Genomic DNA, 114,852 nt, shown 5'->3' with positions numbered 1-114,852 from the left:
TCGAGGCCCTGCGCGCGGGGCCCTACCACCCCTGGGAGCTGATTCCGAGCATCCCGGAACTGCCGGAGGTTCTGCACCTGGTGGAGCAGGGTCACTTCAGCAATGGCGACACGGAGCTGTTCAAGCCCCTGCTCCAGAACCTCACCGGCCGGGATCCCTACTTCGTGATGGCGGACTTCAGCGACTACATGCGCGCCCAGGACGCGGTCAGTCAGGCCTGGGGTGATCGCACCACCTGGAACCGGATGTCACTGCTGAACACGGCACGCACCGGCTTCTTCAGCAGCGACCGCTCCATCCGTGAATACGCCGAGAGGATCTGGCGGGCGGAGCCGTTCCCGGTGACGATCAGCTGCGTGATCGACTGAGGGGCCTCAGGGCCGGTGGTCCGGAAGGTCGGGGGTCTGGTGGAGCAGGCGGTTCAGCCGCAGACGGTCGGCATTGAGGGGGTCGGGGGCCAGCTCTCCGGCCACCTCCCGGAATTTCTGCTCCACATCCTCAGGCACACGCACATCGAAGATGCGCTCCATCAACGCTTCGATCGAGAACAGGTGGGCGTTGATGTTCTCGAGATCGGCGATCGCCTGCTGCAGGCCCTCCTCCTCGGGAGCGCCAGCGGCCCCTGACGCAGCTGCGGAGGCGGGCTGAGGGGCCGGCACCTCGGCTTCGCCGTCACCCTGGCTCTTCTGCAGCTCTTCGAGCACCCGGCCGGCCAGGGTGCGGAAGGACTGCAGGGCCGCCCAGTTCAGTTCCTGCTGCTGCCGCAGGGTGGGGTTCTCCCGGATCAATCGGTCATGTTCCCGATAGAACCGTTGGCAGTCAGGGCATTGGCAGGGCTCTTCGGGCACCGCGCTCCCTTGGTTCCTTAACGTCCATCATGGCATTGGATGCTCAGGGGCGCCGCCGAGAACTCCTGATGGCTCAGACCAGACGATCGAAGGGGCCGAGCAGGTCCAGCTGGTCGTCGTCATCGTCGCTGTCGTCGCCGTCCTCCTGGATGCTGGGCAGCGGGATTTCGATCGAGCTCACCAGCTGGATCACATCGCGCAGGCGCATCGAGTCGGCGAACCAGCCCATCGCCTGCTCCATGTCGCCCCGTTGCTCCGCCTCGACCGACTGCTCCTGATGCACTTCGGCCAGGAGGGCCAGCCAGCAGAGGCAGCGGGCCTGGACGACAGAGAGATCCAGCTCGTCGGGCTGACTGCGGGCGATCCGTTCACCCTCCTGCTGAACCAGCAAGCGCAGACGGAGATCGTGAAGCTCGTTCATTCAGGATTCACGGCCGCGCCCACGCTAGCCAGGGAGCACTGTTTGGGAAGGCCACCACCGGTAGCGTTCCCTACCACGTGGGCAGACGGGGCTGGCGGGACTCGAACCCACGACCTACGGTTTAGGAAACCGTCGCTCTATCCGGCTGAGCTACAGCCCCAACGTCACCATTATCCGACCCGATCCCCACGCAACCTAAACTCGGCTTCGAAAGCAGGCGAGGTGGTCGCGATCGAAGGGTGACGCCGGCTTCGGCTGGTGGCTCCGGCTTCGGTTGAGGAAAGTCCGGGCTCCCCAATGGCCAGGCTTGCTGGGTAACGCCCAGTGCGGGTGACCGTGAGGATAGTGCCACAGAAACACACCGCCGATGGCCGGGGCCTGGCCCCGAGCACAGGCAAGGGTGCAAGGGTGCGGTAAGAGCGCACCAGCAGCATCGAGAGGTGCTGGCTCGGTAAACCCCGGCTGGGAGCAAGGCCCAGGGACAACGGTTGGCCATGACACCCGTCCCGACACAAGTGCGCCGCTCGAGGCCGTCGGTAACGGCGGTCCCAGACAGATGCCCACCCCGGTCCGCCCCGGCGGACCGGAACAGAACCCGGCTTATGTCCTGCTTTCACCCTTTCCGGCCTCTGCAGGGAGGCCAACGGCCCTCCGCGAAGCTCCCGTGCCCCTGAGTGACGAGCGCTGCCGCAGCCTGGTGCAGTTCCTCGCGGACCTCGGACTGAGGGGCCCCGGGCTGACTGATCCCCTCAACCCCGACTTCGATCTCGCCCCGGTCGAGGAGGCCCTCACCCACAGCTCCGCCGGCCTGCCGATCAACCACGAGCGGTTGGAGTTTCTCGGAGATGCCGTCCTGCGCCTGGCAGCGGCGGAGTTTCTCGAGCGCCATCACAAGACCATGGACGTCGGCCAGCGCTCGGCCCTGCGGGCCCAGCTGGTGAGCGACCGCTGGCTGGCGGAGCTGGGACAGTGCTGCGGCATCGAGGCGATGGTTCACCTCGGCCCGGTGGCGGCGGGGGACAGCGCGGCGCGGCAGACGATCCGCGCCGAGATCTGCGAGGCCCTGATCGGCGGGCTCTATGAGGCCACTGGCAGTCTGGAGCCGGTGCACACCTGGCTCACCCCCCACTGGCAGCGGAGCACCAGCGAGCTGCTGGCCGATCCCTACCGCCACAACTGGAAAACGGGTCTGCAGGAGTGGAGCCAGGCCCGGGGGCTCGGCCTGCCCCACTACCGCTGTGAAGAACACAGCCGCCGCCATGGCGACCCCCGGCGCTTCCACTGTTGGGTGGATCTGCAAGGGCAGCCGGTGGCGGAAGGCTGGGGAGGGTCCCGCCGAGGCGCCGAGCAGCAGGCGGCCCGCTCGGCTCTCGAGCAGCGGCAGGCGATCAGCTCGCTTCCAGGGTCTTCAACGGCATCGTGACCAGCTTGTCCCAGTTGCCCCCTTCGAACAGCACAGCTGCCTGGCTGCCGCTGATGCGTTGCACAAAACCCCTGTAGCCGTTGTAGATCGAGCGTCCATCGCGGACCACCACGGTGGTGCCTGGAAGCACCGGCGCCACCTCAGGCGACGCATCTGCTGAAGAGGACTCAGCCGCAGCCATGGAGTGAGTGCAGAAGTTGGTTCCATTATCAAGCCGATCGGCAGGATGGGCGCAGATGCCCGGCGGGTCAGTCGATGGTGGTGAAGCGATGGTGAGCGAAACGGACGCGCCGGAGGCGTGGCTGGTGGTGGGGAAGGTGGTGGCGGCCCAGGGGCTGCAGGGAGAGCTGAGGGTGCTGCCCCGCACCGACTTCCCTGAACGTTTCACCCGGCCTGGTCAGCGCTGGCTGCGCCGGGCCCAGGAGCCCGCCCGGGCCGTGCGACTGCTCTCCGGCCGTCAACTGCCCGGCCGGGAACTGTTCGTGGTGCGGCTGGAGGGGGTCGGCACGCGGGAGGAGGCCGAGGCCCTGGTGCATCAGGATCTCCTGGTGGAAGCGGGCGATCGGCCCCGGCTGCAGGAGGGGGAGTTCCACCTGCTCGACCTGCAGGGACTGCAGGTTCGACTGGCGCCCCATGGCGAGGTGATCGGCACCGTGGTGGATCTGATCCATGCCGGCAACGACCTGCTGGAGGTCGAGCTCAGCGGTGACCAGCCCCGGCGGGCGCTGATCCCCTTCGTGGAGGCGATCGTGCCACGGGTGGACATCGCCGGCGGCTGGCTCGAGATCACGCCGCCGCCGGGGCTGCTCGACACCTGAGGCTGGGACTGACCGCTGGCGCTCCGGGGTGTTCCCCATAAGATTCGAGCCAGCATTGACCCATCAAGGGAAGATCAGACGATGAGCCCAGCGGTCGCCCTCGTGCCAGTGATCCTCTGCGGCGGCACCGGCACCCGCCTCTGGCCGCTGTCGCGCGCCAGTTATCCCAAGCAGTACTGGCCCCTGTCCGGCAGCGGCGAGGAGACCCTGCTGCAGCAGACCCAGTTGCGGCTCAAGGGATTGAACCAGCTGGCCCCTCCGCTGCTGATCTGCAACGAGGACCACCGGTTCATCGTGGCCGAGCAGATGCGCCAGATCGGGGTGGAGCCCGGCGCCATCCTGCTGGAACCTCTCGGCCGCAACACAGCCCCGGCGATCGCCGTGGCGGCCCTGCACGCCACCAGCCGGGGGGAGGATCCCCTGCTGCTGGTGCTCGCCGCCGATCACGTCATCCAGGACGGAGCACGCTTCCGCGCCACAGTCGAGGCTGGCCGCGCCGCGGCCGAGGGAGGCCTGCTGGTGACCTTCGGCATCGTGCCCACGGCCCCGGAAACCGGCTACGGCTACATCGAGGCGGTGGAGCCCCTGACCAGGGCCAGCACAGGCCCTGGCGAAGCGTCGATTCCGGCCCCCACTCCGATCGCCCGATTCGTGGAGAAGCCCGATGCGGACACGGCGGAGAGTTTCCTGGCCAGCGGCCGCTTCACCTGGAACAGCGGGATGTTCCTGTTCCGTGCCAGCGCCATCCTCGCCGAACTGGAGCGGTTGGCCCCGGAGGTGGTGAGCTGCTGCCGCGCCGCCATCGACCACGACAGCGCCGATCTCGATTTCCTGCGCCTGGAGCGGGAGTCGTTCGCCAGCTGCCCCAATGTCGCCATCGACGTGGCGGTGATGGAGCGCACGGGCCTGGGCGCGGTACTGCCCCTGAAGGCGGGCTGGAGCGATGTGGGCAGCTGGAGCGCCCTGTGGGACACCGGAACGCGCGATGACGACGGCAATGTGCTGCGGGGCCGGGTGATCAGTGAAGGGTCACGCAACTGCTACCTGCGCAGCGAACACCGGCTGGTGGTGGGCCTGGGGGTGGAGGACCTGGTGGTGGTCGAAACCGATGACGCCGTGCTGGTGGCCCACCGCGACCGCGCCCAGGAGGTCAAGACCATCGTGAACCGCCTCGCCGTCAGCGGCAGCCCCGAAGGGAAGGCCCACCGCCGCATCTACCGTCCCTGGGGCTCCTACGACGGCATCGTCGAGGGCAGCCGCTGGCAGGTCAAGAAGATCATGGTCAACCCCGGAGCCAGCCTCTCGCTGCAGATGCACCACCACCGCGCCGAGCACTGGGTGGTGGTGCAGGGCACCGCCGTGGTGGAAAAAGACGGCATCCAGGAGCTCCTGGGCGAAAACCAGAGCACCTACATCCCGCTTGGCTCCAAACATCGTCTCAGCAATCCCGGCAAGATCCCCGTGGAGATGATCGAGGTGCAGAGCGGCCCCTACCTCGGCGAAGACGACATCGTCCGCTTCGATGACCGCTACGGCCGCTCGGACATGAGCCTTCCGGTGCGCTGAGGTCCGGGACCGCTGAGGTCCAAGGCCTTCTCAGGCCGGGGCCGCCAGCACCGTCCCGATCAGCTCGGCCCGGGGAAATCCTCCGGCACGCACGGCAGCCAGTGCCGCCTCGGCCGCCGCTGCCGGCAGTGACGCCAGCAACGGACCGCAGGTCTGGGGGTCGATCAGCAGCTCCCGCAAGCAGGGCTTGAGCGCCCCGGCCTGAACCCTGCCACTCTCCAGCTCCACCCAGGCGCTGCGGTTGGCGGGGGCCAGGCTGCTGGCGAAGCCCCGCTCCAGCAGCTCCAGCGCCCCGGAGAAGGCGGGCAGGGCCTGGGGCTCCAGCACCACCCGCAGGGGTTCCGCCGCGGCCTGCAACATCTCGCCGAGGTGCCCCAGCAGGCCGAACCCCGTCACATCGGTGCAGGCGCGGCAGCCATGGGCGGCCAGCAGGTCCACCAGCGGCTGCTGGCTTTGAGCCATCTCCTCCAGGACCCCGTCGAGCCACTCCGGCTCCGCCGCACCGGCCATCGCTGCCGCGAAGAGCACACCGCTGCCGATCGGGCGGCTGAGCAGCAACCGATCACCGGCGGCCAGATCGCCCTTGGCCCAGAAACGGCCCGGCTCAGAACGGCCGGTCACGCTCAGAGCGAGGCTGAGTCCCTCGGCTGTGGTGCGCTGCTCCAGCGTGTGCCCCCCCACCAGCCGGGCAGCGAGGGGATCGAGCACAGAGCGCACCCCGGCCAGGGTCTGGAGCAACCACTCCTCCTGCAGCGCCGCCGCTCCCCGGGGCAGGGTCACCAGGGCCTGGGCGCTCTCCACCCGGGCGCCGCAGGCCCAGAGGTCGGAGCAGGCATGCAGGGTGGTGAGCCGGCCGTTCAGCCAGTCATCGCCCACCAGGGCGGGGAAGCCATCGAGGCTCTGCAGCACCAGTCCTTCATCCAGCGAACCGGCGATCACCGCGGCATCGTCCCCCCCGGGTGATCCCAGCCGCTCCAGGGCCCCGCGCAGGGGAGCGGCACCCAGCTTGGCAGCGCAGCCCCGGCAGGGGCTCTCCTCGGCCATAGGCGCCAGGGCCTGGAAGCGGCTGATGAAGCGGCGGTCGATCCAGGCCTTGCACCACCACAGCCAGCGGGAGGGCCCCAGGCACAGGGGTCCCCACTGAGCCAGGGCACGGGGCTGGCCATCGACGGCACCGCCGTCCCCCAGCAGCTGCAGGGCACAGCGGGGGGGATGCCAGGGGCGCAGGGGTTCCCCGCGCAGGGAGCGGCGCAGATTGGCCGCCAGCACCGGAGCCACACGCACCGCCCAGACCCCGCTGGGAGAGCGTGGCGCCGCGCGCACCAGGCCGCAGTCGCCGCAGGCGAACACACCGGGATGGCCTTCCACCTCAAGGCTGGCCTCCGTGAAGACGCGACCCGTGGACGGATCACAGGGCAGACCGCCGGCCGCCAGCCAGTGCGGAGCCCGGCTGCCCGTGCAGCGCACAAGGGGGGCCGGGCCATCGGCCGGCACGCCGGGGTCGGCTTCGGGATCGGCGGTCCTCAGGGCCACGCCCGCCGCCGCCAGCATCCGCTCGCCGGCCCGGTTGGCCCCTGGCGAGCCCAGGGCAAGGCTGTCCCCGCGTCGCACCAGCTCCACCCTCAGGCCCCGGGCCTTCAGCGCCAGGGCCACCTCCACCCCGGCAGCCCCGCCACCCAGCACCCGGCTGGGGGCCTCGCCGGGCGTCAGGGCCCCGCACCAGGCCAGAAACGGCTCCAGCGGCTTGATCGCCATGCCGCCGGAACCCGGCGTGACAGCCCCCACATCCAGGCTGAGCCTGTCCCAGTGCAGGGAAGGACGGCCAGCCAGCCGCAGCTCACGCTCGGCCGGATTCAGACCGGTGATCTCGGCCCGCACGAAGCGCACCCCAGCACGGTCGCAGAGGCGACGAAGATCGATGCCGGTCTCGCGGCGGCTGTAGAGCCCGGCGATCAGGCCCGGCACCATCCCGCTGTAGAGCGCGGTGCTGGTGCGGCTCACCAGGGTGATCAGCACCCCCCGGGGAAGACCCTCCATCGCCCAGCGGCGCAGCAGCAGGGCATGGCTGTGGCCGCCCCCGGCCAGGATCAGGTGCTGCTGGAGTGGGTCGTCAGTCCCCACGAGGCCCATAGCCCTGGGGATTGGCACGCTGCCAGGCCCAGCCATCGCGACAGATGGCGTCGAGGTCGCGCTGGGTACGCCAGGACAGGCGCCGTTCCGCCAGCGACGGATCCGCCACGGTCGCCGCCACATCTCCTGACCGCCTGGGCACCAGGTCATAGGGAACGGGGGTGCCGCAGGCCCGCTCGAAGGCCGCCACCACCTCCAGCACCGAATGGCCCCGGCCGCTGCCCAGGTTGAGGGTGAGCAGCTGGGGGGGCTCGGCCATCAACACCTCAAGGGCCGCCCTGTGGCCCTCCGCCAGATCCATCACGTGGATGTAATCGCGGACGCCGGTGCCGTCGGGGGTGGGCCAGTCGGAGCCGAACACCTGCAGCCGTGGGCGGCGGCCCACCGCCACCTGGCTGAGGAAGGGGAACAGATTGTTGGGGATGCCCCCTGGATCCTCGCCGATGCGTCCGCTGGGGTGGGCCCCGACCGGGTTGAAGTAGCGCAGCCGCGCCACCCGCCAGCCCGGCTCGCTGGCATGCACATCAGCCAGCATCCGCTCCACCGCCGCCTTGGTGTAGCCGTAGGGGTTCACCGGTTCGACCCGGGCGGATTCGGCGATCGGCACCGACTCCGGGGAGCCGTAGAGGGTGGCACTGCTGCTGAAGACAATCGTGCGGCAACCGGCCTGAACCATGGCCGCCAGCAGGGCGCGACTGCCCGACAGATTCACGTCCCAGTAGCGCAGGGGATCGGCCACGGATTCAGCCACCGCCTTGAGACCGGCGAAGTGGACCACGGCCTCGATGGGCGCCGCGGCAAAGGCCCGCGCCAGATCCCCTGAACGGCGCAGGTCACCTTCGATCACCTGCAGCCGTGGGGCCGCGACCGGGCCAGCCAGCTCCTGGACACGCCTCAGGGCTTCGGGGGAGCTGTTGGAGAAATCGTCGAGCACCACCAGGCTGTGGCCCGCTTCCAGCAGAACCAGGCAGGTGTGGCTTCCGATGAAGCCGGCACCGCCGGTGATCAGCAGCTGACTCATCCCAGCCTCAGATCAAGGGTGCGTAGACCTGGAGACGGTGCGGGCCAGGGAGGGGCCTGGGGCCTGCCGTCATCCTCGGGAACGGGGACGGGTTCGAAGCTGATCCGGTCTGAGCCCTCGGCCCCGAGCTCATAGCCGGCCATGGCCAGGCCACTGATCTCCAGCCGCAATGGCAGATGGGGATCGATGCAGGGGTGGAGGGAGGGGTAGAGGCGGCTGTGCCGGTAGCGCACGCCGAGCCAGCCGTCGCCCAGGGGCAGCTCCCGGCCGTTCAACCGCAGCGAACAGGACTGCAGAAACGCTGTATTGGCCTTCAGCTCGAGCCGCTGCAGAGAACTGTCGACGAAGCGGCTGGTGTTTCCTCCCTGCACCGGGGTGTCGCAGAGCAGGGGCCAGGGTTCTAGAGCCCGTCGGATCTCCAGCCGGGCTCCCTCCTGCTCCCAGCTCAGCAGCAGGGGGAAACGCCACTCCCAGATCCCACGGAAGGGCTCAGGCTCCAGCACCAGACCATCTCGGGCCAGCAGATCCAGCACCGCCTGAAGGTCGGTCCAGATGGCCTGCGGCAGCTGCATCGCATCGTGAAGACGCTCGCCGAAGGGCTCGAGCCGGCTGGGGCGGTGGGCCGGATCGAGCAGGTGGGCGGCCAGGGCGCTCCACAGCAGGGCGATGGCACCGGTCCAGGCGGGATCGGGCAGGGTTTCGATGGCCCGGAACTCGATCAGGCCCTGACATCCGGCCGCCCAGGCGGGATTCCAGAACTTGTCGAAGCTGATCTCGCTGCGGTGGGTGTTCCCGCTGCGGTCGGCATGGAGGTGGCGCAGGGTCTCACTGATCAGGATGCGCTGATCACCCTCAGGAAGCGATTCGATTGCCCGGTGGGCCAGCTGCAGATCCAGGGAACTGGCACTGCCTTCATCGAGACGGGGGGCCTGGGACGCCGGGCCGACGGAGCTGTTTCCGAACAGATAGGAGAGGCTGGGATGCCGCTGCCAGAAGCGCAGGATCGCCACCAGCCAGGCCGGCCTCGAGAAGAAGGGATTGGTCTCGAGGCTTGGGCCTCCCCAGAGCAGGTGGTTGCCACCGCCGGTGCCTTCCTGGCGCTCCCCCACCTGCTTCCAGCTGCGCAGCCCCACCGCCTCGGAGGCCTCGGTCAGGGTGTGGATCCAGAAGTTGTAGTCGGCCCAGCCGTGGCAGACGGGCAGGTTCACCTCCAGAACGCCGGGATCGGCCGTCAGCCCCAGCACATTCCAGCGGCCATCGAGATCAGCGGGGAGCACGCCGCTGAGTTCAGGCTGACTCCAGCCGGTACTGGCCTCGGCGATCAGATGCAGCAGCTGCTCGAGGGGCTGGCGGGGCAGGGGCGGCAGGAAGAGGTTCCAGCCGCGGGGGCTGACCTCCAGGGTGAGCACCTGACGCAGCACACCTTCCGGGAAGTGCTGAAGCGGCAGGCGCAGCCCCGCCGGTCCACTGGCGGGGAGCAGCTCGCGCAGGGGTTTGGCCAGCGGCCAGCGGGCGGCCTGCCAGCCTTCGGGGAGGTCAGGCTCCTCCTCGGTCGGAGTGCTGTGGGACAGGGGGACGGCCCAGATCCTGGAGCTGGGATCCAGGGGATCCTTCAGCCGCAGGGGGTGCACCTCATGGCCGAGGGACTTGCCGATCCCATGCAGGAAATCCTCGGCCCGCTTGGCCGGCAGGTGGGGCAGAGAGGCCTGATCGGCCGGGGATGTGGTCGGCGCCTGCTGAGGCCATGCCACCAGGGGACCGCCATCGAGGCCCGTGATCAGTCGCAGGGCCCAGCGAGGATTCACCTCGCCGTCGTAGCGCTTGCCCGGGCAGTACATCAGGGTGCTGCCGGGCCAGACCCGCCGCTGCAGTTCAGCGGCCAGCCGACGGGCATAGCTGAGCTTGGTGGGGCCATCGGCCGCCACCGACCACTCGGCCCCCTCGGGTTCGAACGGCACCACCGTGGGCTCACCGCCGAGGGTGAGCTGGATGCCCCTGGCGCTCAGGCGCTTCTCCGCCTCCGCGGCGGTGACGGGCATCCAGCCAGGTTCCGCGGAGGCCGGCCGGATCGACTCAGTGACCACCATCGGCTCAGCGGGAACCCGGCTGGGCCGAGGGAAGCACCGTGCAGGCATTGATGGGCATCGACTCCACGTTCCAGATCCGTTCTGCATAGTCGCGGATCGAGCGGTCGCTGCTGAAGAAACCGCAACGGGCTGAATTGAGCAGCGACATGCGGCTCCAGCCCACGGAATCCACCCAGGCGGCATCCACGGCGTTGTGGGCCCTGCGGTAGTCGCCGATGTCGGCCATGACTCGGAAGGGATCGCTGCCGCAGAGGTTGGCCAGCAGGGGGTGGAACAGATCGCGATCGCCCTCGCTGAAATGGCCGGAGCCGATCAGGTCGATGGCCTCCCGCGCGATCGGGTCGCTCTCCAGCCAGGGCATCGGATGGTACCCGCCCCGGTTGATCACCTCCAGCTGCTCGGCGGTATGGCCGAACAGGAAGAAGTTGTCGTGGCCCACGAGATCTCTGATCTCGATGTTGGCGCCATCGAGGGTACCGATCGTGACAGCCCCGTTCAGGGCCATCTTCATGTTGCCGGTGCCGGAGGCCTCCAGGCCGGCGGTGGAGATCTGCTCGGAGAGATCCACCGCCGGGTAGACCTTCTGCCCCAGGCTGACGCTGAAGTTGGGCAGGAACACCACCCGCAGGCGCCCATCCATGGCCGGATCCATGTTCACGATCTCGGCGATGCCGCCGATCAGGCGGATGATCAGCTTGGCCATGGCGTAGCCCGGGGCTGCCTTACCTCCAAAGATGAAGGTGCGCGGCGGCAGGTCCTCGCCGTTGCGGATGCGCAGGTAACGCTCAACGATCTGCAATGCCGCCAGGTGCTGGCGCTTGTATTCGTGGATCCGCTTCACCTGCACATCGAACAGGGAGGCGGGATCCACCAGTACGCCCAGTTGCTGGTGGATCAGGTTGGAGAGTCGTTGCTTGTTGTGATCCCGCACACCGCGCCAGCGGTCCAGGAAGTTTCCATCGTCGGCATACGATTCGAGGCGGGAGAGCTCGCCGAGATCGCGGCGCCAGGTGCTGCCGATCGTGTCATCGAGCAGGGCTGAGAGTGACGGATTCGCCACGGCAATCCAGCGCCTGGGAGTGACACCATTGGTGACATTGGTGAACTTCTCCGGCCACAGCTCCACGAAGTGTGAGAAGAGATCCTTGCGCACCAGCTTGCTGTGCAGTTCTGCCACACCGTTGACCCGATGGCTGCCCACCACGGCAAGGTTGGCCATGCGCACCTTGCGGTAGGGACCCTCCTGAATCAGGGACATCTTCTCCAGAAGGGCCGGCTGGCCTGGATTCCGGATGCGCACCATGCGCAGGAAGCGGGTGTTGATCTCGTAGATGATCTCCAGCTGGCGCGGCAGCAGCTGCTCGAACAGGTCGACACCCCAGGTCTCGAGGGCCTCCGGCAGCAGGGTGTGGTTGGTGTAGCTGATGCAGGCCGTGGTGATCGACCAGGCGGTGTCCCAGTCGACACCGTGCTCATCGATCAGCAGCCGCATCAGCTCGGCCACGGCGATGGCCGGATGGGTGTCGTTGAGCTGAACGGCGAATTTGGTGTGGAACTCCGTGACCGGCAACCCCTGCCCCTTGAGGATGCGGAACATGTCCTGCAGGGAGCAGCTCACAAAGAAGATCTGCTGACTCAGGCGAAGCTGCTTGCCCTGGTCGGTCTCATCGTTCGGATAGAGCACCTTCGACAGGGTCTCCGAATTGATCTTCTGCAGCACTGCACGGGTGTAATCACCGGCATTGAAGGAGGCGAAATCAAAGGATTCCGGCGCCTGGGCCGACCACAGCCGCAGGGTATTGGCGGTGTGCACGCCATAGCCCAGGATCGGGGTGTCGTAGGCCACGCCCATCACCGTATGACCCCCGATCGTGACCGGGTAGGTCCATTCGGCACGGATCACTTCCCAGGGGTTGCCCTGAGCCAGCCAGGGATCAGTGCTCTCCACCTGGCTGCCGCGCAGGATCTGCTGGCGGAAAATACCGAATTCGTAGCGGATGCCATAGCCGATCGCCGGCAGCTCGAGGCTGGCCATCGATTCCTGGAAACAGGCCGCCAGGCGTCCGAGACCGCCATTCCCCAGCCCCGGTTCCGGCTCCTGGGCGATCAGGTGCATCAGATCGAGGCCCAGCTCGTCGCAGGCCTCCTGGGCCGCCTCGCGCAGCCCCAGATTGACGAGGTTGTTCTCCAGGTGAGGACCCAGCAGATACTCGGCCGAGAGGTAGGACACCGTGCGCACCCCCTTCTGGGTGTAGGCCTCGGCCGTGTCCACCCAGCTCTGCAGCAGCTGATCGCGCACGGCCATCGCCAGGGCCCGGTAGTAGTCGTGGCTGGTGGCCAGCGACGGTGACTTGGCCTGCGTGAAGAACAGATGCCGGCGCATCGCCTCGGCCAGGGCGTGGCCATCCAGGGATGGCGACGCGCCGAGGTCGGTGGGGGGGACGGTGCTGGCTGCCATGGAGGCGGATCGTGTCGACTCGTCCCTTCATGCTGCGGGACCCACCCCCATCGCTGCTGGAACGGTTACCGATTCAGGTTCATTCCAGGTTCCCTGAAGGTTCGCCTCAGAAGTGCAGGAGGTTGGGCACGGTGTGGTCCTCGCTGAGCACTTCGGCCGCGATCGACCATTGCATCTCGCTGGTGACCCCGGCTGGTCCGCTGAAGCTGCCCATCACGGCCGCAGCCAGGTTGGGCTTGGAGGAGGTGGCCAGGGGGATGTAGCGATCGTCGATCGCCCCCATCCCACTGGGATCAAACCCACGCCAGCCGGCCCCCGGCAGGTACACCTCGGCCCAGGCGTGCAGGTCGTAGCGGTCGGGCCTGGGCTCCACCAGGTGGTATCCGCTCACGAAGCGGGCCGGCAGCCCCACGCAGCGGCAGGCCTCGATCATCAGCACGGCCAGGTCTCGGCAGGACCCCACACGCTCCTTGAGGGTGCGTCCGGCAGGCCAGGCCGGCCCGACGTGCCGCTGGGTGTACTTGACCCGGTCCTGGATCATCTCCACCAGCTGGTCGAGGAACATCAGCGCCCGCTGGTCGCTGCCCATCAGGGCCTCCTGGGCCAGTTCCACGGCAGCGGGATCGTGCTGGCCGTTCGGCAGCCAGCCTTCGAGACTGCCCAGCAGGTCGCCGTTGAGCTGGCCCACGGGATAAGGCAGGAACGGCTCGTTCTCCTCGAGGCAGATCTGCAGGAGCGGCGGCACCTGAGTCTCCACCTCGCACTGGGAGCGGATGTCGAAGGCATCGGTGGCCCCGCTGAAGCGTGCCCGCAGGATGTCGTCGCCACTGGCGGCCACCAGCGCGTGGAGGCGGTGGGGATCCGGGGAGATGTAGAGATCGAAGCTGAGCAGTCGCTGGAAGCCGTTCGCCCTCGGCTTCAGGCAGATGCGGTGCGGACCAAGCTGAACAGGGGCTGTATAGCGGTAACTGAGGGTGTGAGTTACGCGGGCGCGCATGCCGAGGATGCAGAAACGACGGTGCTGGTGTCGGCGGCCGTGGCGCTGTCGTCCGGCTCGGCCTGGGGCGAAGCCACGACGAAGTAGTTCGCGTCGATCAGGGCATGCAGGCGGTTGAGATCGCCCTGAAAGCGGTCGATGGCCTCATGCAGTCCCTGGGAGATCAGCTCATCGATGCGCACATAGCTCCAGGTGGCCAGCATGCGTCCCGTGAGGCATTCGAGGTCGTCGGGCGGGCCGGGCACCGGATTGCCGCGGATCACGCGCATCGACTTGCTCAGCCCCTCGAGGCAGTAGCGCACCGAGCGGGGAAAGATGGGATCGAGCAGCAGGAACTCGGCCACGGCCCTTGGCGTGATGCCCTGCTGCTGCGACTGGCGGAACATCTGGTACGCCCCGGCGGAGCGCAGCAGCGAAATCCACTGTAACTCATCGAGCACACCTCCCACCTCCTCGGGGCTGGGCAACAGCAGGTAGTACTTGACGTCGAGGATGCGGCTGGTTTTGTCGGCCCGCTCGACCAACCGCCCCAGTTTGCTGAACTGCCAGGAGAGGTCGCGGCTCAGGGTGGCGTCGGTGATGCCATAGAAGAGCTGACAGGCCTTGCGCACCTCGTGGAGCTGCTCCTGGCCAGGGAGACGCCAGAACTGATCACTCTCGAGCAGAGTGAGATAGAGATCGTTGAGCTGCTCCCACATCTCCGTGGTGATCACCTCGCGGATCTGGCGGGCGTTCTCGCGGGCCGCGGCGATGCAGTTGACGATGCTGCTGGGATTCTCCGGCTCCTGGACCAGGAAGCGCACCACTTCTTCGGGGCCCCCGCCGGGAAAGATCCGATCGAAGAGTTCACGGTCGCCGCTGGCGTCGATCAGCGGCAGCCAGGGCTCGGCACTGCCGGGGGGGCAGTCGAGGGCCATGGCCTCGCTCACCTCGAGAAAGCGGGAAATGTTCTCCGCCCGCTCCACGTAGCGGTTGATCCAGTACAGGGATTCGGCGACCCGACTCAGCATGAGGTCTCATCCACGATCCAGGTGTCCTTGCAGCCCCCTCCCTGAGAGGAATTCACCACCAGGGAGCCCCGACGCAGGGCCACGCGGGTGAGTCCCCCTGGGCTCACCCAGGCTCCCTTGCCACGCAGCACGTAGGGACGCAGATCGACGTGGCAGGGGTAGAGCTCGCCCTCGCTGAGGGAGGGAACGGTGGAGAGCTCCAGGGTGGGCTGGGCGATGAAATTGCGGGGATCGGCCTTGATCTTCCCGGAGAAGGACAGGATCTCGGCCTGATCGGCATGGGGGCCGATCAGCATCCCGTAGCCACCGGCCTCGGCCACCGACTTGACCACCAGTTCGCTGAGATGGGCGAGCACATAGGCCTGGTCTTCGGGCCTGGAGCAGATGTAGGTGGGCACGTTCTCGATGATCGGCTCCTCCCCCAGGTAGTAGCGGATCATCTCCGGCACGTAGGCGTAAATCAGCTTGTCGTCGGCCACACCGGTGCCGGGGGCGTTGGCGATCGCCACGCGCCCGGCCCGGTAGGCCTCCATCAGCCCGCGCACCCCCAGCATCGAGTCTGGGCGGAACACGGCCGGATCGAGGAAGTCGTCGTCGATCCGGCGGTAGATCACATCCACCGGCTCGAGCCCGGAGGTGCTGCGCATCCAGACCCGGTTCCCCTCGCAGACCAGATCGCGACCCTCCACCAGCTGGATGCCCATCTGCTGGGCCAGGTAGCTGTGCTCGAAGTAGGCGCTGTTGAAGACCCCGGGGGTGAGCAGCACCACCTTGGGGGTGTCGGTCCAGGGGGCCAGGTCGCGCAGGGTCTGCAGCAGGTGCGACGGATAGTCGTCGATGGGCTGCACCGTGCGGCCGGCGAAGAGGCTGGGGAACATCCGCTTCATCACGCGGCGGTTCTCGAGGAAGTAGGCCACCCCCGAGGGGCAGCGCAGGTTGTCCTCCAGCACCCGCCAGGTGCCCTGGCCGTCGCGGATCAGATCAAGCCCGGAAATGTGGCACCAGCGGCCCAGGGGCGGCTTGAACCCCTGCATCTGGGGCCGCCAGCCCTGGGAGCTCTCCACATCCGCCCGGGGCACGACCCCGTCGCTGAGGATTTTCTGATCGCCGTAGACATCGCCCAGGAAGCTGTCGATCGCTTCCAGCCGCTGAATCAGGCCGAGTTCCAGCCGCTGCCATTCGCCCGAGCGGATCAGACGCGGCAGGGGATCGAAGGGAAGGATCCGCTCACCGCCCCGCTCACCGGAGCCGTTGAGGCGGAAGGTGGCGCCGAGGCGCTTGAGCAACATGCCGGCGGCGGCATGGTTGCGGTTGATCTCCTCGATCCCCAGCTGACCGAGGGACGAGAGCAGGGGACTCAGGGCCGAGCGCGGCTCGGAGGCGGCGCTGAAATACTCGTCGTAACCCTTGCTGGGCTTGTAGTCGGTGAACATCGACGCTGGCGTGGCCATGGCTTGATCATGGACAGCGGCATTGACAACTCTGGTGGTTATCGCTACCGATTGCCGGTGGGTTGAGCTGGATCGATCCAGATCCACACCCGGCCAGGGCCCGTTGTTGGCGCGGGCCCTCAGAGCAGGAAGTAGCGCTGCGCCATCGGCAGCTCGTCGGCGGGCTCGCAGGTGAGCAGTTCACCGTCGGCGAAAACCTCATAGGTCTGGGGGTCCACCTCCACCTTGGGCAGGGCGCTGTTGTTGCGCATCTGGGCCTTGCCGATGCCACGGGTGTGAACCACCGGCACGCAGGGCCGCTTCAGGCCCAGCTTGCGGGGCAGGTCATCGTCGAGGGCCGCCTGGCTCAGGAAGGTGAGGCAGCTGGGGGCGAGGGCACCGCCGTAGGCCGCGAACATCGGCCGTCCGTGCACCGGACCGGGGGTGGGGATCGAGGCGTTGGCATCACCCATCTGGGCCCAGACGATCGAGCCCCCCTTGACCACCAGCTCCGGCTTGACCCCGAAGAAGCCGGGCTTCCAGAGCACCAGATCAGCCAGTTTGCCCACTTCCACCGAGCCGATCTGGCTGTCGAGGCCGTGGGCGATCGCCGGGTTGATCGTGTATTTGGCCACATAGCGCTTGAGGCGCACGTTGTCGTTGCGGCCGCGGCCCGCACCGGCGCTGTCCTCCGGCAGGGTGCCGCGCTGCACCTTCATCTTGTGGGCGGTCTGGAAGGTGCGGGTGATCACCTCACCCACCCGGCCCATGGCCTGGGAGTCGCTGGCGATGATGCTGAAGGCCCCCAGGTCGTGGAGGATGTCCTCGGCGGCAATGGTTTCGCGGCGGATGCGCGATTCGGCGAAGGCCACGTCTTCGGGGATGGCCGCGTCGAGGTGGTGGCACACCATCAGCATGTCGAGGTGTTCCTCGAGCGTGTTGCGGGTGTAGGGGCGGGTGGGGTTGGTGGAGCTGGGCAGCACGTTGGCCTCGCCGCAGATCCGGATGATGTCCGGGGCATGGCCGCCGCCGGCCCCCTCGGTGTGGAAGGTGTGGATGGTGCGGCCGCCGATCGCCCGGATCGTGTCCTCCACAAAACCCGCCTCATTGAGGGTGTCGGAGTGGATGCAGACCTGCACGTCGAGCTGGTCGGCCACGGTGAGACAGCAATCGATCGCCGCCGGGGTGGTGCCCCAGTCTTCGTGGAGCTTGAGACCGCAGGCTCCGGCCCGCACCTGCTCCTCGAGCGCCTCGGGCGTGCTGGCGTTGCCCTTGCCATAGAAGCCCAGGTTCACGGGCAGGCCTTCGGCAGCCTGGAACATCCGGGCCAGATGGAAGGCCCCGGGGGTGCAGGTGGTGGCATTGGTGCCGGTGGCCGGGCCGGTGCCGCCGCCCAGCAGAGTGGTGACGCCCGAAGCCAGGGCCGTCTCGATCTGCTGCGGACAGATGAAATGGATGTGGGTGTCGATGCCGCCGGCGGTGAGGATGTGGCCCTCCCCGGCGATCGCCTCGGTGCCGGGCCCCACCACGATCGTCACGCCGTCGGTGATGTCGGGGTTGCCGGCCTTGCCGATGGCGCAGATGCGTCCGTCGCGGAGGCCCACATCGGCCTTGACGATCCCCCACCAGTCCAGGATCAGGGCGTTGGTGATCACCGTGTCCACAGCCCCGTCGGCGCGGGAGGTCTGGGCCTGGCCCATGCCGTCGCGGATCACCTTGCCGCCGCCGAATTTCACCTCCTCGCCATAGGTGGTGAAGTCGTCCTCCACCTCCAGGATCAGCTCGGTGTCGGCCAGCCGCAGCCGGTCGCCGGTGGTGGGGCCGTAGGTCTCGGCGTAGGCCCGGCGATCCATCCGGTAGGGCATGGCTGGTGCGGGTGACGAAGGAACGGGGGATGGGCGGGGCCGCCCTGGGCGGATCAGTCGAGGGGGCCGTTGATCAGACCGTTGAAGCCGAACACACAGCGGGCTCCGGCCAGAGGCACCAGCTGAACGGGGCGCTGATCCCCTGGCTCGAAGCGGATCGCGGTGCCGGCCGGAATGTCGAGGCGCTGGCCCCTCGCCGCCTCCCGGTCGAAGACCAGGGCATGGTTGGCCTCGTGGAAGTGGAAGTGGGATCCCACCTGCACAGGACGATCACCCCGGTTGGCCACCTCGATCGTGGTGACCGGCCGGCCGGCGTTGAGCTCGAGGCTGCCGGGTTCAGGAAAGAGTTCTCCGGGAATCATCGGATCGGTTCATGCAGAGTGACGAGCTTGGTGCCATCGGGGAATGTGGCCTCCATCTGCACCTCGGGGATCAGCTCCGGCACCCCCTCCATCACCTGCTCGCGGCTGAGCCAGGTGGTGCCCTCGGCCATCAGTTCAGCCACGCTGCGACCGTCGCGGGCCCCCTCCAGCACGAGAAAGCTGAGCCAGGCCACGGCCTCGGGATGGTTGAGGCGCAGACCCCGCTGCAGCCGACGCTCCGCCAGAAGCGCTGCGGTGACGATCAGCAGCTTGTCCTTCTCCTGGGGAGTGAGATACATGGGCGGGGGCGTTCCGCCATCACTCTGGCAGTGGTCCGGCAGGCCGCCAGGTTCAGCAGGAACTTTCACCGCCGGCTCAGGGCCTGGAGAGCAGCATGCCCGGAGTGTCCGCAGCCCCACCGCCATGGCCGAGCCGATCGATCTGATGGAGCTGCCGGTGACCCTGCGTCGCCGGACGGTGCTCGCCTACGGCCTCGGTGACGCCGGCACCGGGCTGGCGGCGGCCCTGATCGGCTTCTATCTGTTCGTCTTCTACACCCAGATCGCCGGGCTGCCCCCCTGGCTGGCGGGCCTGGTGCTGATGGTGGGGCGGCTCTGGGACGCCATCAACGATCAGCTGCTGGGCTGGCTCAGCGACCGCACCCGCAGCCGCTTCGGCCCCCGCCTCCCCTGGATGGTCTGGAGTGCGGTGCCCCTCGGGCTGAGCATGGCGCTGATGTGGTGGTTCCCCCCTGGCGGTGAACTGCTGCGCTTCGGCTGGTTCGTGCTGATCTCCGTGGTGTTCATGGCTGCCTACACGGGCGTGAACCTGCCCTTCTGCGCCCTGGCCACCGAGCTCAGCGAGGACACCCGGCTGCGCACCCGCCTCAACGCGGCCCGCTTCACCGGCTCGATTCTCAGCAGCCTGCTGGGCTTGATGCTCGGGGCCCTGCTGGTGGGCTATGGCGCCCCGGGCTACCTGGCGATGGGAGTGGCCGCCGGAGCGGTGGTGGTCGTCGGCACCCTGCTGTCCGCCTGGGGGTTGGCGCCGGCCGCACGGGTGTGCCGCCGGCCCTCGGGGTCGCCCGAGCCCATCACCGCCCAGCTGGGGCGGATCCGGCGCAATGGCCGCTTCCTGCGGGTGGTGGGGTTGTACCTCCTGCTCTGGGGAGCGCTGCAACTGATGCAGCCCGTGTCGTTGCTCTATCTCACCGAGGTGATGCATCTGCCCCAGGCCTGGAGCACCTGGATGCTGATCCCCTTCCAGCTCAGCGCCATGGCCGGCCTGGAGCTGTGGAGCCGGCTGGCGGCCCGGCAGGGACGGCTGGTCGCCCTGCGCTGGGGCTGTGGCCTCTGGATCGCGATGGGCGGCCTGGCCATGGTGCTGGTGCCGCTGGATGCCGCCGCGGCCCCGCTGGCCCCCGGGGGCAACGGCCTCAAGTTCTCACTGCTGGTGGGGGTGGTGATTCTGCTGGGCCTGGGGGCCGCCACCGCCTACCTGCTGCCCTGGTCGTTGCTGCCCGACGCGATCGACGCCGATCCGGAGCGGCCGGCCGGACTGTTCACCGCCTGGATGGTGATGACCCAGAAGCTGGGCAGCGCCGTGTCGGTCTTCCTGCTGGGAAACCTGCTCAGCTGGAGCGGCTACGTGGCTGGGCTGGTCGGTGGCCAGCCCCGTCCGGCCCTGGTGATGATCCGCCTCTGCATCGGCCTGATCCCGGCTGTCCTCGTGGTGCTGGGACTTGTGGTGATGCGGCGCTGGCCCCAGCCGTCCTGCCGGCCCCGATGAGCCCTGAGATCAGCTGGAGTCCGCCGTGTGGGCCTCGCGAAGACTGGGGATCCTGTCCGAGGGTTCCAGCCAGGGATCCTCCTGGAACGGCCACACCCTCGGGAGAACCGGCGGCGCCAGGCCACGCTCGGCGCGGATCCGGGCCCAGATGCGGGTGAACCACCAGCGGGCCGCCTGGGTGGAGCCGCCCCGGTAACGAGCCACCAGCCCCTGATCGAGCCGGCCGCAGGCCATCTCCCCCTCCAGCCCGGTCCGATCGGCTCGGCAGAGGTCCAGCAGCGCGTCCGGCACCGGCGCCGGCGCCGCCCACACCAGGCTGCCGAACACGGGCATCCCCCCCAGCCCGTGGGGGGAGCGCAAGGTCTCTCCCGTGAGCTCCAGTTGATCGACAACACTCCAGCGCCCCTGTCGGCGAATCTCGAGGCGGGAGCGCCAGCAGCCGTCCCCCAGGGTTTCGGAGTCGGCGCTGCGTCCCAGGCGCACCACGTCGGCCCCGAGCCAGCTGGCTCCCTCGGCCAGCTCCACCCGGCAGCTCTGCTCGATCAAGCCTCCTGCGAACACCACCACCTCCTGGGGCAGCCATTCCAGGTCGGCCCCCTCCGTCAGCTCGACGCTCAGCCGCTGGCGGCTCCAGCTGCCGCGGGGGGCCAGGCGGGAGCGGCCCACCGATCCGTACACCTTCTGGGCGGCGACGCTGGTGAGCAGGGCACGGCTGAAGGGCCCGAGCCCGACCTCGATGCTCAGCTCATCCCCTCCCACGAGACCACCGCCGGTGTGGAGCAGCGGCAGTTCACAGCGGCCATCGGCGCGGGCGAAGGCCCTCTGGATCTTGAGGGGGGCCGTGGCGCCGCCCTGGTACTGGGTGCCACGCTCTGCCGTTCGATGGAAGTGAAGGCGGGCCTCCGCACACCAGGGCTTCGGGGGGGCGCTCAGCATGGACAGTTGCGCTCCAGGACAGTCGGCACCATCCGGAGAATCCTGACCCAGGCCGCAAGGGCGGTTTTGGTAGCCATCGCCACAGGGGCTGCTCCACGGTCTGAGGAGGCTGGCGCCTTGTTGTGAGGGTGATGGCCCTGTGTCCACGCCCCCGAGCTCGAGCTCACCACCCGTCTCACCACCGCTGCAGCTGGAGTTGCGCTATCAGCCCTCCGGCCAGGAGCAGGAGCCGGACGGGGATGTGCCCGTGCTGCATCTGCCCATGAGCGCCCAGGAGCGCACCAGCCTGCGCGGGCGGAGACGCACCTCCTGCGGCCGTGAACTGCTGCTGCATCTCCCGCGGGGACCGGCCCTGGAGCCGGGCGAGCGGCTGATGCCGGCCGATCGCAGCCTGGTGGTGGTGGTGGTGCCGGCGCCTGAGCCTGTGCTGGTGGTGCGCAGCCCGGATCCCCTGACGTTGCTGCAGGCCGCCTACCACCTGGGCAACCGCCATGTGTCGCTGGAAGTGCGCTCAGGGGAACTGAGACTGCTGGAGGACGGGGTACTGGAGGAGCTGATGCGGCAACGGGGCCTGTTGATCGAGCACCGACTGGCGCCATTTCTGCCGGAACCTGGTGCCTATGCCACAGCCAGTGAATCCCACAACCACTCCCACGCCCACAGTGGCGACCACAACCACGACAGCGACCAGCCGCGATGAGTGTCGCCGGGCTGCATCTGCTGCAACTGGTGAGCCCCGCCCTGCCTGTGGGGGCGTTCAGCTACTCGGAGGGGCTGGAGGTGTTGGTGCAGAGGGGAACCATCACCACGGCGAGGGCTCTGCAGGACTGGCTCGAAGCCGAGCTCCGGCGCGGCAGCATCGGCATCGAGGCGGCGGCCCTGGGCCCTCTGCAGGAGGCCCTGCGCCAGCACCAGCTCATGGCTGCAGCGGGAGCCGAGAGCGAGGGGGCTCAGCGTGCCCGGGCAACGTTGATGGATCTCGACAGCTGGCTGCTGGTCCAGCGCGAAGCGCCTGAACTGCGGTCCCAGCAACGTCAGATGGGACGCTCCTTGCTGCAGCTGCTGGCGCAGCTGGGCTGGCCGCTGCAGCCTGCCGTCGAGCTGGCCTGGCCGGCGGCCTGGGCCTGGGCGGGGCTTTGCCTGGAGCTCCCACTGCCTGATCTGGTGGAGGCCTACCTCTATGGCTGGTGCGCCAACCAGATCAGTGCCGCCGTGCGCCTGGTGCCCCTTGGGCCCACCCAGGGACAACGGCTGCAGCTGGCCCTGGCACCGTTACTGGTGGAGCGGGGCCGCGAGCTGGCGCTCGCCGATCCCCGCGAGCAATGGACCGGCGGCATCGGCTCTGGCCTCTGCCAGCTCCACCACGCCGAGCTTTACTCCAGGCTGTTTCGCAGTTGACCCTCAAGGCGGCCCACCAGCATGAGCAAACTGCGCGTTGGAGTGGCGGGACCCGTGGGCTCCGGCAAAACGGCCCTCGTTGAAGCCCTCTGCCGGCGGCTGCGCCAGGAGCTGGAGCTGGCGGTAGTGACCAATGACATCTACACCCAGGAAGACGCCCAGTTCCTGACCCGCGCCGGCGCTCTGGAGCCCGAGCGCATCCGCGGGGTGGAAACGGGAGGTTGCCCCCACACCGCCATCCGGGAAGACTGCTCGATCAACCGCGCCGCGGTGGAGGAACTGGAGAACCAGTTCCCTGATCTCGATCTGGTGCTGGTGGAGAGCGGCGGTGACAATCTCGCGGCCAGCTTCAGTCCGGAGCTGGTGGATCTGTGCATCTATGTGATCGACGTGGCCGCCGGGGACAAGATCCCCAGGAAGGGGGGGCCGGGCATCACCCGCTCCGACCTGCTGGTGATCAACAAGATCGATCTGGCAGCGATGGTGGGCGCCGATCTGAGCGTGATGCAACGAGACACTGAACTGATGCGACCGGGCCGCCCCTGGTGCTTCACCAACCTTCGCAGCGGAGAAGGCCTGGAGCGTGTCGAATCCTTTCTGCGTGAACAGTTACCCAGCCCAAGGGCCTGAGTCAGGGACCTGGCTTCACCAGCAAATCCACACACCCTGAGCCAGCACAGAGGTTTCGTGCGATCGGATACATAGCGCCCTGGGCGATCTCCGTAAGTTCCGAGCTGCCGTCAGCATCGCGGCATACCCTCACCTTGACAAAGCACCAATGGTTCAGAATCTCTCTCGGCGGCTGTTTGCTGGACTTGCTGCTTCCGCCGTCAGCATCACTCTGGTGTCCTGCGGTGGCGGTGGCGGTGGAGACTCCGCTGGCAACTTCGACGGCGAGGTCAAAGTTGGCATCCTCCACTCCCTGAGTGGCACCATGGCCATCTCGGAAACGACCCTGAAAGAGGTCGAAGAGATGGCGATCAAGGAGATCAACGACGCCGGCGGCGTCAAGGTTGACGGCAAATCGTACAAAATCGTCGCTGTTGCCGAAGATGGTGCCTCCGATTGGCCCACCTTCGCCGAGAAATCGCAGAAGCTGATCGACTCCGACAAGGTGGCCGTAGTGTTCGGAGGCTGGACCTCCGCCAGCCGCAAAGCCATGCTGCCGGTGTATGAGGCCAAGAACCATATGCTCTTCTACCCGATTCAATATGAAGGGCAGGAGTGCTCCAGGAACATCTTCTACACGGGCGCCGTTCCCAACCAGCAGGCTGAACCAGCCGTTGACTGGCTGATGAAGACCTACGGCGATAAGCTGGGCAAAAAGGTCTACCTGGTTGGCTCAGACTACGTCTATCCTCGGACCGCCAACACCATCATCAAGGAGCAGATGAAGGCTCTTGGCGGTGAAACCGTTGGCGAAGACTACATCCCTCTCGGCAACACCGAGGTAGCCCCGATCATCGCCAAGATCAAGAAGGCGTTCCCGGATGGCGGCATCATCATCAACACCTTGAACGGCGACTCCAACGTTGCCCTCTTCAAGCAATTCAAGGCCGCCGGCATTGACCCGGCAAAATACCCGATCATGTCCTTCTCGATTGCTGAGGAGGAGATCCGTCAGATCGGCCCTGAGTACACCACTGGCACCTATGCCACCTGGAACTTCTTCATGAGCCTGGACACCCCGGCCTCGAAGAAGTTCACCTCCGACTTCCAGGCGATGTATGGCGCCGATCGGGTCACCGGTGACCCAGCTGAATCGGCCTACAACATGGTGTACCTCTGGAAGAACGCTGTTGAGAAGGCCGGTACCTTCGAAGATCTCGACAAGGTCCGCAAGACCATGATCGGCATCAAATTCGATGCGCCCCAGGGCGAGATCGAAATGTTCCCCAATCACCACACCTCCGAGCGGGTGCTGATCGGTGAAGCCGAAGCCAACGGTCAGTTCAAGATCCTCGAGGACAGCAAGACGGCCATTCCGCCCATCCCCTGGAACCAGTTCGTGCCCGAAACCAAGGGTTTCACCTGCGACTGGACTCAGGATCGTCCTGATGCAGGCAAGTTCAAGATGTGATCAGGGCCATCCCCGGGAGGCGATGAAGAATCGGTGGTTCCTCCAGGAACCACCGCCCGCCATCCAGATCGATACACCACCACCCCGTTCGACCTGGTCCAGCATCGCTGACGCGATGCTGGACCTAACTTTCAACATTCATTCCGTTGGAACTTTTCTTTTCTCAGATCCTCGATGGCCTCAGCATCGGATCGGTTCTGCTGCTTGCAGCTACCGGTCTGGCCATCGTTTTTGGCTTGATGGGGGTCATCAACCTCGCCCATGGTGAGCTCATGATGCTGGGCGCCTATGTCACCTACGTGGTGCAGTCGGCGTTCAAACCCATGGGTGGTGTGATCTTCGAGCTGTATTTCCCGGTCTCTCTGGTGCTTGCCTTCATCGTCACGGGATTGATTGGAGTGCTGCTGGAGAGAACGCTGATCCGACAGCTTTACGGCAGACCCCTGGAAACACTGCTCGCCACTTGGGGAGTCAGCCTGATTCTCATCCAGCTGATTCGAAGTGTCTCAACGGCCATGATGCTTGGCATCATTGTGGGTGTAGCTTCCGGGGTCTTACTTTCTAAGTTACTGCGCGCGAAGTTCTCACAGAAGCCTTTCTTCACCTATCTCAATGGACTGGGCTGGGCTCTCTCCATCCTCATCGGTCTGATTGCCGTGAATCTCTTCGATCAGTTCCGGCCACTCTCCAAGCCTTGGTTCGGTCCCCGCAACATCGATGTGACGGCACCGAAATGGCTGCAGGGTAGCTGGGGGATGATCGGCACCATCGAACTGCCCGGTCTGAGGATCTTCATCATCCTGCTGTCGGCCCTTTTGCTTCTGGCCACCTACTGGTTCCTGAATAAAAGCGTCTGGGGTCTGCGGATCCGCGCAGTCACCCAGAACCGTCAGATGAGCAACTGTCTCGGTATTCCAACCGATCGCGTGGACAGCATCACCTTCGGTATCGGATCCGGACTGGCCGGTGTGGCTGGGTGCGCCATCACTCTGCTGGGATCGGTGGGCCCCAACCTTGGAGCCGCGTATATCGTGTCCTGCTTCATGGTGATCGTGCTGGGCGGGGTGGGCAACCTGCTCGGCACCGTGATCGCGGCGATTCTGCTCGGGATCATTCAATCGGTGATCGGCTCCGGCACCTTGCTCACCATCTTCCCGGATATGCCGGCGGCCGCCCGAGGGGTCACTGAATTCTTCGCGACCACGAGCATGTCGCTGGTCCTCGTCTTCATCTTCATCATCGTCTTCCTCCAGTTCCGTCCCAACGGCATGTTCCCTCAGAAGGGTCGCTCGGTCGATGCCTGACCCGATCATCCCCACCCGCTGCAGATTCCCGTTCCATCTCCCCACGAGGAGGCCTCTACCTTGAAACTCTTCCAAAGACTTGTCCCCTGGATTCTGCTGGCGGTTGCCCTGTTCATCCTGCCGGCGGCGCTCGACGATTTTCGGCTCAACCTCTTCGGTCGCTATTTCGCGCTCGCCATTACCGCTCTGGCGATCGATCTGATCTGGGGATACACCGGTCTGCTGAGCCTGGGTCAGGGGATCTTCTTCTCGTTGGGTGGCTACGCGGTGGCCATGTACCTGATGCTCAAAACCAAGAGCCTGGCTGGCGGTAATGGCATCCCCAAATTTTTCGAGAACTACGGCGTCGCTGAGCTGCCCTTTTTCTGGAAGCCCTTCTGGTCACCTGTATTCACGCTGATCGCCATCTGGGTGATCCCAGCCGTGGTGGCTGGTGTGGTGGGTTGGTTGATCTTTAGAAACCGGATCAAAGGAGTGTATTTCTCCATCATCACCCAAGCCGCGTTGATGGTGTTCTTCCACTTCTTCAACGGCCAGCAGAAGCTTTTCGACGGCACCAACGGCCTCAAAACCAGCACCTCGCAGCTGTTCGGCCAACTGGTGGGTTCCCCTGACATGCAGGTGTGGTTCTACCGCCTCACGGTGATCCTGCTCCCCCTGGCTTTTCTGATCTGCCGGTACTTCACCAGCGGGCGCTTCGGTGATGCCCTGATCGCCATCCGTGATGATGAGACAAGATTTCGTTTTGCCGGTTTCAATCCGGTCCCGTTCAAGACCATCGTCTTCCTGGTGGCGGGAGCCCTGTGCGGAATCTCCGGCGCGCTCTACACCGTGCAGTCCGGCATCGTTTCGCCCCAGTACATGTCGATCTCCTTCTCGATCGAGATGGTGATCTGGGTGGCCGTGGGCGGCCGGGGGACTCTGGTGGGTCCCATCATCGGCGCCACGGTGGTCAACTACCTGCGCAGCCTGGTAAGCGAGGCCCTGCCAGAGGCCTGGCTCTTCGTCCAGGGTGCCCTGTTCATCTTCGTGGTTGTGCTCATGCCCGATGGCATTTATGGCTGGGTTGTCAACGGCGGATTCAGGAGTCTGCTGGCCGCCTTCGGCATCGCCAAGAAGGCAAAAACCTATCCCCGGATCGATGCGGAGGCTCTCCCCGTGGACTAGTCAGTCCGACAATACTGCCAGGTTTTTCTTCGTGACTGCTTTCTCGAATACGCTCCTTTCCGATGTCCATGTCAGAACCTCTACTTGAGCTCAATGACGTCAGCGTGAGTTTCGATGGCTTCTATGCCCTCACCGATCTCAGCCTGAAGTTATATAAGGGTGAGTTGAAGTCGATCATCGGGCCCAACGGTGCCGGCAAGACAACATTTCTGGATGTGATCACCGGCAAGGTTCGACCCACCAAGGGCTCGGTGACCTTCAAGGGACAATCGCTTCTCGGTGTTTCGGAGCAGAAGATCTCTCGTCAGGGGATCGGCCGCAAGTTCCAGACCCCGAGGGTCTTCGAGAACCTCAGCGTGCTTCGCAATCTCGAGCTGGCCGCCTCCCCGTTGAAAAACGCCTTCAGCCTGCTGGGGTCGGGCCTTCCCCAGGCGGCCAAGGACGAGGTTCATCGCATCATGAACTATGTGGGCCTGGCACCCTTCGCCACCGTGAAGGCTGGCTCCCTCTCCCATGGCCAGAAGCAGTGGCTGGCCATCGCTTGCCTGGTGGCCCAGGCCCCGGAAGTGCTGCTCCTGGATGAACCGGTTGCCGGTCTGACCGATGAGGAAACCCTGCGAACGGCCGAACTGATCAAGTCCCTGGCCGGCGACCACACCGTGGTGGTGATCGAGCACGACATGGAATTCATCCGGGATCTCGATTTCGACGTCACCGTTCTGCACCAGGGGCAGGTGCTCACTGAGGGTCCGCTGGACCAGGTCAAAGCCGATCCAAGGGTTATCGAGGTCTACCTGGGGCCGCCCGAACAGTAACCGTTTTCCGACCTTCAACCACCGCCCCCATGTCTACCACCAGCGAAAAACCCCTGCTCCAGGTCAACGGTCTGAATGTGTATTACGGAGAAAGCCATATTCTCCGCAACGTGGACCTGAGCATCCATGAAGGGAAAATGGTCTGCCTGATCGGTCGCAACGGCGTCGGCAAAACCACGTTTCTCAAGACCATCATCGGACTGCTGCAGCAGCGTTCGGGCACCATCGAATACGGCAGCGGTCAACTGTCCAGCCAGCCTCCCTACCGGAGAGCTCGTGCAGGCATCGGCTATGTCTCCCAGGGCCGGGACATCATTCCCCAGGTTTCGGTCAAGGAGAATCTCCTGCTGGGCATGGAGGCCCTTCCCGGAGGGCTCGAGAAGAACCGCCACATCGATCCTCTGATCTTCGATCTGTTTCCGATTCTCGAGAAGTTCCTCAAGCGCAAGGGTGGCGACCTCAGTGGCGGTCAGCAGCAGCAGCTGGCCATCGCCCGAGCTCTGCTGGGCAAGCCGAAACTGCTGCTGCTGGATGAACCGACCGAAGGGATTCAGCCTTCGATCATCCTCGACATCGAGCACGCCGTTCAGCGAATCATGAAGGAGACCGGCATCAGCGTGCTGCTGGTGGAGCAGCATCTTCACTTCGTGCGCCAGTCCGATTTCTATTACGCCATGCAGCGTGGAGGCATTGTGGCCAGTGGCAAGACGGATCAGCTCTCCGACGAGGTGATCAAGGAGTTCCTGACGGTCTGATCGAACGCGCCTGGGCGTTGGCTCCCAGCAGGAGTCAACGCCCAGGTCGGAGCACTCACTGTCGTGAGTGTCAGCAGCCTCGATTCAGCATCCAGGGGCGGGTGCTGCTCTGCTTCAGCCGGGGCTTTCCTGCCGGGGGAGTGGCCTGCTTGCGCACCAGTCGCGGTTCCGACTGCTCCTGTTTCAGCCGCAGGGGCCCGGTGAGGGACATCACCGGTGTGAACACGCGCTTGCCCTCTGCCTCACAGGCGGGACAGTTGGTGTTGCTCTGGCGCTCATCGATGCTGCGCCAGACTTCAAAGTTTTCACAACCGTTGGTGCAGCTGAATTCGTAGACAGGCATGGCGGGCGGAAGATGAGATCGTTCAAAAAATGATCAGCACAACAGAAAGGGGGCCTGATGCTCAGGCCCCCCGTTCCACAGTTACTGATCAGCAGGGCAGGATATCCTGGTCAAAGATCGAAGTTGGTATGGCCAGGGTGCAACAGGCATTGGGGATATCGACAATGCCGCTGATTCGCCCCTCGACCGGTGCACAGCTCAGCAGCAGATAGGCCTGCTCGCCCGTGTAGCCGAACTTCTTGAGATATTCGATCGCATTGAGGCAGGCACGACGATAGGCGATATGTACATCCATGTAGTACTGCTTGCCTTCGAACTCATCAACCGAGATCCCCTCAAACACGAGGTAATCAGTGAAATGAGGTTCGACGGGGCTGGTCTTGAACATGGGATTGACCATCCCATACTTCTCCATGCCACCCTTGATGATCTCCACGTGCAGATCGAGGTAGCCAGACATCTCGATGGCGCCGCAGAAGGAGATTTCACCATCCCCCTGGGAGAAGTGGATGTCTCCCATCGAGAGCTTGGCTCCTTCCACGTAGACGGGGAAGTAGATCTTGGTTCCTTTGGTGAGATTCTTGATGTCGCAGTTGCCGCCATGCTCCCGGGGAGGCACCGTGCGGGCCGCCTCATTGGCCACCCGCTCGAACTCCGAGCTGGGCAGGGTTCCGAGGATGGCGCTGTTGGGATTGGGAAGAGCCGCCAGCACCGGCTCACTGCCCGAGAGACCGGCGCCATAGGTGCGGCGGTCGGGGGCGGTGTTCACCAGCTCGGTTTCACGCCGGTTCCACTCCCTCAGCAGCTCATGGGAGGGGGCGCAGCCGATCAGGCCGGGGTGGGTGATGCCAGCGAAACGCACGCCGGGGATGTGCCTGGAGCTGGTGTAGATCCCTTCGAAATCCCAGATGGCCTTGGCCGCCTTGGGGTAGTGATCGGTGAGGAAGCCGCCTCCGTTTTCCTTGGCGAAAATGCCCGTGAAGCCCCATTCATCTCCCTGCAGGGCACCGACATCGAGAATATCGACCACCAGGATGTCGCCGGGCTGGGCACCATTCACCCAGATCGGCCCACTCAGGACATGGACAACCTCGAGATTGACATCGGCGATGTCCTGCGGATCATCGTTGTCCTTGATCTGGCCATCGGTCCAGTCCTTGCATTCGATCCTGAACACATCACCCGGATTGACTGAAACCACTGCCGGGATGTCGGGATGCCAGCGGTTGTGGCCCGGCATCTCCTGCTGGTCCATCGTCTTGGTGAGATCAACCTTGAACAGTGTTTTCGGCATCGAAAGGAGGGGTTCGTTGCGGTTTTCGCCCACATCCAACGCGAGCCCTCCAGGAGGAACAGTGTCATCGGCTACTGGACCCCGCGCTCAGCGGCCCTGTCACTGGCGTGCCGTGCTGTCATCGAAATCACCGCGGCGGCAGAGGTTGTCCCTGAGGCGCGCCGTCCAGGCCTGAGGCTTTAGGCCGCCACTGGCCTCGATCCGCCCATCAAAGTGATACAGAATCTGCCAGCGACTCTTGCCGCTCAGCTGAGCGGCCTCGGCAACGTCCGAGATGGGGTAGCCATAGACGTTGTCGTAGGCGGGCCAGCCGGGTGTGTCCTTGATGCTGCAGACGGCATTGAGCGCATGCAGGCGTCCGTCCGCCGGCTGGCCAGGCCCATGCAGGCGCACGGCTCCCTTGTAGAGGCCGTTGGACACCCCCGGCTTGAAGGTCTGGGCCAGCTCGACCCGGGTCCCCTCGACCTCCACCAGCGCATCGCCAAGCCGGGCGTTCTGAACGGCCACCTCCTTCGGCCCGCCGCAGGCCGAAAGCCCCGCCAGCAGGAACGCCAACCCCGGGATCACCGCTGCAGCCCCGACCCTCACGCTGTTCATCCGCTGATGACCCGACGCTATGACAGGTGCCTTCGGTGACGGACCCTGGACCAGTCGATCAGTCGTCCGCAAGCAAGCGACGCCAGAAGTGCTCCGGCTCGGGCCAGGTGGAGACCACCTCCCCCTCCAGGGACCGGATCGGCCGGCAACCGAGGCTGTTGATGAGCAGAGCACCGTGCCGCAGCTGGGAGGCCTCGATCGGCGCCGGAGCCTCCTGGGCCAGCCCCAGGGCCAAAGCTCTGGCCCGCATCACGCCGGGAAGGCAGCCGCTGGCCTGCGGCGGTGTCCACCACCCCCCGGAGTGACGCACCAGCAGGTTGGCGCAGGTGCCGCAGCAGAGCCCCCCGGCCGTGCTCAGCAGCAGCGCCTCCTGCTGACCCGCCCGTCGGGCCTCCAGTCTGGCCAGCACCGAAGCGCCATAGGCGAAGGTCTTGCAGGAACTCAGGCGGCTGGCGGCATTGCGCCGCTCGAGCCGGCTCACCATCACGGACACCGAGCTGAAATCAGGCCAGGCGGGGCTGAGCTGCAACCAGAAGCGTGCAGGTCCCGCGGAGGGTTCGAGGCCCCGGGCACCATCGCCCCGGCTCCAGTTGAGGCGCAGGGCCCCGCAGGCGATGCCGCTGCGATCGATCGCCTCGCGGGCCAGCAGCGCCACCCGCTCCAGCGGCGGTGGGGGCTCAAGACCCAGCACCTCCGCCCCGCAGCGCCAGCGCTGATGGTGCTGGGCCAGCAACCGGGGGCGCCCCCCCTCCACCAGCACGGTTTCGAACAGCCCATCGGCCAGACTCAGGCCCCGATCCGAGAGCGGCACCGCCAGGCTGCCCGGTTTACCCCAGCGGCCTCCGTCCGGTCCATCGATCCAGGCGATCGCGTTCAGGCCAGGGCCTCCAGCAGGGGATCCAGTTTCCAGGCCAGTTCCTCAGCCTCGGCGGCGGGGCTGGAATCGGCCACGATGCCGCAGCCGGCATGGGCGCGCAGGCGCCGGCCCCTGAGCATCAGGCTGCGGATGAGGATGTTGCTGTCGAAGCGGCCGTCGGCCTCGAGCAGGAACAGGGATCCGCAGTAGGGCCCCCGGGGCACGGGCTCCAGGGCACCCAGGCGCTGGCAGGCGCGCACCTTCGGGGCCCCGGTGATCGACCCGCCCGGCCAGCAGGCCCGCAGCAGGTCCACCAGATCGGCCTCGGGGCGCAGGGATCCCTCCACCACGGAGGTGAGGTGGTGCACCTGGCGGTAACTCTCCAGCCCCAGCAGCTGAGGCACCCCGATCGAGCCGCTGCGGCAGACCCGGCCGAGATCATTGCGCAGCAGATCGACGATCATCACGTTCTCGGCCCGGTCCTTGGCGCTGGTGATCAGGTCGGCAGCGGCGGCGGCATCGGCGGCGGCGGCGGTGTGACGGGGCCGGGTGCCCTTGATCGGACGGGTCTCCACCTGGCCATCCTCCTCCAGACGCAGAAAGCGTTCCGGCGACGCGGAGAGCACGGCCTCACCGTCCTCGCCGAGCGAGGCGATCGCCACTCCACCGAAGGGCGCCGGGCAGTGGCGCCTGAGCCGGCCGTAGAGCTCCAGGGGTGAGACCGGCTGTGGCAGCAGCAGTTCGCGGCAGGCGGTGAGATTGGCCTGGAACAGATCCCCCGCGGCGATCCACTCCCGCAGGGCCGTCACCTGGTGGGCGAAGGCCTCCGGGGTGGTGTGCCAGTGCCAGTGGCCGGGCGGCAGACCCGGGGCCGGCGGCGCTGCGGCCTCCGCCGTTCCTGGGTCTTCAGGGCCTGATCCGATCAAGGCCGCCAGGTCCCGCAGCCGCCCCGGGTCGTCCCCCTCCAGCCAGAGACGCCGTTCCTGCAGATCGAAGCGGAGCAGGGGGTCGTAGCGAGCGGCCCAGAGGGTGGCTGTGTCCGGCGAGCGCCAGTGGGATCCCGGCTCCACCCAGGCTCCCGCCTCATAGCCCAGCCAGCCCAGCCAGGCCCCACCCGTCCCCAGGACACGCCGCAGGGCCGCGAAGGGATCGCCGGCTCCGGACTCAGCCGGCAGGCCCCGGCACTCCACCTGCTCCAGGGGGGCCAGGGCCAGGGTCGAGGTGCGTCCCAGGGCCGTTCCATCCCCATCCAGCCAGACCAGCCCCTCCAGCCCGTAGTGCTGCGCCAGCCGGTTCACCAGGGGCCAGGGTTCCCGCCACGGCAGGGGGCGGATCAAAGGCTCCCGGCTCATCCAGGTCCGTGGCTGGCCAGCTCGGGATGCCCCGCGTCCCGCAGAGCGGCATCGCGGATGCGACAGCTGTCGCAGCGGCCGCAGGGGACAGTCCCGCCGGCATAACAGCTCCACGTGCTCTCGATCGGCAACCGCAGACGCAGGGCCTCCTCAACGATCCGTGTCTTGCTCCAGCTCAGCAGCGGTGCCCAGAGCCGGGCCCCGTGTCCTTCCCGGCCGGCCTTGCTGGCCAGATCCGCCAGGCTCTGAAACGCGGCGAGGTAGTCGGGACGGCAATCGGGATAACCCGAATAATCCACCGCATTCACCCCCAGCACGAGGCGGGAGGCCCCCCGGGCCTCGGCCAGGCTGAGCCCGAGAGCGATGAACACCGTGTTCCTGCCCGGCACATAGGTGGGAGGGATCACCCCCTCCACCGCCCCTGCGCCGGGCAGGGCGATGCCAGGGTCGGTGAGGGCCGAGCCACCCCAGGCAGCCAGGTTGACGGCGATGGTGTGGTGCTCGATCAGGCCGAGTGCAGACGCCAGCTGGGCGGCAGCCTCCAGCTCCCTGCGGTGACGCTGACCGTAATCGAACGACAGACCGATCAGCCGGTAGCCCGCCTCGATCGCCAGGGCCGCGGCCGTGGCCGAATCAAGCCCGCCGGAGATCAGTGCCACGGCCAGCGGTGCCGGGGACGCTGGATCCGGAGCCGCCGGAACGGATGGCTGGGGAATGGCGCCGATCAACGCTGAGCAGGGGCTTGGGAATCCATTGTGAAGCTCTGATCAGCGGGTCTGGGGCGAGTCGCTCTCCGGGGGGGGAGGTGTCAGCGGCTGGGACGGGCGGCGCTGGTCGGGCTCAGGGGTGGCGGGAGCGGAAGGCTGCTGGCGCGAGGGTGACTCCTCGGGTGGGCTCTCCGGCTGGGGGCGCTCAGCGGGCTCAGGCGGGCTCGGCACAGGCGGGGGAGGGTCGGCCCGCAGCGACAGGGTGATGAAGGCCGGGGCCACGCCTTCATTGCTGATCAGCAGCTGGGCCTGATTCCCGGGCACAACCCCCAGACTCACCACCCGCAGGGGACCCTTGGGCTCGAGCAGATTCCCCTGGGCGTCGAAGACGCTCATCTGCATCAGCGGTGAGCCATTCACCCCCAGCACTAGCTGGTGGCCCCTGGGGATGCGGATCGGGAAGACCCGGGCGCCGTTGGCCTCCAGTTCCGCCGACTGCACCCGGGCCTGACCGGGAGTGGCCAGGATCGGTTCGACCCGGAGGCTTTCCAGGGTCTGCTGGGCGGCGGCATACCAGAGCTGGCGGAAGGGCTCGGGTGGGATGTCCATGCTCGATCGGCCGGGCAGAAGGGCCTGGGCGTTGCCGGAAACCAGCTGGCGGAGCACCGGGGCGCTCAGCCCCTGGGCGGCAAGACGCCGCTGCTGGCCCTCCCAGTCGGAGGCGCTGAAACTGCCGAGCTTGCGGCGCACGGCGATCGGCAGCTGCTCCACCCGGGCCAGCCACTCCTCCGCCAGCTCATTCCAGACCTTGCGCAGGGGGGCATCCTCCAGCGCATCACTGGGCAGTCGCCCTCCCCGCTCCGGAAACTGGGCCATCAGGTTGGCGTCCACCAGGTTGAGGAACCAGCCACGGTCGACCTGCAGGGCCCTCAGCCGGTTGAGCAACTCCTGGCGCTGGTCCACCTCACCGGGCGGCAGGCTGGCGGTGAGGGGGCGCTGGGGGGCTTCCCTGACCTCCTCGCTGGGGGCCTTGCCGCGGCCGAGCAGCCACCAGCCGAGGCTGATGCCGACCACGGCCGAGAACACCAGCGCCATCACCACCGGCCAGAGACGGCCTTCCACGGCCTCGTCCTTGACCTGCTGGCGGCTGCGCAGAACAGCGACAGGCGGCGTGGGAGCCGGAGCGCGGGGAGGCTCAACTGGCGGCGGCACAGACGGTGGCACCAGGGCAACGGTGCGGTCGGCCCGGGCCACGGGGCCGAGGCTCTCGGGCATCGGCAGCTGCTGGAAGGCCTCCAGTGCCTGGGACGCCGTGGCGAAGCGCTGATCGGGATCGGAGCTCAGCAAACGCTCCAGCTGGTCCCGCAGGGCCGGATCAAGCTGGTCGGCGGACGGCCAGCTCCAGGCGAGGGTGCTGGGATCGAGCAGGGCCGCCGGCTCATCCCCGCTGAGCAGCACCAGCGCCACGACCCCCAGGGAATGCAGATCCATCCAGGGCTGCACGGGTTCGCCGCGGCCCAGCTCCGCCGGCGCATAGCCGGGCGTGGCCCCGCCGGCGGGAGCCTCGATCGAACCGTCGCGCACCAGGCCGAAATCGAGCAGCACCGGCAGGCCGTCGCGGTCACGGCGCAGCAGATTGGCCGGACAGAGATCGCCATGGACCAGGTCCTGGCCATGCAGGGCCGCCAGCACCGGCAGCAGCTGCCGCACCAGCAGCAGCACCTCCCCCGCCCCGAAGACCAGCTGACGCTCGCGCCGCGCCTCCAGCAGCTCCCTGTAGGTGGGTCCCCCCTGCCACTCGCGCACCAACCAGAGCTCATCCCCCCGAGGAATGGCTTCACCGATGCGGGGGATCTGGGGATGGAGCACCCCCTGCAGGCGGCTCCAGAGCTGCCGCCAGTGCTCCTGGTCCTGCTCGGGGCCCAGCTGGCGCAGGGCCATCAGCGCCCCGCCCGCCAGCTGATCGCTGGCGCGCCAGAGCACCCCCTGGGGGCTGCGGCTGAGCTCCGCCTCCAGGCGGTAGCGATCCGCGATCAGCAGACCTGGCTCGGCGGTTTGAGCGGGATCCATCAGGCCGGAACCCGCTCTCGGCGGGGCTGGCTCAGTCCGCGGGAGGCCAGCCAGTCGGCATCGTAGAGGCGGGAGCGGTAGCGATCACCGCTGTCGCAGAGCACGGTGACGATCGTGTGGCCGGGCCCGAGCCGGCGGGCCGTTTCCACCGCCGCCGCCACGTTGATGCCCACCGAGCCGCCCATGAACAGCCCTTCCCGCCAGAGCAACTGGTAGATGGTCTCGAGGGCGCTCTGGTCGTCGATGCGCACCGCATCGTCGATCGGTGCCCCCTCGAGGTTGGCGGTGACGCGGCTGTTGCCGATGCCCTCGGTGATCGAGCTGCCCTCGGCCTTCAGCCCAGCGCCGGTGGCCCAGGCATGGAGGGCGCTGCCGTGGGGATCGGCCAGCACGCAGCGCACCCGCTCGGAGCGCTCCTTCAGGAACAGGGCCACGCCGGCATAGGTGCCGCCGGTGCCGGTGGCCGACACCCAGGCGTCGATGCGGCCGCCGGTCTGCTCCCAGATCTCAGGGCCGGTGCTGGCGTAGTGGGCGCGGCGGTTGGCCAGGTTGTCGAACTGATTGGCCCAGATGGCACCCGGGATTTCGGCGGCGATGCGGCCCGAGAGCTTCACGTAGTTGTTGGGGTCGCGGTAGGGCACCGCCGGGACGGTGCGCACCTCCGCGCCAAGGCTGCGCAGCAGCCCGATCTTCTCAGCCGACTGGGTGTCGGGGATGACGATCAAGCTGCGGTAGCCGCGGGCATTGCAGAGGTGGGTGAGGCCGATGCCGGTGTTGCCGGCCGTGCCTTCGACCACGGTGCCGCCCGGTTGCAGAGCTCCCGACTCCTCCGCTTCCAGCAGGATGCCGAGGGCAGCGCGGTCTTTGACGGAGCCCCCGGGGTTCATGAACTCCGCCTTGCCGAGGATCTCGCAGCCGGTCAGATCGCTGAGCAGGCGCAGACGAATCAGGGGGGTGTTGCCGACGGCTTCGACAAAACCCTGGCTGATGCCTGCCTGGGTGCAGGATCCCTGGCGGATGCCCATGGCGGCGGCTTTGTCGCAACGGTGGTCTGTGGCCGATCGTAAGGGGGTCAGCCGCGACCGCCGATCCCCACTAGGCTCCACCCCAGCTCGCTTCCCATGCCATGGCTTCCGCGGCTCCAAGCGCGGCCCTGCTGGAGCGGCTGGGGACGATCCGCCGCCGCAGCGAAGAGCTGGTGGCCGATCTGGAGCCTGAAGACCTCTGCCTGCAGGGCATGGCCGACGCCAGCCCGCCCAAGTGGCATCTCGGCCACACCACCTGGTTCTTCGAGACCTTCCTGCTCCAACCCCACTTGCCCGGCTATGAGCCCGCCGACAGCCGCTGGGGCTTTCTGTTCAATTCCTATTACGACGCGATCGGCGAGCGCCACCCCCGCCCCCAGCGGGGCCTGCTCTCCCGTCCACCGATGCGTGAGGTGATGGCCTGGCGGCGGCGGGTGGATGCCGGACTGAAGGATCTGCTGGAGCGGCTGGTCCGGCAACCCCAGGCCACGGCGGAGCCTGTGCTGGAGCTGCTGGAGCTGGGGCTGCAGCACGAACAGCAGCACCAGGAGCTGCTGCTGATGGATCTGCTCGACGGCTTCAGCCGTAACCCCCTGGAGCCCGCCTACCGCCAACCCGGCGGGCTCCAGGTCGAGGCGGCGGAGCCGCTGGAGTGGATCGAGCACCCGGGCGGCCTGGTGGAGATCGGCGCGGGCCCCGAGGACGGCTTCCACTTCGACAACGAGGCGCCACGGCACCGGCACTGGCTGGAGCCCCATGCGATCGCCAGCCGGCTCGTGCGCAACGGCGAATTCGCGGCCTTCATCGCCGCGGGGGGCTACCGCCGGCCCGAGCTCTGGATGAGCGAAGGCTGGGCCCTGGTGCAGGAGCGCGGCTGGCGGGCGCCTCGCTACTGGCGCGGCTCGGAACGCGACGGCTGGAGCTGGGAATTCAGCCTGGAAGGGAGGCGTCCCCTGCGTCCGGAAGGGCCGGTGCGGCATGTGAGCTGGTTCGAGGCCGAGGCCTACGCCCGCTGGGCTGGTGCCCGCCTGCCCACGGAAGCCGAGTGGGAATCCGCCTCCCGGGGCGGCCACCCCGCCCTGCGGGAGCTGGAGGGTCAGGTCTGGCAGTGGACGGCCAGCGCCTACCGTCCCTATCCGGGCTTCACGCCAGCCGCCGGCGCGGTGGGTGAATACAACGGCAAATTCATGAGTTCCCAGATGGTGCTGCGCGGCGGCAGCGACTTCACCCCTCCCGGTCACGGCCGCCACTCCTACCGCAACTTCTTCCCGCCCGCCAGCCGCTGGGTGGCCAGTGGTCTCCGCCTGGCCCAGGAGCGGCGATGAGCAGTCAGCCAGGCCTCAGGCCCAGGCTGGTGACACAGGTCGCCCAGCCGCCGCCGGAGCCTGCCATCACCATGCTCGATCTGCATCCGGCCCCGGCCGACATGGCCCGGCTGGTGATCGAGGGGCTGAGCCGCACACCCAAGCAACTGCCTGCCTGGTTCCTGTACGACAACGAGGGCTCACGCCTCTTCGACGCCATCTGCGAACAGCCGGAATACGGTCTCACCCGCACCGAAACCACCCTGCTCAACCGCCACGCCCCCTCGATGGCCGCGGCCATGGGGGAGGGTGTGCTGGTCGAGTTCGGCGCCGGCAGCGCCCGCAAGGTGTCGCCGCTGCTGGAAGCCCTGGCCCCGCCAGCCTATGTGGCCCTCGACATCAGCGCCGAGCATCTGCAGCAGGCCTGCCGCAACCTGCAGCAACGCCACCCCACGATCCCGGTGCTGGGCATCTGCTGCGACTACAGCCAGCTCAGGGAGCTGCCGGAGCACACCCTGCTGGAAGGGCGGCGGCGGCTCGGCTTCTACCCCGGCAGTTCCCTGGGCAACTTCGATCCCGGCGAAGCCGTGACCCTGCTGGGCCAGTTCGCCCGCCTGCTGGGAGGCGATGGGCGACTGCTGATCGGAATCGACCAGCCACGCTCGCCGGCGGTGCTGGAAGCGGCCTACAACGACCGGGCCGGCCACTCCGCCGCCTTCGCCCGCAACCTGCTGGTGCGGCTCAACAGGGAGCTCGCGGGCAGCTTCGATCCCGGCAGCTTCCGCTATGAGGCCCACTGGGAGAACGAGGAGTCCCGCATCGCCATGGCCCTCGTGAGCGAACGGGACCAGCAGGTGAGCCTCCATGGACGCCGCTGGTGGTTCGCCGCCGGCGAGGCCCTGATCACCGAGTACAGCCACAAGTACAGCCCGGAGGCGTTCACGGCCCTGGCGGCGGCGGCGGGCTGGCAGGCGCTGGAGCGCTGGAGCGCCGACGATGGCAGCTTCAGCCTGCACCTGCTGCAACCGGCTTCAGCGGGAAGCGCACCAGGCAGACTCAGCATCTGATCAGCAGGGAGAGGACCGACGATGAGCAGGGACGACCAGCGTCGGGCCATGCGCGAGACCCGAGAAGGACTGATCGAGCAACTGGAGCAGCTCTACCGCGAGGCTTTCGATCGCATCGGTGAGCAGGATCTCGGCGAGGGGGCCATCGCCCGCCTCACCCAGCTGCTGCTGCGCTCCCGCGAAGCGGCGATCAGCCCCCTGGAGGAAGAGATCGAGGCGCCCCTGATCACCCGCGCCCCGGAGTGAATCCTCCCCTGACCGAGACACGCCCATGAGCAGCAGCTGGTTCGAGAAACTGGAGTCGCAGCTGGAGCAGCAGCTGGAGGCGTTCCTCGGCAGCCATCCGGGCCAACAGGAGCTGCTGGAGCTGGAGGAGCTGCTGGAGCGCCAGCGGCGCCTGCGCCGGCGGCGCCTGCAGATCCAGGCCCAGGCGGAGCAGCTGCGTCAGGCCCTGCTGCAGATAGCCGGCGAGATCACCCAGTGGCAGGAGCGGGTGCGGCGGGCACGGGCCGCCGGTGCCCAGGAGCTGGCGGCCCGCGCCGAAGCCCATCAGGGTCAGCTGATGGGGCAGGGGCGCGACCGCTGGCAGCAGCTGGGAGAGCTCGGCAAGGAGTTCGCCCGGGTGGAGCAGGAGTTGCAGGAGCTGGAGCAGCGCCAACAGGCCCGGCCCAGGCCCTCCGGCCAGCCCGCCACAGAACCGGTGGCCGGACCGGCCACCACCGGTCCCGACCTGGAACGCGCCTGGGCCGATTTCGAGTCACGCCAGGAGCTGGAGGACCTGCGCCGCCGCACCAGACCCTCCGGCCCCTGAGCGGGGATCCGTCACGTGGGTTTTCTGTTCTCGAAACTGCTGCCGCAACTGCTCTATCCCCTGAGCCTGGGCCTGCTGCTGGCTCTGACCGGCCAGCTGATGCGGCCGCGACGGCGCTGGAGCGGTTCCCTTGGGGGGCTGGGCCTGGCTCTGCTCTGGATCAGCGCCATGCCCCTCACGGCCAGGGAGCTGGTCTGGGGGCTGGAGGACCGCAGCGCGGCCCTGACACCCGCCCCAGTCCCCGTGGGCGACGCCATTGTGGTGCTGGGCGGGGGCCTGCGGGCGGCGTTGCCCCCCAGGACCGGAGTGGAGGTGAACGAGGCCGGCGACCGGCTGCTGAGCGGGATCCGGCTGCTGCGGGAGCAGCGGGCGCCCCTGCTGCTGCTGAGCGGAGGCCGGGTGAGCTTCAGCAGTGGAGACCCGGCGCCGGCCGAAGCCTTGAGCGCCCGCAGCCTGGCGCTGGAGCTCGGGGTGCCCGCGGATCGGCTTCTGCTCAGTGATCAGGCCAGGACCACCGCCGAGGAAGCGAAGGATCTGCGGCGGATCGGCCTGTCCCGCGGCTGGAGGACGGTGCTGCTGGTGACCAGCGCCCTGCACATGCCCAGGGCCCTGGCCAGTTTCCGCCGCCAGAGCGGGTTCGAGGTCGTGCCGGTGGCCTGCGACTACCTGCTGCCGGCCCGTGATCAGCTCGGGACGCCCACCGTCGGATCGGTGATGCTGTCGCTCTGGCCAGACGCCGGTTCCCTGTTGCTGAGCAGCCTGGCGATCAAGGAGCACCTCGGCCTGCTGGTGTACCAGCTCCGGGGCTGGAGCTGAGTTGAACCGAAGGAGCGGCCGAGGGGTGGAACGTGGCTACTTCTTGGGAGCCGGGGGCACAAGGCTCACCCCCTCGGGGGGAGGCGTGGGATCGGGATCGGCGATCAGCATGTGCTGGAGGACGATCTCGGGCCGCTCGCTATCGCGCCAGCGGATCCGATACGCCGGCATCTTGGTGCCACGGCTGGTGGTCTGCTCAACTGGCTCCATCACCCAGCCCCTGCGGGAGCGGCCCTGGGGATTGCGCTTGACCACCGCATCCGCGTGTTTGAAGCGGAAACCGACGCGCTCACCGCTCATGGGCTGGGGGATAGTCCGAGTAGCGTCAATTATCTCATTGCGCCGGTTCAGCCCACCGGCGGCGGCGCTTCCGGCCGCAACAGGGGGAAAGCGATCACGTCCCGGATGCTCGGGCTGTCGGTGAGCAGCATCGCCAGCCGATCGATGCCGATGCCCAGTCCACCGGTGGGGGGCATGCCCACTTCGAGGGCATGAAGGAAGTCTTCGTCGACCCCGTGGGCCTCCAGATCACCCGCCGCGCGGCGCTCCTGCTGGGCTTCCAGCCGCCGGCGCTGGTCGATCGGATCAATCAGCTCACTGAAGGCGTTGGCGGTTTCACGGCCCACGATGAACAGCTCGAAACGCTCCACCAGACCGGGCTTGCTGCGGTGAGCACGGGCGAGGGGGGAGTTCTCCACCGGGTAGTCGGTCACGAAGGTGGGCTGAATCAGCGAGTCCTCCACCCGTTGCTCGAAGGCTTCGATGAGCAGCCGGCCCACGCTGTCGGCCGCCTCCGGCACCTCCAGGCCCACGGCGGCCATGGCGGCGGCGGCCTGCTCGCGACTGCTGAAGCCGTTGAAATCCAGGCCCGTGGCCTGCTCCACCAGCTCATGCATGGTGGCCCGGCGCCAGGGAGGGGTCAGATCGATGGCGGCGCCCTGGTACTCGATGGCCGTGGTGCCGCACACCTGCTGGCAGACCGAGGCGATCAGCTCCTCGGTGAGCGCCATCATGTCGATGTAATCGGCGTAGGCCTGATAGATCTCGACCGTTGTGAACTCAGGGTTGTGGCGGGTGCTCACCCCTTCATTGCGGAAGATGCGGCCCAGTTCATAGACCCGCTCGAAACCACCCACCACCAGGCGCTTGAGGTGCAATTCGGTGGCGATCCGCAGCACCAGGGGCAGATCGAGGGTGTTGTGGTGGGTGGTGAAGGGCCGGGCATCGGCGCCACCGGCCTCGGCGTTGAGGACCGGCGTTTCGATCTCCAGAAACTGGCGCTCATCCAGCCAGCGGCGGATGCCGCTCACCAGCAGGGCCCGGCGCCGGAAGGTCTCACGGGTCTGGGGAGAGACCACCAGATCGAGGTAGCGCTGGCGGTAGCGCTTCTCCACGTCCGCCAGGCCATGCCACTTGTCGGGGAGGGGCTGCAGGGCCTTGGTGAGCATCTGCCAGCCGGTCACCTTCACCGAGAGCTCGCCCCGATCAGTGCGGCGCAGGCTTCCGCTCACGCCGATCCAGTCGCCGGCGTCCACCAGGGTGGTCAGCTGGGTGAAGGCCTCGGGCTCATCCGGGAGGGCGGCCGCCAGGGTGGCCTTCTCGATGAAGAGCTGGATCGGGCCGGTCTCATCGAGCAGAGTGAAGAAGGCCAGCTTGCCCATCACCCGGCGGGTCATCACCCGACCGGCCACCGACACCCGCTCGTCCCGTTCCTGACCGTTGGCCAGATCGGCATGCAGACGCTGCAGCTCGGCGTGACGGTGACTGGGATCGAAGCGCAGGCCATAGGGTCCCTGACCCAGGCCCCTGAGGACCTCGGCCTTCTCCAGTCGGGCCTGCTCCAGGCGGTTGAAGCGCGTCTCCGGCAAGGGGGCGGATCTCAGACGGGAGCCCCATCCTGAAGGACCGAGGGTCTCAGGCCGTGGCCGCAACGGCCGCCTCGGCCATCCGCTGGGAGGCATAACCGGTGCCTCGCACCGTGAGGATCAGCTCGGGGTTGCGTGGATCGGGCTCGAGCTTGCCGCGCAGGCGGGCCACGTAGACATCGACCACGCGCAGGTCGGCGGCACGGCGGGGGGGATACCCCCAGAGCTGCTCGAGGATCTCGGCTCGCGGCACCACCCGGCCGGGATCACGGAAGAGCAGCTCCAGGAGGCTGAATTCGGTGTAGGTGAGGCCGATGCGCTCACCCTCGCGGGTGACCTGGCGGCGATTGGTGTCGACCACCAGATCGCCCACCCGCATCACCCCCTGCCCGGCAGGCACGTTGCGGGGTTCGGCGGCGGCGGAGCCTCTGCCCACCCGCCGCAGGATGGTGGCGATCCGGGCCTCGAGCTCCTTGGGGCTGAACGGTTTGGGCAGATAGTCGTCGGCGCCGAGATCCAGGCCGGCCACCCGTTCAGCGATGGCATCAAGCGCCGAGAGAAAGATGATCGGCACACAGGACTCGGCCCGCAGCCTGCGGCAGACCGCGAAGCCATCCAGCTTGGGCAGCATCACGTCGAGCACCACCAGGTCGGGCTGCTCGTCGTGGAACAGGGCAAGGGCCTGCTCACCATCCTCGGCGCAGACCACCCGGTAACCGGCCAGTTGCAGGCGCATCACCAGAACACGGCGCACCGTGGCCTCGTCGTCGACCACCAGCACGGTGCCACGGGGTTCTGTCGAGGACTCCGGGGAAGACTCACCCTGCCGCTGCTGGGGATCCGCTTCCAGGGGCATCGGAGTCCAGTCATGAAGAAAAGCAACCTTACCTTGTGAGGCAGTTACAGAGCGGCGATCGCCAGGCCTCTCCGCGGGGACTCAGTCAAGACTTAATGATTTATTCACGAAGCCCGGTGGGCAGCCCCCGCTCAGGGCCAGCGGGCTTCGGCATACGCGTTCCAGTCGCGCTCCGCTTCCGCCAGGGCCTGATCGCTCTCGATCTGGCCAAGCATCGCCCGCTGCAGCTGGCGGTAAAGGATCGCCTGCAACCGCTTCACCCCCGGAGTGGCTGGCACCAGCACCCGCGCCCGGCCGAGGGTCTCCGCCGACTGCAACCGCGCCTGCCGCACCAGCCGCTCCTGGGCATCCGCGGGGGTCTGCCGGCGCAATCCCTGCTCGATGCGCTCCAGGGCCTGCCTCGCCGAAGGGAGCACCCGGGCTTCCTCGGCAAAGCGGGCCTGGTTGGCGGCATTGGTGAGGTAGAGGGCAAAGCTGAGCGCCTGCTTCGCCTTCGTGCTCTGGCGTGAGACGGCCAGGTTCATCACCGCCACGTTCGCCAGGCCGTCGGGGCCCGTCAGGGGCGGCCCCGGCCGGGTGACGGCGGCAATGCCGGGGGCATTGGTCTGAATGCTGCGCAGGAACTCGGCGCCGCTGGAGAGCAGGGCCAGTTCACCACTCTGGTAGAGCTCCACGGCCCGGCGGTAGCCCTGGCTCACCACCTCCCGAGGCAGAAGTCCCCGTCTGTAGAGGTCGCTCCAGAACGCAAACGCCCGGCGGCCAGCCGGAGTGTTGAAGGCAGCCCGCTGGCGCCGATCCTGCAGGGTCACCCCCATCTGCACCATCGACTCCAGCAGCTCGGCCGAGTCATCGGGCACCACCGTGACGAACAGGGCGTACTTGCCGGTGCGGCGCCTGACGGCCTCGGCAAAGGCCGGCACCTCCTCCCAGCGGCCGGGGGGCTGGCTATACCCCGCCTGGGTGAGCAGGTCGCTGTTGCTGAGGGAAATCCTCGCCGTGAGGTACCAGGGAATGGCGAACTGCCTGCCGCCCTGGCGGCTGGCCTGCCAGATCAGGGGCAGGTAGGTGGCGGAGGCCCCCGGAGGCAGGAGCGGATCCAGATCCATCAGACCGCCCTTGCTGGCGAGGTTGGCCGCGAACAGCGGATTCAGGTTCACCACATCCGGTGCCGTGCGGGCGAACACCGCCGCCAGCAGCTTGCGCTCCACCGACCCCCAGGGCACATCCGTCCAGCGCACCTTGAGGCCCGGATTCTCCTGTTCCCAGGCGGAGATGACCCCACGCAGGTAGTCGTTGAACTTCGGTGCCAGATCAAGGGTCCAGAACTGCAGTTCCGGTCCGCTGGAGCGACGGACCCCACAGCCGGCCAGCAGGGCGAGCAGGGCGCCGCCCATCAACTCACGCCGGCTCCAGCGTCGTCCGGGATGGAAGGGCCGATTCAGCAAAGGTTTCGTCATCCCATCACCCCCGTGCGACGGCACTGTGCCGTCGCCAGAGCAACAGCAGCAACGAACAGATCATGGGTGCCAGCAGGGCCGTCACCAGCACCTGGGCCAGCAGGGTGTGCAGGTTCGCCGCGCTGAGCAGCGACGCCCAGCCGCTGGCCGCCTGCCGCTGCAGCAGCACACTCAGCCCCAGGAGAGCCGTGCCGAGCATGGCCAGCAGGCCAAGACTGAAGCTGCGCTCGATCGGCGGGCCCCGCCGCGACAACCGCCCCCACCACCAGCCCAGCAGGGCCAGGGCAGGCATCTGGGTGGCACCGCCGAGGTGGAGGGTGTCGAGCAGGAGGCCCAGGGCCAGCCCCGCCAGGGCACCGGAGAGGGGCCCATCCGCGAGCGACCAGGGCAGCAGCCAGAGCACCGCCCAGCTGGGGGGAACCCCGCCGATCCGCAGCACGCCTGGCGCCGCCAGGGTGAGCAGAGGCACCACCAGGGCGCTGACCACGAAGAGGGGGCGGCGGTGCAGGCTGGCCATGGTTCAGGTTCCCGCCGGAGCGGGTCCCCGGCGGGTGAGCACCTGCACCCAGTCGACCGAAGCCACCGGCGCGCTCAGCTGCACCACCGCCAGTGTGGCCGGCACCGCCTTCTCATCCACCGACTGGATCACCCCCACGCTCAGGCCCGGCGGCACCAGGGTGCTGGCGGGGGAGGTGACCACCACATCGCCCGGGCGCACCTGGGGATCCTTCTCAAGGAAACGGAGAACCGGCCTGCTGCTGCCGACCCCGGTGAGCAGCCCATGACGCTGGGTCCTCGCCACCCAGACACCCACCTTGCTGGCGCTGTCGGTGAGCAGAACCACCCGGGCGGTGGTGGGGGTGACGCTGTCCACCCGCCCGATCAGGCCGCCGGGAGCGATCACCGAATCCCCCGGGCGGATCCCCTGAAGCCCTCCGGCCCCCAGGACCAATTGATGCCACCAGTCGCCCGGCTCACGGGAAATCACCGGCGCGGTGACCTTGCCGGGATCGGCCCGCTGCAGATCGAGCAGGTGGCGCAGGCGGCGGTTGTCGAGCTCCAGCTGGCTGAGCCTGGTCTGCTGATCCAGCTGCTGCGCCGCCTGCAGCCACTCCTTCTGGGCGCTGCCGGGCCAGAAGGGGCGGCTGATCACGGCATAGGCATCACTGAGCAGGGCGCCCTTGCTGAGGCGCACGGCCACCAGGGCAACGGCCACCAGGGCCCAGGGCCAGGCTCCGACCACCGGCCTCAGCCAGGGGACGCGGAAGAGGCGTCCGAACGGCACCGGACTCAGGTGGAGAGACGAGAGAAGTCAGGAGTGTCGAGGACCCGCTCCAGACGTTTGTAGTCCTCCAGCACCTGGCCACAGCCGTTGACCACGCAGAGCAGTGGGTCCTGGGCCACGTGAGTGAGGATGCCGGTCTCGTGGCTGATCAGCTCGCTGATGCCGCGCACCAGGGCACCGCCGCCGGCGAGCATGATGCCGCGATCGACGATGTCGGCGGCAAGCTCGGGCGGAGTTCGCTCCAGGGTGCGTTTGACGGCTTCGACGATCACGTTGAGCGGCTCGGCCATCGCCTCGCGGATGTCTCCGGCGCGGATGTTGATCGTGCGGGGCAGACCGGAGAGCAGGTGCAGGCCGCGCACATCCATCGAGAACTCATCGTGGTCGTCGTCGGGGAAGGCGGAGCCGATCCGGATCTTGATCTCCTCGGCGGTGCGCTCACCCACCACCAGGTTGTGGACCTTCTTGAGATACACCGTGACGGCATCACTGATCTCATCACCCGCCACCCGCACCGACTCACTGAGCACGGTGCCGCCAAGGCTGAGCACAGCCACTTCAGTGGTGCCGCCACCGATGTCGACGATCATGGTGCCGACGGGTTCGGTGACCGGCAGACCGGCCCCGATCGCGGCCGCCACCGGCTCATCGATCAGATGCACCTCGCGGGCACCGGCCAGACCGGCCTCCCGCACCGCCCGGCGCTCCACGCCGGTGACACCGCTGGGGATGCCGATCACCAGCCGTGGAGCCACGATGCCGCGTCCTTCGTTGCCCTTCTGGATGAACGACTTGATCATCATCTCGGCGGCGTCGAAGTCGGCGATCACCCCATCGCGCAGGGGACGCACGGCGCGGATATTGCCTGGAGTGCGGCCCAGCATCAATTTGGCCTCGTCGCCCACCGCCAGGGGGACCCCCTTCTCCAGATCGAGCGCCACCACCGACGGTTCCTGAAGAACGATCCCCTTGCCTGAGACATACATCAGGGTGTTGGCCGTTCCCAGATCGATGCCGATGTCACGGGAGAGCTGGAAACGACGAAAGAACACTGGTGAGCAGCCAAGCGGCGCGAATCATAGGTGGACCCCCTGAAGAGGCCCTCGGCCGGAGCCGGGGTGGGACACCCAGGCCAAAGGGTGGAACCAGCAGAGAGAAGCGCTGCAGGACGTGGCGCATCATGGGTCCAAGAGACCCCATCCCCCCCTTTTTCTGGAGACCCCATGGGTGTGAATTCCGTGACCCTCGTCGGCCGTGCCGGCCGCGACCCCGAAGTGCGCTACTTCGAATCCGGCACCGTTGTGGCCAATCTCACGCTGGCCGTGAACCGCCGCAGCCGCGACGACGAACCCGACTGGTTCAACCTCGAGATCTGGGGTAAGCAGGCCCAGGTGGCCGCCGATTACGTCCGCAAGGGCTCCCTGCTGGGCATCATCGGATCCTTCAAACTCGACCGCTGGACAGACCGTGCCACCGGTGAGGAGCGCAGCAAGCCGGTGGTCCGGGTCGACCGGCTGGAACTGCTGGGTTCCAAGCGGGACGCCGAGCAGGGGGCCTACGGCGATGGCGGCAGTGCCTACGGCGGTGGCGAACCCAGCAGTGAGGAAGTGCCGTTCTGACGCTGATCCCGAAGGCCTGCTTCAGCGGCTGGTCTGGCGCTTCTTCCAGGTCCGCAGCCCCAGCCAGACCGCGAAGGCCAGCACCGCCAGCACCAGCCCCACCTTGATCACCTGAGTCACGGGCTGCAGCCAGACCTCCACGTTGGCGTAGCCCTGCCCGAGGGCCATGCCGGCCACCGTCAGCAGCAAGGTCCAGATCAGGCTGCCGGCCGTGGTCCAGATCAGGAAGGGCACCAGCGGCATCATCTCGATGCCGGCGGGAACGGAGATCAGCGTGCGGATGCCAGGTACCAGCCGGCCCCAGAACACCAGAGCCGTGCCGTGGCGGCCGAACCAGGTGCGGCTGCGGTGCAGTTCCTGGGGACTGATGCCGATCCAGCGGCCATGGCGCTCGAGCCAGTGCTCGATCCGCTCCTCATTGACCAGACGGCCGACGCCGTACCAGGGCAGTGCCCCCAGCACGGTGCCCGCCAGGCCGGCCAGCACCACGGGCACGAGGGCCAGCTGCCCCTGCTGCACGTAAAAGCCCCCCAGAGGCATGATGAGCTCTGAGGGGATGGGCGGGAAGAGGTTCTCCAGGAACATGGCTCCGAAGATGGCCCCATAACCGGCGATCGGATTGGCAGCCACGGCCGCACCGATCAGATCGGGCAGCTTCTGGATCAGTTCAATCGCCATCGGGCGTCATCCGCGGTGCCCGCAAGTCTTCCATGGGAGACAGCCGGTTCCGTGGACGACCTCAGTAGCGGTAGTGGTCCGACTTGAAGGGACCCTCAACCGGCACATTGATGTAGTCGGCCTGCTCGGAGGTGAGCTCGGTGAGGCGGGCACCGATCTTGTCGAGGTGGAGGCGGGCGACCATCTCATCGAGGTGCTTGGGCAGCACATAGACCTCCTTGCCGTACTGGTCGCCCTTGCAGAACAGCTCGATCTGGGCCAGCACCTGGTTGGTGAAAGAGTTGCTCATCACGAAGCTGGGGTGTCCGGTGGCGCAGCCCAGGTTCACCAGGCGGCCTTCGGCCAGCAGGATGATCTTGTTGCCGCTGGGCAGCAGCACGTGGTCCACCTGGGGCTTGATGTTGTCCCAGGGATATTGCTTGAGAGCCACCACATCGATCTCGTTGTCGAAGTGGCCGATGTTGCAGACGATCGCCTGATCGCGCATCCGGACCAGGTGATCGTGGGTGATCACGCGGAAGTTGCCGGTGGCGGTCACGAAGATGTCCACGTCAGCCACCACATCATCGAGGCGGACGACGCGGTAGCCCTCCATGGCCGCCTGCAGCGCGCAGATCGGATCCACTTCAGCGATCATCACGCTGGCCCCCAGGCCCCGCAGCGACTGGGCCGAACCCTTGCCCACATCGCCGTAGCCCATCACCAGGGCCACCTTGCCGGCCACCATCACATCAGTGGCGCGCTTGATCGAATCCACCAGCGATTCACGGCAGCCGTAGAGGTTGTCGAACTTGCTCTTGGTGACCGAATCGTTGACGTTGATGGCCGGGAAGGGCAGCTCGCCGCTCTTCTGCATCTGGTACAGACGGGCCACACCGGTGGTGGTTTCCTCAGTGACGCCCTGGATCTGGGCGTGGATGCGCGAGTAGAAGCCGGGCTGGGCGGCCAGACGCTGACGGATGGAGTGGAAGAGGGCGGTCTCCTCTTCACTGCCTGGGTTGTCGAGCACCGAGGGGTCCTGCTCGGCCTTGGTGCCCAGCACCACCAAACCGGTGGCATCGCCGCCGTCGTCGAGGATCATGTTGGGGGTGCCGCCGTCGGCCCACTCCATGATCCGGTGGGTGAACGCCCAGTATTCATCAAGGTTTTCGCCCTTGTAGGCGAACACAGGGATGCCAGCGGCGGCGATGGCGGCGGCAGCGTGATCCTGGGTGGAGAAGATGTTGCAGGAGGCCCAGCGCACCTCAGCGCCGAGGGCCACCAGGGTTTCGATCAGCACAGCCGTCTGGATCGTCATGTGCAGGCTGCCGGCGATGCGGGCGCCCTTGAGGGGCTGCTCGCTGCCGTACTTCTGCCGCAGGGCCATCAGGCCGGGCATCTCGGTTTCGGCGATGGCCATCTCCTTGCGGCCGAAGTCCGCCAGGCCCAGATCAGCGATCACATACGACGACGTCACCTGCAGGCCCGACAGGGCACCGCTGAGCGTGGAGTCGGCCACGGCCGCGGGGGGGGAAACCACCATGGGTTGAAGACGCTCCCTCAAGGGAGGACGATGGGTTGAAATATCTGCAGAGACGCCGAGGCTTCGGGCTCGCTGCAATCGAATCTACAGGCGCTGCCAGGGCAGGGGCGAGGGCATGGGTGAGCAGCTGACACTGGCCGATGCCGCGGCCACCCGCCGGCTGGGGGCTGACCTGGCCACGCTGCTGCTGGGCGAGGGGCCGCGGCTGCTGCTGCTGCGGGGTGATCTCGGCGCCGGCAAGACCTGCCTGGTGCAGGGTCTGGCCCAGGAGCTGGGCATCGCCGAGCCGATCACCAGCCCCACCTTCGCCCTCGCCCAGCACTACAGAGGCCAGCTGGCCGGCCGCAGCACCCACCTGGTGCACCTCGACCTCTACCGGCTGGAGCAGCCCGAAGCCGCCGACGAGCTGTTCGCCCAGGAGGAGGAGGAGGCCCTGGCCCAGGAGGCGGTGCTGGCGGTGGAATGGCCCGAGCGGCTGAGTGTCACGCCAGCCCCGGCCTGGCAGGTGCACCTGCTGATCGATGCTGACGGTCGCCTGGCCCGGGTTCAGGCTCCCGGGGAGCCCGAGGCCATCGCGTCCAGAAACGCCAGCACCTGAGCCTGAGTGGGCTGGGGCTCGATCGCCCCGGCGCCCTGGCAGACCAGGGCCCCGCAGGCACTGGCAAAGCGCATGGCGTCCATCACCCGCTCCCCGCTGCCGGAGCCCAGCAGCTCTGGCTCCTGACAGAGACGGTGCAGCAGAGCTGCCAGGAAGGCATCACCGGCGCCGGTGGTGTCCACCACAGGCACCCTGTAGGCCTCGAGGCGACCGGCCTGGCCGCCCAGCCACCAGCTCAGGGTGCCGGGACCATCAGTGATCAGCACGGCCGGACCGTGGGGCAGGGAGGCGCTGATCCGCCGGGGGTCACGGCTGCCGGCAATCCAGTCGGCCTCCTCGGCAGACACCTTGATCAAGGCTGCAGCGGCCAGCAGGGGCCGGATGGCGTCCAGGGCCTGGTCAGGGGGGCAGGACCAGAAGGTTGGGCGCCAGTTGACATCCAGGGCCAGCGGGATCCCGGCCGCCTCGGCGCGAGCCTGGGCCAGGTGCAGGGCAGCGGCAGAGGCGTCGGAGGCGAGCGGAATGGTGCCCACCAGCAACCAGCGGGCAGTCGCGAGCAGCTCCTCCAGCGGGCCCGCCAGGGCGGAGGCCTCCAGGGCCTGATCCGCGAACCCATCCCCCTGCTCACCGGCGAAGCCACCGAAGCTGCGATCCCCCGCGCTGTCACGACGCACCAGCACGGTGCGACTGGGCCGCACTGGATCCCACTGCACGGCACGGATGTCCACGCCCCGGGAGGTGAAGAGCTCCCGGAAAGCAGCGCCGATCGCATCCTCGCCGAGGCGCCCCAGCAGGGCCGAGCCCGTGCCCAGCCTGGCCAGAGCGCAGGCCACATTGGCGGGTGCCCCACCGAGGCAGTCCTCGACCGGCAGATCGGTGGCAGGGTCACCTCCCGGAGGGCCGAGGCGATCGACCAGCGCCTCTCCGAAACACAACACCTCGGGCGGGGGGGGCATCAGACCGATGGCAGCTTCCGACCAGCATGACGGGGGGTGCCCTGACGGCCGACCCAGGCATGCAGGGCGGCAATGATCCGGGCGTTGGCGGCCGGAAAGGGAAACTCCTCCAGCCGCTGCGGCTCAACCCATCGCACCTGCTGGCTGGCCAGAGGCTGGGGCTCGCCGCTGCTCCAGCGACAGAGGTGGACGATGAAGCGCAGCCGCTTGTGGCTGTAGGCGTGGTCGAGGCGGATCAGCTCCTCACCCACCTCCACCTCGATCGCCAGCTCCTCACGCAGTTCCCGACGAATGGTGTCGACGATCGGCTCATCGGGCTCCTGCTTGCCGCCCGGGAACTCCCACAGGCCGCCCAGCAGACCCTCCTCCAGGCGCTGATCGATCAGCACCCGGTCGGCGCCATCGAGAACTACCCCCACACCGATCACCTGGAACGGCGCTGGCGAGCTGGAGTCCTTCACGGGGTAGCGGGTGGGGTCCCCGGCAGCGTACGCAGCACAGTGGGACCGCCAGGGGCACTCACCACAGCGGGGCCGGCGGGGAGTGCAGACGGTGGCGCCCAGATCCATCAGGGCCTGGTTGAAGGCCCGCGGCCGCTGCGAATCGAGCAGCTCCTCGCTCCAGGCCCAGAACCGGGCGAGTGAACGCTGGGGCGGCTGCGGCCAGGCCAGGAGGCGCGCCAGCACCCGTCGCACGTTGCCATCGAGGATCGGATAGGGGCGATCGAAGGCGGCACTGAGGATGCTCCCAGCCGTGCTGCGGCCGATCCCCGGCAGAGCCTGCCAGCCCTCCAGATCCCCGGGCCAGCCATGGGCGGCCAGCCATCCGGCGGCCTGGTGCATCCGGCGGGCTCGGGAGTAGTAGCCAAGCCCCTGCCAAAGCAGCAGCACCTGCTGTTGACTCGCCTCCGCCAGGGAGTCGATGTCTGGAAACGTCAGCATCCAGCGCTCCCAGTACGGGCGCACCACCGCCAGCTGAGTCTGCTGAAGCATCACTTCGGCAGTCCAGATGCGAAAGGGGCAGAGGGGTTCACCGTCCTCGGGCTCACTGCCATCCGGCCTGAGTTTCCAGGGAATCCCCTGGCGGCCATGCAATCCCCACCAGACGAGCAGATCCCGGCGCAGGGCCGACAGATGAAGGATCACATCCACCAGGGCTTCAGAGCATGCGCACCAGGAGGGTCTCACCCTGCACCTGCAGGCTGTATTCGGCCGAGCAGGCGCTGGTGTCCGAGGGAACGCAGGGCTCATCACGGAATGCCCCTGGCTCCAGCTGGCTGTGCTCGAGCGCCAGACCATGGAACTGGAGCTGATTGCGGCCCCAGCTCCAGTCGTCGTTGATCAGCCTGGGCACCAGTCGGTCCAGCAGGGGAAACTTCTTCGGACTGTTGCGCAGCACCGGGGATTGAGGCATTCCGCCGTCGAAGCGGATCGCCGTGATCGTGGTCTCCGGCAGCCGCATCTGCAGCCGGGTGATCCCCCTCCTGCGGGACCGGGTCGTCCCCGCCACGATCTGAAGAGCGAGCGCCGAAAGCAACGGGCCGAGAAACAGCAACAGTCGCGGCACCCTGGCCAGGGGATCCGCCAGACCCAGGAGGGCACCGGGGGACACCAGGGCAATCAGCGCCACGGAGCCCTGCACCAGAGCCGTGTCGGCCAGCCTCGACAGGCGGCCATGGCGTGCCTTCGGCCACCGCCCGGCCGCGATCCAGACCACGACGGCATAGGCCAGAACCAGCATCAGCCAGGGGACACTGATGGGCCAGCGACTCCTGTCGTCGAAGTGAATCCGCCAGAACTCCAGGGCATGGCGCAGGAGCTGGGCGGGCAAGGAGGGGTCGATGACGAGCGCCTGGCCCTGTTCGGCGGCGTAGGACGTGCGCTCCTTCAGCACCGGTCGCATCAACAGCAGGTAACTGGCCAGGGCCAGGTCATAGGTGACGATCACCCATGCCAGCCGGTGCAGAAGGGAGGGCCGTTCGGGCACCGGCGCCGCCAGACCGAAGGTTTCCCCCAGCGCCAACATCAGCGCGAAGGGCAGAAACCCGCTGGTGGCTGGCTGGTACAGGCAGAGGGAGGCCAGAAGCAGCGCCTGCCGCGTCACGACCCGGTGGAGCACCACCGCAGCCACAACCGCAAGCCCCAGGGCCAGGGCCATCGCCAGACAATCGAATCCGCAGGACAGGTTCTCCAGGGCATAGGGCTGCCCCAGCAGTGGAAGCGTGGCCAGGGCACTCCAGAGGGGTGAGTGCAGGCCATAGGCACGGGCTGCGATGACGAAGGTCAGCGCCAGCACGACAACGGCCAGCAACTGGTGCAGCGGTGCCACGGCCACAGCCGGTGCTCCCAGATTCACCAGGGCGAAGAGACCATCGGCCAGGTGACGCCCCACTGCGGTCCAGCGGAGCTCTCCGTCCATCGAGCGGCCGTAGTCGTCGATGTAGCGATGAACGAAGAGCAGAATCGGCAGCACCAGCAGCAATCCCGGCTGCCAGACAAACCTTGAACTGACGAACAGACTCTCCCCGGAGTCCCGTACCAACCAGCCGCAGGATCAGCACCAATCCGATCTGCACCGCGGGTGTGCTGCATCCACGACCCTGCGGTGACCCCGAGCGTACCAACCATATCTGAACATGGTCGAGCCAATCATTCCTGAGCGCTACAAGACAAAAGCATCTGGCCATGGATGACAAGGCCACGACCAGATGACTGTCAACCTGTGACTCAGGATTGCAGTGGAACGTGGGCAGCTGGAAACAACGTCCACGTCACATCTTGTCAGACCTGAATCATGGCCGCATCGCTGTACTCCTTCACCTGATCACTGAGGCGGCGGAGGGCGGCGAGGCCATCGCGCTCCAGGTTGCGGATGCGATCGCGGCTCATGCCCAGGATGCGACCGATGCCCGTGAGGCTCATGGGCTCTTCGACGTCGATGCCGTAGCGCATCGTCAGCACGCTCCGCTGCAGCTCCGGCAGCTGCTCCAGCAGTGCACGCATGTCTCCACGCAGGCACTCCCCGTCCACGCTCTCCGCCGGCAGCGTCCCATCCGCCTGCAGCAGGTCCAGCAGTTCCGTGTCCTCTCCGTCCCCCACCTTCGTCTCCAGGCTCACCGGTTGACGCGCACGGCAGAGCAGATCCTTCACCTCCTCCTCAGGCAGCTCCACCGACTCCGCCAGTTCGCTCAGCGTCGGGGTCCTCCCCAGCTCCTGGCTCAGCTCCCGCTGGCCTTTCTTCAGCTTGTTCAGCGTTTCGGTGATGTGGATCGGCAGACGGATCGTCCGGCTCTTCTCCGCGATCGCCCGCGTGATCCCCTGACGGATCCACCAGTACGCATACGTGCTGAATTTGTAGCCCCGCGTCGGGTCGAACTTCTCCACGCCACGCACCAGACCGATCGTTCCCTCCTGGATCAGGTCCAGCAGTTCCATGTTCCGCTTGGTGTACTTCTTCGCCACGCTCACCACCAGCCGCAGGTTCGCCGCCACCATCCGCTCCTTCGCACGCCGACCGCTCGCCAGCTTCCGCTTCAGCAGCGCCGGGCTCAGACCCGCCGCGCTCGCCCATTCCGCCGCACTCGGCTTCTGGCCTCCGGCGCGCATCTCCAGTTCCTGCTCCGTTTCCTCCAGGCGCATCAGCTCCTGCACCTGACGGCCCAGCGTGATCTCCTGCTCATGGGTCAGCAAAGGCACGCGGCCGATGTCGCGCAGGTACGAGCGCACAAGGTCGCCATCCACCGGCGGCAGCGTGCGAACGGCGATGGGGGACTGGCGGGCGTCCACCGCAGGGGCGGACTGGAGGGCGGTTGGACGGGTGGAAAGGGCGGCGACCACGACGACGGAACTTCTGACAGTGTGTAAAGCCTAACCTGAAGAAGTGTGAAGGTCTTCTCAGGATTGGCACGAGTTCCCCGAATCCAGCCCGCTCAGGCCGGCATGCCCACGTGGTTCAGCAGCCAGGACGCCGTTTTGAGGTAGATCAGAACCCCGGCCACGTCGGTGGCCGTGGTGATGAACGGCGCCGACATGAGGGCCGGATCCAGGCCCAGCCGGTCGAACAGCAGCGGCAGCGAGGCGCCTGCCGTGGCAGCCAGGGTCGTGATGCAGACCAGGCTGATGCCGGCGGCGGTGGCCACCAGCATCCCGCCCCCCACCTGCCAGGCCCAGGGCACCACCACGATCACCAGCAGCAGGCCCAGCAGCAATCCTGAGAGCGCTTCACGCCCCACCGTGCGCCACAGCCCGAGCGCCTGAATGCGCTGGGTGCTCAGGCCCCGGATCACCACCGTTGAGCTCTGGGCACCCACGTTGCCGCCGGTGCCGATCAGCAGCGGGATGAAGGCCGCCAGCCGCACCACCTCCTTGAGCACCCCTTCCTCGGAGGCGATCACCGCCGAGGTGCCGGTGTTGGCCACCAGCAGCACCAGCAGCCAGACCACCCGGCGGCGGGCCACGGTGAACAGATTGCTCTGGAAGTAGTCGTCCTCATCTCCGGCCTGCACGGCGCCGGCGGCGTAGAGGTCGCGGGTGGCCTCCTGCTGGATCACGTCGATCACGTCATCGACGGTGACGATCCCCACCAACCGCTGCTCCAGATCCACCACCGGCACAGCTAGAAAGTCGTAGCGCTGGATGATGCGGGCCACTTCCTCCTGATCGGCGGTGGTGGTCACGTTCACCACCTCCCGGGTCATCACATCCCCGATGCGGTCCTCCGGATCGGCCGTGACCAGATCGCGCAGCGAGAGGATTCCGGTGAGGTGGCGGGAGGCGTCGGTGACGTAGAGGCTGTAGATGGTTTCGGTGTCGCGGGCCCGGCGGCGCACGATGTCGAGGGCCTGGGCGGCGCTGTGGAATTCCTTGAGATCGATGAATTCGGTCGTCATCAGACGACCGGCGGTTTCGGGCTCATAACCCAGCAGCTGGGCCGTGACGCGCCGCTCCGCCGGGCTCAGCTCCACCAGCAGCCGGCGCACCACCTTGGCTGGCAATTCATCGAACAGGCGCACCCGATCGTCGGGCGACATCTCCTCCACCAGCTCCAGCACCTCGCCGGAGCGCAGCCTCTCCAGCAGGGATTGCTGTACCGGCGGATCGAGATACTCATAGACCTCGATCGCCTCATCCTTGGCCAGCAGGCGAAAGGCCAGGGCCTGCAGCGTGCGCGGCAAGGCGCCGATCGCCTCGGCGCAGTCGACGGGCTGAACCGGCTCCAGCAGCAGCTTGACGCCGGCGTAATTCCCTGCGGTGAGCAGCGCCTGCAACTGCCGCGCCACCACATCCGCCACGGGCACCCGGCCGTTGCTGGCCACCCCTGCGGCAGAGACGCCACTGCCGCTGGTTCCCTCGCTCATCGGCCTGAAGGATCGCGGCTCATCGAGTGTATGGGCGAAGGCCCGTCACAGCGACGCCGCCCGCCTAGGGTCCGGCCGATTGAGGATTTCCCATGGCTGTGAATGTGTCGGATGTGGTGGTGCGTGACGCCACGGGCAAGGAGCAACGCCTGGGCGACTTCGCAGGCCAGGTGCTCTTGATCGTGAATGTGGCCAGCCGTTGCGGCTTCACCCGCCAGTACGCCGGGCTGCAGAAGCTTCAGGACAGCTACGGTCCTCGCGGCCTGCAGGTGCTTGGCTTCCCCTGCAACGATTTCGGCGCTCAGGAACCGGGCACGCTGCCCGAGATCCAGCAGTTCTGCGCCACCACCTACGGCGCCTCCTTCACCCTCTTCGAGAAGGTGCACGCCAAGGGCGTCAAGACCCCTCCCTACGACCTCCTCACCACGGTGGAGCCGGCCGGGGATGTGGAGTGGAACTTCGAGAAGTTCCTGGTGGGCAGGGACGGCACTGTGCTGGCCCGCTTCAAGAGCGGCGTGGAACCCGATGGTGCCGAACTGACCGCCGCGATCGAAGCGGCCCTGGCCGCCTGAGGCCATGCCACCGCTCGGCCTGGCCGAACTGGTCATCGCCGGATTGCTGGCCGATGGCCTCTTCCGGCGTCTGGGATTCCCCGGGCTGGTGGGCATGTTGCTGGTGGGGGTGGCCCTGGGCACCTCGGGCCTGGGGCTGATCGACTCCCGCCTGCTGGCTCTCAGCGGCGATCTGCGCCAGATGGCGCTGATCGTGATCCTGCTGAGGGTTGGCTTCGGGCTCGACCTGGCCACCCTGCGGCGAGTGGGGCCGCGGGTCCTGCTGCTGGCCTGGATTCCCGCCAGCTGCGAGGGCCTGATGATCACCGCCGTCGCCCAGCCCCTGCTGCAGCTCAGCTGGCTGGAGGCGGCCCTGCTGGGCTCGGTGCTGGCGGCGGTGTCACCGGCGGTGGTGGTGCCGCTGATGCTGCGGCTGATCGAGGAGAACCGCGGCACCGCCAAGGCCATTCCCTCGATGGTGATGGCCGCCGCCTCCCTCGATGACATCGCCGTGATCGTGGTGAACGGGGTGCTGCTGGGCCTGCTGGTGAACGACCGGGGGGCGCTCAGCGGCCGGCTGCTGGGGCTGCCTCTCGGACTCACCCTCGGGGCCCTGGCCGGAGGCCTGCTGGGCTGGGGGCTGATCCGCTGGTTCGAGCGCTTCCGGCCCAACGCCAACCGCCAGACCCTGCTGGTGCTCGCCCTGGCCCTGCTGCTGCTGCGCCTGCAGGACGCCATCAACCAGCTGGTGCCCTTCACCGGTCTGGTGGCGGCCATCGCCCTCGGGGTGGTGATCCTGGAGCTGCGTGAAGACCTGGCCCACCCGATCTCCGCCAAGCTCAGCTCGATCTGGGTGTTCGCCGAGCTGGTGCTGTTCGTCCTGGTGGGGGCCCAGCTCAATGTGGGAGTGGCCTGGAGCCATGGACTGGCGGGACTGGCCGTCCTGGCTCTGGGTCTGCTGGCACGCTCGCTGGGGAGCCTGGCCTGCCTGGCCAGAAGCCCGCTCACGGCGGGTGAGCGCCTGTTCGTGGTGGTGGCCTACACCCCCAAGGCCACGGTGCAGGCCGCCATCGGCGCTGTGCCCCTGCTGACGATGCAGGCCGCTGGGCAGCCCAGCGGCCCCGGTGAGGTGATCCTGGCCGTGGCAGTTCTGAGCATCGTGGTCACAGCGCCGGCCGGAGCCTGGCTGAGCGCACGCCTGGCCGACCGGGTGCTTCACCCCGCTGCGGCATGAGTGGGCGGGGCAAGCGAACCGGAGCCGAGATGGCGCCGGTCAGCCCGCCAGCCAACCGCGCCTGGGTGTTCGACAGGACCCGGCGATCTCCACATGGAACCAACGTCCCCCACCTGGCTCCTTCCAGACCCGCAGCAGCCTCAGGGGTTCACCGGCAGGCAAGGCCACCAGGCTCGGGGCGCGGTGATGGGGGGATGCGCGCAGGGCATCCCCGGTTTCAGGGGTGAGGCCGGACAGCAGGGGGTCGCCGGCCTGGCGGCGACGCAGCGGCGGCGAACGGTGCTCACCGCCGCCGGCAGGCAGAGCCGCCGGAGCAATCAGGGCGAAGCCGAGGATCCAGGCCCAGCGCCAGGCCATCAGATGTCGAGCTGAGCGAAATCCAGTTCGGCGCTGTGGGTTTCGATGAATTCACGGCGAGGAGCCACCTTGTCGCCCATCAGGATCGTGAAGATGCGATCAGCCTCGGCGGCGTCCTCGATCTCTACCCGTTTCATCGTGCGGGTGGTGGGATCCATGGTAGTTTCCCAAAGCTGCTTGGGCATCATCTCACCGAGGCCCTTGAAGCGCTGAATCGTGTAGTTGGCCTTCTCACCAAAGCCATCAAGCGTTTTCTTGAGATCCTGCTCGTTGTAGCAATAGGTATGGTTCTTGCCGCGCTCCACTTTGTAGAGCGGCGGGCAGGCGATGTAGATATAGCCGCCTTCCAGCAATGATTTCTGGTACCGGTAAAAGAAGGTGAGCAAGAGGGTGCGAATGTGCGCACCATCCACATCGGCATCAGTCATGATGACGATGCGATGATAGCGCAAGGCCGATAGGTTGAACTCCTCGCCCTTAATACCCAGGCCCAGGCCTGTAATCAAAGCCTGAATTTCCGTGTTTTTGTAGATTTTGGCATCGTCGGTTTTCTCGATGTTGAGGATCTTGCCGCGCAGGGGCAGGATCGCCTGGAAGCGTCGGTCACGTCCCTGCTTGGCTGAGCCGCCGGCCGAATCACCCTCCACGATGTAGATCTCCGATTCAGAAGGATCGCGGGAGCTGCAGTCGGCCAGCTTGCCCGGAAGGGTGGAGCTCTCCAGCACCGACTTGCGCCGCACCAGCTCACGAGCCCGACGGGCCGCCTCAGCCGCATTGAAGGCCTGGATCGCCTTCTCGAGAATCAGGTCGATCACCTGGGGATGGAATTCCAGGAACTCACCGAGGGCCTCGCCCACCACAGAATCGACGATGCCGCGCACCTCGGTGTTGCCGAGTTTGGTCTTGGTCTGACCTTCGAATTCAGGATCCGGCACCTTCACCGAGAGGACGGCCGTAAGACCTTCTCGGATGTTCTCGCCGGCAAGATTGGAATCGGTGTCCTTGCGCTTGCCGCGCTTCTTGGCGAAGGTGTTGAGGGTGCGGGTGAGGACCGTTTTCAGTCCTTCGATGTGGGTACCTCCGTCGACGGTGCGGATGTTGTTGGCGAAGCCGAGAATGCTGTCGGAGTAGGCGTCGACGCACCACTGCAGCGCCGCTTCCACCTGAACTCCATCCTTGGACGCATTGACGTAGATGATGTCGGGATGGAGAGGATCCTTGCCCGCATTCATGTAAGTGACGTACTCGCGGATACCGCCTTCGTAGTGATAGATCTCCTCATGGGGGCTGCCATCGGACGACCTGGCCGCCTCGCGTTCATCGCGGAAAACGATGCGCACCCCGCCGTTGAGATACGCCAGCTCGCGCAACCGGCCAGAAAGGGTGGCGTAATCGAAGTCGATCCCGCCGCTAAAAATCTCGATGTCGGGCTTGAAGCGCACCGCTGTGCCGGTGGCGCCACTGGGGTCGTCCTCGGAGCGCAGACTGCCGATCGGAGCACCGCGCTCGAAGCGCTGGCGATGCACCTGGCCCTGGCGGCGCACGGTGACCTCCACCCACTCGCTGAGGGCATTGACCACGGAGATGCCCACCCCGTGCAGGCCGCCGGAGACCTTGTAGCCGCCGCTGCCGAACTTGCCGCCGGCGTGGAGAACGGTGAGGACCGTTTCCAGGGCCGACTTGCCGGTACGGGGATGGATGTCGGTGGGGATGCCGCGGCCGTTGTCGGTGACCTCGGCGGATCCGTCCTCGCAGAGGCGAACCAGGATCTCATTGCAGTGGCCCGCGAGGGCCTCGTCGACCGAATTGTCGACCACCTCATAAACCAGGTGGTGAAGACCCCTCGGCCCCGTGGTGCCGATGTACATGCCGGGTCGCTTGCGCACCGGCTCCAGGCCCTCGAGCACCTGGATCTGCTCGGCGCCGTAGGCGTGCTGGATCTTGGAAGCGTCGCTCATTCCGGAGGTCACACCAGGCGGACGGCGAGGTCCATGGGGGAAAATAGACTGTGGGGCAGCACAGTGGGTTTGGAAGGCGAATGACGCGCCGTAACCCCTGCCCGAGGCCTCCAATCTACCACCGAAGGCTCACAGCCGCCCCCAGGGGCCTCTGGCGGCCCATTCGAGTCAGGGGTGCACCCCCCAGGATTCCATGTCCCTGCCGCCTCTGCTGATCGCCCTGATGGGACCCACCGCCAGCGGCAAGACCGCCCTGGCGATCGAGCTGGCCGAAGCCCTTGATCTGGCCGTGCTCTCGGTCGACTCCCGCCAGCTCTACCGGGGCATGAGCATCGGCACGGCCAAACCGAGCGCCGAACAGCGCGCCCGGGTGCGCCATGACCTGCTCGACCTGCGCGACCCAGACCAGCCGATCAACCTGCAGGAGTTCTGCGGGGCCGCCCGGGCCGCCATCACCGCCGAACACCGCCGCCGGGGCGTGGCCTTCCTGGTGGGCGGCAGTGGCCTCTACCTGCGGGCTCTGATCCAGGGCCTGGAACCTCCGGCGGTGCCGCCCCAGCCCAAGCTGAGAGCCCAGCTCCAGGAGCTCGGGCAGCCCTTCTGCCATCAGCTCCTGGGCCAGGCGGATCCGCGCGCCGCCGGACGGATCGCCTCAGCCGATGCCGTGCGCACCCAGCGGGCCCTGGAGGTGATCTACGCCACCGGGCGGCCCCACACGGCCCAGCCGAGCGCCTGCCCGCCTCCCTGGCGGGTGCTGGAGCTGGGTCTGAACCCTGCGGATCTGCGCGAGCGCATCAGCCGGCGCAGCCAGCAGCTCTACAGCGATGGCCTGGTGGAGGAAACCGAGCAACTGATCGCCCGCTATGGAGCCGACCTCCCGTTGCTGGCCACCATCGGCTACGGCGAGGCCCGCTCCCTGCTGGCCGCAGAGCTGACAGAAGCGGAGGCCATCGCCCTGACCACCCAGCGCACCCTCCGCTACGCCAAGCGGCAGCGCACCTGGTTCCGCCGCCAGCATCAACCGCTGTGGCTGGAGGACGACGATCCAATCCGTCAGGCGTTGCCGGCGCTGCAGCGCGTCCTAGGGTGATTGTCTGGTACAACCCTGGTTCGACCAGGTCCAACGACCTCCACTGCCGGTCCCTCGCCTCTCTGAATGCCACCTCGTCCCCGTTTCGATCGCCGAGCCCCCGTCCGGGAGCTCCCCAACATCAACGAACGGATCAGCTACCCCCAGCTCAGGGTGGTTGATGCCGACGGCAGCCAGCTCGGAGTGATCACCAGGGAGGAAGCCCTGGATGTGGCCAAGGACCGCGACCTGGACCTGGTGCTGGTGAGCGAGAAAGCTGATCCGCCGGTCTGCCGGATCATGGACTACGGCAAATTCAAGTTCGAGCAGGAAAAGAAAGCCAAGGAAGCCAAGAAGAAGTCTCACCAGACCGAAGTCAAGGAGGTGAAGATGCGCTACAAGATCGATTCGCACGACTACCAGGTGCGCATCGGTCAGGCGGTCCGCTTCCTCAAGGACGGTGACAAGGTCAAGTGCACGGTGATCTTCCGCGGCCGCGAGATCCAGCACACGGCCCTGGCCGAGCAACTGCTGTTCCGGATGGCCAAGGATCTCGAGGAAAGCGCCGAGATCCAGCAGGATCCCAAGCGGGAAGGCCGGAACATGATCATGTTCCTCACCCCCCGCAAGACTCCGCTCACCAAGGAGAAGGATGCCGCCGCCCAGGCCGCCAAGGCCGTGCGCACCATCCCCTCCCCGGTCAGGCAGCTCAGCAACGCCGAGCCTGCACCCAGCGAGGCCTGACCAGGCCTCAGTCCGTGTCCAGTTCCCCAGCGAAGAGCTCGAGCATCCGGCTCCAGCCCTCGGCCGCTGCCGCACTGCGGTAATCGGACCGCTGGTCGCACATGTAGCCATGGCCGGCCTCGGCCATCTGCAGGGTCAGCCGCTGGCCACTCGGATCGGCTGCAGCCAGGGCCGCCGCGATCGCCTGCACATCAGCAGGGGGAATCAACGGATCCAGGCGGCCACAGAAGACCGTCAGCGCTCCAGCCACATCCGGTAGCACCTCCAGGCTTGGCGCTCCGCCGCCCGGCCGGCCGCTGGCCATCCCGGCGCCATAGAAGGCGGCGGTGGCCCCGATCGCCGGCAGGCTGGCCGCCAGCAGGGCCGCGTGCCCACCGAAGCAGAACCCCACGCATCCCAGGCGACCTGGCACCTGCCGCTTCAACCAGGCGGCGGCCGTCTGCAGATCCTCCAACAGCTGGTCGGTCCTGACCTGCTCCTTGTGGGCGCGACCGATGGCCAGCTCAGCGTCGCTGTAGCCCAGGTCCAGATCCGGTGCGGTGCGGGCCATCAGCGGTACCGCCAGAGCCGCATAGCCCTCCCCGGCCAGCCGTGCGGTCACGCTGCGCACCCAGCCGTTGATGCCGAACACCTCGGGCAGCACCAGCACGCCGGCGCGGGGTGCACCGGTGGGGGGCTCCCACCAGCAGCGCAGAGTGCAGGGGGCGGCCGCCTCAGGAGCCGTTTCGATCGAGATCCACTGGGCCATGGCTGGGACTGGACGAGGGCGGGGGTCCGGAGCCGCTGGTCCGTGTGCCGGCGGCAACCGGCACAGGCTCGTATGCCACAGGGGCAATTGTCACCAGCGCCGAAGCTCCGTAGGGTGGCCGCACCCGTTCAGGTTCTCTCCGGCGTGCGATTCCACATCCAGCAGGAAAGCGACATCCCGGCGTCGACCCAGCTCTACAACCAGATCTGCTTCGCCATCGCGGCCCGTCATTACCCGCCGGGCCATCGCTTGCCGAGCACGCGGCAGCTGGCCATGCAGACCGGCCTGCACCGCAACACCATCAGCAAGGTGTACCGCCAGCTGGAGAACGATGGGGTCGTGGAGGCGATGGCCGGCTCGGGCATCTATGTGCGCGACCAGCAGAAGCCCCGTGAGCTCAAGGCGCCACCGGGACTGCGCAACCGCCTGCGCCCCGACATCGACCGGGAGGTGCGCCAGTGCGTCGACGGCCTGCTCAACGCCGGCTGCACCCTGCAGCAGGCCCGTGAGTTGCTGACCCGCGAGATCGACTGGCGCCTGCGCTGCGGAGCCCGGGTGCTGGTGTCGACCCCCCGCGAGGACATCGGCGCCTCGATGCTGATCGCCGAGGAACTGGGACCCGTTCTGGAGGTGCCGGTGGAGGTGGTGCCGATGGAGGAGCTCGAGGCCGTGCTCGAGAGCTCCAGCAACGGCACGGTGGTCACCAGCCGCTATTTTCTCCAGCCCGTGGAGGAGCTGGCTCAGCGTTTCGGCGTACGGGCCGTGGCGGTCGACCTCAACGACTTCCACCATGAGCTCAACCTGCTCAAGGAGCTGCGGGCCGGGAGCTGTGTCGGCCTGGTGAGCATCAGCCCGGGCATCCTGCGGGCCGCCGAGGTGATCCTGCACAGCATGCGCGGCAATGAGCTGCTGGTGATGACCGCCAACCCTGATGTGGGCAGTCGCCTGCTGGCCCTGCTGCGGGCCGCCAGCCATGTGCTCTGTGACCGCCCCAGCCTGCCCCTGGTGGAGCAGACCCTGCGTCAGAACCGGTCCCAGCTGATGCGCCTGCCTCAGGTGCACTGCGCCCAGAGCTATCTCGGGGCCGCCACGATCGACCTGTTGCGCAAGGAAATCGGCCTGATCGGTCCTCGCGACAGCCCTGCCGAGGGCGAAGCCGCTCAGGCCGGATGATCAGACGACTCCTGAACCCCATACTCGCTGATCTGCGCATCATCCGGGAACGCGACCCGGCAGCTCGCGGCACCCTCGAGATCCTGCTCTGCTACCCGGGCTTCCAGGCCCTGGTGCTGCACCGGCTCAGTCACCGCCTCTGGACGCTGAACGTGCCGCTGCTGCCGCGGCTGTGCTCGCAGATCGGCCGCCTGCTCACCGGCATTGAGATCCATCCGGGAGCCAGGATCGGCCACGGGGTGTTCATCGACCACGGAATGGGTGTGGTGATTGGTGAAACCGCCGAGATCGGTGACCGCTGCCTGTTGTTTCAGGGCGTCACCCTGGGTGGCACCGGCAAGGAACACGGCAAGCGCCACCCCACCCTGGCGGAGAACGTGGTGGTCGGCGCTGGCGCCAAGGTGCTGGGTGCCATCACGGTGGGCACCAACACCCGTATCGGAGCCGGCTCGGTGGTGCTGCGCGATGTGGGCCCCGACAGCACGGTCGTCGGGGTTCCCGGTCGCGTCATTCACCAGTCGGGCGTGCGGATCGATCCCCTCGCCCACTCCCAGCTGCCCGATGCGGAGGCCAAGGTGATCCGCAACCTGATGGAGCGCATCGACACCCTCGAGAGCGAACTCAGCCGATTGCAGACCTGTCTGCGCGAGGTGGCTGCCGGCCGCCCCCTCCAGGAAGCCTGCGGCGGCAGGGCCCAGAGCCTGAAGGATCGGGAAATCATGGAGTTCCTCGGCAGCGGCGGCGACAGCGAACTCGAAGGAGACCCAGGTGGCCGAATCAATCCGGCGATGAACGCGCCATCATAATCCTGATACAACCCATGAAGGAAAGAGGATTGTGATCGATCCTCTCGATCATCACGAGCCTGTATTCAAGGCCTTTGATTGTGATGACGATGGCACAGTCATTATTTCCCGGAAGTGCTATTACCACATCCCTCTGTTGCACTGGACATGGAGCCTCTCCCGCCTAGGCGCCTACCCCGGAAGTCTGGATCTGGGGCGCGAACATGAACATTGAATAGATCACATTTCGACGCATCGCGGTCATCATGTCAAGGAACATGTCATAGCCCTCATTCTTGTATTCGATCAGAGGATCCTTCTGGCCATAGCCGCGCAGGCCAACGGACTCCCGCAGGGCATCCATAGCCTGAAGATGCTCTCTCCAGAGGGTGTCGATCTGCTGAAGGATGAAGAAGCGCTCGGCCTCCCGCATCAGTCCCGGCCTCGCCTGCTCGATCTGGCTTTCCTTGAGGTCATAGGCATTTCGAAGCTGCTCTCGAAGAAAGGCCTTGAGCTCCTCGGTGTTGAGACCCGCGAGTTGATCCGGGGTGAGATCCTCCAGTAAATAAACGAACTCCTTGACCTTGGCCACAAGCTGACCCAGATCCCACTCCTCGGGCGGGAGATCGGGATTCACATAGGCGTCGACGATGTCGGACATGGTGCGCTCGCCATAGCCAATTACCTGCAGTTTGAGTTCACGCCCTTCGAGCACACGCCTCCGCTCGGCATAAACAGCCTTGCGCTGGTTGTTCATCACTTCATCGTACTCGAACACCTGCTTGCGGATGTCGTAGTAATAAGTTTCAACCTTCTTCTGAGCCCCTTCCAGGGAGCGGGTCAGCATCCCGGATTCGATCGGCATGTCTTCCTCCACGCGGAAGGCATTCATCAGCCCGGCTACCCGATCACCACCGAAGATACGCAGCAGATTATCTTCCAGCGAGAGGAAGAAGCGTGTGCTCCCGGGGTCGCCCTGACGGCCAGCACGGCCGCGCAACTGATTGTCGACCCGGCGCGACTCGTGTCGTTCGGTGCCGATCACATGCAGGCCACCGGCCTGGCGCACCTGCTCCTCCTCCTGCTTCACCACCGCGTCATACTCACCGCGCACCCTGGCGATCGTGCGGCGCAGCTGCTGGATCTGGGGATCCTCCGCAGGGGCCTTCTCCGCTGCCTGGGCGATGCGATCCTCCAGTTCAAGCACCGTGAGAGCCCGGTCACCCCAGGCCTTCACCAGCTCCCGGGCCAGCTCACCAAGCTCGCGTTCCGTGGCTTCACTGAGGGCGCAGGGGTAAAGGGCGCCGATCGCACGGGCTTCGCTGGGCGCCGCCGGGAGACTGGATGGATCCGACTGTCGGCCAAAACCGGCTGGTGCTGGCAGGGATTGCTGAGACGGCACAGGCGGAAGGTGGCCGTCCTCAGGACGGACCAGACGCGGCAACAGCACCTCGCGCAACTTGAGGCGGGCCATGTAGTCGGAGTTGCCTCCCAGGATGATGTCGGTGCCGCGACCGGCCATGTTGGTGGCGATGGTCACGGCCCCGGCCCTGCCGGCCTGGGCGATGATCTCAGCCTCGCGCTCGACGTTCTCGGGCTTGGCATTGAGCAGGTTGTGGGGGATCCCCTGCTCCGCCAGCAGGCCCGACAGCAACTCCGATTTCTCGACACTGGTCGTTCCCACCAACACCGGCCTGGAGGCACGGTGGATCTCGGCCGTTTCCGCCGCTACGGCACGCCATTTGGCCGCCTCGTTCTTGTAGACCTGATCCACCAGATCCTGACGGGAACGGGGACGGTTGGTCGGTACCACCGTGACCTCGAGCTTGTAGGTCTTCTCGAATTCCACTTCCTCGGTCTTGGCGGTGCCGGTCATGCCCGCCAGTCGCGGATACAGGAGGAAGAAGTTCTGATAGGTGATGCTGGCAAGAGTCTGAGTTTCCGGCTGAATGGGCAGGTTTTCCTTGGCCTCGATCGCCTGGTGCTGGCCATCACTCCAGCGCCGGCCTGGCATGACGCGGCCAGTGAATTCATCCACAATCACGGCGTCATCGCCGCGAACAATGTAATTCACGTCCTTGATGAAGAGCTCCTTGGCTTTCAGAGCATTGGTGATGTAGTGGGCCCAGGGATCCGCAGGATCGAACAGGTCGGAAACGCCCAGCAGACTCTCAGCCTTGGCATACCCTTCATCGGTGAGGGTAACGTTACGCTGCTTTTCGTCGACTTCGTAATCACCCTCAGGATCAATTCCGTCCTTAGCCATTCCCTCAGCACGCTCAAGCAGGGCGGCAATCTCTGCAGCCCGCATGTATTTCTCCTGGGGTCGCTCCACCTGACCTGAAATGATCAGAGGCGTGCGCGCTTCATCGACGAGAATGGAGTCAACTTCGTCAATGATGCAGTAGTGGAAATCCCGTTGCACCACCTCCTCGATATCGTTCGCCATGTTGTCACGCAGGTAATCGAACCCGAGCTCGCTGTTGGTGGCATAGGTGATGTCGCAGGCGTAATTGCGGCGGCGGTCTGCCGGCGCCATGTCCTGCTGAATCAGGCCAACCGAGAGACCGAGAAAGCGATGCACCTGGCCCATCCACTCGGCATCGCGGCGGGCGAGATAGTCGTTCACGGTCACCACGTGAACTCCTGCTCCGGTGAGGGCGTTCAGGTAGGCCGGCAGGGTCGCCACCAGGGTCTTGCCCTCGCCCGTCTTCATCTCGGCGATCTGCCCCTCATGAAGCACCATGCCGCCGATCAGCTGCACATCGAAGTGACGCATGCCAAGAACCCGCTTGCCGGCTTCACGCACCACGGCGAAGGCTTCGGGCAGCAGTTCGTCGAGCAGCTGGCGCTGCCGGGCAGGACTGCCGGCGTTCTCCAGCCGCTGGCGGAACTCAGCGGTCTTGCCGCGCAACTGATCATCGCTGAGGGGGGAGATGTCCTCCTCCAGCAGGTTGATGTCGGAGACGATCGGCTGGTAGCGCTTCAGCTTGCGGGCATTGGGATCACCAAGCAGCAGCTTGAGCATGGAGAAATCCAGCCGAATCGAACCACTCTACCACCGCCACCTTCCTGTGAGTGGGGCAGAAGGGAGCTGTGGCAAGGCTTTTCAGGGATCGAAGCGGAGGTTCATTCAGGGACAGAAGGGCCGATCAACGGTCCAGGTCAGGCCGCTTCCATAGGCTGATGGCCCGCTTCCGACGGACCGGCCAGCCGTTGACATCGCCGAGCCCACCCCCTGCCGCGAACGATGACCGGCGCGGTCGCCCCGATCCTGACGGGTTGCGACTGATCCGACATCGCCCGGGGGCCCCTGGCCTGCAGCTGGGGCTTGGACCTGGGGGACTCCCGCTCGGGGCGCTCGGGCAACTCAAGAGGCTGCTGGATGAAGACAGCTTCTGGGCCCAGGGGCGAAGCCACCGGCAGCTGCGGAGGATGCTCAGCGGCAGCGACGCCGTGGTCACCGCCTGGGGAGCGCGACCCGGTGGCCTGGGGAGGGCGATGGAGCTGGTCGGATTCGGGAGGGCCACCAGCGACGGACTGTTCCGGGCGGTGCTGTGGGATGTGGTGGTCGCAGGCAGCCACCGTGGCCAGGGGATCGGCCGTCGCGTGGTGCGCACCCTGCTGGAGGATCCCGCCCTCGCCCAAACCGAACGGGTGTACCTGATGACCACACGAGGTCAGCGGTTCTACCGCCAACTCGGTTTCAGGGACGTCGGCAGCCAGAACCTGCTGATGCTGGATCAGGTCTCGACAGATTCAAGCGGATGAAGAGATTCGAACTCTCGACCCTCTCCTTGGCAAGGAGATGCTCTACCACTGAGCTACATCCGCATTGCGGCCAGATTCCCTGACCTCTCCGTCGCCGGGCGACCGATCACTTGAGCATGCCCCATGGAGGGGCCCCCGGTCAATTCTTGCCGAAACTCCGCCAGGCCATCGGCTGAGCCTGCTGACACCTGCACCAGTGGCCCGGAGCGACAGGCTGAAGCGGCGAAAGCCCAGGGATGAGAACGACGCTGCGCGACTCTGGATGAGCGTCGGCTCAACCGTGACGACGGACCGTGTCAGCAGGACCTGCATTCCTGGCGGTTCCCTCCACCCCCCTTCAGGCAGCAAGATTCCAAAGTGAAGGGTCTCGCGCCACTGGGCGGAAGGAGTGTCGGAGACTTGCTCGGATGCGCTGAAGCAAAGGCGAAACGCCCATCACGATCAGGCTGGCTCAGAAGGCGGTTCATGGGTTTGGCATCGCTGCCGCAGCCCGCCGACCTGGGCCTGATGGGAGCGGGCAACCGGGCAAGCTGTCTGCTCCTTGCCGGCAACTGAGGCCAGTCCATCGGCGCCATGCGGGGGTCAGGGTGCTCCAAGAAGCGGGACGCCGTGGTCCCCACGCGCTGCCCAGCCGCCGCAGCGGGTTGCGGGCACAGTCAAGCCGGCAGGGTAGCGCCCCTCCGAGTGGTGTAACTCAGGAGGTCCTGTGACCCTCTCCGGAGGGTGAACAGGAGCAGTCAGGGGATGACTGCTTGGAAGCTGATTGCGCAGCTCCATTGATCCATTATGAACCCTGATCGCTGAATTGGCAACTCAGCGATCGATGTGTTCTGTGTAGATCGAGGTAGAAGCTGGTGCGCTTCAGCTGATGGTTGCAGCCGGCTGGGCGTTCGGATCTGCATCGGTGAGCTCCAAGGGCTCTTCTGGCTCTGGGATCTTGGCCATGGTGGCCTCAGAGAAGAAGCGGCGACGCTCCAGCTGCCATTCCTCCTGCTGCTCCAGCAGCTGGCTGCCCACCAGGCGCACGATCGCTGGATCATTGGGGAAGATGCCGACCACGTTGGTGCGGCGTTTGATCTCCTTGTTGAGGCGCTCGAGCGGGTTGGTGCTCCAGACCTTGCGCCAGTGCTCCTGGGGGAAGTGCAGGAAGGCCAGCACGTCGTCCCGGGCGGCTTCCATCACGGGCACGGCGCCGGGGAACTGCTTGCGCAGCATCTCGGTGACCCGCTGCCAGTGGGCGCGCACCTGATCTGGAGCCTGGATCACGAACACCGCTTTCATGGCAGCGGCCACCATGTCCTGGCCGGCCTTGGGCACATGGCTCAGCAGGTTGCGCAGGAAGTGCACCCGGCACCTCTGCCAGCTACTGCCCTGGAACATCCGCTTGATCGCTGCCGTCAGGCCCAGGTGGGCATCCGAGATCACCAGGCGGGTGCCGTCGAGGCCACGCTCCTTGAGTGAGCCCAGGAACTGACGCCAGAAGCCCTCCGCCTCGCTGTCGCCCACGGCAATGCCGAGAACTTCGCGGTAGCCGAGGGCATTGATGCCGATCGCCACCACCACCGCCCGCGACACCACCTGCATATTTCGGCCCAGGCGGCCGTGGAGGTAGGTGGCGTCGAGGTAGACGTAGGGAAAGCGGGCATGGTCAAGCGGCCGGCCCAGAAAGGCTTTCACCTGCTCATCGAGCCCCTGGCAGATGCGGCTCACCTCCGATTTGGAGATGCCGCTGGCCCCGCCCAGCGCCTCCACCAGGGCGTCGACCTTGCGGGTGGAGATCCCGCCGGTGTAGGCCTCCATCACCACGGCGTAGAGCGCCTTGTCCACCCGGCGGCGTGGCTCCAGCCAGCTGGGAAAGAAGCTGCCCTGCCGCAACCTGGGAATGGCCAGGCTGAGGTCGCCCACCTGGGTGGTGAGCAGCCGCTCCCGGTAGCCGTTGCGATGGGTGGAGCGCTGATCGGGGCAGCGCTCATGGAGTTGAGCGCCCGTGAGGGCAGAAACCTCGGCTTCCAGCAGGTCCTGGAAACCCCGGCGCACGATCTCTGGGATCAGGGCGCCAGCGGTGGTGCCCTCCATGAGCTGGCTCAGCTCGGAGGCGCCACTATGGGTGAGGGTCATGGTCTGTGTTCGGTTTGGTGGTAGTTCTCCGAACAGGGTCACAGACCGGCCCACCCATTGCCACAGCTGAAATCTGAGGGAGGTGAGCCGTCAGCCCCGGCTACGCCGGGGCTGATCCTCCTGAGTTACACCACTTGCTGGGACGCCGCTGCCGGCAGCACAGCCCGCAGCAGCCCCGGCACATGCGTGATGATTCGGCCTGGTGCGCCCATGCTCCCTGAGTGAACCGTCAGGCCTGCCAACAGCGCAGCCGTTGAAGCTCATTCAGACTCCCTCGCTGCCGCGTTCACCGACCCACGGGGAGCTGTTCATGGCGGCCTTGGGTACTCCCCACATGACCTCGACCCCTGCCCGGGATCAGGGCTGCAGGGCCTTGGAGCACCGGCAGAGGAGGCAGGTCTTCTCCTGAACGACACAGGCAGAAACAGACTCCTGACAGGTGCGGGTCATCACGGGGGCCACCAGGTCGTGAACCGGGCAAAGCCGGGGCTCCGTGATCGAAGGCCACAAGCACCCACTGCACCGCCTGGGATCGGCAGGTGGATGTCTGATCAGGCGGGTAGCGGGTGGTGGGAGCACCCTGGGCATGATCGCCCCAGCGGTACAGCACCCAATCTGGGATGGGGACCCTGGGAGCCTGCTCTGCAACACACGTGTCAGGCGACAGCGAAAACTGGTCCGGAGGCGACACGAAAACTGGTCCACCCCGTGGAGCGAGCCAGGCAGGACGACAAGGGCAGCGCAGGGGCGCCATCTCTGGAGCCGATGGTTCTGGAGACAGCTGTGCAGACCCCTCAGGACGTGGAGGCGATGCGACGGCTATCGGCAGCAGGTTGGGGCCGGAGGCGGATTGCTAAAGAACTGGGCTGTTCACCGGAGACGGTGCGCAAGTACCTGCGGCAGGGTGGCTGGCAGCCCTACGGGAAGCCCTGCCGCAACACGGTTCTCGATGGCCAACGGGAGTGGCTGCGGCAGCGGTTTATGGCCCACCGCGGCAATGCCGATGTGGTGCGGCAGGAGCTGGCCAGTGAGAAGGGAATCGAGGTGAGCCTGCGGACAGTGGAGCGTGCCGTGGAGCCGTGGCGGCGGGAGCTGCGCAACGCGGCCCTGGCGACGGTGCGGTTTGAGACCCCGCCGGGCCGGCAACTGCAGGCAGACTTTGGCCAGTGCCTGGTGAGCATTGGCGGCGAGCGGGTGCGGGTGCACCTGGCGGTGCTCACCCTGGGGTACTCGCGCCGGCTGCTGGTGCGGGCATTCCGCAGCGAGAAGCAGGACCACTGGCTCCAGGCCCTGGAGGAGGGTTTCCGCCACTGGGGCGGGGTACCGCAGGAGGTGCTGGTGGATAACGCCCGTGCGCTGGTGAGCCAGCACGATCCCGAGCGCAACATCCTGGTTTTTGCCGAGCGGCTGGAGGAGTTCGCCCGTTACTGGGGGTTCAAGCCCCGTGCCTGTCGGCCGTACCGGGCCAGAACCAAAGGCAAGGACGAGCGTGGGGTGGCGTACGTCAAGAGGAACGCCATCGCTGGGCGGGAGTTCAGCAGCTGGGCGGAGTTTGAGGCCCATCTGGTGCGCTGGACCCGCGAGGTGGCCGACCTGCGGGTGCACGGCACCACCGGCGAGGCGCCGCTGGACCGGTTTGTGCGGGCAGAAGCCCAGGCGTTGCAGCCGCTGGAGGCCAAGCCGTCGTTCCTGGCGGAGCGGGAGCTGGTGCGGATCGTGCACAGCGACTGCTGCGTGGAGGTGGAGGCGAACTGGTACTCGGCGCCGCAGGCGCTGATCCGTCAGCGGGTGAGCGTGCTGGTGCGCGATCAACAGGTACTGATCCGCCACGGCGGCCGGATCGTCGCTGAGCACAGGCGCCAGCGGCCCGGTAGCCGCAGCCGCCAGGTGATCGACGGCCATTGGGAGGGCCTGCTGCCGCAACGGCAGCAGCGCGAGGCGGAGCGATCGCTGCGGGATGGCAACGCAAGACGTGATCAGGAGCAGCGCCCGGTCCGCAGCTCTGAACTGGCCCGGCCTCTGGCGGTTTATGCCGAGCTGATCGGGGAGGTGGCGGCATGAGTCCCACCAACCCACGCAACCGATCCACAGCGGCGATACCACCGGTACCGACCGAGGAGCTGGAGGCAATGCTCACCCGCCTACGGCTCCCAGCAATCCGCGACCGCCTCGATGCGCTGCTGGAGGAAGCGGCAAGGCGGGAGATGAACCTGCGCGAGGCCCTGGCCTGGCTGTGCGCGGCCGAGGTGGCACGCAAAGACCAGCTGCGGATGGAGATGGCGCTGCGGCTGGCGCGCTTCCCCTATGTGCGCACGCTGGAAGCGTTCGATTTCGAGGCCCAGCCGTCGATCGACCCGGCCCAGATCCGTGAGTTGGCCACCTGCCGCTGGGTGGCCAACGGCGACACCCTGCTGCTGCTCGGGCCGCCGGGTGTGGGCAAGACCCACCTGGCGGTGGCGCTGGGCCGGGAGGCGGTGCGTCTCGGTCACAGCGTCCAGTACGTCGGTGCCATGGAGCTGATCAGCGCCCTGGCCAAGGCCCAGGCGCAGCACGCCCTGGAGGGCCGGCTGACGCAGTACGCCAAAACCCGGCTGCTGATCATCGATGAGCTGGGCTACCTGCCGCTGGAGCCGAACGCTGCGTACCTGTTCTTCCAGCTGATCTCCCGCTGCTACCAGCGCGGCAGCGTGCTGATCACCTCCAACCGCCCCGTCATGGAATGGGGCGAGGTGTTTGGCGATCAGGTGGTCGCCACAGCGATCCTCGACCGGCTGCTGCACCACAGCCACGTGCTGACGATCCGGGGCGACAGCTACCGGCTCAGGGAGAAGCGGCGCAGCGGCCTGATCCGCCCGCAGGCGGGCGGTTCCTCCTCACCGGACAGCGCTGGCCTACGGCCACCACCGCCCGGTGAGAAGGCCTAAGGGGAACCCGGATCAAGCGGCACAGATGCCGCAGCCAACAACAACGACACGACACCCACCGATGAAACACCGATCCAAGGGCAGCCGTAAGGCCCCCATCAGCAAGCCATCAGGTGGACCAGTTTTCGTGTCGCCGGAGGACCAAAAGCGGATGTCGCTTGACAACACGAACGGAGGCGGCGCGAGCTGATCTGGGGGTGGCTGGTCTCGCTGAGGGAGCTCTGGCATCAGAGGAACACGCCTGCAGCTCTGATCAGCACTGAAGCCTTGAGGAGCTGAGCCTTCAGCAACAGCCACCCAGGCGAGGCTTCTGGGGATGGGTACCCCGGGAAAGGGTTCGCGGCTGAAAGGGTCCACGTCGGGCGAAGTCTGGCCAATGGAGCTGCGCTGATCAGGGGTGGATCCGTCCTATGGCCGAACACCAGACCCATGAACCGAATCCGCGGATCCAGCCGAACCCAGCCAGGAGAGGACAGGGTGGATCAGATGATGAACATGCGCTCCGATGACATCAGAGCAGCAGGGCTGTGACTGACCTCTGCGCAGTGCGACTGGACTGACGTCGGCAAGAGGAAGTGCGCAGCCCCTGGAGGCACGGCAATTGACGCAGCAGGCAAAGGCCCATGCAGGGTATGATCACCCACACTTTCGTAGAAAGAGTGATTACATCCAAAGAGGCAAGATTGCCTACATCACAACCCAGAACGGGGGGAGGCAGATATCGCCCCGAGATTGATGGCCTCAGGGCATATGCAGTGATAGCGGTCATCGTCAACCACTTCAACAAGGAGATTCTTCCAAGCGGATATCTTGGAGTGGATATATTTTTTGTAATATCTGGCTACGTGATTACTTCTTCGCTGGCGGATAGAAAGAGTAAGAACTTTGGTGATTTTTTATCTGGATTTTACGAACGCCGCATCAAGCGCCTGGTGCCCGCATTGGTGGTCTTCGTTCTGATCACCAGCGTTTTAATCAGCCTGGTCAATCCCGAGCCGCAATTGGCACTTGGCATCGGACAGAAGGCACTCTTTGGAATGTCGAATATATCACTCTTCAGTGAGTCAGCCGACTATTTCTCACAATATACAGATTTCAACCCCTTTGCCCACACATGGTCGCTAGGGGTTGAAGAACAATTTTACCTTCTTTTTCCATTCCTGATCTGGTTTTCTGGGTTTGGACGGCAAACCACTAACGGCGCTCGAAATCTCTTCCTGTGGGTGGGATCATTTTCAATCGCATCTTTAATCGGATTTATGTATTACTACCCAATCAATCAGCCAGCCGCCTACTTTCTTATGCCAAACCGTTTCTGGGAGATGGCGGCTGGTTGCTTGATCTTTGTTGGTTTTCAGAAGCGAGTCTGGATTGAGCAGGCGCTGGAGCGAGTACCGCCATTCATAGTTGTGGCAGCCATGGTAGGGGTGATGTTCCTGCCAGTAAGCCAGGCAAGAGCAGCAACCCTATCAATCGTAGCTCTGTCTGCGGTTCTCATCGCGTGCCTCAAGAATGGAACAGCAGCATTCAAGGCTTTCACCGCAGAAAAGGTTGTTTATATTGGCCTGATTTCATATTCGTTATATTTGTGGCACTGGGGAGTGCTTGCAATCAGTCGCTGGACGATTGGGATTCACTGGTGGTCAGTGCCCGTACAAGCCAGTTTGATACTTATTTTAGCGATTTTGTCCTACAGGCTTATTGAAAAGCCGTTCAGAGGGATTCAAGTTGCCCAGGGAAGAAGACCTATCACCATTGTCGCCGGCCTGGGTGCTCTGCTGGCCTTTTCAATTCCGGTAAGCCTGGCAGCCGAAGAGGCTGAAGGGAACACGAACCACATCTTTCTTGGAGTTAAAGCCAATCTGAAGGGACGAGGAGGGGAATCCCTGACAGACGAATATAAGGTTCCGGGAGCGCCTGGACGCTGGGCAGGAGAAGACTGCGTCCTATCAAGTAATGATGAAGCAGGTGATATAATTAAGATTTCGGATTGCACACTGGGTGATTTCAATAATGCAAAAAAAAGGGTCCTTGTAATTGGGAATTCATATTCCGCATCATTCGTTGAGGCATTCGATGATCTCATCAAACGTGATCAATATTCCATCACTATAACATCATCATGGGGTGCTTCGCCTGCAAAGGAAGTTCAAAATACTTCGGAAGACGAGGAGGCTGCGAATAACTATTACTGGAATTCAGTTGTTCCCGAGATGATAGCCAAATTGCGGCCTGGAGACATTGTTTTCTCGATCTTCAAGACCGATGATTTTGCACCAAAAATAATGTCAACCGCTGATGCTAATGCGATCAGGACTTTAGAGCAAGGGATCGCTCGATTTTCAGACCATTTATCGAGCCGAGGCATCGGATTTGTTTTCCTTCATACCTTGCCATTTGAGAGAGAGGCCAATTGCACGCCTGATATGGCAGTTCCTCAGTGGTATGCACCGCCGTGGAGCAATAGATGCATGATCCCCGATAAAGAGCAAACCCTAATCAGGAGAAAGGAGCTTGACATGGCTCTAGCTCGCCTGAATAAAACCAAAAAAATCAAGATACTTGATCTAATAGATATTTTTTGCCCTACACATCTCTGCACATATGTCACTCCTGAAGGGATGATCCTTTACCGAGATGAATGGGGTCATCCATCAATTGAAGCGGCAAGAAAATCAGAAGAATTTATTCGCAAAGCGATTCTTGAAGTTGCCAGTCAAGTACAGAGATAGGGTCATGAATTCGCAGACCATTGAAGAAATGACCCCATAGTTATAATATTCACAGGCTGAGATACGGGCGCTAGTGACCGCACGAGGACAGCTTCTTTTCATGCTCAGCCACTGGCTGAATGAGGTTTCCCAATCGCTTGAGCAGCCAGTTCTTACACAAGGAGCAAGAAAAGAATCCTGGACAGGTGAGTATCGAAATAGGAATCATGCATCTATGGGTTAAAGTTTCAAAAGGTGGGTGCAGACATCCTGTTGCTGACAAGGCCCTGCATTCCGCACGCACAATAGCGGAGATGTTTTCATAGGCTAATTTGGTACATCTTAGGACTCTCCACTATAACCACTTGGCCTACTCCATCGGCACGACAAGCCAGCTCAGGCCCTGGACTGGAATGAGCACTTCATTGGTCCTCGCCTCGGTATGATATTAGATCACGTCAAGAATAGTCCCTGCCGGCCAGTCGTGCAGGGACCGGCAAACAGGCACAACAAACTGATCAACCTCAAGGCGAAGGAGCTGTTGAGAAGGAGAACCGGATTGATGGAAACATGCTGGGCCTGTTGGCCATAATCCAATCCTCAGGCAATTGAGCCAGGATGGGCCTGGCCTCGTGCCGACGCTTGAGCATCATGTCGTCTAACGCCTCTGATGACTGACAGCGACAGCGTCGCAAAAACTTGAGATAAACAATCTCAAGAGATAGCATCCAGGACACCTCTCAGAGATTCAAAGTGAGTGGCGCATGTCCGTGCATGCTCAGCACAGGCGGCACTCCATGACCAGTCAGGTCCGCCTTGAACCCTGACAATGCATCGCGAAGACCTCAATCACAATAGATGATATTATAAGCGCAGACAAGCGACATACTCGAGATGCTCCTCAAGCCGGCAAGTGTCTCTTCGTTCTTGACTGCCATGAAACATTCCACAAGCCTGGCACAACTATCCGATTTCACGCCATCACTTGGCGTCAGCATACTTGGATTAAAACTGAGCAAAACGACAATGACACCTCGAGAAGCGTGCGACTTCACAAGCCGTCATATCTGAGCAGTCCACACAAGTCTCGGAAATGAATGAACCCTCCAACGGCAATGACCACGAGCAGTGACAGACAAGGGATGAGAAATGAATTCACTTAATCCTGGTGCCAGCACTATTGCATGGTCGACAGTAGACTACTGTCCCATCAATGAGATGGCTGATGCTTTCTTTTCGTTTTATGTTCTTGACGAAAAGATTTACTCAGTCCATCGACGCTTCAATCTTGACATCCCTCGCATGAGTCATACCGAGGAGCTTTACTCTAGTATGCTAATTCTAAGCGAATACTACCAAAACGACGGAAGCCTGGAGATATCAAGGGAAGAGCTTTTAACTCAGGGAGAAGACCCAAGAGTAGTTTCGGACGGCAAACAAGCTTTTATTGTTTACTTTTGTGGATCATACAAAGCCAGTGGCAATACTTCCAGCATCAAAGTTATTCATTTGCCATCTAGGCTCGAATATCAAGTAAACCTGCCTGAAAGGCTTAAGCTTGGGAAAAACTGGCAACCATTCCTCAAGGAGGGGATTCTCCATATTGTTCATGGCTTCTCGCCATTCATTATCCTTAAGCTTGACGAGAACTATGCCGCTCAGATTGAACATCATGACGAAACTGAACTCAATATTTCTGCCCCTCATGATGGCTACACAATATTCAGAGGAGGAAGCAATGGCCTTACTGTTGGCTCAGGCGTTGTATCCGTTCAGGGGGCGTGACAGCTCGCGGCGAACATCGGCCCTGCTGAACCCTTGACGACAGCTTGATTTCCGGTTGCATCTCAGGTAGAGACCCGCCTATGATGACCGCACATCCGGCTGGAATTCCAGAAGCCGACTGGCTGGAAACTCCCGCCAGCGTCAGAGCGCTGATCAACGCCCAGCAGCAGGAGATCGAGCTGTTGCGCGGCCAACTCACCTCCTTGGCCACCGAGTTGGCAAACCTGCGTGAGCGGATCGGACGCAGCTCTCGCAACTCATCCAAACCTCCCTCCAGTGATGGTCTGGGTTTTAAGCCGCCAGAACGGCGCAAGGGCAGTGGCCGCAAGCGGGGCGGCCAGCAGGGCCATCCCGGATCCGGACCAGAGCTGCTGTCGATCGAGCGGGTGGATCAGGTGGTGGATCACCACCCTGATGCCTGCCGCCGCTGTGGCACCTTGCTCCAGGGAGAGGATCTCGATCCCCTGCGCCATCAGGTGATCGAGATCCCGCCGATTACCCCGCTGGTGATCGAGCACCGGCTGCATCGCCTGGTCTGCCCCTGCTGTTCCACCAGCACCTGCGCCTCGTTGCCGGCGGATGTGGAGGCCAGTCACTACGGCCCAAGGCTCAGTGCACTGGTGGGCCTGCTGGGCAGTGCCTTTCCGTTGAGTTTCAGCAAGACCCAGGCCCTGCTCCAGCAGCTGGTAGGAGTGGAGATGAGCCGCGGCGCGATTGGACGGGTCCGCCAGCGCTTGAGTGCAGCACTGGAGCAGCCCATGCAGGAGGCCCTTGCTTTTGCCCGCGTGCAGCCGGTGGCCTACGTAGATGAAACTGGCGCCCCCACCGGCAATGCCGACGGCAACAATCCCACTGGAAAGCGGGGCTGGCAGTGGGTCATGGTCACCGCCGTGGTGACGGTATTTGTGCAAGGGCTGAGTCGATCGACGACCGCTGCCATCGAGCTGCTGGGGAACGCCTTTGGCGGGATTGTGGTGAGCGATCGCTTCTCGGCCTACAACCACCTGCCCACCAAGCAGCGCCAGCTGTGCTGGGCGCACCTGATCCGCGACCTGACGGCCATCGCCGAACGCCCGGGCGCCAGCGCTGAATTCGGAGCCCAGCTGCTGGGCCTGCAGCAGCAGCTGTTTGGCCACTGGCACCGCTACAAGGAGGGAAAGATTGACTGGCCCGCCTTGCAGCAAAGCTGCCGGCCGATCCGCCAGACCTTTGAGACCACGCTGCAGCGGGTAGTAGAGCTCGGCTACCAGCGCGGCGAGCGAACGCCTTGGGCCAGCACAGTGCGCACGTGCCAGCAGCTCCAGAAGGTGACAGGTGGGTTGTGGACCTTCCTGGAGAACGAGGGAATAGAGCCCACCAACAACGCCGCAGAACGTGCCCTGCGCCAATCGGTGATTCAGCGCAAGATCAGTCAAGGAGTCCAATCCCGCCAAGGTGCGATCTGCCGGAGCCGCCTGCTCACGGTCACCACTACCCTCAGGCAACAGGGGCGGGATGTCTGGGAGTTCCTGGAGCAGGCCTGGATCGCCCATCACCGCGATGGGGTGATGCCGTCACTGCTGAGCGATCCCTGAAGGCAGAAGAAAGGACAAGGAAGAGTCTCTGATCGCTCAGCGGTGAGCGATCAGGCTTGCATTCGTGCGGTGGGGCGTCCCGACCCCTGAACGCATACCAGGCGTTATTGGTGCAGGGCATCTAACCACAAGCAGACATGAGCATCGGCCATTCATCTGGGGTATTTCTGAATCGAACAGGCTTAGGGTAGTCATTCCCACCAAAGTTTCAGGTTTTCGCGAAAAGGGATTCAATATCATAGACCCAACATCTCTTTTCCTCTGGAAGGAGAACCTCTATCTAGGTATATGTGCAACTGAGAGAGAATGGTTTTTTGCTCAGCGTTTCTGGAATCTATTGATTCAGATTCCTGCTGCCTCTATCACGCAAAGCAGCTCAACCCTTGAGCAGGCAGCAGAATTAATGGAGCATGGCCTTTCATGCATTGAGGCCAGAAGCGATATTCCAGCAAGCATCACAATAATCCCAGACCAGCTGCATAGCGACTATCCACTATCTCGAACTACTGATGGGATTGGCAGTTCTGACGCGGAAGGCTGCCTTGCCTACGGTCCCTACCTAACAATCAAACACGAGTGCGACTATGTAGCCATCGTGGTCTACTCATGTGGACATCCTCATGGGACAGAGGAGCTGGGTGTTTTTGATATCAGCATCAGCCTAGAAGGCACTGTAGAAACGCTGGCAGAGTTCCGTCTTCATGGAACGAACGGGAAGTTGAGCGAATTCGAGGTAGCATTTTCTACCATAGGGAAAATAGGGTATTCTCTGGAAACCAGGATATTCGCAAGTAAGCAGTCAAACCTTGAGATTTTTGACATCAGGCTTGTCGAAGTATGCCGATAAGTCTCAACACCAACAGGCCGTCATCCAAGTATCACCCTCTGGCCAGGGATCACATACATGGCCAACTCGCCCTGAATCATGATTGAAGGAAATCATATTCCTGATATCCTGCAGAAGTGCGCTTCTACAGCGTGCCCACAACTCGAAAGTGAAGGGCTATCCGTATTCAAAGTAGCAGAGAATCTCACCATATGTTCTACAATATAAGAATTGCGGCCAGTATTTCGATAGCTCCTCCTTCAGCATGGCTTCGTCGATGATGAGCTCTTAGGCCAGACCAATCAGCATCTCAAGAACAAAAACCACGATCTGGGCAGAGATAAGCTCGGCAAAGCCGGATCGTTGACATTTGAATCACGCATGGCTGATCCTCAGTGGAATAAGGCGGAATAGCGTCGCATAAGGCCGCTTATGCAATACTGCCGGAATCAATCTGTCTGAAACGCAATCCTCGAGCGCTCATCAACCGAGAACGATCAAATCTGGTTCGCGCTCTCAGAATCACCACACCTACCGGCTTGATGATCCATGTGACGGGACCACTGCTGAACGAACAGTCTTGACAGCATCGACAGCAGTGCAGCCACCATGAGAGCATTGCCCTTCTTGGCAGGTTTAAGGAAAAGACCGCGATTCTCCCAAGGGTGTTCTCGCTGATGAGCGCTGCTCGATGCACTGGGAGACGGTAGCGCCCCTCCGAGTGGTGTAACTCAGGAGGTCCTGTGACCCTCTCCGGAGGGTGAACAGGAGCAGTCAGGGGATGACTGCTTGGAAGCTGATTGCGCAGCTCCATTGATCCATTATGAACCCTGATCGCTGAATTGGCAACTCAGCGATCGATGTGTTCTGTGTAGATCGAGGTAGAAGCTGGTGCGCTTCAGCTGATGGTTGCAGCCGGCTGGGCGTTCGGATCTGCATCGGTGAGCTCCAAGGGCTCTTCTGGCTCTGGGATCTTGGCCATGGTGGCCTCAGAGAAGAAGCGGCGACGCTCCAGCTGCCATTCCTCCTGCTGCTCCAGCAGCTGGCTGCCCACCAGGCGCACGATCGCTGGATCATTGGGGAAGATGCCGACCACGTTGGTGCGGCGTTTGATCTCCTTGTTGAGGCGCTCGAGCGGGTTGGTGCTCCAGACCTTGCGCCAGTGCTCCTGGGGGAAGTGCAGGAAGGCCAGCACGTCGTCCCGGGCGGCTTCCATCACGGGCACGGCGCCGGGGAACTGCTTGCGCAGCATCTCGGTGACCCGCTGCCAGTGGGCGCGCACCTGATCTGGAGCCTGGATCACGAACACCGCTTTCATGGCAGCGGCCACCATGTCCTGGCCGGCCTTGGGCACATGGCTCAGCAGGTTGCGCAGGAAGTGCACCCGGCACCTCTGCCAGCTACTGCCCTGGAACATCCGCTTGATCGCTGCCGTCAGGCCCAGGTGGGCATCCGAGATCACCAGGCGGGTGCCGTCGAGGCCACGCTCCTTGAGTGAGCCCAGGAACTGACGCCAGAAGCCCTCCGCCTCGCTGTCGCCCACGGCAATGCCGAGAACTTCGCGGTAGCCGAGGGCATTGATGCCGATCGCCACCACCACCGCCCGCGACACCACCTGCATATTTCGGCCCAGGCGGCCGTGGAGGTAGGTGGCGTCGAGGTAGACGTAGGGAAAGCGGGCATGGTCAAGCGGCCGGCCCAGAAAGGCTTTCACCTGCTCATCGAGCCCCTGGCAGATGCGGCTCACCTCCGATTTGGAGATGCCGCTGGCCCCGCCCAGCGCCTCCACCAGGGCGTCGACCTTGCGGGTGGAGATCCCGCCGGTGTAGGCCTCCATCACCACGGCGTAGAGCGCCTTGTCCACCCGGCGGCGTGGCTCCAGCCAGCTGGGAAAGAAGCTGCCCTGCCGCAACCTGGGAATGGCCAGGCTGAGGTCGCCCACCTGGGTGGTGAGCAGCCGCTCCCGGTAGCCGTTGCGATGGGTGGAGCGCTGATCGGGGCAGCGCTCATGGAGTTGAGCGCCCGTGAGGGCAGAAACCTCGGCTTCCAGCAGGTCCTGGAAACCCCGGCGCACGATCTCTGGGATCAGGGCGCCAGCGGTGGTGCCCTCCATGAGCTGGCTCAGCTCGGAGGCGCCACTATGGGTGAGGGTCATGGTCTGTGTTCGGTTTGGTGGTAGTTCTCCGAACAGGGTCACAGACCGGCCCACCCATTGCCACAGCTGAAATCTGAGGGAGGTGAGCCGTCAGCCCCGGCTACGCCGGGGCTGATCCTCCTGAGTTACACCACTTGCTGGGACGCCGCTTGGGAGACTGGGCTTCCTCAGCGCTCTTCCACCGACAGTCTAGCGCTTGGAGTAGAAGGCACAATCACTCGCACAAGGATCCCGGCTCAAGCCTGTCAAGCCGTCAAGGCCGGAAGCCTGGATCACGACGGTCAGAGTGTCGGCTGCGGCCGAATGGGTCGAGAGCAGAGCTCTGGCAGGCAACAGCTTGAGCTGCCTCTGCCGCTGGCTGCACACCAGCTGTCGTCGATCTGGGTTGGGCTCCTGCGTGGGAGGATGGCGTCTCTCATGCTCCGGGGAACTGGCGGCACGCTCCGACGTCCCTGTCAGATGCCTGGGCGTCGTCTTGGCTCCTTGTGAAGAGGAGAGACCGAATGGACTGCTTTTCTGACGCAGGGGGGGATAAGATCAGTCAAGATCCATACCGCCAAGCGGTTGGAAATCAAACAATTCGATCAACGGAGCGCGTCCGATGGAAGTTTCAGATTTTTACAAAATATTCGATCCAACCAAGGCTGAAATACTGATACTGGAAGAAGAGGCGATCAAACTTGGAGATCACGTCGATTTCTTTTATGCATACTTCATGCTTGAAGACATCTTGTATTCCGTAAATGGGAGATTCCCAGTACAGCCATACTACAATTTAGGAAAGCCTGATTTCCATGATGACCGGGTTTTCCTGAAGCGCTATCGCAAGAATGGGAATGGATACGAAATTGACGACATCGTGGACCTTGGCCCGGGCGGGGACCCCAGAGTTGTCTCAGATGGAAAAAATGCATATGCCATTATCATAACAGTCAATTTAAGCGAAAAGGACCCACTCGGAGCCTCACTCTATGATATTCGCGAAAAGCGAAGAGTGGCGATACGCGTCAAAGATCCTGATTTTGTATACGGAAAGAATTGGCAGCCATATCTATCCAACGGCGAATTGTTTTTTGTACATCGACTAACGCCATTCCGAGTCTACAAGCTTAACGTCCAAGACGGGATTGCTGAGTTGGTCCGTGAAGCAGATATAAACTTCAAGCTCCCTCAGTTTCACTCAAATACAGGCGCGGACTCCTTTCAAAGCTTCCCAATGTTCAGGGGTGGTGGCAATGCATTAGAGAGCAATGGCTGGATCTATGGCCTTGGGAGAGCAACATCCCAAAGATATAGGCATCATCCATTTTTCTGGTCGGCACGCGATGGCAGCGACCTCACAATCGTCATGACTGGATTTTTTTATGACTTTTACAGATGCGGCTTTAATATAATTGATCCTACGAGTATTTTTTATCACAACGGTGACCTTTACTTTGGGCTGTGCTGTACGGAGCGAGATTGGGCACACAATCAGGCACTACTACACTTATTGGTAGTTTTTAGAGGCGATGAAGCCAAGTCTGGATTACGATTATCAGAATTTTTTGAAGAGCGCGCAATTTGCGAAAAAGGGGGAGTCCCAAACCTCTGTCGTCATATGTTCTTTTGCATCGAGATGCCTTGTGGGATAGCGAGCATCCATGAATTTGGTGGCCGTGTTTCCGTAGGGGAACGTGGACACTTGGTTCATGGGCCCTACCTGCCAGTCAAAACTGAAGGTCGTTTTTGTGCAGAGCTCAGCTATTTAACAAAGTCGACTCATCCAGATGAAATGATTGTCGGAAATTTTGAAGTTACTGCGTGCAAACTGGATAGCAGTGGCAATCAAATTGGTTTCGAGACACTTGGGATCGTTGACTTGGTGTCTACCAACATGACAATGGGCGAAGTCCGTATAGAATTTGAGGCCACTACTCACCTTGGCGATCTCTTGGAGTTTCGTGTGTTCGTGGAAGAAGGTGTTCTGTTGAATGCATATCACATCCGCACATGGGACGTCGTCGACACCTCGACCAACAGCACATCAACGCCCATGATCTTAGAAAGTGATTCCTGAGTAATCTGGCTCTGAGCAACCAAGAATATCTATAGTTTACTCAGGCAAAAGCCTTCGGATACAGATCGAAACACTGACAAAAGCGGAAATTATCGTAAAGACGTTATCCAAGCGGACCAATTCTTTACCTGGACAAGGAGGCGTCATGCGAGGTATCAATACATAATGGATTTTTATAGGACACTTTCTCAGAATCAGGCGAAGTTGAATCTTGAGACAACGCTTATTACTATTGAACTGATTCAAGCTGGGACTTAATGATCGGTGAGACAAACAGGTCAACCAACGGGATCCTTCAAGACCTTCGGAGTATCCCAGAAGTTCTGACACATCGCCCGTTAGCGCAGAAGCAGAAGAAAGCGCGCGAAAGAGTATGGATTTGCTGATCTCATCTCACGAAGGGCCAGAGCACCTAGGAACGAAGCACGAAACAAGGATCCATTGGCAAGCCACAACTGAAAACTCAGACTGAATGGCTGAAAACTATGTCCCCTGACGCTATTTCATCATGCTCTATATCTTGAGGGCCACTCCAAGTATGAGGCCGAACTGGGTATCAGCAACGCGTTGGACTCATCCACCCGCTGGCGGATCTGTGCATAGACATCCTGATACCGCTGTCGGAGCCTTTCAGGGAAAGTCTCTGCGGCTCTCTCACGGTCTTCTCTCCCCCAGAGATAAGTGCCCCCCTTGCGGGCAAGTTCGTTGAACGTGCTGTCGTACTGAGGAGCATAATAAAGTCCAGTCATAAATCCGCTGGACCACATCCGAAAACCCAATTCGTGATCATAACCCATCCCAGGATTACCTGCATCCGAATATGAAAAATCCCAACCTCCGACTGCTTCAAAGGCACTCCTTCGCATAAAGAACGGCCCGATGTTCACACTTTCAATGAACATGAAAGGAAATCCAGTGCGAGGATCAATGGTGGGGATCGGATTGTCGCAAACAGGGCTTGACTCATGACCATCTTCAAAGTTCTGGAAGCACTCATGCATCCAGGTATATTGCCTGAAACCCATGAACCCCCCCAAGCAACCGAGAGAGGGATAGGCGTCAAAAAGAGCAAGTGCTCGCTGGATCCAGCGGCCATCTGGAGGCAATAAGTCATCATCTTGAATCATGCAAATAAACTCTCCGCGACTCAGAGAAATCGCTCTGTCAGAGGCACGGATTTCATGAAGGTCATTGGAGAGGAGCACAAAGTCGTTGCGTCGCTTGAGATGCTTGGCCCAACGCTCACGTGATCCATCAATTGAACCATCTTCGCAGATAATGATCTCGTCGACTTCTGCCTGCCGAAGACCACGCATGATCTGATCTATGTTCCTCACATGATTGAACGACTGCACGATGAGAGATAGCCTGGGATGTTCGTCATAGGGGAAAGCACGCGCTGCTTTCTTGGCTTGCTTCACCCTGGCCGTCAGTCGTCGCTCCCGCCATGCCGACACAGCTCGGCGCAACGACCTGAAAGGATTGAGGAGATCTGTGAGTCTTATTATCATCCTGTCACCTGGCTTAGGGTTTCTTCGATAACACCGATGGGCTGCACCTCGCGGAAATACCGACCAGCATCAGCCCCAAGTTCTTGGCATACAAAATCTCGCCATGCATTGACAAAATGAATCTTGACGGGAGTGGGTTGCTCGAGTTCAGCCCACGGCTTGGCAAAGACAAAATGCAACGCATACACGCCAGCAAACTCCCCCCTGCCAAAGCGGCGCTCCATGCGGTGATCCACCCAGGGAGAGTCCTCAAAGAAGCCAAAGTTATAGGGATGACCTATTTTCCGAACAGGGATGTCGTGAATAGCCGTTGCAAAGGCCAGCAAGTCCTGGTCGGCTTCAAAACACCCATGACATTTGCGGAAGATCTCGACACACTTCTCAAAGAGGCCAATCTTCGCCATCGCGGTGTTGTTCCAGTAGATGATCCCAGCCTGTGCTTCGTACCTCCTCCAAATTTTTCTTCGGGTCAAGCCCAAGGTGGCTGAGACAGTTTTGGGGCTGAAGTCGAACTCCTCGTTGAGTTCCTGACGCTTGTGCATGAGCGTGCGCGCCAACGAACCCACCGGTCTTGCTGCATATCCCCTAGTGCGTTTAAAGAGGGATTTCAAGCGGGGGATATCAAATGGCTCCGGCCCAAACACATCTCCATCAACCTCAATACTGTAGTCATAGCCGCGCTCCGCCAGCAACTCCGGTGCTTTCAGTGGATAGAACACCTCAACAGGATAGCGATCCTTATTCGTACCCTGGGTGATGAAGCGGCCTGCCTCATCCACATCGATGAGTTCAATCCCGTAGCGCCTGATCAGCTCGTGGGATTGGGGACTGAAGGTGTTGATCGTGCCGAGAAGAAAGTATGCGAATTCAGGGTGCCATCGCTGAAACGACCGCAGAGCCATCACCGCAGTCGGTACATAGGCGTCGTTGGCGACAGCATAGAAAGCAATAGAACAGGTCATGGACAATCCCTCACCTGGCAGAGTTCACCGCGGGCGCCAGGTGATGAGAGAGAAGCCATAGCCTTTGCTTCTGAGCTGTGATCACAGGACTGGCTGGACAGAGTGACATCACCCATATTGAAGAGATTCTGGTCAGGTATGTGAGCTTGCTCCATGCCCTGGCAACGCCCTAAGCTCCCGATCGGTGCATCATAGGGGATCACAGCGATTGGTCTTTGCAGTTGTTACACCTGAGCAGGTCGATGGGTCGACTTCCCTAGATTCGAAAGGTTGGCTCAGATTCCAACAGGTACATTCCACAAGTGCAGACGCAGTCCTCTCAAGTCCCCTGAGCAACAGCATGAGCGTGCAATTCCCATGCAGAAGCGTGGTGAACGTATCTCCGCTGCCACGCTGACACCACAACGGGTTGTGGGCATCCACCTTGTCCTGCTGCAGAAACCCGCAGCAGCATCAGCAATCCAGAACCCCATGACTCACCGATGACTCACCTTCATGCTCGCCACTGGGCTCAGCCACCAACGGAAGCTGACAGCTCCGACCTCAGTCGAAAAACTGTCTTGAGATAATGACAGCACTGGTGGCACAGAACCACTCCACCCCAACTCAACGTCCAGTCCATCATTCCTGCTCAGTTCAGCAGCCCAAGCGGACAACCGACAAGATGTCCTCCCGCTTCAAACTCTGGAGAACAGGGTACAGTACTCTTGTCAAGCACGATACCCCCTGCGTCAGGAAAGTTGTCCGCTCGGTCTGACCCATCCACCAGGGGGCCAAACCGACGACCATGAAACCGACCTATGACACCGCTGTGCGGGACCAAGTCCGCCAGCGCATGAGCCCGCCAAACCGGGAGAGCGTGGCCGAGATCGCCCGCTCTACCGGGATCACGACCCAGACCCTCTACAACTGGCGCAGCCAGTGGCAGAAGCAGGGTCAGCTCGTGCCAGCCACCACCAAGCCGCCAGAGCAGTGGAGCGCTCTCGACAAGCTGGCCGCTGTGATCCAGGCGGCCGGCCTGAGTGGCCCTGATCTCGGGGCCTTCTGCCGTGAGCGGGGCCTCTACCCCAAACAGCTTGCCCGCTGGCGGCAGGCCGCCGAGGATGCCAATGGCCCCAGCGCTCCGAGCATGGCTGATCAGCGAGAACTTCAGCGTAAGAATCAGGAGCTGATTCGCCAGAATCGCCGCTTACAACGCGAATTGGAGAAGAAGGAGAAGGCTCTCTCGGAGGCGGCAACACTGCTGATGCTCTCAAAAAAGCTCGATCAGCTGTGGCCACGGGACGAGGAACAATGATCCCGCCAGAGGATAGAAGCCAGCTGATGGAATTGTTCCGAGAAGGTCTCAAAGAAGGGGCTTCTGCCACGGCGATTGCAGATCTGATCGGTATCTGCTCACGCACGCTACGGCGCTGGGGCATTGCGTTCCAGACACATGGATTCAGCCAGGATCGCCGCAAAGGATCTCCACGGAATGTGGCGCACCGATTCACACCAGAAGAGCGGCAGCGCTTAATTCACATCGTCAATGATCCGCGATTCGCGGACCTCACTCCCGCCCAGATCGTGGCCATCCTTGCCGAGGAGCGAATCTATGTGGGTTCAGAGTCCACGATTTACCGCATCATGCGGCAAGAGGGTCTGCTGAACCACCGTGGCAGAACCCGCCTGCCGCGTGAGCCCAGGGAGGTTCCGGTGTTGGAAGCAACGGGCATCCATCAAGTACTGGCCTGGGATATCACCCTCCTCCCCGGCCCCGTGAAGGGGCAGTTCTATTACCTCTACATGGTGATGGATGTATGGAGCCGGCGCATCCTCGGCGCAGAGGTGCATGAGCATGAATGTAGCGAGTTGGCCAGCGCATTCTTTGATCGTGTCTGCCGCGATGAAGGGATCAGCAAGGAGACTGCTGCGGTCCTGCACTCGGACAATGGCGCCCCCATGCGCTCATTCACTCTGGCGGCCAAGATGGCGGAGCTGGGGGTGTCGCTTTCGTTCTCGAGGCCACGCGTCAGCAATGACAACGCCTATGCCGAGTCGTGGTTCCGCACGATGAAATACCACCAGAGTTATCCGCTCAGGCGATTCCGGGATCTGCTTTCGGTGAAAGCCTGGGTGGATGGCTTTGTCGAGTGGTACAACGCTGAGCACCGGCACAGCGGCATCAAGTACGTGACGCCCAATCAGCGCCATTACGGCCAGGCTGACGCGATCTGCGCCATCCGCCAACAGACCTATGAGGAAGCTCGGCAGAGGCATCCTCAGCGCTGGAGCCGGCCACCCCGCAACTGGTTACAGCCACAGGTTGTGAGCATCAACCATCCCCGACCGCAGAAACCTGTGGCTGCTTGACCCTCAACAATCCAGGCCCCCGTGGCTGTCCGATGGCGCCCCTCCAAGGGCGCGATCGGCAACAGCCGCGATCAGGGGCCGGACGCCCCAACCCCGACCGAAGACAGCCATCGATGACAACAACACCCCGGCCGTGCGGCCCCTGAACCTCAACTCGCAGTACAGTCCATCTCGGTGCTCAGCTCAGCACCCCGAGCGGACAACTTCCCTGATAGGTCCCGATACACTCATTTCAGCAGGCTCACCCTCATGTCCCAGTCATTCAAGCTCCTTTCTCATCTTGATCAGTTGAGCGGGATCAAAACTGGAGACTACCGGCCACCTGTAATGGTAGATATCGACCCTGTCGATGGGTCTTGCAACCTTGATTGTGCGTGGTGCTGTCAGGCAGCCAGTCGAGAATCAAGGCCCAGCAGATTCATGCCTGACTCAACGATGGAAAGACTGGGATCATTCAGCAAGTCCTGGGGGATTCGGTCGTGGCGTATCGCCGGCGACTCGGAACCACTGCTGAATCGCAATATCTCAATCCTGCTTGAATCAGGTCGCAGCAACGCAATCCCCATGGGATTGATCACAAATGGAGTATTCCTGAACAGACTGGATAAAGATGATCTCAAGAAACTCAATTGGCTTGGCGTTTCATTGGATGCTGCCACGGCCGCTACCTGGTCCTCACTGAAACGGGAGACTCCTGACAAGTTTGATCAGATTTTAGATAATATCAAGAACGCGCGTGCTCTTGCCCCCGAACTGGATATCTCAATCAAGTTCCTGCGATGGAGCTCGGCTGATAACCTTATCAAGTCCGACTTTGTTGTTAACGAATTTGCGCCTACCTTCAAACATGCGAGCGACGAAAATGAAGTATTCTCCAACGAAAATGAAGTAGATCTTTTTTCTAAACTTGCCGATGAGCTCAACATTAGAGCCATCATCAAGAATGCTTATCCTAAAGATTTTCCCTCGCACTATGGCTTCGAGTCCTGCAGGGCAACCGCTCTGGGCGGGGTTTTCGATGCAAGTCATAATTTTCACCTGTGCTGCGATGCACGGGGCGTCTATGTGCTCACCGACGATTACACTCGTGACGACTGGAACGAACTGCCAAGCCTGTGGGGCGGAGATCAGCACCAGGAGCTGATCAGCTCCATTCAGCCAAAACAGTGCATTGGATGTGCTAAATACAAAATAAACGAGGTTATTGAAAAATATATTGTCAATGATCATTCGGACAATACATTCATTTAAGCCTTCCCCTGGCGCCATAAAGGCCTAATTGAATTAGGCCTTTATGGTTTTCAGCTAATGCGAAGGCTTAAGCAGGCTGAGCCCCCTCCATGGCTGACATGCCATTATTTAACGCTTCGGTGAACTTTGCTTAGTTTTCTTCCGACTCAACAACTGAGCTGAAGAACACTGATTTGCGCCTGTCTCTCGGCAATCCCATCAACCGGCATCGGCCATGAATCTTGAGCAGTTTGCAGAACAATTTTCACATGAGAATGCCGAGGTCATCTATTTATCCGAAAAGAATGCCGCACAGAGCGAATACGTTGACTTTTTCTATAGCTTCTTTTTTCTTGAAGGTACGCTATACTCGGCAAATGGTACATATCCCCTTCTGCCTTACTACGGAATCGGGAATAAAGAGTTTCATGATGACGGTGTAGTACTCAGAAAATACACGCAGGCAGAAGGAGGGCAGTTAGAGGTCTCTGAAACAGTTTCGCTTGGACCCGGCGGAGATCCTAGAACTGTTTCCAATGGGACAGATGCCTATGTATTTATCATCGGAAATCCGTTTTCTGACTTTCAGACTCTTATCTATGATATCAGATACCAGCGAAAAATTAAGCTGAAGTGCGATGATCCTGATTTTAAGTTTGGCAAGAATTGGCAGCCATACCTCAAAGACAATAGACTATTTATCGTTCATGAAATTACCCCCTTCCGAATTATGGAAGTTGATCTGGCGAGCGGCCTATTGAGCAAAGTACTGGAGGTTGATATCTCATTTAAAATCAATCAGTCTCACGCCCCGTCCTCGTATCACTATCCCTATCCATTCTTCCGTGGAGGCAGTAATGCCATTGCCAAAGATCAGAATATCTTTGGCGTGGGAAGGGCCACCTCAGAGAGATATAAGCATCACCCTTTCTTCTGGAAGTTTGGCGATAACAAGAAACTGCTGATTCTGTTTACTGAATTTTTCTACAAGTTTCAACGCTATGGCTTTAATATTATTGACCCAACATGTCTCTTCCTGCATGATGATGAGCTTTATTTCGGCTTGTGTTGCAGTGAACGAGATTGGGCACACGGGCAGGAAGTTTTGAATCTCTTGGTTCGTTTTTCTGAAAGAACGATTGGTCCAAGCAATTCCTTAGAGTCCTATTTTCTCTCCAAGGTTCCCACCGAGTCTGACGGAAAGCCAAATCTTGACCGTCACCTCTTCTTTTGCATTGAAATGCCGACTGCCGTGACTAGTGTTCATGAGCTGGGAGGACGTCTTTCTCTCGGGATTGAGGAAGGACATCTGTTCCATGGGCCATACGTCACAGTTGAGGCTGAAGCAGAGTACTATGCAGAACTAAGCTATCTAACACTTGCATCTAATGAAGAAGTTATTGGTTTTTTTGATGTAACATCAAGTCGACTTGACTCAGCAAGAGTTCAACACGATTTTCATACACTCGGTATGGCTGAGGTTCACTCCTGCCATGGTTCTATGGCGACTTCTCGAGTAACATTCAACACAGCTGGCTCGATTGGCAAGCTGCTGGAATTTAGGTTCTTTGTTCGCCATGGTGTCAAAGTCAACGCATTCCATGTGCGAACTCAACGCATTACAACCTGAAAACTTATAAGAATATTGACAGTAAAACAAGCACTTGGGCACGCCATTACGATTTAAAACTGGCCCCAGGGTAATCGGTGGGCTACGATCTGATCACTCTCCATCAGACCTTGAAGATCCTCGTCACAGCCTGGGAGCTCCAGCAGAAAGAGCATCGTGGAATTGCCGTATTTTCAAAGAATCTGATCACAGCCCTGCATGATCTAGGGCACGAAGTATGGATACTGACTGAGTTTGCACCTAAGCAAAAAGAATTCAAAAGAAGCAAAGTTGGCATCGAGGCGCTGCGACTGATTAGAGCGTCAGACGTAGTGAGTCGGCTTGGGCTTCACAATGTCAATACTGAAACACAATCAGAAAAAAAGAGCCGGTTAGCCAGAATCCTAAGGCTTCCAACTGCATCTTCTATTTTGAAGTTAAAGTTCAATATATTGCACATTTTTCTCAAGACTTCGATCGGGCTGACGGCGAAAGGGAAGAAGATCAATATTTTTCCTCGGCATTACTTTAAGGATAGTCCGTTTCTGAACGAAGAACGGACTCATTACCTCGCTAATCTTTCTGGCATCGTCTCCATTCAAGATATTTTTCTGCGCTCAGATGCAGCTTCCCAAGCCGAGAGACTCAGGCCATTTACGATCGTGACTAATGACTTTGACCTATTGATTAAAACCTGTCCACATTACATAACACTTGGAGGGAATGGCGCACGAACCCTTGATGTTATTCATGATTTTATACCTTTGCTGCAAATTCCCTCAGGGAGACCTGCAATTCAGTTTGCAGGTTCTTTAAGTATTAAAAGCAAAAAGGTATACATTTCAGAGCACACTCGGAACTTGTATGCTACATTCTTTCCCTTGCAGGAATCCAAGCCCTCTAAGGTAGTCATTCAGCCTCCCTCTATTCGCCGTGCTCAATACAATCAGCAATCGTTGACGATCCCCACCGCAAGAGTCGGAGAAGACGGGCTGATTCAAAAAGAGTTTACAACATTACAGGCGTTTAAATATCTTCTATTTAATTCTGCTCTTGAGGCCCGGAAAAATGTAGAACTGATCATCAGAGCATTTCAGGCCTCTGGCCTGTCCCGAACTGGTTACAAGCTAATTCTTATGGGAAAGATTATCGATACTAATTATGCCATGAGTATGCTCAGTATGGCCTCCGAAACAATCATTTTTACCGACTATGTTAACGACGTAATCAAAGATCAGGCTTTCTTGCAAGCAGCATGCGTTGTCAGCGCGTCTGCTGCTGAAGGCTTTGGAATCCCTGTTCTGGATGCTGCTTGTATGGGCACTCCTGTTTTGGCCAGCAGTATTCCATCCCATCATGAAATCTACAATCTTTATGACTTTAAAAAATACATCCAAATCATTGAGAACTATAATGTTGAAGATTGGGGAACGGCTATACTCGCAACATGTCGGAATAAATCTGGCCCTGGCAGCAGCTATACAGAAGCATCGACAGTGAATCTTCTTAAGTCAAGATCTCAACGCTTTGATGATATGCATAGCAAGATATGGGCAGACTTTTGCTCCACTATCAGCATCTGCATTGAAGGCTGAGTGCTTTACGCTAGATCAAAAAAGGAAGGGTTTTCCGAGCACGATTCAGCAGCCAAATGCCGAATATTATTCCTACTACATTTAGTAGCAGCATAGAAGCTACCTGTCCCCAAAGTATTCCACCATGCATCAGGCTATGCCTAAGTGGACTCAAGACACGATACAACGGGTTGATATCAGCAGTCCAAGCGAGTGGGCCCAGATTTTTTTTATCATATAAAATCGGAGACAGGAGAAACAGCAGCTGTAGGGCTATTGGCACTAATTGATAAAGATCACGATAGCGAGCGCCCAACAGACAAACAATCAGAGGCACCCAGTATAAGATCAGGATTAAGTTGACGATAGGCAGCCATGAAAATAATAAGAAATTAGCCAAAAGCGAATGCTGAAAAAAAGCCAGGCCCAGCAATACAAGTCCAAATGATTGGACAAAGGTTTGAATCTGAAAACTCCATTCCTCTAATGTATAAAAGACTGGGTTAAGATTGGTATTCTGCACGTGCGCTGAATTTTGCTCAAACAGGTTAGGCGCAGCGCTGATGGCACCAGCGATTGAATTCCAGATTACGAGTCCCAGTCCCAGATAAACTATATAAATTTGAAAGTTTTCCACTTTAAACACCGTTCCATAAACAAGGGCCAGTGCCGCAATCGACAACATGTTTGAAAAACCCAGCCAGAAGCTACCAAAAAATGTGCGTGCAAATCTGGCTCGTGTACGTGATGTTGCCGTAAACCACCAAACTCTACGTGTACGCCAGGCATAATTAAGAGTATCAGTAATTGATGCGATGGTAGTAGTCGAGTGCCCCTTCGAGTTCCCCATCATAAACGATCGTCCCCTGGTCAAAGACAATTCCGCGAGAGCAGAACTGGTGAAGTAAAACATCAGAATGAGTCGCAAGTATCAACGTCCCTGCTTTTGCAATGAACTCATGCATCCTTTCCTGGGCTTTTTCAAAAAATCGACTATCGCCAGCACCAAAACCCTCGTCAAGCGCGAGGCACTCATGCTTCGATTCAGTCAATACCGAAAACAACAACCTGGAGGCCATCCCCTCGCTATAGCTTTTTACGGGGAGATGAATAAAATCTCCGAGCCCGGAAAACTCCAGGGCATTGTCGAGAAATGATTGGAAGCCGCGAAGATTACTGTGTGTGAGTAGATAGTGAGCCTTCACAGCCTGAACCCCGCTGAGCTCAGGGCTGGTGATGAAGCTCTTCTGGATCATAGGAAAAACATGACAAGATGCCTTGAAAGACCCTGAAGTGGGAAAGTAAATTCCAGATATAAGCTTGAGAAAAGTGGACTTTCCAGCTCCATTATGTCCGATCAAGGCAACCCGTTCACCATGCCGGATCGTGCACGAGATTCCCCGCAACGCCTCAATAACAGCACCCGAACGGGAGTGCCTGAGTTTACCGCCTGTCACAGAACGAAGCAGTGCTGTCTTGAGGCTGCGGGTCTCTGAGGAGGTCACAGGGATCCTCAACCAGACATCTCGCAGCTCAATCACTGGATCAGTGGATTGATGACCGTCCTGATCTCCTCCTGTTGACGCTGGAGAGTCAAAGCGGCCGCCAGCTTGAGTCCCCGAATTGACAGCTGATTCCATAGAGAGTGGTTGTTGACTAATTCAATCACGCCATGGTTCAGATCTTCTCCATTCCCCATAGGGTCGAAAAATAGAGATGACTCATGATGAAGCTCCTTGTGTACTGGAATGGCGCTGACCAGCGTTGGCAGACCTTCCGCCTTGGCCTCAAGTACGGGGTAATCGAAACCTTCCATGCTGCTGGCTGAAACCAGGGCCAGTGATTGGCGCAAGAGCTCCACCAATGCAGAAGAATCCATCGACTCGATCAACAGAAGACGATCAGGACGAGGCAGCTGTTGCTGGAGACGTTTCAGGAGCGCCGTCTGGCGACCTTGGCGCCCTACCACCACAAGCCGCCCGGGCCAACCGGGCTTTTTCTCGAGGAGTTTAGCAAATGCTTTTACCACGAATCCAACATTTTTATTGGCATCGTGGCGGGCCAGCATCACGAGGTCATGGCTCGCCGGGGCGGCGACTGGGTCGCGCTCGATGGTGACACCATTCCAAACAACCTCGATCTTTTCAGCCGGAACTCCAAAAGCCATCAACTGGTCTGCGACGAAGTGACTGATGGCGATCACCTTCTGAGCTCGTCGCAGATGTACCGGGGTCCAGAAACGATACCGCCATCTTGCCTTTCTGCTATTGGCACAGTGAAGGGGTGTCAGATCATGACAGGTGATCACCTGAGGAACCAACGGCAAGGCAAACAGCACATCGCAGTAGGGGCTGTAGACCGCCGCCACATCCTCTGAACGCAGTCCGGCTGAAGCGAGCACAGCCTTCACGTTGAGTCCATGCTGACTGAGTGACAGCCTGTGCAACAGGGCCTGGAGCCTTGAGGACGGCAATCGCTCCGGGAGCCAATCACTCTCTGAACATCGTGCACCGTGTTCACCATCCATCAGCAACCGATGGCCTGGGATCCCAGGCATCACTCGCCGCACATAGCTCGAGAAGCCCGAATGGCCCGGCGTGTAGAGGAGAAGATTGCTGAGCAGGGTCACGGCAACAGAGCCTCCAGCCCCTGCTTCCAGACTCGTCTGGAGAACAACAGCATGAAACGTTGCCTCGCCGCGAGACTGGCCTTTGCCCAGAGATCAGGATCGTGGACAAGGCTGGCCACGATCTGTGGCAGCTCGTCCGGACGAGCATCCGGACGGCCGAAAACCGCGGCCAGGTTGCCCACCCAGGCCATGCCGGATCGCTCACGGCCGAAGGCCAGAGCTGGCACCCCGCAGGCCATGGCCTCCAGCTGAACAATGCCGAACGCCTCGTTACTGCGATCAGCGGGCAACACCAGCAGGTCACTGGTCTCCAGCAGCTGCTGCTTCTGTCTCTCGTTCAAACGTCCATGGAAGATGACATGCCCGCCATGGCTGGAACAGGCGGCCAGCATTTCAAGCTCCCGACGACGGGGGCCCTCCCCCACAACATGCAGTTCCTCAGCCCCACTGGCCGGGAAAGCCGCGATCAACCACTCCACTCGTTTGTAACTGTCGAGACGGCCGACGTACAGCAACCGGAATGGGTCTCCGTCCTGCCTTGGCCCTCTGGCCACTCGCCGCTCCCAGGCTGCATCGGCCTGGCGCTCCTGACACTCACCAAGGCAGCAGGGCAGCACCACCAGGCACTGGGGCTTCACCCCCTCGGCGATCAGAGCGGTCGCGAGCACTGGAGACGTGGTGACCACCTGGTCGGCCTCAGCGGCGGCCCAGCGCAGCGCCAGCCACTGATACACGGCGACGAGGCGCCCCCCCGGACCCGCACCGGGTTCCAGGAAGGCATGCCAGTGGAGACGGATCCAGCGGCGTGGCCTCAGCACCCGGGCCACCACGCAGACGGCCAACAGTGCAGGACAGGGCAAGTGCACGTGGAGAGGATCGCTGGTCACCACCAGACGGATCAACTGACGGGAGGGGAGGGGCAGCAACAGCTGCCCGAACGCCAGTCTTGGCAAGTGAAGCCGGTGGTAGTTCACCGGCAGCGGATCAGATACGGGTGGCCGACCCGGCCCCTGCAGGCAATAGGTTCTGACCTCACGTCCCATGGCCTGCCAGGCGACAGCCAGCTCGTGAGCCACCCGTTCCACCCCGCCGTAACCGGGAGGCCACTCCCGCAACAGCTGAATGGTCACCGTCTCAGGCGGACGTATCCCTGTCGAGCCTTGGCGGCAGCGAGAGCGATCGAGCGGCTGGAATCGACCTTCACAGGACGTTCCGCGTCCGTCTCATGACGGAGGGTTGGTTGAGCCTGCTGAAGGCAATGCCGCCATCAGGCTTCCCATCTCCAGCGCCTGAAGGGCATAGCTCCAGCCCAGGTTGCTCTTGATGCCGGCACGCTCGAGAGCCTGCTGCATGGTGTCGGTGGTGAGCACGCCGAAGATCACCGGCACACCGGTGCTGCGCGACACGGCGGCCACTCCCTTGCTCACCTCAGCGCAGACATAGTCGAAGTGGGGGGTGTCACCCTTGATCACCGCACCCAGGGTGATCAGCACCTGGTAGCGGCCCGAGGCTGCCAGGCGCTGGGCCACCAGGGGAATCTCGAAGCTGCCGGGCACCCAGGCCAGGTCCAGCTGCTCGCTGCCGGGGCTGGTGTCGATGCCGTGGCGGGAGAGGGCATCCAGGCAGGCACTGAGCAGCTTGGCGGTGACCAGATCGTTGAAACGACCCACCACGATGCCGATGCGCAAGCCGCCGATGTCGGTGAAGCGGCCTTCAAAAACGGTCAATGGACTCAGGCCACGAAGTAGCTCATGCCCCAGTTGAGCAGCACCAGGGCAACCCAGGCGGCACCACCGAGCAGGATCAGGCGGTTGGAGCGGCCGCTCTCGTCGGGACTGGCGTAGAGCACCGGCACCGCCACCACAAGGGCAAACGACATCACCACCAGGGCCAGAACGGTGAGGGTGTTGAGGATCTGCATGGTTGGGAGGGCGGGGTGCGCGGTCCCTGGCACACGGGCCGGGGCAGGCAGTGGCTGGATTCTCCCATGGGGCTTCCAGGGTTTTCCGGCCCTCGCGCGGCATCCTTCACAAGTTGTGGGGAGTGCCAAGGCGCGAGCCCCGCCAGGCTGACGCTGGGCTTCGACTGATCCCTCCTACGATCGCCCCAGCCCTGAGCAAGCCGTGGCCACGCCGCCGGAAGAACAGCTCTCGCTGGTGGCTGCCCTTGGCCTGGAAGCCGACCCCACCCCGAGCAGTCCCGCCAGGACAGCCTCCCCGGATGGCCCCACCGGCGAGAGTGATGATGACCTGATGGCGGAGGCGGCCGCCCGCCCCCGGCGGCGCCAGGGCAAGGGGACCGAAGTCCCCGCAGGGAGTCCCGAGCCTGCCGGCCCCCCGGATCCGGCCGAGCCCGGAGATCCCGCCGACACCCTGCCCCCCTGGCACCACCACGGCCTGGTGGATCCCGAGGCCCTGCCACCGGTCCTGCGCCACTACGTGGAGCTGAAGGCGGCTCACCCCGAGCGGGTGCTGCTGTACCGCCTCGGCGACTTCTACGAGTGCTTCTTCGAGGACGCCATCCGGGTGTCGCGGCTGCTGGAGCTCACCCTCACGGGAAAGGAGGGGGGCAAACGGATCGGGCGGGTGCCGATGGCCGGCATCCCCCACCACGCCGCCGAGCGCTACTGCGGCGAACTGGTGCGCCGTGGCCTGGCCGTGGCCCTCTGCGACCAGCTGGAGAGCACACCGGCCCCGGGCGCTCTGCTCAGGCGGGGGATCACCCGCGTTCTCACCCCCGGCACCGTGCTGGAGGAAGGGATGCTGGCGGCACGCCGCAACAACTGGCTGGCGGCTGTGGTGCTGGAGCAGGGGCAGTGGGGGCTGGCTGTGGCGGATGTGAGCACCGGCGAATTCCAGCTGATGCAGCGCCAGGGCAGCGATCAGCTGCACCAGGACCTGCTGCGGCTGGAGCCGGCCGAGCTTCTCTGGCCCACTGCGGAGTCCGGCGAGCCGGCCTGGGCGCCGGAGTCGATCCACCGCACTCCGCTGCCGCTCACTCCCTTCACCATGCCGGAGGCACGCCGCACCCTGATGGAGCGCTTCGAGCTGGCCAGCCTCGAGGGCCTGGGCCTGGGCGAGGCGCCCCTGGCCCTGAGAGCCGCCGGCGGCCTCGTGCGCTATCTCGATGACACCCAGCCGGTCACCGACGAGACAGCGGTCGCCATCGCCGACCGCATCCCTCTGGATCGGCCCACCCTCCAGCAGCGCGGCGATCAGCTGGTGCTTGATGCCCAGACCCGCCGCAACCTGGAAATCACCCAGACCCAGCGGGATGGACAGTTTCAGGGGTCGCTGCTCTGGGCCCTGGATCGCACCATGACCGCCATGGGGGCCAGGGCACTGCGACGCTGGCTGGACGCCCCCCTGATGGAGCTGGAGGCGATCGAGCGGCGCCAGGACGGCATCGGTGTGCTGGTGCAGCAACGGCCCCTGCGCCTGGCCCTGCGCCGGCTGCTGCGGCCCATGGGTGATCTCGAGCGCCTGGCAGGACGGGCCGGGGCCGGCAGCGCCTCCGCCCGCGATCTGGTGGCCCTCGCCGATGGACTGGAACGCCTGCCCCGCCTCGCCGCCCTGCTGGAGCCAGCGACCGCGGCCGTGTTCGGCCCCCTGCAGAAGACCGATCCGGAGCTGGCAGAGCTGGCGGCCCTGGTGCGCCACACCCTGGTGGACACGCCACCGCTCAGCCTCAGTGAGGGCGGCCTGATCCACGACGGCGTCGACGGCCGCCTGGATGGACTGCGCAACCGGCTCGACGATCAGGACCGGTGGCTGGCGGCGCAGGAGCAGGAGGAGCGCCGTCGCAGCGGCATTCCCACTCTGCGGCTGCAGTTCCACCGCAGCTTCGGCTACTTCCTTTCTGTGAGCCGGGCGCGTGCCGGGCACGTGCCCGAACACTGGATCCGCCGTCAGACCCTGGCCAACGAGGAGCGCTTCGTCACCCCCGAGCTCAAGGCGCGCGAAGGCCGCATCCTGCAACTCCGGGCCCGGGCGGCCCAACGGGAATACGAGCTGTTCAGCCAGCTGCGACAGCAGGTGGGGGAGCTGGCCGGACCGATCCGTCAGGCCGCCCGGCGCGTGGCGGGCCTCGATGCCCTGGCGTCGCTGGCGGAGGTGGCCGCCTGCCATGCCTACTGCCGGCCGCAACTGGAGCACAGCCGCTGCCTTCAGGTGGAGGCGGGACGGCACCCGGTGGTGGAGCAACTCCTGGTGGAGGAGTCGTTCAGCGCCAACGATCTGCACCTGGGTGAGGAGGGGCGCCCCGACCTGGTGGTGCTCACCGGGCCGAACGCCAGCGGCAAGAGCTGCTACCTGCGCCAGAACGGATTGCTGCAGCTGATGGCGCAGATCGGCAGCTGGATTCCAGCCCGATCAGCCCGCCTCGGCCTGGCCGATCGCATCTTCACCCGGGTGGGGGCCGTCGATGACCTGGCCAGCGGCCAGTCCACCTTCATGGTGGAGATGGCCGAGACCGCCAACATCCTTCACCACGCCACCGACCGCTCCCTGGTGCTTCTCGATGAGATCGGCCGCGGCACCGCCACCTTCGATGGCCTCTCGATCGCCTGGGCCGTGGCGGAGCACCTGGCGGCGGGGCTGCGGGCACGGGCGGTGTTCGCCACCCATTACCACGAGCTCAACGAACTGGCCTCGCTGCTGCCGGGTGTCGCCAACTACCAGGTGCTGGTGGAGGAAACTGGCGACCGCCTCCTCTTTCTGCACCAGGTGCGTCCGGGCGGCGCCAGCCGGAGCTACGGCATCGAGGCGGCCCGCCTGGCGGGCGTGCCGCCCCAGGTGGTGCAGCGGGCCCGCCAGGTGCTGGGGCGGATCGAGGCCAACAGTCATGTGGCCGTGGGTCTCCAGGCCGCAGCCTGAATCAGCCGTAGGACTTCACCTCCACCAGGGCCGAGCCGCTCCACTCACTGATGCGGCGCTTGAGCGCGGCCCTCTCATCGTTGAGGCGATACACCGAACGCGCCAGGGCAATGAAAGTGGCATCGAAGCATCCGGCCCGCTCCTGGGCACGGATCGCCTCCTCCACATCCCAGAGCTCCCTGTTCACCCCCTCGAGCCGCCGGCCCAGCTCCGCCACGACCCCATGGTCCGCTCCGAGGCCCAGCTGCCGGGCCACCGCCTGCAGCTGATCGAGCTCGGCTCTGACGAGGCAGGCACGCTCAGGCTCCTGAATGCGCTCGCGCTTGATTGCCAGGATGGTGAGCTTGTCGATCAGCTCCCCCACCGACACAGGGACCCGGGGCAGCGGCCGGCCGTCAGGCAGCTCCGGCCCGACTGCCGGGAGGAGAGTGCCTGGTGGCGGGGGAGACGCCTCCAGCCAGGCCCGGCGCAGCAGGGCGTTGCAGGTGGCTCCAACCAGGCCGGCACCACCCCGGCTGCCGTCGAGCCGGATCTGGGTCAGATCACTGGCGGCCAACCGCCGCTTGCTCTCCGCCACCCCCACGAAGCCCACCGGCATGCCGATCACCAGGGCTGGCCGGCTGGGGCCGCGGGGCTGATCGAGCAGGCGCTCCAGAGCGGTGGGGGCACTGCCGATCAGCACCACCGCGCCGGGACAGGCCGCCAGGGCCGCTTCCAGGCCCTCGGCGCTGCGGGTGCCCCCGGGCGGTGCCGCATCCGGTGCCCACTCAAGGATGCTGCGCACCGGATTGGCGAAGGTGCGCCGGGCCATCGGCGACACCGCCGCGGCTGCCATGGCCGTGTCGGTGAGGATCACAGCGCCCCCTGCCAAAGCCGCGAGCCCGATGGCGCAAGCGTCCGCACTGAAGCGCAGGTCGGCGGCGATGGTCAGATCGCCACTGCTGTGCACGAGTCGCTCCAGCACCTCCTGCTGCACCGGATCCAGACCGGTGGGGCCCAGCCACTGGCGGATGCGCCGCACACTTTCGCTGAAGATCGGATGATCCAGATCCAAGCCAGGCCGCCCCATGCCCATCCATCTCTACTGGGGTGACGACGAAGCCGCCAGGACCCGGGCGGTCGATGAGCTGATCAGCAGGGAGGTGGATCCGGCCTGGCACAGCATCAACCTCACCCGTCTCGATGGATCCGACAACGCCCAGGCCGCCCAGGCCCTGAGCGAAGCGCGGACCCCGCCCTTCGGCAGCGGCGCCCGGCTGGTCCTGGTGCAGCGCAGTCCCTTCACCAGCCCCTGTTCCGCCGAGCTGGCAGGCCAGCTGGATGCCTGTCTGGATCTGATCCCCGAGAGCTGTCACCTGGTGCTGGTGAGCAGCGGCAAACCCGATGCCCGCCTGCGGACCACCAAGGCGCTGCGCGAGCGGGCCCTGGAGAAGAGCTTTCAGCTGCCCTCCTCCTGGGATGGGGCCGGCCAGGTGGAGCTGGTGGCGCGCACCGCCCGCGAGCTGGGGGTGAAGCTGGCGGCGGGGGCGGCGGAGGCCCTGGCCGAGACGATCGGCAGCGACAGCGCCCGGCTGAGCAGCGAGCTGGAGAAGCTGGCTCTCTACAGCGGCGAGGCCCCGGTTCAGGTGGCGGCTGTGGCGGCCCTAGTGGGCGGCCACAGCACCACCAGCCTGGCGGTGGGAGATGCCCTGCTGGAGGGGAACGCCGGCGCGGCGATTGCCCTGGTCGATGATCTGCTGCAGGCGGGGGAGCCTCCGCTGCGGCTGGTGGCCTCGCTCACCAGCCAGGTCAGAGGCTGGCTGTGGGTCAGTTTGCTGGAGACCCGCGGCGAGCAGGACGTGGCCGTGATTGCCAAGGCCGCCGGCATCGGCAACCCCAAGCGGATCTACGTCATGCGCCGGCAGATCCGCGGGCGGCCCCCCTCCAGGCTGCTGACCCTGCTGGCCCAGGTGCTGGAGGTGGAGGCCGCCCTCAAACGGGGTGCCGAGGCCGGTGAAGCCTTCCGCGATGGGCTGCTGCTGGCCACAGCCCGATAATCGCGGCATCCCATCACATCTGCCGACCGGAATGGCCCTGCTGGTTCAGAAATTCGGGGGAACCTCCGTCGGCAGCGTGGAGCGGATCCAGGCGGTGGCGCAGCGGATCGCCGCCAGCCGCGAACAGGGTCACGACCTGGTGATCGTGGTCTCGGCAATGGGCCACACCACCGATGAGCTCACCTCCCTGGCGCGGGCCCTCTGCTCAGACCCCCCCCAGCGGGAGATGGACATGCTTCTGGCCACGGGCGAGCAGGTGTCGATCGCCCTGCTGGCGATGGCCCTGCACAGCATCGGCGTGCCTGCCGTGTCGATGACGGGACCGCAGGTGGGCATCGTGACCGAATCGGCCCATGGCCGCGCCCGCATCCTCGAGGTGCGCACCGAGCGGCTGCGCAAACGGCTCGAGGATGGCCAGGTGGTGGTGGTGGCCGGCTTCCAGGGCACCAGCAGCGGCAGTGCCGGCACGCCCGAGATCACCACCCTGGGCCGGGGCGGCTCCGACACCTCGGCCGTGGCCCTGGCCGCGGCGCTGGGGGCTGACGCCTGCGAGATCTACACCGATGTGCCCGGGGTGCTCACCACCGACCCGCGCCAGGTGAGCGAGGCCCGCCTGATGGAGGAGGTGAGCTGCAACGAGATGCTGGAGCTGGCCAGCCTCGGCGCGGCGGTGCTGCATCCCCGCGCCGTCGAGATCGCCCGCAACTACGGCGTGCCCCTGGTGGTGCGCTCGAGCTGGAGCGACGCCCCCGGCACCCGGCTCACCAGCGGCAGGCCCAGGCCGATCGGCAGTGAGGGGCTTGAGCTGGGCCGTCCGGTGGATGGGGCGGATCTGGAGAACCAGCAGGCGGTGCTGGCCCTGACCCGGGTGCCTGACCATCCCGGGGTGGCCGCCCTGCTGTTCGAGGCCCTTTCCACGGCGGGGCTGAACGTGGATCTGATCGTGCAGGCCACCCATGTCGGCGCCAGCAACGACATCGCCTTCACACTCTCGGAGAGCCAGCTGGAGGCGGCCCGCGAGGTCTGCCGGGGCCTGCTCCAGGAGCTGGGGGTGGAGGAGAGCGCCCTGAGCACCCAGGCGGGGCTGGCCAAGCTGAGTATTTCCGGGGCCGGGATCATGGGGCGGCCGGGCATCGCCGCGCGCCTGTTCGACACCCTGGCCCGGTACGGCATCAACCTGCGCATGATCGCCACCAGTGAAGTGAAGGTGAGCTGCCTGGTGGAAGGCAGCCAGGGTGCGCGTGCCCTGCGTGCCGCCGCCGAGGTGTTCGAGCTGCAGGAGCACCAGCTGCGCCAGAACCCGCTCCCCTGTGACGTGAGCGATCCGGCGGTGCGCGGCGTGGCCCTCGACCGCAACCAGGCCCAGGTGGTGGTCCGCCAGGTTCCCGACCGGCCCGGCACGGCCGCGGCCGTCTGCCGGGCCCTGGCCGACGCCGGCATCAGTCTCGACACCATCGTCCAGTCGGAGCGCACCCACGGGTCCGGCTCGCAGCTCAGCCGCGACATGAGCTTCACCCTGCGTCGTGACGATCTCAACCGAGCCCGCGGCGCCCTGCAACCGGTGCTCGCCCCCTGGCCCGAGGCCCGCTTCGAAGAAGGCCTGGCCATCGCCCGGGTGAGCGCCGTGGGCGCGGGCATGCCCTGCACCCCCGGCACCGCCGCCCGCATGTTCCGGGCCCTGGCGGAGGCCGGAGTGAACATCGAGATGATCGCCACCAGCGAAATCCGCACCAGCTGTGTGGTGGCGGAAGCCGATGGGGTCAAAGCGCTCCAGGCGGTGCATGCCTGCTTCCAGCTGGGCGACAGCACCACCACGGCGCAGGAGGCCATGGCCTAGTGCACTGGTTGCGCCACCGCCGCTGGCTGGCCCTGGCCGCGGGCCTGGATGCCCTCGGGGTCTGCCTGCTGGCGGCCTGGATCGACCGGGAACGGAATGGCTTCCTGGACAACCAGCTGGGCCTGCTGGCGATGCTGGTCGTCATCTATCTCAGCCTCGGCTGGCTGTTCGGGTCGTTCACACTCCTCAAGGCGAGGCGACTGCGCTGGAGCCAGCTGGTGTTACGCCTGGCCATCACCAGTGCGGCCACCACGGCCACCGGTGCCCTTGTGGGCTGGCTGCTGCGCACGTCACCGGAAGTGACACTGCTGCACCGCGGCAGCCTGATGCCGCTCTTCACCCTGGCGGCGCTCTGGAGCGGTGGCGTGCGCCTGCTGCTGCGCCAGCTGGCCCACTCCACCAGACAGGACCAGTGGGACATCGTCAGTCTTCCCGGCGAGCGGGAGGCGATCAGGGCTGAATGGGAGCGCATCGGGGCCATTCAGGCCCCCTCCATCCATGTGCTGGGTCAGGAGATCGTCCAGCTGATGCAGGGGACCGAGGGCAACGAGGCCTGCGGCCTTGCCCTCAGTCAGGGGGTGCTCAAGCAATCCGATGGACTCGACTCCTGCGCCAGGGCTCTGGCGGAGGGCCGGCCCGTCACCTCCCTGGCTCTGGCGGCGGAACAGGAGCTGCAGCGCATCCCGCCCCACTGGGTGGAGGATCAATGGCTGCTGTTCTCCGATCGCAGCGAGCAGCGCGGTGGTGGCTTCGAGCGTCAGCTCAAACGCTATGCCGATGTGATGGTGAGTCTGCTGCTGCTGCTGCTGTCGTCTCCGGTGCTGGCCATCACCGCCGCGTTGATCCGCCTGGGCGATGGCGGACCGGTGCTCTACCGGCAGAAGCGCACGGGCCTGAGGGGCAAGTCCTTCGAGGTGATCAAACTGCGGACGATGGTCCCCGATGCGGAGGGACAGGGGGAGGCGATCTGGTCGGGTCCGAACGACGGACGGATCACACCGGTGGGCCTCTGGCTGCGGCGCACCCGCCTCGACGAGCTGCCGCAGCTGATCAATGTGCTGCGGGGTGAGATGAGCCTGATCGGTCCACGCCCGGAGCGACCCGAGCTGGAGACGGACCTGGAACAGTGCATTCCCAACTACCGCCTGCGTCACTGGATCCGGCCGGGCCTGAGCGGCTGGGCCCAGGTGAACATGCCGTACACCTCCACGGTTGAGGACGCTGAACTGAAACTCAGTTACGACCTCTTCTATCTGCGCAACTGCAGCGTCTGGCTGGATCTGCTCATCCTGGTCAAGACGATCAAGATCGTGCTCAAGGCCGCCGGCCGCTGAAGCTCGAAGCGGCTCGACCAGCCGGCAGCCACAGGTCAACTCAGGTGCGGCCGACGAGTTTCTGGCGCAGCTTCTTGATGCGATCGCGAAGATTGGCGGCCTCCTCGAATTCCAGGTTCTTGGCAGCGGCCTTCATCTTGTCCTCCAGCTCCAGAATCAGCTCCGGCAGGGCATCGAGGGGCACCATCGCGAAGGATGCCGGCTCAGCTTCGGCTGTCGGCGCCTCATCCTGAGCGCGCCTGGACACCTCCAGAAAACTGAGAATGGCATTGCCGGCTCGTTTGCCGGCAGCGCTGGGGGTGATGCCGTGGGTCTCGTTGTAGGTCCGCTGAATCGCCCGGCGCCGCTCGGTCTCGGAGATGGCGCGGGCCATCGAGTCGGTGAGGTTGTCGGCATAGAGCAGAGCCATCCCGTCCACATGGCGGGCCGCCCGGCCGATGGTCTGGATCAGGGAGCGCTCAGCCCTCAGAAATCCCTCCTTGTCCGCATCAAGAATCGCCACCAGGGACACCTCGGGAAGATCCAGCCCTTCGCGCAGCAGATTCACCCCCACCAGAGCATCGAATTCACCGTTGCGAAGATCCTGGATGATCTCGATCCGCTCGATCGAATGGATCTCCGAGTGCAGATAGCGCACGCGCACACCATTTTCTGCCAGATAATCCGTGAGGTCCTCGGCCATCCGCTTGGTCAGAGTGGTGATCAGCGTGCGCTCATCCCGCCCGGCCCGCAGCCTGATTTCACCGAGGAGATCATCCACCTGCCCCTCGGTGGGGCGGACCTCAACCACCGGATCGAGCACACCTGTGGGGCGGATCACCTGCTGGGCCACATGACCCTGGCTCTGCTCCATCTCCCAGGTTCCCGGGGTGGCCGACACGAAGATCGTCTGGCGGGCCTTCGACCAGAACTCCTCCGCCTTGAGTGGGCGGTTGTCAGCGGCGCTGGGCAGGCGGAAACCATGCTCCACCAGAACCTGCTTGCGGGCCTGGTCCCCGTTGTACATGGCATGGAGCTGGGAGCAGGTGACATGGCTCTCATCCACCACCAGCAACCAATCGTCGGGGAAATAGTCGATCAGGCATTCGGGTGGAGTGCCGGCCGGGCGACCAGCCAGGTGGCGGGCGTAATTCTCGACGCCGTTGCAGTAGCCCACCTGCTGCAGCATCTCGAGGTCGTAGGTGGTGCGCTGCTCCAGCCGCTGAGCTTCCAGCAGGCGTCCCTGGCCATGGAGCACCTCCAGGCGCTGATGCAGTTCGTCGCGGATGGCGGCGATCGCCGATTCGAGCCGGTCCTTGGGAGTGACGAAGTGCTTGGCGGGATAGATATTGATAGTTTCCAGGCTCTGCAGGATTTCACCTGTGGTGGGATCGACGTAGCGAATCGCCTCCACCTCATCGCCGAAGAGCTCGATGCGCACCAGGCGGTCTTCGTAGGCGGGTCCGATCTCGAGCACATCTCCCTTGACCCGGAAGCGACCTCGCCCAACTTCGATGTCGTTGCGGGAATACTGGTTGTTGACCAGCTCGCGCAGGGAGCCGCGCAGGTTGATGGCCTCACCCACCTGAAAACGCACTGCGGCCTTCAGGTATTCCGAGGGAATACCGAGGCCGTAGATGCAGCTGATCGAGGCCACCACGATCACATCCTGACGCTCGAACAACGAGCGGGTGGCTGAGTGCCGCAACATGTCGATCTCTTCGTTGATCGATGCCGTTTTGGCGATATAGGTATCCGAAACCGGAACGTAGGCCTCCGGCTGGTAGTAGTCGTAGTAGGAGATGAAATATTCGACGGCGTTGTGCGGGAAGAACTCCCGCAATTCATTGCAGAGCTGGGCAGCGAGGGTTTTGTTATGGGCCAGCACAAGGGCCGGACGGCCGGTGCGGGCGATCACATTGGCGATGGTGAAGGTCTTGCCGGTGCCCGTGGCCCCCAGCAGGGTCTGGTAGCGCTCACCCGCATCGACACCGTCCACAAGGGCTTCGATGGCCGTGGGTTGATCGCCCTTGGGCTCATAGGGAGCCTGGAGCTCGAAGCGCGCCATGGCCGCTGGATCCAGGTGGCCCCTGGACAAAGACAGCGTCGATCCTAGGAATCAGTCACGGCCGGCGTCCACCACAGCAGGCGACCAGGATCGGCAGGCCCTCAGGCCACGCCGACGGCTGCGGAGAGGGCGGCTGCCGCCCGGGTGAAGCTGACATCAAGACCGAGCCAGCCGAGGATCAGGGTGCTGAGCACGCTGTAGACAATGGCGCCGAGGGCCGCGCTGATCAGACCGTTCTTGAGGCGGAAGCCCTGGATCAGCCAGGCCGCCAGGGCAAACAGGACGATCGTGATCACCCAGTTGTAGACCGCGGTGATCGGCGTCACCAGACCACCCAGGCTGGTGATGGCCCAGGGCAGGGCCAGCACCAGCTTCAACGGCCAGATCAGCAGTGTTCCCAGCAGGCCGATCACCACAGCGGAGAGCAGGGCGGTGCCGAAACCGCTGAACTCAACCCCGAGGGGCAAAACGCCCACGATCAACAGAACAACTGCCCGGATGGGCCATTGCAGGAGCCAGATGAACGGGCCCATGGACATCATTTCAGGATCGATGCCACGCTAATCAACATTCCCTGACCCAGCCAGGACAGGGGTGCCGAACCGTCACAAGCCGGCAGGAGATCTCAGTGGACCACCACGGCCACAGGCGCTGGGGTCAGGGCCTCCCGCAGACTGCGCACCACCGCCACCATGGCGAGTTCATCCTCAAGCCGGTTGACGGCTGAACCGACACCCACCCCGTGGGCGCCGGCAGCGATGGCCAGGGGCAGCGTGACGGCGGAGAGCCCTGAGGCGCAGAGCACGGGACTCTGCACCGCCCGGCTGATGGCATGGGCCGCCGCCAGGGTGGGCGCGGCCTTCTCGATCAGGCCGAGGGTTCCAGGGCTGAAGGGCCGGGCGCTGGTGCCACCTTCGGTCTGGATCAGATCGGCGCCGGCGGCGACCAGATCGCAGGACAGCTGCTGCTGCTGATCGAGGGGAAGTCCATGGGGGACCGTGACCGACAGGACCACCTCCGGCAGCAGCTCCCGGGTGCGCCGCGTGAGGCCGAGCACCTCGTCGGCAGTGAAGATCCGCCCATCGGGGTAGAACGAATCGAAATTGCCGATCTCCACCATCGCGGCACCAGCGGCCACGGCCGCGGGGAACAGGTCCGGATCAACGGCCGAGACGCAGACCGGCAGGCCCGAGGCCGCTGCAGCCAGGCGCACCAGGTCGGGATCGCAGGCCACATCGAGCAGGTCGGCTCCACCGGCACCGGCGGCCCGACTGATCCGCTCCACGCTGGCCGCCTCGAAATTGCTCAGGCCGGCGATCACCTTCAACAGCCGCCGGGAGAGCAGCGCCGCTTGCAGGGAGGAGGGCAGGCTGGTGAGGCGCGACATCGGCGAGCAGGGCAGATGGAGGCGATTCTCCCATGGGGTCCCCTGCAGCACCGGCTGCACCGGAGGCTGCTGAAGGACCCCCAGCTCCTGCCCCGGGGGAGGCGGCTGCTGCTGGCTGTCTCCGGTGGCCAGGATTCGATGGCCCTGACGACCTTGCTGCTGGAGCTGCAGCGCCTGCACGACTGGGACCTGCACCTCTGGCACGGCAACCATGGCTGGCGGAAGGAGGCCGCCGATCAGGCCGGGGAGCTGACGGCGTGGGCCGCCAGCCTCGGCCTGCCCATGCGCGTGGAGAACGCCGCCACTGGGCCTGCCTCCCGCGACATCAGCACTGAGGAGGCCGGGCGCCGCTGGCGCTACGAGCGTTTGAACCGGCAGGCCCTCAGTCTCGGCTGCACCCGCGTCGTGACCGGCCATACCGGCAGTGACCGTGCCGAGACCCTGTTGTTCAACCTGGCCAGGGGATGCGGCCTGCGGGGACTGAGCAGCCTGCGGGCGAGCCGTCCCCTCAGCGGCAGCATCGCTCTGGTGCGTCCCCTGCTCGGCTTCTCCCGTGCCGAGACCGCCTCGTACTGCGAGCAGCAGCAGCTGCCCCTGTGGCTGGATCCTGGCAACGACGATCCCCGCTTCAGCCGCAACCGCCTCCGCCAGGAGGTGATGCCGGTGCTGGAGGAGCTCCATCCCGGCGCCTGGCGGCGTCTGGGTGCCCTGGCCGAACGCCTGGAAGGCACCCAGGAACTCACCGAAGAGCTGGCCCGGCTGGCCCTTGTGGCCCTGCAGACGCCAGCAGGCCCGCTCACCGCAGGTGAGCCTCCGCAGCAGGGACCAGGACTGCAACGCCAATGGCTGAGCGAGCTCAGCGCCCGCAGCCAGGAGCTGCTGCTCGATCTCTGGCTGGAGCGCAGCGCCGGAGTGCGGCTGGGGGCCCGGAGCCTGGAATCCCTGCGGCGCCGGTTGCCGCTGAGCCAGGGGCCTGGCAGCTTGACCTTGCCTGGAGGCAGCAGGCTCGTCTGGGACCGGCAGAGTGTGCGACTACAGCCGGAACCGAACGAGCCTGCTGATCCATCCGGCCCCCCCGAACCCGGCGCGGTCTCTTCCCCCTCCAACCGATGACATCCAGCGGCTTTGATCAGACCTACAAGCGTGTGGAGCTGGCCTACAGCCAGGGTCGCTTCGCCGAGGCGCTTCAGGAGGGGCAGGACCTGCTGGAGGGCACACCGCTCGAGGCCGGTGATCCCCACAGCCTGCGGCTGAAACTGCTGCTGGGCCACATCCACTTCTATGGATTACGCCAGCCCGACGAGGCCGGAGAGCTCTACCGCCAGGTGCTGACGACTGCCACCAGGGGAAGCACGTACAGCGATCTGGCCGCCGAGGGACTGGCGCTCTGCGAGCAGAGCAAGCCCGAAGCCAACCCGGCGGCCGCCATGCCCTGGGCCGCGGATCTGCAATCGGTGGGGTCTGCGCCCCTGAGCCTGGCACCGGCTCCTCCGGACAGCGACATGGAGGCCGTGCGGGTGGAAGTGCTGGACGAACCTGCCGCGTCCGTCCACGACGGGGCAGGCAGGAGGCGCTTCAGTCCCGAGGAGGAGGCTGAGCTGGCGAAGGGTCTGCTGAGGGTGGTGCTGGGCTGAGGGGGCCGAGGGCCCCTCAGCCCGCAGCCATCAGCTCGCGGCGGTGGAGCGGCGGCGGCGCACCCGGTTGGCGGGCATCTCCGGTTCCTCCCGCTTGGCCACGGCCACCTGCACGGCAGGCGCGCTGGCTGGCGTCATCGTGGCAACAGGCGTCGTGGCCGTGGCCGCGCCAGAGGCCTGAACACGCTGAGGGGCAGGGGCGTGGTTGCGGATCACGGGTTCACGCCCTGAGCTCTCCCGGCGACCGCTGCGGGGGGCCGGACGGCTGTCCGGCTCGGCATCGGCACGGCCCTTGTAGGCAGGGGTGCCTGCCGGAGCCGGTTGCACCAGGCAGATGATCAGGGGCTCCACCTGCAGTTCGCGCCGCAAGCGGCGCTGGAGACCGACCTCGATCTCCCTCTGCACGCCCACCCAGTCGACCTCGGGGGCCGTTCCACCGGTGTTGCGGGCCAGCTGATTCCAGCGGTTGTCCAGCACCCAGCCGATCTCCCGCTCGGCCCAGATCGAGAGCCGGCGGGCATCAGCGGTGGTGACCACTCCGCGCAGGTTGACCCGCGGCGGGGCTGCCATGACGCCATCGGTGCTGATCACGGTCAGCAGGGTGATCACACCGTCCTCGGCCAGTTGCTGACGCTCCTTGAGCACACGGTTATCAACGATGCCGTTGCGGGAGGCATCCAGCAATTCGATGCCGGCCTTGACCGGATCCCCCTTGTGGATGGTCGTGGGGGTGAGTTCCACCACATCGCCGTTGTCGATGATGAGCATGTTGTCGGCGGGAATTCCCATCGACTGAGCCGTGCGCGAGTGGCACACGAGCATGCGGTGCTCTCCGTGCACCGGCACGAAGAACTTCGGCCGGGTGAGAGCAAGCATCAGCTTGTGATCTTCCTGGCAGCCATGGCCCGACACGTGGATGCCTTCGCCCTTGCCGTAGACCACCTTGGCTCCCATCATCATCAACCGGTCGATGGTGTTCACCACCGAGATGGTGTTGCCGGGGATCGGGCTGGCGGAGAAGATGATCGTGTCGGTGGGTTTCACCTGCACCTGGGGGTGCTCACCGCGGGAGATTCGGCTGAGTGCCGCCAGGGGCTCACCCTGGCTGCCGGTCATCAGCAACAGGGTTTCGCGATCAGGAAGGTCGCGGATCTGCTTGATCGGCACGAACAGCTCATCCGGGCAGCGGATGTAACCGAGTTCGCGCGCCTTGGCGATCACGTTGAGCATGGAGCGACCCAGCAGGCCCACCTTGCGGCCATGCTTCATCGCCAGTTCCAGGATCATCGAAACCCGGTGGACAGAACTGGCGAACGTGGTGACGATCACCCGGCCTTCCGAATTGGAGAAGTGGCGGTCGAGGTTCGGAAACACCGACCGCTCCGGCGGCGTGAAGCCGGGCACCTCGGCATTGGTGGAGTCACTGAACAGGCAGAGCACGCCCTGCTCGCCGTAATGGGCCATGCGCTGGATGTCAAAATATTCGCCATCGACAGGGGTGTGGTCGAACTTGAAGTCTCCGGTGAAGATCACCACGCCCACGGGTGTGGTGATCGCCAGGCTGAAGCTGTCGGCGATGGAGTGGGTGTTCCGGATGAACTCCACCTGGAAGTGTTGGCCAACCTTGACCACATCCCGGGGGCTCACCGTCTGAATCACGGTGCGATCGGTGACGGCAGCTTCCTCCATCTTTCCCTGGAGCATCGACATGGCCAGACGTGGGCCATAGATCACCGGAATATTGAAGTTCTTGAGGTGATGGGGAATCCCTCCAATGTGATCTTCGTGACCGTGGGTCACGATCATGCCGCGGATACGCTTCTGATTTTCACGCAGATAGCTGGTGTCGGGCAGCACCACATTGACGCCGTGCATGCCATCACTGGGGAAGGCCAGCCCGGCATCCACAAGCATCAGGTCATCGCCATATTCAAAAACGCAGGTATTCTTACCGATTTCATGAAGACCACCGAGGGGAATAACCCGCAGAGTCGGCTGCTTGGTGGTGGGGGACGTCTTGTTGTTGCTTGAGCTCATGGGGTGAGGAACGAAGGAATGCAGAAAAGATGGATGGAATCGGAGTGTTGCTGTTGCGAGAACTCCAGGCCGCACTGCGCTGGAGCTAAGCCATGGCGTCAGGTGGGACGCAGGGCAGCCAGGGCGGAGGTCAATCGGGCACGG

101 protein-coding genes, 2 tRNA genes, 1 other RNA gene and 1 pseudogene (2 of these 105 running past the window's edge) are annotated in these 114,852 nt (G+C 64.1%); 46 read left to right on the top strand and 59 right to left on the bottom strand.

The annotated features are described in order from the left end of the window. Positions 1 to 368: the 3' end of a glycogen/starch/alpha-glucan phosphorylase gene (locus I1E95_RS08570; RefSeq protein ID WP_197161264.1), read on the top strand. Its footprint begins 2,155 nt before the window's first position; the window shows 368 of its 2,523 coding nt (coding positions 2,156-2,523); its start codon lies beyond the left edge, outside the window; it ends in the stop codon at positions 366 to 368. A gap of 6 nt (positions 369 to 374) precedes the next feature. Here the strand turns inward: I1E95_RS08570 and I1E95_RS08565 are convergent, their stop codons facing one another. The 3 genes from I1E95_RS08565 to I1E95_RS08555 all read right to left on the bottom strand — a co-directional run bounded on the left by I1E95_RS08565 (position 375) and on the right by I1E95_RS08555 (position 1,429). Beyond that, complete coding sequence (locus I1E95_RS08565) at positions 375 to 848, bottom strand: hypothetical protein (RefSeq protein ID WP_197161262.1); 474 nt, start codon at positions 846 to 848, stop codon at positions 375 to 377. A gap of 73 nt (positions 849 to 921) precedes the next feature. Next, positions 922 to 1,269 (bottom strand): hypothetical protein, encoded by a 348-nt coding sequence (locus I1E95_RS08560; protein WP_197161259.1) that lies wholly within the window; start codon positions 1,267 to 1,269, stop codon positions 922 to 924. 86 nt (positions 1,270 to 1,355) lie between these two features. Further along, positions 1,356 to 1,429, bottom strand: a tRNA-Arg gene (locus I1E95_RS08555). Between the two features lie 49 nt (positions 1,430 to 1,478). Between I1E95_RS08555 and rnpB the strand changes: the two genes are divergently transcribed. Beyond that, positions 1,479 to 1,888: RNase P RNA component class A (rnpB, locus tag I1E95_RS08550), an RNA gene on the top strand. Between the two features lie 51 nt (positions 1,889 to 1,939). Continuing rightward, positions 1,940 to 2,692: a ribonuclease III gene (rnc, locus tag I1E95_RS08545; RefSeq protein ID WP_197167303.1), complete on the top strand. Its 753-nt coding sequence runs from the start codon at positions 1,940 to 1,942 to the stop codon at positions 2,690 to 2,692. Here rnc and I1E95_RS08540 read toward each other — a convergent pair. Next, entirely contained in the window at positions 2,658 to 2,873 is a 216-nt protein-coding gene (locus tag I1E95_RS08540) for an NAD(P)H dehydrogenase subunit NdhS (protein ID WP_197161255.1), read from the bottom strand. The genes rnc and I1E95_RS08540 overlap by 35 nt on opposite strands. A gap of 88 nt (positions 2,874 to 2,961) precedes the next feature. On the opposite strand from I1E95_RS08540, the gene rimM reads away from it, so the two are divergent. Then, complete coding sequence (gene rimM, locus I1E95_RS08535) at positions 2,962 to 3,510, top strand: ribosome maturation factor RimM (RefSeq protein ID WP_197167301.1); 549 nt, start codon at positions 2,962 to 2,964, stop codon at positions 3,508 to 3,510. Positions 3,511 to 3,591: 81 nt separating this feature from the next. Further along, a complete protein-coding gene (locus tag I1E95_RS08530) occupies positions 3,592 to 5,076 on the top strand; it encodes a mannose-1-phosphate guanylyltransferase/mannose-6-phosphate isomerase (protein ID WP_197161240.1) in 1,485 nt (494 codons plus the stop codon). A 30-nt stretch (positions 5,077 to 5,106) separates the two neighbouring features. Here I1E95_RS08530 and selD read toward each other — a convergent pair whose 3' ends face one another. The 10 genes from selD to I1E95_RS08480 all read right to left on the bottom strand — a co-directional run bounded on the left by selD (position 5,107) and on the right by I1E95_RS08480 (position 18,735). Next, positions 5,107 to 7,206, bottom strand: coding sequence for a selenide, water dikinase SelD (gene selD, locus I1E95_RS08525; protein WP_197167299.1), 2,100 nt, complete (start codon positions 7,204 to 7,206; stop codon positions 5,107 to 5,109). After that, on the bottom strand, positions 7,187 to 8,227 hold the full coding sequence (gene galE, locus I1E95_RS08520) for a UDP-glucose 4-epimerase GalE (RefSeq protein ID WP_197161237.1): 1,041 nt from the start codon (positions 8,225 to 8,227) through the stop codon (positions 7,187 to 7,189). The genes selD and galE overlap by 20 nt, the downstream gene beginning before the upstream one ends. Further along, positions 8,224 to 10,314, bottom strand: coding sequence for a transglutaminase family protein (locus tag I1E95_RS08515; protein ID WP_231594505.1), 2,091 nt, complete (start codon positions 10,312 to 10,314; stop codon positions 8,224 to 8,226). The genes galE and I1E95_RS08515 overlap by 4 nt, the downstream gene beginning before the upstream one ends. Positions 10,315 to 10,318: 4 nt before the next feature. Then, positions 10,319 to 12,772, bottom strand: a complete 2,454-nt coding sequence (locus I1E95_RS08510; protein ID WP_197161232.1) for a glycogen/starch/alpha-glucan phosphorylase — start codon at positions 12,770 to 12,772, stop codon at positions 10,319 to 10,321. Between the two features lie 106 nt (positions 12,773 to 12,878). Next, entirely contained in the window at positions 12,879 to 13,769 is an 891-nt protein-coding gene (locus tag I1E95_RS08505) for a transglutaminase family protein (RefSeq protein ID WP_197161229.1), read from the bottom strand. Beyond that, on the bottom strand, positions 13,754 to 14,779 hold the full coding sequence (locus I1E95_RS08500) for an alpha-E domain-containing protein (protein ID WP_197161227.1): 1,026 nt from the start codon (positions 14,777 to 14,779) through the stop codon (positions 13,754 to 13,756). The genes I1E95_RS08505 and I1E95_RS08500 overlap by 16 nt, the downstream gene beginning before the upstream one ends. Next, on the bottom strand, positions 14,773 to 16,212 hold the full coding sequence (locus tag I1E95_RS08495; protein ID WP_197167297.1) for a circularly permuted type 2 ATP-grasp protein: 1,440 nt from the start codon (positions 16,210 to 16,212) through the stop codon (positions 14,773 to 14,775). The genes I1E95_RS08500 and I1E95_RS08495 overlap by 7 nt, the downstream gene beginning before the upstream one ends. Before the next feature lie 137 nt (positions 16,213 to 16,349). Continuing rightward, positions 16,350 to 18,074, bottom strand: coding sequence for an urease subunit alpha (gene ureC, locus I1E95_RS08490; RefSeq protein WP_197161224.1), 1,725 nt, complete (start codon positions 18,072 to 18,074; stop codon positions 16,350 to 16,352). A 53-nt stretch (positions 18,075 to 18,127) separates the two neighbouring features. Then, positions 18,128 to 18,436, bottom strand: a complete 309-nt coding sequence (locus I1E95_RS08485; protein ID WP_197161221.1) for an urease subunit beta — start codon at positions 18,434 to 18,436, stop codon at positions 18,128 to 18,130. Further along, complete coding sequence (locus tag I1E95_RS08480; RefSeq protein ID WP_006172936.1) at positions 18,433 to 18,735, bottom strand: urease subunit gamma; 303 nt, start codon at positions 18,733 to 18,735, stop codon at positions 18,433 to 18,435. Before I1E95_RS08480 ends, I1E95_RS08485 begins: the two co-directional genes overlap by 4 nt. Positions 18,736 to 18,859: 124 nt before the next feature. On the opposite strand from I1E95_RS08480, the gene I1E95_RS08475 reads away from it, so the two are divergent. Then, positions 18,860 to 20,224: an MFS transporter gene (locus tag I1E95_RS08475; protein ID WP_197161206.1), complete on the top strand. Its 1,365-nt coding sequence runs from the start codon at positions 18,860 to 18,862 to the stop codon at positions 20,222 to 20,224. 9 nt (positions 20,225 to 20,233) lie between these two features. On the opposite strand, the gene I1E95_RS08470 is transcribed toward I1E95_RS08475, so the two are convergent. Next, positions 20,234 to 21,160: an urease accessory protein UreD gene (locus I1E95_RS08470; protein ID WP_197161203.1), complete on the bottom strand. Its 927-nt coding sequence runs from the start codon at positions 21,158 to 21,160 to the stop codon at positions 20,234 to 20,236. A gap of 139 nt (positions 21,161 to 21,299) precedes the next feature. Between I1E95_RS08470 and ureE the strand changes: the two genes are divergently transcribed. From ureE to urtE, 8 genes are all read left to right on the top strand, one after another. Next, positions 21,300 to 21,860, top strand: coding sequence for an urease accessory protein UreE (ureE, locus tag I1E95_RS08465; RefSeq protein ID WP_231594504.1), 561 nt, complete (start codon positions 21,300 to 21,302; stop codon positions 21,858 to 21,860). After that, entirely contained in the window at positions 21,857 to 22,558 is a 702-nt protein-coding gene (locus tag I1E95_RS08460; RefSeq protein ID WP_197161200.1) for an urease accessory protein UreF, read from the top strand. The genes ureE and I1E95_RS08460 overlap by 4 nt, the downstream gene beginning before the upstream one ends. Before the next feature lie 21 nt (positions 22,559 to 22,579). After that, positions 22,580 to 23,188 (top strand): urease accessory protein UreG, encoded by a 609-nt coding sequence (gene ureG / locus I1E95_RS08455; protein WP_197161197.1) that lies wholly within the window; start codon positions 22,580 to 22,582, stop codon positions 23,186 to 23,188. Positions 23,189 to 23,336: 148 nt separating this feature from the next. Beyond that, the gene (gene urtA / locus I1E95_RS08450) at positions 23,337 to 24,638 is read left to right on the top strand and encodes an urea ABC transporter substrate-binding protein (RefSeq protein WP_197161195.1); all 1,302 of its coding nucleotides are present in this window, start codon (positions 23,337 to 23,339) and stop codon (positions 24,636 to 24,638) included. 146 nt (positions 24,639 to 24,784) lie between these two features. Continuing rightward, on the top strand, positions 24,785 to 25,942 hold the full coding sequence (locus tag I1E95_RS08445) for an urea ABC transporter permease subunit UrtB (RefSeq protein WP_197161192.1): 1,158 nt from the start codon (positions 24,785 to 24,787) through the stop codon (positions 25,940 to 25,942). Positions 25,943 to 26,002: 60 nt separating this feature from the next. Then, complete coding sequence (gene urtC, locus I1E95_RS08440; protein ID WP_197161190.1) at positions 26,003 to 27,109, top strand: urea ABC transporter permease subunit UrtC; 1,107 nt, start codon at positions 26,003 to 26,005, stop codon at positions 27,107 to 27,109. A 68-nt stretch (positions 27,110 to 27,177) separates the two neighbouring features. Then, a complete protein-coding gene (gene urtD, locus I1E95_RS08435) occupies positions 27,178 to 27,924 on the top strand; it encodes an urea ABC transporter ATP-binding protein UrtD (RefSeq protein ID WP_037981100.1) in 747 nt (248 codons plus the stop codon). 29 nt (positions 27,925 to 27,953) lie between these two features. Continuing rightward, the gene (gene urtE, locus I1E95_RS08430) at positions 27,954 to 28,679 is read left to right on the top strand and encodes an urea ABC transporter ATP-binding subunit UrtE (protein WP_006172925.1); all 726 of its coding nucleotides are present in this window, start codon (positions 27,954 to 27,956) and stop codon (positions 28,677 to 28,679) included. Between the two features lie 70 nt (positions 28,680 to 28,749). Here urtE and I1E95_RS08425 read toward each other — a convergent pair whose 3' ends face one another. From I1E95_RS08425 to I1E95_RS08390, 8 genes are all read right to left on the bottom strand, one after another. Then, positions 28,750 to 29,022 (bottom strand): FmdB family zinc ribbon protein, encoded by a 273-nt coding sequence (locus tag I1E95_RS08425; protein WP_197161173.1) that lies wholly within the window; start codon positions 29,020 to 29,022, stop codon positions 28,750 to 28,752. Between the two features lie 88 nt (positions 29,023 to 29,110). Beyond that, positions 29,111 to 30,316, bottom strand: coding sequence for a formamidase (gene fmdA / locus I1E95_RS08420; RefSeq protein ID WP_037981469.1), 1,206 nt, complete (start codon positions 30,314 to 30,316; stop codon positions 29,111 to 29,113). A 99-nt stretch (positions 30,317 to 30,415) separates the two neighbouring features. After that, the gene (locus I1E95_RS08415) at positions 30,416 to 30,913 is read right to left on the bottom strand and encodes a hypothetical protein (protein ID WP_197161171.1); all 498 of its coding nucleotides are present in this window, start codon (positions 30,911 to 30,913) and stop codon (positions 30,416 to 30,418) included. 58 nt (positions 30,914 to 30,971) lie between these two features. After that, positions 30,972 to 31,724 carry an aminotransferase class IV gene (locus I1E95_RS08410; RefSeq protein ID WP_231594503.1) on the bottom strand — a complete coding sequence of 251 codons (753 nt, stop codon included), beginning with the start codon at positions 31,722 to 31,724 and terminating at the stop codon, positions 30,972 to 30,974. A gap of 62 nt (positions 31,725 to 31,786) precedes the next feature. Further along, the gene (locus I1E95_RS08405; RefSeq protein WP_197161168.1) at positions 31,787 to 33,121 is read right to left on the bottom strand and encodes an anthranilate synthase component I family protein; all 1,335 of its coding nucleotides are present in this window, start codon (positions 33,119 to 33,121) and stop codon (positions 31,787 to 31,789) included. Beyond that, the gene (gene queC, locus I1E95_RS08400) at positions 33,118 to 33,786 is read right to left on the bottom strand and encodes a 7-cyano-7-deazaguanine synthase QueC (protein WP_197167291.1); all 669 of its coding nucleotides are present in this window, start codon (positions 33,784 to 33,786) and stop codon (positions 33,118 to 33,120) included. The genes I1E95_RS08405 and queC overlap by 4 nt, the downstream gene beginning before the upstream one ends. Positions 33,787 to 33,888: 102 nt before the next feature. Then, complete coding sequence (locus tag I1E95_RS08395; RefSeq protein ID WP_197161165.1) at positions 33,889 to 35,898, bottom strand: phosphotransferase; 2,010 nt, start codon at positions 35,896 to 35,898, stop codon at positions 33,889 to 33,891. Further along, positions 35,898 to 36,923: a cysteine synthase A gene (locus I1E95_RS08390; protein WP_197161146.1), complete on the bottom strand. Its 1,026-nt coding sequence runs from the start codon at positions 36,921 to 36,923 to the stop codon at positions 35,898 to 35,900. The genes I1E95_RS08395 and I1E95_RS08390 overlap by 1 nt, the downstream gene beginning before the upstream one ends. Positions 36,924 to 37,024: 101 nt before the next feature. On the opposite strand from I1E95_RS08390, the gene egtB reads away from it, so the two are divergent. The 5 genes from egtB to I1E95_RS08365 all read left to right on the top strand — a co-directional run bounded on the left by egtB (position 37,025) and on the right by I1E95_RS08365 (position 40,921). Further along, positions 37,025 to 38,248, top strand: coding sequence for an ergothioneine biosynthesis protein EgtB (egtB, locus tag I1E95_RS08385; RefSeq protein WP_197161143.1), 1,224 nt, complete (start codon positions 37,025 to 37,027; stop codon positions 38,246 to 38,248). 71 nt (positions 38,249 to 38,319) lie between these two features. Beyond that, positions 38,320 to 39,294: an L-histidine N(alpha)-methyltransferase gene (gene egtD / locus I1E95_RS08380; protein WP_197167282.1), complete on the top strand. Its 975-nt coding sequence runs from the start codon at positions 38,320 to 38,322 to the stop codon at positions 39,292 to 39,294. 21 nt (positions 39,295 to 39,315) lie between these two features. Then, positions 39,316 to 39,540, top strand: coding sequence for a hercynine metabolism small protein (locus I1E95_RS08375; RefSeq protein WP_197161140.1), 225 nt, complete (start codon positions 39,316 to 39,318; stop codon positions 39,538 to 39,540). Between the two features lie 25 nt (positions 39,541 to 39,565). Next, positions 39,566 to 40,105 carry a hercynine metabolism protein gene (locus tag I1E95_RS08370; protein ID WP_197161137.1) on the top strand — a complete coding sequence of 180 codons (540 nt, stop codon included), beginning with the start codon at positions 39,566 to 39,568 and terminating at the stop codon, positions 40,103 to 40,105. A 15-nt stretch (positions 40,106 to 40,120) separates the two neighbouring features. Further along, complete coding sequence (locus tag I1E95_RS08365) at positions 40,121 to 40,921, top strand: YdcF family protein (RefSeq protein ID WP_197161134.1); 801 nt, start codon at positions 40,121 to 40,123, stop codon at positions 40,919 to 40,921. 36 nt (positions 40,922 to 40,957) lie between these two features. On the opposite strand, the gene I1E95_RS08360 is transcribed toward I1E95_RS08365, so the two are convergent. The 7 genes from I1E95_RS08360 to I1E95_RS08330 all read right to left on the bottom strand — a co-directional run bounded on the left by I1E95_RS08360 (position 40,958) and on the right by I1E95_RS08330 (position 47,436). Continuing rightward, positions 40,958 to 41,221, bottom strand: coding sequence for a hypothetical protein (locus I1E95_RS08360; protein WP_048016474.1), 264 nt, complete (start codon positions 41,219 to 41,221; stop codon positions 40,958 to 40,960). A gap of 47 nt (positions 41,222 to 41,268) precedes the next feature. Beyond that, positions 41,269 to 42,789, bottom strand: a complete 1,521-nt coding sequence (lysS, locus tag I1E95_RS08355; protein ID WP_197161131.1) for a lysine--tRNA ligase — start codon at positions 42,787 to 42,789, stop codon at positions 41,269 to 41,271. A gap of 46 nt (positions 42,790 to 42,835) precedes the next feature. Next, entirely contained in the window at positions 42,836 to 43,642 is an 807-nt protein-coding gene (gene rpaB / locus I1E95_RS08350) for a response regulator transcription factor RpaB (protein ID WP_304623238.1), read from the bottom strand. Positions 43,643 to 43,773: 131 nt separating this feature from the next. Continuing rightward, positions 43,774 to 45,099, bottom strand: coding sequence for a sugar ABC transporter substrate-binding protein (locus I1E95_RS08345; RefSeq protein WP_197161128.1), 1,326 nt, complete (start codon positions 45,097 to 45,099; stop codon positions 43,774 to 43,776). 4 nt (positions 45,100 to 45,103) lie between these two features. Continuing rightward, entirely contained in the window at positions 45,104 to 45,616 is a 513-nt protein-coding gene (gene mreD / locus I1E95_RS08340) for a rod shape-determining protein MreD (protein WP_197161126.1), read from the bottom strand. A 3-nt stretch (positions 45,617 to 45,619) separates the two neighbouring features. Then, positions 45,620 to 46,384 (bottom strand): rod shape-determining protein MreC, encoded by a 765-nt coding sequence (gene mreC / locus I1E95_RS08335; protein ID WP_197161124.1) that lies wholly within the window; start codon positions 46,382 to 46,384, stop codon positions 45,620 to 45,622. A gap of 5 nt (positions 46,385 to 46,389) precedes the next feature. Continuing rightward, on the bottom strand, positions 46,390 to 47,436 hold the full coding sequence (locus I1E95_RS08330; RefSeq protein ID WP_197161122.1) for a rod shape-determining protein: 1,047 nt from the start codon (positions 47,434 to 47,436) through the stop codon (positions 46,390 to 46,392). Between the two features lie 171 nt (positions 47,437 to 47,607). Between I1E95_RS08330 and I1E95_RS08325 the strand changes: the two genes are divergently transcribed. Beyond that, a complete protein-coding gene (locus tag I1E95_RS08325; RefSeq protein WP_197161119.1) occupies positions 47,608 to 48,003 on the top strand; it encodes a single-stranded DNA-binding protein in 396 nt (131 codons plus the stop codon). 21 nt (positions 48,004 to 48,024) lie between these two features. On the opposite strand, the gene I1E95_RS08320 is transcribed toward I1E95_RS08325, so the two are convergent. Next, complete coding sequence (locus I1E95_RS08320) at positions 48,025 to 48,681, bottom strand: DedA family protein (RefSeq protein WP_197161116.1); 657 nt, start codon at positions 48,679 to 48,681, stop codon at positions 48,025 to 48,027. Between the two features lie 61 nt (positions 48,682 to 48,742). Next, positions 48,743 to 50,203: an adenosylhomocysteinase gene (gene ahcY / locus I1E95_RS08315; protein ID WP_231594502.1), complete on the bottom strand. Its 1,461-nt coding sequence runs from the start codon at positions 50,201 to 50,203 to the stop codon at positions 48,743 to 48,745. A gap of 115 nt (positions 50,204 to 50,318) precedes the next feature. Between ahcY and tsaE the strand changes: the two genes are divergently transcribed. Then, entirely contained in the window at positions 50,319 to 50,801 is a 483-nt protein-coding gene (gene tsaE, locus I1E95_RS08310; protein ID WP_197161113.1) for a tRNA (adenosine(37)-N6)-threonylcarbamoyltransferase complex ATPase subunit type 1 TsaE, read from the top strand. Here tsaE and I1E95_RS08305 read toward each other — a convergent pair. From I1E95_RS08305 to mgtE, 5 genes are all read right to left on the bottom strand, one after another. After that, positions 50,750 to 51,757 (bottom strand): carbohydrate kinase, encoded by a 1,008-nt coding sequence (locus I1E95_RS08305; RefSeq protein WP_197161099.1) that lies wholly within the window; start codon positions 51,755 to 51,757, stop codon positions 50,750 to 50,752. The two genes, tsaE and I1E95_RS08305, sit on opposite strands and share 52 nt — an antisense overlap. After that, positions 51,757 to 52,902 (bottom strand): 8-oxo-dGTP diphosphatase MutT, encoded by a 1,146-nt coding sequence (gene mutT, locus I1E95_RS08300; protein ID WP_231594501.1) that lies wholly within the window; start codon positions 52,900 to 52,902, stop codon positions 51,757 to 51,759. The genes I1E95_RS08305 and mutT overlap by 1 nt, the downstream gene beginning before the upstream one ends. A gap of 13 nt (positions 52,903 to 52,915) precedes the next feature. Further along, the gene (locus I1E95_RS08295; protein WP_197161096.1) at positions 52,916 to 54,298 is read right to left on the bottom strand and encodes a glucosyltransferase domain-containing protein; all 1,383 of its coding nucleotides are present in this window, start codon (positions 54,296 to 54,298) and stop codon (positions 52,916 to 52,918) included. 239 nt (positions 54,299 to 54,537) lie between these two features. Next, positions 54,538 to 55,542, bottom strand: coding sequence for an RpoD/SigA family RNA polymerase sigma factor (locus I1E95_RS08290; protein ID WP_304623253.1), 1,005 nt, complete (start codon positions 55,540 to 55,542; stop codon positions 54,538 to 54,540). Between the two features lie 143 nt (positions 55,543 to 55,685). Next, complete coding sequence (mgtE, locus tag I1E95_RS08285) at positions 55,686 to 57,113, bottom strand: magnesium transporter (RefSeq protein ID WP_197166866.1); 1,428 nt, start codon at positions 57,111 to 57,113, stop codon at positions 55,686 to 55,688. Between the two features lie 92 nt (positions 57,114 to 57,205). On the opposite strand from mgtE, the gene I1E95_RS08280 reads away from it, so the two are divergent. Together I1E95_RS08280 and I1E95_RS08275 are read left to right on the top strand one after the other, a co-directional pair. Then, entirely contained in the window at positions 57,206 to 57,685 is a 480-nt protein-coding gene (locus tag I1E95_RS08280) for a glutathione peroxidase (protein ID WP_197166865.1), read from the top strand. Positions 57,686 to 57,689: 4 nt separating this feature from the next. Beyond that, positions 57,690 to 58,898, top strand: coding sequence for a cation:proton antiporter (locus I1E95_RS08275; protein ID WP_197166861.1), 1,209 nt, complete (start codon positions 57,690 to 57,692; stop codon positions 58,896 to 58,898). 39 nt (positions 58,899 to 58,937) lie between these two features. Here the strand turns inward: I1E95_RS08275 and I1E95_RS08270 are convergent, their stop codons facing one another. Then, complete coding sequence (locus I1E95_RS08270; RefSeq protein WP_197166859.1) at positions 58,938 to 59,255, bottom strand: SH3 domain-containing protein; 318 nt, start codon at positions 59,253 to 59,255, stop codon at positions 58,938 to 58,940. Then, positions 59,255 to 61,213, bottom strand: coding sequence for a DNA topoisomerase (ATP-hydrolyzing) subunit B (gene gyrB / locus I1E95_RS08265; RefSeq protein WP_197166858.1), 1,959 nt, complete (start codon positions 61,211 to 61,213; stop codon positions 59,255 to 59,257). Before gyrB ends, I1E95_RS08270 begins: the two co-directional genes overlap by 1 nt. A gap of 193 nt (positions 61,214 to 61,406) precedes the next feature. On the opposite strand from gyrB, the gene miaA reads away from it, so the two are divergent. Both miaA and infC read left to right on the top strand, forming a co-directional pair. Next, entirely contained in the window at positions 61,407 to 62,303 is an 897-nt protein-coding gene (gene miaA, locus I1E95_RS08260; RefSeq protein WP_197166856.1) for a tRNA (adenosine(37)-N6)-dimethylallyltransferase MiaA, read from the top strand. Between the two features lie 66 nt (positions 62,304 to 62,369). After that, positions 62,370 to 63,026, top strand: a complete 657-nt coding sequence (gene infC, locus I1E95_RS08255) for a translation initiation factor IF-3 (protein ID WP_197166854.1) — start codon at positions 62,370 to 62,372, stop codon at positions 63,024 to 63,026. Between the two features lie 7 nt (positions 63,027 to 63,033). Here the strand turns inward: infC and I1E95_RS08250 are convergent, their stop codons facing one another. Further along, positions 63,034 to 63,774, bottom strand: coding sequence for a dienelactone hydrolase family protein (locus I1E95_RS08250; RefSeq protein WP_197166852.1), 741 nt, complete (start codon positions 63,772 to 63,774; stop codon positions 63,034 to 63,036). A gap of 144 nt (positions 63,775 to 63,918) precedes the next feature. Between I1E95_RS08250 and I1E95_RS08245 the strand changes: the two genes are divergently transcribed. Next, positions 63,919 to 64,947 carry a GntR family transcriptional regulator gene (locus I1E95_RS08245; protein ID WP_197167272.1) on the top strand — a complete coding sequence of 343 codons (1,029 nt, stop codon included), beginning with the start codon at positions 63,919 to 63,921 and terminating at the stop codon, positions 64,945 to 64,947. Continuing rightward, complete coding sequence (gene cysE / locus I1E95_RS08240; protein ID WP_231594946.1) at positions 64,944 to 65,753, top strand: serine O-acetyltransferase; 810 nt, start codon at positions 64,944 to 64,946, stop codon at positions 65,751 to 65,753. Before I1E95_RS08245 ends, cysE begins: the two co-directional genes overlap by 4 nt. A gap of 163 nt (positions 65,754 to 65,916) precedes the next feature. On the opposite strand, the gene secA is transcribed toward cysE, so the two are convergent. Continuing rightward, positions 65,917 to 68,760: a preprotein translocase subunit SecA gene (gene secA / locus I1E95_RS08235; protein WP_197166851.1), complete on the bottom strand. Its 2,844-nt coding sequence runs from the start codon at positions 68,758 to 68,760 to the stop codon at positions 65,917 to 65,919. 188 nt (positions 68,761 to 68,948) lie between these two features. Between secA and I1E95_RS08230 the strand changes: the two genes are divergently transcribed. Beyond that, entirely contained in the window at positions 68,949 to 69,503 is a 555-nt protein-coding gene (locus I1E95_RS08230; RefSeq protein ID WP_370594585.1) for a GNAT family N-acetyltransferase, read from the top strand. Here I1E95_RS08230 and I1E95_RS08225 read toward each other — a convergent pair. After that, positions 69,495 to 69,566, bottom strand: a tRNA-Gly gene (locus I1E95_RS08225). The two genes, I1E95_RS08230 and I1E95_RS08225, sit on opposite strands and share 9 nt — an antisense overlap. Before the next feature lie 798 nt (positions 69,567 to 70,364). Further along, the gene (locus tag I1E95_RS08220; protein WP_197161565.1) at positions 70,365 to 71,621 is read right to left on the bottom strand and encodes an IS256 family transposase; all 1,257 of its coding nucleotides are present in this window, start codon (positions 71,619 to 71,621) and stop codon (positions 70,365 to 70,367) included. 708 nt (positions 71,622 to 72,329) lie between these two features. On the opposite strand from I1E95_RS08220, the gene istA reads away from it, so the two are divergent. The 6 genes from istA (at position 72,330) to I1E95_RS08190 (ending at position 81,462) form a co-directional block, all read left to right on the top strand. After that, positions 72,330 to 73,682, top strand: a complete 1,353-nt coding sequence (gene istA, locus I1E95_RS08215; protein WP_197163515.1) for an IS21 family transposase — start codon at positions 72,330 to 72,332, stop codon at positions 73,680 to 73,682. Further along, on the top strand, positions 73,679 to 74,545 hold the full coding sequence (gene istB / locus I1E95_RS08210; RefSeq protein WP_197163513.1) for an IS21-like element helper ATPase IstB: 867 nt from the start codon (positions 73,679 to 73,681) through the stop codon (positions 74,543 to 74,545). The genes istA and istB overlap by 4 nt, the downstream gene beginning before the upstream one ends. A gap of 632 nt (positions 74,546 to 75,177) precedes the next feature. Next, entirely contained in the window at positions 75,178 to 77,277 is a 2,100-nt protein-coding gene (locus tag I1E95_RS08205; RefSeq protein ID WP_197166847.1) for an acyltransferase family protein, read from the top strand. Between the two features lie 1,197 nt (positions 77,278 to 78,474). Beyond that, positions 78,475 to 79,041 (top strand): hypothetical protein, encoded by a 567-nt coding sequence (locus tag I1E95_RS08200; RefSeq protein ID WP_197166845.1) that lies wholly within the window; start codon positions 78,475 to 78,477, stop codon positions 79,039 to 79,041. Between the two features lie 80 nt (positions 79,042 to 79,121). Further along, entirely contained in the window at positions 79,122 to 80,615 is a 1,494-nt protein-coding gene (locus I1E95_RS08195; RefSeq protein ID WP_231594537.1) for an IS66 family transposase, read from the top strand. 64 nt (positions 80,616 to 80,679) lie between these two features. Then, positions 80,680 to 81,462: a hypothetical protein gene (locus tag I1E95_RS08190; RefSeq protein WP_197166843.1), complete on the top strand. Its 783-nt coding sequence runs from the start codon at positions 80,680 to 80,682 to the stop codon at positions 81,460 to 81,462. An 877-nt stretch (positions 81,463 to 82,339) separates the two neighbouring features. Here I1E95_RS08190 and I1E95_RS08185 read toward each other — a convergent pair. Then, the gene (locus I1E95_RS08185; protein ID WP_197161565.1) at positions 82,340 to 83,596 is read right to left on the bottom strand and encodes an IS256 family transposase; all 1,257 of its coding nucleotides are present in this window, start codon (positions 83,594 to 83,596) and stop codon (positions 82,340 to 82,342) included. 601 nt (positions 83,597 to 84,197) lie between these two features. Here I1E95_RS08185 and I1E95_RS08180 point away from each other — a divergent pair. Continuing rightward, positions 84,198 to 85,655 (top strand): hypothetical protein, encoded by a 1,458-nt coding sequence (locus I1E95_RS08180; RefSeq protein ID WP_197166841.1) that lies wholly within the window; start codon positions 84,198 to 84,200, stop codon positions 85,653 to 85,655. A gap of 506 nt (positions 85,656 to 86,161) precedes the next feature. Here the strand turns inward: I1E95_RS08180 and I1E95_RS08175 are convergent. Together I1E95_RS08175 and I1E95_RS08170 are read right to left on the bottom strand one after the other, a co-directional pair. Further along, positions 86,162 to 87,076, bottom strand: a complete 915-nt coding sequence (locus I1E95_RS08175; RefSeq protein ID WP_197166839.1) for a glycosyltransferase family 2 protein — start codon at positions 87,074 to 87,076, stop codon at positions 86,162 to 86,164. An 86-nt stretch (positions 87,077 to 87,162) separates the two neighbouring features. Next, positions 87,163 to 88,128 carry a hypothetical protein gene (locus I1E95_RS08170; protein WP_197166837.1) on the bottom strand — a complete coding sequence of 322 codons (966 nt, stop codon included), beginning with the start codon at positions 88,126 to 88,128 and terminating at the stop codon, positions 87,163 to 87,165. 787 nt (positions 88,129 to 88,915) lie between these two features. On the opposite strand from I1E95_RS08170, the gene I1E95_RS16870 reads away from it, so the two are divergent. The 5 genes from I1E95_RS16870 to I1E95_RS08150 all read left to right on the top strand — a co-directional run bounded on the left by I1E95_RS16870 (position 88,916) and on the right by I1E95_RS08150 (position 94,914). Beyond that, complete coding sequence (locus I1E95_RS16870) at positions 88,916 to 89,425, top strand: transposase (protein ID WP_231594670.1); 510 nt, start codon at positions 88,916 to 88,918, stop codon at positions 89,423 to 89,425. Further along, the gene (locus I1E95_RS08165) at positions 89,422 to 90,480 is read left to right on the top strand and encodes an IS3 family transposase (protein ID WP_231594669.1); all 1,059 of its coding nucleotides are present in this window, start codon (positions 89,422 to 89,424) and stop codon (positions 90,478 to 90,480) included. Before I1E95_RS16870 ends, I1E95_RS08165 begins: the two co-directional genes overlap by 4 nt. A 249-nt stretch (positions 90,481 to 90,729) precedes the next feature. After that, positions 90,730 to 91,731, top strand: coding sequence for a radical SAM protein (locus I1E95_RS08160; protein ID WP_197166835.1), 1,002 nt, complete (start codon positions 90,730 to 90,732; stop codon positions 91,729 to 91,731). A gap of 214 nt (positions 91,732 to 91,945) precedes the next feature. Beyond that, a complete protein-coding gene (locus I1E95_RS08155) occupies positions 91,946 to 93,340 on the top strand; it encodes a hypothetical protein (protein WP_197166828.1) in 1,395 nt (464 codons plus the stop codon). Between the two features lie 77 nt (positions 93,341 to 93,417). Beyond that, positions 93,418 to 94,914 carry a glycosyltransferase gene (locus tag I1E95_RS08150; RefSeq protein ID WP_197166826.1) on the top strand — a complete coding sequence of 499 codons (1,497 nt, stop codon included), beginning with the start codon at positions 93,418 to 93,420 and terminating at the stop codon, positions 94,912 to 94,914. Positions 94,915 to 94,924: 10 nt separating this feature from the next. On the opposite strand, the gene I1E95_RS08145 is transcribed toward I1E95_RS08150, so the two are convergent. The 6 genes from I1E95_RS08145 to psbZ form a co-directional block, all read right to left on the bottom strand. Next, entirely contained in the window at positions 94,925 to 95,578 is a 654-nt protein-coding gene (locus tag I1E95_RS08145; protein ID WP_231594945.1) for an ABC transporter permease, read from the bottom strand. A gap of 115 nt (positions 95,579 to 95,693) precedes the next feature. After that, a complete protein-coding gene (locus I1E95_RS08140; protein WP_231594944.1) occupies positions 95,694 to 96,434 on the bottom strand; it encodes an ABC transporter ATP-binding protein in 741 nt (246 codons plus the stop codon). Continuing rightward, on the bottom strand, positions 96,431 to 97,522 hold the full coding sequence (locus I1E95_RS08135) for a glycosyltransferase family 1 protein (protein WP_231594943.1): 1,092 nt from the start codon (positions 97,520 to 97,522) through the stop codon (positions 96,431 to 96,433). The genes I1E95_RS08140 and I1E95_RS08135 overlap by 4 nt, the downstream gene beginning before the upstream one ends. Beyond that, positions 97,519 to 98,652 (bottom strand): glycosyltransferase family 4 protein, encoded by a 1,134-nt coding sequence (locus tag I1E95_RS08130; RefSeq protein WP_231594942.1) that lies wholly within the window; start codon positions 98,650 to 98,652, stop codon positions 97,519 to 97,521. The genes I1E95_RS08135 and I1E95_RS08130 overlap by 4 nt, the downstream gene beginning before the upstream one ends. A 93-nt stretch (positions 98,653 to 98,745) precedes the next feature. Further along, positions 98,746 to 99,249, bottom strand: coding sequence for a 6,7-dimethyl-8-ribityllumazine synthase (gene ribH, locus I1E95_RS08125; RefSeq protein ID WP_197166820.1), 504 nt, complete (start codon positions 99,247 to 99,249; stop codon positions 98,746 to 98,748). Between the two features lie 5 nt (positions 99,250 to 99,254). Next, positions 99,255 to 99,443 (bottom strand): photosystem II reaction center protein PsbZ, encoded by a 189-nt coding sequence (psbZ, locus tag I1E95_RS08120; protein WP_197166818.1) that lies wholly within the window; start codon positions 99,441 to 99,443, stop codon positions 99,255 to 99,257. Between the two features lie 202 nt (positions 99,444 to 99,645). Between psbZ and mutS the strand changes: the two genes are divergently transcribed. Next, positions 99,646 to 102,396 (top strand): DNA mismatch repair protein MutS, encoded by a 2,751-nt coding sequence (gene mutS, locus I1E95_RS08115; protein ID WP_197166816.1) that lies wholly within the window; start codon positions 99,646 to 99,648, stop codon positions 102,394 to 102,396. Position 102,397: 1 nt separating this feature from the next. Here mutS and I1E95_RS08110 read toward each other — a convergent pair whose 3' ends face one another. Together I1E95_RS08110 and I1E95_RS08105 are read right to left on the bottom strand one after the other, a co-directional pair. Next, entirely contained in the window at positions 102,398 to 102,760 is a 363-nt protein-coding gene (locus tag I1E95_RS08110; RefSeq protein ID WP_231594966.1) for a DUF6165 family protein, read from the bottom strand. An 87-nt stretch (positions 102,761 to 102,847) separates the two neighbouring features. After that, positions 102,848 to 103,471: pseudogene (locus I1E95_RS08105) on the bottom strand (precorrin-8X methylmutase); the annotation flags it as partial. Here I1E95_RS08105 and holA point away from each other — a divergent pair. From holA to I1E95_RS08090, 3 genes are read left to right on the top strand one after another with little or no spacing between them, the layout of a single operon-like run. After that, the gene (gene holA / locus I1E95_RS08100) at positions 103,464 to 104,432 is read left to right on the top strand and encodes a DNA polymerase III subunit delta (RefSeq protein ID WP_197166814.1); all 969 of its coding nucleotides are present in this window, start codon (positions 103,464 to 103,466) and stop codon (positions 104,430 to 104,432) included. The pseudogene I1E95_RS08105 and the gene holA sit on opposite strands and share 8 nt — an antisense overlap. Positions 104,433 to 104,463: 31 nt before the next feature. Then, on the top strand, positions 104,464 to 106,269 hold the full coding sequence (locus tag I1E95_RS08095) for an aspartate kinase (RefSeq protein WP_197166812.1): 1,806 nt from the start codon (positions 104,464 to 104,466) through the stop codon (positions 106,267 to 106,269). Between the two features lie 8 nt (positions 106,270 to 106,277). Beyond that, positions 106,278 to 107,603 carry an exopolysaccharide biosynthesis polyprenyl glycosylphosphotransferase gene (locus tag I1E95_RS08090; RefSeq protein WP_231594941.1) on the top strand — a complete coding sequence of 442 codons (1,326 nt, stop codon included), beginning with the start codon at positions 106,278 to 106,280 and terminating at the stop codon, positions 107,601 to 107,603. A gap of 40 nt (positions 107,604 to 107,643) precedes the next feature. Here the strand turns inward: I1E95_RS08090 and uvrB are convergent, their stop codons facing one another. From uvrB to I1E95_RS08075, 3 genes are all read right to left on the bottom strand, one after another. Then, a complete protein-coding gene (uvrB, locus tag I1E95_RS08085; protein ID WP_197166803.1) occupies positions 107,644 to 109,650 on the bottom strand; it encodes an excinuclease ABC subunit UvrB in 2,007 nt (668 codons plus the stop codon). A gap of 101 nt (positions 109,651 to 109,751) precedes the next feature. Next, the gene (locus tag I1E95_RS08080; protein WP_197166802.1) at positions 109,752 to 110,183 is read right to left on the bottom strand and encodes a phage holin family protein; all 432 of its coding nucleotides are present in this window, start codon (positions 110,181 to 110,183) and stop codon (positions 109,752 to 109,754) included. Between the two features lie 92 nt (positions 110,184 to 110,275). Next, positions 110,276 to 111,037, bottom strand: a complete 762-nt coding sequence (locus I1E95_RS08075) for a DUF561 domain-containing protein (protein ID WP_197166801.1) — start codon at positions 111,035 to 111,037, stop codon at positions 110,276 to 110,278. Between the two features lie 15 nt (positions 111,038 to 111,052). Here I1E95_RS08075 and tilS point away from each other — a divergent pair, with 15 nt between their 5' ends. Further along, positions 111,053 to 112,150, top strand: a complete 1,098-nt coding sequence (gene tilS, locus I1E95_RS08070; RefSeq protein WP_197166800.1) for a tRNA lysidine(34) synthetase TilS — start codon at positions 111,053 to 111,055, stop codon at positions 112,148 to 112,150. Further along, a complete protein-coding gene (locus I1E95_RS08065) occupies positions 112,147 to 112,671 on the top strand; it encodes a hypothetical protein (RefSeq protein ID WP_197166797.1) in 525 nt (174 codons plus the stop codon). The genes tilS and I1E95_RS08065 overlap by 4 nt, the downstream gene beginning before the upstream one ends. 30 nt (positions 112,672 to 112,701) lie before the next feature. Here the strand turns inward: I1E95_RS08065 and I1E95_RS08060 are convergent, their stop codons facing one another. Both I1E95_RS08060 and dapA read right to left on the bottom strand, forming a co-directional pair. After that, the gene (locus I1E95_RS08060; protein ID WP_197166796.1) at positions 112,702 to 114,708 is read right to left on the bottom strand and encodes a ribonuclease J; all 2,007 of its coding nucleotides are present in this window, start codon (positions 114,706 to 114,708) and stop codon (positions 112,702 to 112,704) included. 98 nt (positions 114,709 to 114,806) lie between these two features. Then, positions 114,807 to 114,852, bottom strand: the final stretch of a protein-coding gene (dapA, locus tag I1E95_RS08055; RefSeq protein ID WP_370594588.1) for a 4-hydroxy-tetrahydrodipicolinate synthase. Its footprint extends 821 nt past the window's final position; only the last 46 of its 867 coding nucleotides appear in the window; the start codon falls outside the window, past its right edge; the stop codon is at positions 114,807 to 114,809.

It is taken from the genome of Synechococcus sp. CBW1107, assembly GCF_015841355.1.
Classification (GTDB): domain Bacteria; phylum Cyanobacteriota; class Cyanobacteriia; order PCC-6307; family Cyanobiaceae; genus Regnicoccus_A.
Note: the sequence above shows the minus strand (reverse complement) of the source record. Positions and strands in the feature narration are given on the sequence as shown.

Excerpts from the sequence above, each read along its gene's own strand:
- I1E95_RS08480 (WP_006172936.1), bottom strand. The coding sequence starts at position 18,735 with ATGTATCTCACTCCCCAGGAGAAGGACAAGCTGCTGATCGTCACCGCA.
- I1E95_RS08415 (WP_197161171.1), bottom strand. The coding sequence starts at position 30,913 with ATGAACAGCGTGAGGGTCGGGGCTGCAGCGGTGATCCCGGGGTTGGCG.
- I1E95_RS08170 (WP_197166837.1), bottom strand. The coding sequence starts at position 88,128 with ATGACCTGTTCTATTGCTTTCTATGCTGTCGCCAACGACGCCTATGTA.
- I1E95_RS08200 (WP_197166845.1), top strand. The coding sequence starts at position 78,475 with ATGGCTGATGCTTTCTTTTCGTTTTATGTTCTTGACGAAAAGATTTAC.
- miaA (WP_197166856.1), top strand. The coding sequence starts at position 61,407 with ATGTCCCTGCCGCCTCTGCTGATCGCCCTGATGGGACCCACCGCCAGC.
- I1E95_RS08205 (WP_197166847.1), top strand. The coding sequence starts at position 75,178 with ATGATCACCCACACTTTCGTAGAAAGAGTGATTACATCCAAAGAGGCA.
- ureC (WP_197161224.1), bottom strand. The coding sequence starts at position 18,074 with ATGCCCTACCGGATGGATCGCCGGGCCTACGCCGAGACCTACGGCCCC.
- egtB (WP_197161143.1), top strand. The coding sequence starts at position 37,025 with ATGGCTTCCGCGGCTCCAAGCGCGGCCCTGCTGGAGCGGCTGGGGACG.
- I1E95_RS08145 (WP_231594945.1), bottom strand. The coding sequence starts at position 95,578 with ATGTTGTCGATTGCGGCACTGGCCCTTGTTTATGGAACGGTGTTTAAA.
- I1E95_RS08375 (WP_197161140.1), top strand. The coding sequence starts at position 39,316 with ATGAGCAGGGACGACCAGCGTCGGGCCATGCGCGAGACCCGAGAAGGA.
- rpaB (WP_304623238.1), bottom strand. The coding sequence starts at position 43,642 with ATGCCCCTGGAAGCGGATCCCCAGCAGCGGCAGGGTGAGTCTTCCCCG.
- I1E95_RS08495 (WP_197167297.1), bottom strand. The coding sequence starts at position 16,212 with ATGTTCACCGACTACAAGCCCAGCAAGGGTTACGACGAGTATTTCAGC.
- selD (WP_197167299.1), bottom strand. The coding sequence starts at position 7,206 with ATGGGCCTCGTGGGGACTGACGACCCACTCCAGCAGCACCTGATCCTG.
- I1E95_RS08250 (WP_197166852.1), bottom strand. The coding sequence starts at position 63,774 with ATGGCCCAGTGGATCTCGATCGAAACGGCTCCTGAGGCGGCCGCCCCC.
- I1E95_RS08510 (WP_197161232.1), bottom strand. The coding sequence starts at position 12,772 with ATGGCAGCCAGCACCGTCCCCCCCACCGACCTCGGCGCGTCGCCATCC.
- I1E95_RS08515 (WP_231594505.1), bottom strand. The coding sequence starts at position 10,314 with ATGGTGGTCACTGAGTCGATCCGGCCGGCCTCCGCGGAACCTGGCTGG.
- I1E95_RS08540 (WP_197161255.1), bottom strand. The coding sequence starts at position 2,873 with ATGGCTGCGGCTGAGTCCTCTTCAGCAGATGCGTCGCCTGAGGTGGCG.
- I1E95_RS08075 (WP_197166801.1), bottom strand. The coding sequence starts at position 111,037 with ATGTCGCGCCTCACCAGCCTGCCCTCCTCCCTGCAAGCGGCGCTGCTC.
- uvrB (WP_197166803.1), bottom strand. The coding sequence starts at position 109,650 with ATGGCGCGCTTCGAGCTCCAGGCTCCCTATGAGCCCAAGGGCGATCAA.
- mgtE (WP_197166866.1), bottom strand. The coding sequence starts at position 57,113 with ATGAGCGAGGGAACCAGCGGCAGTGGCGTCTCTGCCGCAGGGGTGGCC.
- I1E95_RS08155 (WP_197166828.1), top strand. The coding sequence starts at position 91,946 with ATGAATCTTGAGCAGTTTGCAGAACAATTTTCACATGAGAATGCCGAG.
- I1E95_RS08325 (WP_197161119.1), top strand. The coding sequence starts at position 47,608 with ATGGGTGTGAATTCCGTGACCCTCGTCGGCCGTGCCGGCCGCGACCCC.
- I1E95_RS08505 (WP_197161229.1), bottom strand. The coding sequence starts at position 13,769 with ATGCGCGCCCGCGTAACTCACACCCTCAGTTACCGCTATACAGCCCCT.
- cysE (WP_231594946.1), top strand. The coding sequence starts at position 64,944 with ATGATCAGACGACTCCTGAACCCCATACTCGCTGATCTGCGCATCATC.
- I1E95_RS08405 (WP_197161168.1), bottom strand. The coding sequence starts at position 33,121 with ATGAGCCGGGAGCCTTTGATCCGCCCCCTGCCGTGGCGGGAACCCTGG.
- galE (WP_197161237.1), bottom strand. The coding sequence starts at position 8,227 with ATGAGTCAGCTGCTGATCACCGGCGGTGCCGGCTTCATCGGAAGCCAC.
- gyrB (WP_197166858.1), bottom strand. The coding sequence starts at position 61,213 with ATGAGCGACGCTTCCAAGATCCAGCACGCCTACGGCGCCGAGCAGATC.
- I1E95_RS08065 (WP_197166797.1), top strand. The coding sequence starts at position 112,147 with ATGACATCCAGCGGCTTTGATCAGACCTACAAGCGTGTGGAGCTGGCC.
- I1E95_RS08270 (WP_197166859.1), bottom strand. The coding sequence starts at position 59,255 with ATGGCCTGGCGCTGGGCCTGGATCCTCGGCTTCGCCCTGATTGCTCCG.
- I1E95_RS08275 (WP_197166861.1), top strand. The coding sequence starts at position 57,690 with ATGCCACCGCTCGGCCTGGCCGAACTGGTCATCGCCGGATTGCTGGCC.
- I1E95_RS08185 (WP_197161565.1), bottom strand. The coding sequence starts at position 83,596 with ATGACCCTCACCCATAGTGGCGCCTCCGAGCTGAGCCAGCTCATGGAG.
- rimM (WP_197167301.1), top strand. The coding sequence starts at position 2,962 with ATGGTGAGCGAAACGGACGCGCCGGAGGCGTGGCTGGTGGTGGGGAAG.
- infC (WP_197166854.1), top strand. The coding sequence starts at position 62,370 with ATGCCACCTCGTCCCCGTTTCGATCGCCGAGCCCCCGTCCGGGAGCTC.
- tsaE (WP_197161113.1), top strand. The coding sequence starts at position 50,319 with ATGGGTGAGCAGCTGACACTGGCCGATGCCGCGGCCACCCGCCGGCTG.
- urtA (WP_197161195.1), top strand. The coding sequence starts at position 23,337 with ATGGTTCAGAATCTCTCTCGGCGGCTGTTTGCTGGACTTGCTGCTTCC.
- ureG (WP_197161197.1), top strand. The coding sequence starts at position 22,580 with ATGAGCAAACTGCGCGTTGGAGTGGCGGGACCCGTGGGCTCCGGCAAA.
- urtD (WP_037981100.1), top strand. The coding sequence starts at position 27,178 with ATGTCAGAACCTCTACTTGAGCTCAATGACGTCAGCGTGAGTTTCGAT.
- psbZ (WP_197166818.1), bottom strand. The coding sequence starts at position 99,443 with ATGCAGATCCTCAACACCCTCACCGTTCTGGCCCTGGTGGTGATGTCG.
- I1E95_RS08160 (WP_197166835.1), top strand. The coding sequence starts at position 90,730 with ATGTCCCAGTCATTCAAGCTCCTTTCTCATCTTGATCAGTTGAGCGGG.
- ahcY (WP_231594502.1), bottom strand. The coding sequence starts at position 50,203 with ATGGTGGTTTCCCCCCCCGCGGCCGTGGCCGACTCCACGCTCAGCGGT.
- I1E95_RS08530 (WP_197161240.1), top strand. The coding sequence starts at position 3,592 with ATGAGCCCAGCGGTCGCCCTCGTGCCAGTGATCCTCTGCGGCGGCACC.
- I1E95_RS08220 (WP_197161565.1), bottom strand. The coding sequence starts at position 71,621 with ATGACCCTCACCCATAGTGGCGCCTCCGAGCTGAGCCAGCTCATGGAG.
- I1E95_RS08195 (WP_231594537.1), top strand. The coding sequence starts at position 79,122 with ATGATGACCGCACATCCGGCTGGAATTCCAGAAGCCGACTGGCTGGAA.
- egtD (WP_197167282.1), top strand. The coding sequence starts at position 38,320 with ATGCTCGATCTGCATCCGGCCCCGGCCGACATGGCCCGGCTGGTGATC.
- tilS (WP_197166800.1), top strand. The coding sequence starts at position 111,053 with ATGGAGGCGATTCTCCCATGGGGTCCCCTGCAGCACCGGCTGCACCGG.
- I1E95_RS16870 (WP_231594670.1), top strand. The coding sequence starts at position 88,916 with ATGAAACCGACCTATGACACCGCTGTGCGGGACCAAGTCCGCCAGCGC.
- I1E95_RS08345 (WP_197161128.1), bottom strand. The coding sequence starts at position 45,099 with ATGACGAAACCTTTGCTGAATCGGCCCTTCCATCCCGGACGACGCTGG.
- I1E95_RS08560 (WP_197161259.1), bottom strand. The coding sequence starts at position 1,269 with ATGAACGAGCTTCACGATCTCCGTCTGCGCTTGCTGGTTCAGCAGGAG.
- I1E95_RS08370 (WP_197161137.1), top strand. The coding sequence starts at position 39,566 with ATGAGCAGCAGCTGGTTCGAGAAACTGGAGTCGCAGCTGGAGCAGCAG.
- urtE (WP_006172925.1), top strand. The coding sequence starts at position 27,954 with ATGTCTACCACCAGCGAAAAACCCCTGCTCCAGGTCAACGGTCTGAAT.
- I1E95_RS08425 (WP_197161173.1), bottom strand. The coding sequence starts at position 29,022 with ATGCCTGTCTACGAATTCAGCTGCACCAACGGTTGTGAAAACTTTGAA.
- I1E95_RS08485 (WP_197161221.1), bottom strand. The coding sequence starts at position 18,436 with ATGATTCCCGGAGAACTCTTTCCTGAACCCGGCAGCCTCGAGCTCAAC.
- I1E95_RS08095 (WP_197166812.1), top strand. The coding sequence starts at position 104,464 with ATGGCCCTGCTGGTTCAGAAATTCGGGGGAACCTCCGTCGGCAGCGTG.
- fmdA (WP_037981469.1), bottom strand. The coding sequence starts at position 30,316 with ATGCCGAAAACACTGTTCAAGGTTGATCTCACCAAGACGATGGACCAG.
- I1E95_RS08500 (WP_197161227.1), bottom strand. The coding sequence starts at position 14,779 with ATGCTGAGTCGGGTCGCCGAATCCCTGTACTGGATCAACCGCTACGTG.
- mreD (WP_197161126.1), bottom strand. The coding sequence starts at position 45,616 with ATGGCCAGCCTGCACCGCCGCCCCCTCTTCGTGGTCAGCGCCCTGGTG.
- I1E95_RS08320 (WP_197161116.1), bottom strand. The coding sequence starts at position 48,681 with ATGGCGATTGAACTGATCCAGAAGCTGCCCGATCTGATCGGTGCGGCC.
- I1E95_RS08460 (WP_197161200.1), top strand. The coding sequence starts at position 21,857 with ATGAGTGTCGCCGGGCTGCATCTGCTGCAACTGGTGAGCCCCGCCCTG.
- secA (WP_197166851.1), bottom strand. The coding sequence starts at position 68,760 with ATGCTCAAGCTGCTGCTTGGTGATCCCAATGCCCGCAAGCTGAAGCGC.
- I1E95_RS08180 (WP_197166841.1), top strand. The coding sequence starts at position 84,198 with ATGGAAGTTTCAGATTTTTACAAAATATTCGATCCAACCAAGGCTGAA.
- I1E95_RS08360 (WP_048016474.1), bottom strand. The coding sequence starts at position 41,221 with ATGAGCGGTGAGCGCGTCGGTTTCCGCTTCAAACACGCGGATGCGGTG.
- holA (WP_197166814.1), top strand. The coding sequence starts at position 103,464 with ATGCCCATCCATCTCTACTGGGGTGACGACGAAGCCGCCAGGACCCGG.
- I1E95_RS08475 (WP_197161206.1), top strand. The coding sequence starts at position 18,860 with ATGGCCGAGCCGATCGATCTGATGGAGCTGCCGGTGACCCTGCGTCGC.
- I1E95_RS08080 (WP_197166802.1), bottom strand. The coding sequence starts at position 110,183 with ATGGGCCCGTTCATCTGGCTCCTGCAATGGCCCATCCGGGCAGTTGTT.
- I1E95_RS08390 (WP_197161146.1), bottom strand. The coding sequence starts at position 36,923 with ATGGGCATCCGCCAGGGATCCTGCACCCAGGCAGGCATCAGCCAGGGT.
- I1E95_RS08305 (WP_197161099.1), bottom strand. The coding sequence starts at position 51,757 with ATGCCCCCCCCGCCCGAGGTGTTGTGTTTCGGAGAGGCGCTGGTCGAT.
- istB (WP_197163513.1), top strand. The coding sequence starts at position 73,679 with ATGAGTCCCACCAACCCACGCAACCGATCCACAGCGGCGATACCACCG.
- I1E95_RS08470 (WP_197161203.1), bottom strand. The coding sequence starts at position 21,160 with ATGCTGAGCGCCCCCCCGAAGCCCTGGTGTGCGGAGGCCCGCCTTCAC.
- I1E95_RS08165 (WP_231594669.1), top strand. The coding sequence starts at position 89,422 with ATGATCCCGCCAGAGGATAGAAGCCAGCTGATGGAATTGTTCCGAGAA.
- I1E95_RS08395 (WP_197161165.1), bottom strand. The coding sequence starts at position 35,898 with ATGGATCCCGCTCAAACCGCCGAGCCAGGTCTGCTGATCGCGGATCGC.
- I1E95_RS08280 (WP_197166865.1), top strand. The coding sequence starts at position 57,206 with ATGGCTGTGAATGTGTCGGATGTGGTGGTGCGTGACGCCACGGGCAAG.
- I1E95_RS08060 (WP_197166796.1), bottom strand. The coding sequence starts at position 114,708 with ATGAGCTCAAGCAACAACAAGACGTCCCCCACCACCAAGCAGCCGACT.